The 115,343-nt window shown below is 54.3% G+C and carries 100 protein-coding genes (2 of these 100 running past the window's edge); 92 read left to right on the top strand and 8 right to left on the bottom strand.

Going from position 1 to position 115,343, the window contains the following annotated elements; genetic code table 11:
- The 19 genes from HP435_RS24795 to HP435_RS24705 form a co-directional block, all read left to right on the top strand.
- Positions 1-295, top strand: the 3' end of a protein-coding gene (locus tag HP435_RS24795) for a DUF2167 domain-containing protein (protein WP_229049752.1). The gene continues 596 nt to the left of window position 1, outside the view; the window shows 295 of its 891 coding nt (coding positions 597-891); the start codon falls outside the window, past its left edge; its stop codon occupies positions 293-295.
- A 174-nt stretch (positions 296-469) separates the two neighbouring features.
- The gene (locus HP435_RS24790) at positions 470-1,081 is read left to right on the top strand and encodes a DedA family protein (protein WP_122966556.1); all 612 of its coding nucleotides are present in this window, start codon (positions 470-472) and stop codon (positions 1,079-1,081) included.
- 122 nt (positions 1,082-1,203) lie between these two features.
- A complete protein-coding gene (locus HP435_RS24785) occupies positions 1,204-1,758 on the top strand; it encodes an amine oxidase (protein WP_229049975.1) in 555 nt (184 codons plus the stop codon).
- A 95-nt stretch (positions 1,759-1,853) separates the two neighbouring features.
- Complete coding sequence (locus HP435_RS24780; RefSeq protein ID WP_173596623.1) at positions 1,854-2,510, top strand: HlyD family secretion protein; 657 nt, start codon at positions 1,854-1,856, stop codon at positions 2,508-2,510.
- A 13-nt stretch (positions 2,511-2,523) separates the two neighbouring features.
- Positions 2,524-4,083: a DHA2 family efflux MFS transporter permease subunit gene (locus HP435_RS24775; protein ID WP_173598566.1), complete on the top strand. Its 1,560-nt coding sequence runs from the start codon at positions 2,524-2,526 to the stop codon at positions 4,081-4,083.
- Positions 4,084-4,119: 36 nt separating this feature from the next.
- Positions 4,120-5,265 carry an HlyD family secretion protein gene (locus HP435_RS24770; protein WP_122966552.1) on the top strand — a complete coding sequence of 382 codons (1,146 nt, stop codon included), beginning with the start codon at positions 4,120-4,122 and terminating at the stop codon, positions 5,263-5,265.
- A 212-nt stretch (positions 5,266-5,477) separates the two neighbouring features.
- Positions 5,478-6,542 (top strand): AAA family ATPase, encoded by a 1,065-nt coding sequence (locus tag HP435_RS24765; RefSeq protein ID WP_122966553.1) that lies wholly within the window; start codon positions 5,478-5,480, stop codon positions 6,540-6,542.
- 3 nt (positions 6,543-6,545) lie between these two features.
- Complete coding sequence (locus tag HP435_RS24760; protein WP_173596625.1) at positions 6,546-8,351, top strand: DUF2201 family putative metallopeptidase; 1,806 nt, start codon at positions 6,546-6,548, stop codon at positions 8,349-8,351.
- A gap of 139 nt (positions 8,352-8,490) precedes the next feature.
- A complete protein-coding gene (locus HP435_RS24755) occupies positions 8,491-9,906 on the top strand; it encodes a sigma-54 interaction domain-containing protein (protein ID WP_122966765.1) in 1,416 nt (471 codons plus the stop codon).
- 58 nt (positions 9,907-9,964) lie between these two features.
- Positions 9,965-11,074 (top strand): S-methyl thiohydantoin desulfurase family protein, encoded by a 1,110-nt coding sequence (locus HP435_RS24750; RefSeq protein WP_122966766.1) that lies wholly within the window; start codon positions 9,965-9,967, stop codon positions 11,072-11,074.
- A gap of 3 nt (positions 11,075-11,077) precedes the next feature.
- Positions 11,078-12,451 carry a hydantoinase/oxoprolinase N-terminal domain-containing protein gene (locus HP435_RS24745; protein ID WP_173598565.1) on the top strand — a complete coding sequence of 458 codons (1,374 nt, stop codon included), beginning with the start codon at positions 11,078-11,080 and terminating at the stop codon, positions 12,449-12,451.
- Positions 12,452-12,937: 486 nt separating this feature from the next.
- Positions 12,938-14,263: a purine-cytosine permease family protein gene (locus tag HP435_RS24740; protein ID WP_173598564.1), complete on the top strand. Its 1,326-nt coding sequence runs from the start codon at positions 12,938-12,940 to the stop codon at positions 14,261-14,263.
- A 25-nt stretch (positions 14,264-14,288) separates the two neighbouring features.
- Positions 14,289-15,386, top strand: coding sequence for an S-methyl thiohydantoin desulfurase family protein (locus HP435_RS24735; protein WP_173598563.1), 1,098 nt, complete (start codon positions 14,289-14,291; stop codon positions 15,384-15,386).
- Positions 15,383-16,960 (top strand): hydantoinase/oxoprolinase N-terminal domain-containing protein, encoded by a 1,578-nt coding sequence (locus HP435_RS24730; RefSeq protein ID WP_173596629.1) that lies wholly within the window; start codon positions 15,383-15,385, stop codon positions 16,958-16,960. Before HP435_RS24735 ends, HP435_RS24730 begins: the two co-directional genes overlap by 4 nt.
- Before the next feature lie 41 nt (positions 16,961-17,001).
- On the top strand, positions 17,002-17,718 hold the full coding sequence (locus tag HP435_RS24725) for an aspartate/glutamate racemase family protein (protein ID WP_122966771.1): 717 nt from the start codon (positions 17,002-17,004) through the stop codon (positions 17,716-17,718).
- A gap of 28 nt (positions 17,719-17,746) precedes the next feature.
- Positions 17,747-18,997 (top strand): cysteine desulfurase-like protein, encoded by a 1,251-nt coding sequence (locus tag HP435_RS24720; protein ID WP_173598562.1) that lies wholly within the window; start codon positions 17,747-17,749, stop codon positions 18,995-18,997.
- A gap of 129 nt (positions 18,998-19,126) precedes the next feature.
- Positions 19,127-19,354, top strand: coding sequence for a hypothetical protein (locus tag HP435_RS24715; RefSeq protein ID WP_122966773.1), 228 nt, complete (start codon positions 19,127-19,129; stop codon positions 19,352-19,354).
- 22 nt (positions 19,355-19,376) lie between these two features.
- A complete protein-coding gene (locus tag HP435_RS24710; protein WP_122966774.1) occupies positions 19,377-19,688 on the top strand; it encodes a hypothetical protein in 312 nt (103 codons plus the stop codon).
- Positions 19,689-19,842: 154 nt separating this feature from the next.
- Positions 19,843-21,273 carry a zinc-binding metallopeptidase family protein gene (locus tag HP435_RS24705; protein WP_173598561.1) on the top strand — a complete coding sequence of 477 codons (1,431 nt, stop codon included), beginning with the start codon at positions 19,843-19,845 and terminating at the stop codon, positions 21,271-21,273.
- 239 nt (positions 21,274-21,512) lie between these two features.
- Here HP435_RS24705 and HP435_RS24700 read toward each other — a convergent pair whose 3' ends face one another.
- Positions 21,513-22,064, bottom strand: a complete 552-nt coding sequence (locus HP435_RS24700) for a hypothetical protein (protein WP_122966776.1) — start codon at positions 22,062-22,064, stop codon at positions 21,513-21,515.
- A 117-nt stretch (positions 22,065-22,181) separates the two neighbouring features.
- Here HP435_RS24700 and HP435_RS24695 point away from each other — a divergent pair, with 117 nt between their 5' ends.
- The 10 genes from HP435_RS24695 (at position 22,182) to HP435_RS24650 (ending at position 35,239) form a co-directional block, all read left to right on the top strand.
- Complete coding sequence (locus tag HP435_RS24695) at positions 22,182-22,775, top strand: TetR/AcrR family transcriptional regulator (RefSeq protein ID WP_173598560.1); 594 nt, start codon at positions 22,182-22,184, stop codon at positions 22,773-22,775.
- Positions 22,776-22,811: 36 nt separating this feature from the next.
- The gene (locus tag HP435_RS24690) at positions 22,812-23,489 is read left to right on the top strand and encodes a response regulator transcription factor (protein ID WP_122966778.1); all 678 of its coding nucleotides are present in this window, start codon (positions 22,812-22,814) and stop codon (positions 23,487-23,489) included.
- Complete coding sequence (locus HP435_RS24685; RefSeq protein WP_173596632.1) at positions 23,486-25,288, top strand: sensor histidine kinase; 1,803 nt, start codon at positions 23,486-23,488, stop codon at positions 25,286-25,288. The genes HP435_RS24690 and HP435_RS24685 overlap by 4 nt, the downstream gene beginning before the upstream one ends.
- Before the next feature lie 180 nt (positions 25,289-25,468).
- Positions 25,469-26,137 carry a GDSL-type esterase/lipase family protein gene (locus HP435_RS24680; protein WP_173596633.1) on the top strand — a complete coding sequence of 223 codons (669 nt, stop codon included), beginning with the start codon at positions 25,469-25,471 and terminating at the stop codon, positions 26,135-26,137.
- 43 nt (positions 26,138-26,180) lie between these two features.
- Positions 26,181-27,587 carry an MBOAT family O-acyltransferase gene (locus tag HP435_RS24675; RefSeq protein WP_173596634.1) on the top strand — a complete coding sequence of 469 codons (1,407 nt, stop codon included), beginning with the start codon at positions 26,181-26,183 and terminating at the stop codon, positions 27,585-27,587.
- A 14-nt stretch (positions 27,588-27,601) separates the two neighbouring features.
- A complete protein-coding gene (locus HP435_RS24670) occupies positions 27,602-28,750 on the top strand; it encodes a DHHW family protein (RefSeq protein WP_229049751.1) in 1,149 nt (382 codons plus the stop codon).
- 16 nt (positions 28,751-28,766) lie between these two features.
- Positions 28,767-29,273, top strand: coding sequence for a DUF4358 domain-containing protein (locus HP435_RS24665; RefSeq protein WP_173598559.1), 507 nt, complete (start codon positions 28,767-28,769; stop codon positions 29,271-29,273).
- A 210-nt stretch (positions 29,274-29,483) separates the two neighbouring features.
- Entirely contained in the window at positions 29,484-30,854 is a 1,371-nt protein-coding gene (locus HP435_RS24660) for an alkaline phosphatase (protein WP_122966783.1), read from the top strand.
- Between the two features lie 178 nt (positions 30,855-31,032).
- Entirely contained in the window at positions 31,033-33,315 is a 2,283-nt protein-coding gene (locus tag HP435_RS24655) for a DEAD/DEAH box helicase (RefSeq protein ID WP_173596636.1), read from the top strand.
- Positions 33,305-35,239 (top strand): ribonuclease H-like domain-containing protein, encoded by a 1,935-nt coding sequence (locus HP435_RS24650; RefSeq protein ID WP_229049750.1) that lies wholly within the window; start codon positions 33,305-33,307, stop codon positions 35,237-35,239. Before HP435_RS24655 ends, HP435_RS24650 begins: the two co-directional genes overlap by 11 nt.
- 161 nt (positions 35,240-35,400) lie before the next feature.
- Here the strand turns inward: HP435_RS24650 and HP435_RS24645 are convergent, their stop codons facing one another.
- Complete coding sequence (locus tag HP435_RS24645) at positions 35,401-36,111, bottom strand: hypothetical protein (protein WP_173598558.1); 711 nt, start codon at positions 36,109-36,111, stop codon at positions 35,401-35,403.
- A gap of 157 nt (positions 36,112-36,268) precedes the next feature.
- The gene (locus tag HP435_RS24640; protein WP_122966396.1) at positions 36,269-36,841 is read right to left on the bottom strand and encodes a GNAT family N-acetyltransferase; all 573 of its coding nucleotides are present in this window, start codon (positions 36,839-36,841) and stop codon (positions 36,269-36,271) included.
- Positions 36,842-36,955: 114 nt separating this feature from the next.
- On the opposite strand from HP435_RS24640, the gene HP435_RS24635 reads away from it, so the two are divergent.
- From HP435_RS24635 to HP435_RS24595, 9 genes are all read left to right on the top strand, one after another.
- Positions 36,956-38,383, top strand: coding sequence for a MocR-like pyridoxine biosynthesis transcription factor PdxR (locus HP435_RS24635; protein WP_173598573.1), 1,428 nt, complete (start codon positions 36,956-36,958; stop codon positions 38,381-38,383).
- Positions 38,384-39,518: 1,135 nt separating this feature from the next.
- A complete protein-coding gene (locus HP435_RS24630) occupies positions 39,519-40,040 on the top strand; it encodes a hypothetical protein (protein ID WP_063231731.1) in 522 nt (173 codons plus the stop codon).
- Positions 40,041-40,759: 719 nt separating this feature from the next.
- The gene (locus tag HP435_RS24625; RefSeq protein ID WP_173596639.1) at positions 40,760-41,341 is read left to right on the top strand and encodes a TetR/AcrR family transcriptional regulator; all 582 of its coding nucleotides are present in this window, start codon (positions 40,760-40,762) and stop codon (positions 41,339-41,341) included.
- Positions 41,338-41,709, top strand: coding sequence for a DMT family transporter (locus HP435_RS24620; RefSeq protein ID WP_122966394.1), 372 nt, complete (start codon positions 41,338-41,340; stop codon positions 41,707-41,709). The genes HP435_RS24625 and HP435_RS24620 overlap by 4 nt, the downstream gene beginning before the upstream one ends.
- Positions 41,706-42,152 (top strand): YvaD family protein, encoded by a 447-nt coding sequence (locus HP435_RS24615; RefSeq protein ID WP_122966393.1) that lies wholly within the window; start codon positions 41,706-41,708, stop codon positions 42,150-42,152. Before HP435_RS24620 ends, HP435_RS24615 begins: the two co-directional genes overlap by 4 nt.
- Positions 42,153-42,435: 283 nt before the next feature.
- Positions 42,436-43,287 (top strand): MIP/aquaporin family protein, encoded by an 852-nt coding sequence (locus HP435_RS24610; RefSeq protein WP_122966392.1) that lies wholly within the window; start codon positions 42,436-42,438, stop codon positions 43,285-43,287.
- A gap of 104 nt (positions 43,288-43,391) precedes the next feature.
- Positions 43,392-44,891 (top strand): glycerol kinase GlpK, encoded by a 1,500-nt coding sequence (glpK, locus tag HP435_RS24605; RefSeq protein ID WP_122966391.1) that lies wholly within the window; start codon positions 43,392-43,394, stop codon positions 44,889-44,891.
- 155 nt (positions 44,892-45,046) lie between these two features.
- Positions 45,047-46,714 carry a glycerol-3-phosphate dehydrogenase/oxidase gene (locus tag HP435_RS24600; protein ID WP_173596642.1) on the top strand — a complete coding sequence of 556 codons (1,668 nt, stop codon included), beginning with the start codon at positions 45,047-45,049 and terminating at the stop codon, positions 46,712-46,714.
- Positions 46,715-46,727: 13 nt separating this feature from the next.
- Positions 46,728-47,282, top strand: a complete 555-nt coding sequence (locus HP435_RS24595) for a glycerol-3-phosphate responsive antiterminator (protein WP_122966389.1) — start codon at positions 46,728-46,730, stop codon at positions 47,280-47,282.
- A 489-nt stretch (positions 47,283-47,771) separates the two neighbouring features.
- Here HP435_RS24595 and HP435_RS24590 read toward each other — a convergent pair whose 3' ends face one another.
- A complete protein-coding gene (locus HP435_RS24590; protein ID WP_173596643.1) occupies positions 47,772-49,208 on the bottom strand; it encodes a MocR-like pyridoxine biosynthesis transcription factor PdxR in 1,437 nt (478 codons plus the stop codon).
- A gap of 123 nt (positions 49,209-49,331) precedes the next feature.
- Between HP435_RS24590 and HP435_RS24585 the strand changes: the two genes are divergently transcribed.
- The 9 genes from HP435_RS24585 (at position 49,332) to HP435_RS24545 (ending at position 63,014) form a co-directional block, all read left to right on the top strand.
- The gene (locus HP435_RS24585; protein WP_173596644.1) at positions 49,332-50,309 is read left to right on the top strand and encodes a proline dehydrogenase family protein; all 978 of its coding nucleotides are present in this window, start codon (positions 49,332-49,334) and stop codon (positions 50,307-50,309) included.
- A gap of 179 nt (positions 50,310-50,488) precedes the next feature.
- Complete coding sequence (locus HP435_RS24580; protein WP_173598557.1) at positions 50,489-52,861, top strand: DUF7408 domain-containing protein; 2,373 nt, start codon at positions 50,489-50,491, stop codon at positions 52,859-52,861.
- The gene (locus HP435_RS24575; protein ID WP_173598556.1) at positions 52,858-53,784 is read left to right on the top strand and encodes an ABC transporter ATP-binding protein; all 927 of its coding nucleotides are present in this window, start codon (positions 52,858-52,860) and stop codon (positions 53,782-53,784) included. Before HP435_RS24580 ends, HP435_RS24575 begins: the two co-directional genes overlap by 4 nt.
- Positions 53,781-54,674, top strand: coding sequence for an ABC transporter permease (locus HP435_RS24570; protein ID WP_122966383.1), 894 nt, complete (start codon positions 53,781-53,783; stop codon positions 54,672-54,674). Before HP435_RS24575 ends, HP435_RS24570 begins: the two co-directional genes overlap by 4 nt.
- Positions 54,675-54,677: 3 nt before the next feature.
- Positions 54,678-56,408, top strand: coding sequence for a coiled-coil domain-containing protein (locus HP435_RS24565; protein ID WP_173598555.1), 1,731 nt, complete (start codon positions 54,678-54,680; stop codon positions 56,406-56,408).
- Between the two features lie 17 nt (positions 56,409-56,425).
- Positions 56,426-57,409, top strand: a complete 984-nt coding sequence (locus HP435_RS24560) for an AAA family ATPase (RefSeq protein WP_122966381.1) — start codon at positions 56,426-56,428, stop codon at positions 57,407-57,409.
- On the top strand, positions 57,406-58,287 hold the full coding sequence (locus HP435_RS24555; protein WP_173598554.1) for a DUF58 domain-containing protein: 882 nt from the start codon (positions 57,406-57,408) through the stop codon (positions 58,285-58,287). Before HP435_RS24560 ends, HP435_RS24555 begins: the two co-directional genes overlap by 4 nt.
- A gap of 16 nt (positions 58,288-58,303) precedes the next feature.
- Complete coding sequence (locus HP435_RS24550; RefSeq protein ID WP_173598553.1) at positions 58,304-60,160, top strand: vWA domain-containing protein; 1,857 nt, start codon at positions 58,304-58,306, stop codon at positions 60,158-60,160.
- Positions 60,150-63,014, top strand: a complete 2,865-nt coding sequence (locus tag HP435_RS24545) for a VWA domain-containing protein (RefSeq protein ID WP_173598552.1) — start codon at positions 60,150-60,152, stop codon at positions 63,012-63,014. Before HP435_RS24550 ends, HP435_RS24545 begins: the two co-directional genes overlap by 11 nt.
- A 47-nt stretch (positions 63,015-63,061) precedes the next feature.
- Here HP435_RS24545 and HP435_RS24540 read toward each other — a convergent pair whose 3' ends face one another.
- On the bottom strand, positions 63,062-65,317 hold the full coding sequence (locus HP435_RS24540) for a multicopper oxidase family protein (RefSeq protein WP_173598551.1): 2,256 nt from the start codon (positions 65,315-65,317) through the stop codon (positions 63,062-63,064).
- A gap of 246 nt (positions 65,318-65,563) precedes the next feature.
- Between HP435_RS24540 and HP435_RS24535 the strand changes: the two genes are divergently transcribed.
- Together HP435_RS24535 and HP435_RS24530 are read left to right on the top strand one after the other, a co-directional pair.
- Positions 65,564-66,343, top strand: coding sequence for a class I SAM-dependent methyltransferase (locus HP435_RS24535; protein ID WP_173596652.1), 780 nt, complete (start codon positions 65,564-65,566; stop codon positions 66,341-66,343).
- A 138-nt stretch (positions 66,344-66,481) separates the two neighbouring features.
- Entirely contained in the window at positions 66,482-68,197 is a 1,716-nt protein-coding gene (locus HP435_RS24530; protein ID WP_122966375.1) for a methyl-accepting chemotaxis protein, read from the top strand.
- Positions 68,198-68,281: 84 nt separating this feature from the next.
- Here HP435_RS24530 and HP435_RS24525 read toward each other — a convergent pair whose 3' ends face one another.
- Together HP435_RS24525 and HP435_RS24520 are read right to left on the bottom strand one after the other, a co-directional pair.
- Positions 68,282-69,415 (bottom strand): ABC transporter permease, encoded by a 1,134-nt coding sequence (locus HP435_RS24525; protein ID WP_217365106.1) that lies wholly within the window; start codon positions 69,413-69,415, stop codon positions 68,282-68,284.
- A 2-nt stretch (positions 69,416-69,417) separates the two neighbouring features.
- Positions 69,418-70,161: an ABC transporter ATP-binding protein gene (locus tag HP435_RS24520; RefSeq protein WP_063230827.1), complete on the bottom strand. Its 744-nt coding sequence runs from the start codon at positions 70,159-70,161 to the stop codon at positions 69,418-69,420.
- 224 nt (positions 70,162-70,385) lie between these two features.
- On the opposite strand from HP435_RS24520, the gene HP435_RS24515 reads away from it, so the two are divergent.
- From HP435_RS24515 to HP435_RS24325, 39 genes are all read left to right on the top strand, one after another.
- Positions 70,386-70,772: a hypothetical protein gene (locus tag HP435_RS24515; RefSeq protein WP_229049749.1), complete on the top strand. Its 387-nt coding sequence runs from the start codon at positions 70,386-70,388 to the stop codon at positions 70,770-70,772.
- A gap of 144 nt (positions 70,773-70,916) precedes the next feature.
- Entirely contained in the window at positions 70,917-71,546 is a 630-nt protein-coding gene (locus HP435_RS24510; protein WP_122964305.1) for a SurA N-terminal domain-containing protein, read from the top strand.
- 127 nt (positions 71,547-71,673) lie between these two features.
- Positions 71,674-73,182 carry a spore germination protein gene (locus HP435_RS24505; RefSeq protein WP_122964306.1) on the top strand — a complete coding sequence of 503 codons (1,509 nt, stop codon included), beginning with the start codon at positions 71,674-71,676 and terminating at the stop codon, positions 73,180-73,182.
- A gap of 26 nt (positions 73,183-73,208) precedes the next feature.
- A complete protein-coding gene (locus HP435_RS24500) occupies positions 73,209-74,390 on the top strand; it encodes a Ger(x)C family spore germination protein (RefSeq protein WP_173596655.1) in 1,182 nt (393 codons plus the stop codon).
- Positions 74,391-74,409: 19 nt separating this feature from the next.
- Positions 74,410-74,637, top strand: coding sequence for a hypothetical protein (locus HP435_RS24495; protein ID WP_122964308.1), 228 nt, complete (start codon positions 74,410-74,412; stop codon positions 74,635-74,637).
- A gap of 82 nt (positions 74,638-74,719) precedes the next feature.
- Entirely contained in the window at positions 74,720-75,070 is a 351-nt protein-coding gene (locus tag HP435_RS24490) for a DUF2512 family protein (protein WP_063230832.1), read from the top strand.
- Between the two features lie 58 nt (positions 75,071-75,128).
- The gene (locus HP435_RS24485; RefSeq protein ID WP_173598550.1) at positions 75,129-75,440 is read left to right on the top strand and encodes a hypothetical protein; all 312 of its coding nucleotides are present in this window, start codon (positions 75,129-75,131) and stop codon (positions 75,438-75,440) included.
- Between the two features lie 408 nt (positions 75,441-75,848).
- Entirely contained in the window at positions 75,849-76,868 is a 1,020-nt protein-coding gene (coxB, locus tag HP435_RS24480) for a cytochrome c oxidase subunit II (RefSeq protein ID WP_122964309.1), read from the top strand.
- 59 nt (positions 76,869-76,927) lie between these two features.
- Positions 76,928-78,775 (top strand): cytochrome c oxidase subunit I, encoded by a 1,848-nt coding sequence (gene ctaD / locus HP435_RS24475; protein ID WP_122964310.1) that lies wholly within the window; start codon positions 76,928-76,930, stop codon positions 78,773-78,775.
- On the top strand, positions 78,775-79,401 hold the full coding sequence (locus HP435_RS24470; protein ID WP_122964311.1) for a cytochrome (ubi)quinol oxidase subunit III: 627 nt from the start codon (positions 78,775-78,777) through the stop codon (positions 79,399-79,401). Before ctaD ends, HP435_RS24470 begins: the two co-directional genes overlap by 1 nt.
- Before the next feature lie 3 nt (positions 79,402-79,404).
- Positions 79,405-79,722 carry a cytochrome C oxidase subunit IV family protein gene (locus HP435_RS24465; RefSeq protein ID WP_122964312.1) on the top strand — a complete coding sequence of 106 codons (318 nt, stop codon included), beginning with the start codon at positions 79,405-79,407 and terminating at the stop codon, positions 79,720-79,722.
- A gap of 298 nt (positions 79,723-80,020) precedes the next feature.
- A complete protein-coding gene (locus HP435_RS24460; protein WP_122964313.1) occupies positions 80,021-80,320 on the top strand; it encodes an EthD family reductase in 300 nt (99 codons plus the stop codon).
- 3 nt (positions 80,321-80,323) lie between these two features.
- Complete coding sequence (locus HP435_RS24455) at positions 80,324-80,785, top strand: hotdog fold thioesterase (protein ID WP_063230839.1); 462 nt, start codon at positions 80,324-80,326, stop codon at positions 80,783-80,785.
- Positions 80,786-80,881: 96 nt separating this feature from the next.
- Complete coding sequence (locus HP435_RS24450) at positions 80,882-81,274, top strand: PaaI family thioesterase (protein WP_063230840.1); 393 nt, start codon at positions 80,882-80,884, stop codon at positions 81,272-81,274.
- Between the two features lie 30 nt (positions 81,275-81,304).
- Entirely contained in the window at positions 81,305-82,087 is a 783-nt protein-coding gene (locus HP435_RS24445) for an enoyl-CoA hydratase-related protein (protein ID WP_063230841.1), read from the top strand.
- A gap of 44 nt (positions 82,088-82,131) precedes the next feature.
- The gene (paaK, locus tag HP435_RS24440) at positions 82,132-83,460 is read left to right on the top strand and encodes a phenylacetate--CoA ligase PaaK (RefSeq protein ID WP_122964314.1); all 1,329 of its coding nucleotides are present in this window, start codon (positions 82,132-82,134) and stop codon (positions 83,458-83,460) included.
- A gap of 53 nt (positions 83,461-83,513) precedes the next feature.
- Positions 83,514-84,287 carry an enoyl-CoA hydratase-related protein gene (locus tag HP435_RS24435; protein WP_122964315.1) on the top strand — a complete coding sequence of 258 codons (774 nt, stop codon included), beginning with the start codon at positions 83,514-83,516 and terminating at the stop codon, positions 84,285-84,287.
- Positions 84,288-84,296: 9 nt separating this feature from the next.
- A complete protein-coding gene (locus tag HP435_RS24430; protein ID WP_122964316.1) occupies positions 84,297-85,073 on the top strand; it encodes an enoyl-CoA hydratase-related protein in 777 nt (258 codons plus the stop codon).
- Between the two features lie 21 nt (positions 85,074-85,094).
- The gene (locus HP435_RS24425) at positions 85,095-85,952 is read left to right on the top strand and encodes a 3-hydroxyacyl-CoA dehydrogenase family protein (protein WP_122964317.1); all 858 of its coding nucleotides are present in this window, start codon (positions 85,095-85,097) and stop codon (positions 85,950-85,952) included.
- Positions 85,936-86,691, top strand: coding sequence for a 3-hydroxyacyl-CoA dehydrogenase family protein (locus tag HP435_RS24420; RefSeq protein WP_122964318.1), 756 nt, complete (start codon positions 85,936-85,938; stop codon positions 86,689-86,691). Before HP435_RS24425 ends, HP435_RS24420 begins: the two co-directional genes overlap by 17 nt.
- Positions 86,688-87,887: a thiolase family protein gene (locus HP435_RS24415; RefSeq protein ID WP_122964319.1), complete on the top strand. Its 1,200-nt coding sequence runs from the start codon at positions 86,688-86,690 to the stop codon at positions 87,885-87,887. Before HP435_RS24420 ends, HP435_RS24415 begins: the two co-directional genes overlap by 4 nt.
- Before the next feature lie 38 nt (positions 87,888-87,925).
- Positions 87,926-89,125, top strand: coding sequence for a thiolase family protein (locus HP435_RS24410; protein ID WP_122964320.1), 1,200 nt, complete (start codon positions 87,926-87,928; stop codon positions 89,123-89,125).
- A gap of 33 nt (positions 89,126-89,158) precedes the next feature.
- Complete coding sequence (locus tag HP435_RS24405) at positions 89,159-89,584, top strand: thioesterase family protein (protein ID WP_122964321.1); 426 nt, start codon at positions 89,159-89,161, stop codon at positions 89,582-89,584.
- Between the two features lie 150 nt (positions 89,585-89,734).
- Positions 89,735-90,562 (top strand): phenylacetic acid degradation operon negative regulatory protein PaaX, encoded by an 828-nt coding sequence (paaX, locus tag HP435_RS24400; protein WP_122964322.1) that lies wholly within the window; start codon positions 89,735-89,737, stop codon positions 90,560-90,562.
- A 134-nt stretch (positions 90,563-90,696) separates the two neighbouring features.
- Positions 90,697-91,575, top strand: a complete 879-nt coding sequence (locus HP435_RS24395; protein ID WP_063230851.1) for a branched-chain amino acid ABC transporter permease — start codon at positions 90,697-90,699, stop codon at positions 91,573-91,575.
- The gene (locus HP435_RS24390; protein WP_122964323.1) at positions 91,576-92,604 is read left to right on the top strand and encodes a branched-chain amino acid ABC transporter permease; all 1,029 of its coding nucleotides are present in this window, start codon (positions 91,576-91,578) and stop codon (positions 92,602-92,604) included.
- Positions 92,601-93,368: an ABC transporter ATP-binding protein gene (locus HP435_RS24385; RefSeq protein ID WP_122964324.1), complete on the top strand. Its 768-nt coding sequence runs from the start codon at positions 92,601-92,603 to the stop codon at positions 93,366-93,368. The genes HP435_RS24390 and HP435_RS24385 overlap by 4 nt, the downstream gene beginning before the upstream one ends.
- A gap of 11 nt (positions 93,369-93,379) precedes the next feature.
- A complete protein-coding gene (locus HP435_RS24380) occupies positions 93,380-94,123 on the top strand; it encodes an ABC transporter ATP-binding protein (protein ID WP_122964325.1) in 744 nt (247 codons plus the stop codon).
- 37 nt (positions 94,124-94,160) lie between these two features.
- The gene (locus tag HP435_RS24375; protein ID WP_122964326.1) at positions 94,161-95,366 is read left to right on the top strand and encodes an ABC transporter substrate-binding protein; all 1,206 of its coding nucleotides are present in this window, start codon (positions 94,161-94,163) and stop codon (positions 95,364-95,366) included.
- Between the two features lie 101 nt (positions 95,367-95,467).
- On the top strand, positions 95,468-96,295 hold the full coding sequence (locus HP435_RS24370) for a methyl-accepting chemotaxis protein (protein ID WP_173598549.1): 828 nt from the start codon (positions 95,468-95,470) through the stop codon (positions 96,293-96,295).
- A 118-nt stretch (positions 96,296-96,413) separates the two neighbouring features.
- Positions 96,414-97,382, top strand: a complete 969-nt coding sequence (gene paaA, locus HP435_RS24365; RefSeq protein ID WP_122964328.1) for a 1,2-phenylacetyl-CoA epoxidase subunit PaaA — start codon at positions 96,414-96,416, stop codon at positions 97,380-97,382.
- A gap of 10 nt (positions 97,383-97,392) precedes the next feature.
- Complete coding sequence (gene paaB, locus HP435_RS24360) at positions 97,393-97,740, top strand: 1,2-phenylacetyl-CoA epoxidase subunit PaaB (protein ID WP_063230858.1); 348 nt, start codon at positions 97,393-97,395, stop codon at positions 97,738-97,740.
- Positions 97,741-97,758: 18 nt separating this feature from the next.
- A complete protein-coding gene (gene paaC / locus HP435_RS24355) occupies positions 97,759-98,592 on the top strand; it encodes a 1,2-phenylacetyl-CoA epoxidase subunit PaaC (protein ID WP_173596658.1) in 834 nt (277 codons plus the stop codon).
- Between the two features lie 14 nt (positions 98,593-98,606).
- Positions 98,607-99,110, top strand: coding sequence for a 1,2-phenylacetyl-CoA epoxidase subunit PaaD (gene paaD / locus HP435_RS24350; RefSeq protein ID WP_063230860.1), 504 nt, complete (start codon positions 98,607-98,609; stop codon positions 99,108-99,110).
- Positions 99,111-99,133: 23 nt separating this feature from the next.
- Complete coding sequence (locus tag HP435_RS24345) at positions 99,134-100,576, top strand: NAD-dependent succinate-semialdehyde dehydrogenase (protein WP_122964330.1); 1,443 nt, start codon at positions 99,134-99,136, stop codon at positions 100,574-100,576.
- Between the two features lie 208 nt (positions 100,577-100,784).
- Positions 100,785-101,678 carry a cytochrome c oxidase assembly protein gene (locus tag HP435_RS24340; RefSeq protein ID WP_122964331.1) on the top strand — a complete coding sequence of 298 codons (894 nt, stop codon included), beginning with the start codon at positions 100,785-100,787 and terminating at the stop codon, positions 101,676-101,678.
- Between the two features lie 34 nt (positions 101,679-101,712).
- Complete coding sequence (locus HP435_RS24335) at positions 101,713-102,171, top strand: DUF420 domain-containing protein (RefSeq protein ID WP_122964332.1); 459 nt, start codon at positions 101,713-101,715, stop codon at positions 102,169-102,171.
- Positions 102,172-102,281: 110 nt separating this feature from the next.
- Positions 102,282-103,217, top strand: a complete 936-nt coding sequence (gene cyoE / locus HP435_RS24330; RefSeq protein ID WP_122964333.1) for a heme o synthase — start codon at positions 102,282-102,284, stop codon at positions 103,215-103,217.
- Positions 103,218-103,353: 136 nt separating this feature from the next.
- Entirely contained in the window at positions 103,354-104,268 is a 915-nt protein-coding gene (locus tag HP435_RS24325; RefSeq protein WP_122964334.1) for a COX15/CtaA family protein, read from the top strand.
- Between the two features lie 77 nt (positions 104,269-104,345).
- Here the strand turns inward: HP435_RS24325 and HP435_RS24320 are convergent, their stop codons facing one another.
- Complete coding sequence (locus tag HP435_RS24320) at positions 104,346-105,077, bottom strand: hypothetical protein (protein ID WP_173598548.1); 732 nt, start codon at positions 105,075-105,077, stop codon at positions 104,346-104,348.
- A gap of 169 nt (positions 105,078-105,246) precedes the next feature.
- Here HP435_RS24320 and HP435_RS24315 point away from each other — a divergent pair, with 169 nt between their 5' ends.
- The 4 genes in view from HP435_RS24315 to addA are tightly spaced (at most 15 nt apart) and all read left to right on the top strand, a layout consistent with a single transcriptional unit that may run on beyond the window.
- A complete protein-coding gene (locus HP435_RS24315) occupies positions 105,247-106,488 on the top strand; it encodes an exonuclease SbcCD subunit D (protein WP_173598547.1) in 1,242 nt (413 codons plus the stop codon).
- Positions 106,485-110,135: an AAA family ATPase gene (locus HP435_RS24310; protein ID WP_173598546.1), complete on the top strand. Its 3,651-nt coding sequence runs from the start codon at positions 106,485-106,487 to the stop codon at positions 110,133-110,135. The genes HP435_RS24315 and HP435_RS24310 overlap by 4 nt, the downstream gene beginning before the upstream one ends.
- 15 nt (positions 110,136-110,150) lie before the next feature.
- Positions 110,151-113,648: a helicase-exonuclease AddAB subunit AddB gene (gene addB / locus HP435_RS24305; RefSeq protein ID WP_173598545.1), complete on the top strand. Its 3,498-nt coding sequence runs from the start codon at positions 110,151-110,153 to the stop codon at positions 113,646-113,648.
- Positions 113,617-115,343, top strand: partial view of a helicase-exonuclease AddAB subunit AddA gene (addA, locus tag HP435_RS24300; protein ID WP_173596766.1) — the 5' end (the start) only. The gene runs 2,086 nt beyond the window's last position; 1,727 of the gene's 3,813 nt are visible here — the first part of the coding sequence; the start codon lies at positions 113,617-113,619; its stop codon lies beyond the right edge, outside the window. The genes addB and addA overlap by 32 nt, the downstream gene beginning before the upstream one ends.

Here is a 115,343-nt window from a genome sequence, read left to right as displayed (position 1 = left end):
GGAAAAAATCTTGAAAAACTTCGTCGTAAAAGAAGGCCAGCGCTACAGCGATTTTGACGCCAAGACAGACAAGGTCGCTGAATACGGGCTGACTGGCTTGATTCTCGGAGGCTTGGGCGTTGCCGCTGCGAAGAAGCTGGGCTTCCTCGCCCTGATTCTCGCCTTTGCCAAAAAAGGTTGGATTATTATCGTCGTGCTGTTGGGCGCGATTGGCGGCTTCGTGAAAAAGCTGTTCAACAAAAAGAAAAACAACGCTGCACCGACCGATTCGGACGAGGAAAAACCGTCCGCGTAAAAGCTCGACAAAACAAAGAACGATTGCCAAAAAGACAGCCGGATTTTTCGCTTTGGGCGAGAACGAGGCTGTCTTTTTCATGCGGAAAGGGAGAGCGGAAAGGGGCGAATCTCGCAAAAAAATCAAGAATGACAAGCAGGCAGGAGGGAATACAATGGAAGAGGAAAACGTTTTTTGGAGGTAGCCGTGGAACAGCACCTGGACTTTTTTGTGATGAAATACGGATATGTGGGCGTGTTTTTTTCGCTTGCGCTTGGGGTGATCGGGCTGCCGATTCCCGATGAAGTCTTGATGACGTATACCGGATACGCTGTGTCGCGCGGGGTTTTGCAGATGCCGTTTGCCGTGCTGAGCGCTTTTTTGGGAGCGGCCGCAGGCATCACCGTCAGCTACTTGATCGCGTCCAAATGGGGGTTGCCGCTTTTGCTCAAAGTGGGGCCATATTTGCATTTGAATCCGAAAAAGATCGAGTCCACGCAAAAGCTGTTCGCCAAGTACGGCACCTTTTTGTTGATTGTCGGCTACTTTTTGCCGGGTGTCCGCCACATCACGGCTTACTTGGCAGGGATGTCCGGGATGAAGTATCGCGTCTTCGCGGTGTTTGCCTATACGGGAGCTTTTTTGTGGAGCATCACTTTCTTGCTTTTGGGCAGAGCGCTGGAAAAAGAATGGTTCAAAGTCACCGTCTATGTCAGGCATTACGGCTTGACGTTTTTGCTGATTGGCGGGGCGATTGCCATTGCGTGGTACTTGTTGGTGAAGTACAGACAAAGCGTGAAGACATGACAGGAAAAAAATGTTGAAAAAAGGCTTTACAAACCGACGGTCGGTTTGTATTATTAGATCAGAAAGCAATGACTGATTCCATCATTCATAAAAAAGGTGACGAGGAGAGTTGTACCGTGATCATGACTTTGTTCTGGATCTTTATCGACTTGATCCCATTTATCGTAGCGTTTCAAGTGCAGCCGCCGACACTCGGGTTTGCCATCGGCTTCGTTCTCGCCCTGCTGATCTATTTGTTTCAGAAAAAGCGATTCGGGGAAGTGACGACGATTATCGCGATCAAAGTATTTTACTTCTTTTGCGGCTTCTGGATTGCCTTGTTCTTCCCTGTGTTTCATCTGTTCGACTTTACCCAATTGTTCATGTACGCGATTCTTGCCCTGGCAGCCATCTGGTCGCTGTGCATCAAAAAGCCGTTTACGCTTCAATACGCGAAAAAAGTAGTGCCGGAGAGCTTCACCACGCATCCGCTGTTTCTCGCCTCGAATTTTTGGTTGACACTTATCTGGGCTGTTGTGTTCGCACTCTCGCTCGTTTGCTCCGTACTGTTTGCGCTCGCGATGATTTCCGGAGAAACAGGCGTTTTGCTGGTCAATATTTGGAACATCGTCGGGATCGCCGCTACCATCCTCGTGCGTCCAGTAGTGAAGCGTTACTTTTTGAAAAAGCAAGCCTGAGACGAGGCATCGCATGAACGTGCGAGCCTGATATTTTACCCACTCACAAACCGACAGTCGGTTTGTGAGTGCGAACAAGGAGGCAATCACCTGTTATGGAAAAGAAAAAACGCAATCCGAAGCTGATTTTGGCCGCCGTTTTTCTGCTGGTCGTCGCTGTAGTCGGCTACTACGGTTACCAGAGCTATTTTTACGTCAAAACGGAAGATGCTGTCGTGACGGGCGAGATTTACAAAATTGCCCCCAAGGTGGCCGGAAAGCTGACGCATGTGACGGTCGATGTCGGCAGTCAGGTGCAAAAAGACGAGATCGTGGCTGAACAGGAGCAAGTCAACGCGGCAAGTCCGACCCAGGTGGACAGCTTGATGGTCCGTTCCCCGATCGACGGCGTGATTTTGCAAAGAGCCGCCAAGGAAGGCGAGGTCATTGGTGCGGGCAACACGTTGGCGCTGGTCGTCGACAAGCGGAAGCTGTACGTGGAAGCGCATGTGGAGGAAGCAGAAGCGGGCTATATCCAGGTCGGGCAGCCGGTCGATATCGTGCTGGATAAATACCCGGGGCAAACGTTCCGCGGAACGGTCAATCGCATCGGCGAAGCTACCCAGTCGACATTTTCCTTGCTGCCGCTAGTGAATGCGAGCGGAAACTTCACCAAAGTAACCCAGCGCATCGCTGTAAAAATTACGTTTGACGAGGGGCCGTACGACTTTCAGCCAGGTTTGAATGCCAATGTGTCCATCCACGTGCGATAAGGATGTGTAGCCGATGAGTCCTCAAGAAAATTTTTGGCCGGGTGTGTTTGCGATCGTGCTTGGTACGTTCATGGCTGTGCTCGATACGAGCATCGTCAATGTGGCGATTCCGGAAATGATGAATGTGTTCGGGGCGTCGACGGAGGAAATTCAATGGGTCGTGACCAGCTATACATTGACGATGGCTGCTGTCATTCCGCTGGCCGGGTTTTTGGGTATCCGGTTCGGCATCAAAAAAAGCTATCTCGCCAGCCTGTTCCTGTTCACACTCGGTTCGCTGCTGTGCGGTCTGGCTGTCAGCAACGGGACGATGATCGCGGCGCGAATCATTCAGGCGGCAGGCGGCGGACTGATGATGACGATCGGGCAATCGATGATTCAATTCGTCGTCCCGCGCGAAAAAATCGGCCCAGCCATGGGAGTATTCGGCATCTCGGTCTTTGTCGCTCCCGCTGTCGGGCCGACGTTAAGCGGCTATTTCGTCGAGCATCTCGACTGGCGATTCATTTTCACGGTGAACATTCCGTTTGGCATTTTGGCGATGTTTCTGGTGTGGCGCTGCTTGCAGGAAAGCGAAGCGAATCGTAAACAGCCTTTTGATCTGCAAGGGTTTGTCTGGTCGGCTGTAGCGCTGGTGAGTCTTCTGCTCGCCGTGACGAAAGGCGAGGAGTACGGCTGGGACTCTTTTACGATCGTATCGTTGCTGATGAGTGCCTTGATCTGCGGGTACATGTTCGTGATGCGAGAGCTGTCGACGGCTCATCCGCTGGTCGATGTGCGGCTGTTCGCCAATCGGCAGTTTACGCTCGGGCTTTTGGTAAACAGTCTGATTATGGTCGGCAATTTCGGCGTCATTTACCTGCTGCCGATCTATTCGGAGAACATGCTCGGTCGCACGGCGATGGATACCGGGCTGATGATGCTGCCGCAAGCGATTGCCTCCGGGATCGTCACGCCGATATGCGGCATGCTGGCGACGCGCATCGGTTTGAAGCCTTTGATTGTCGTCGGTCTCGCTTTATGCATCGTGCCCGGATATTTTTTAACCCAAGTCGATTTGAACACCAGCATGTCGACGATTCACTGGCTGCTTGCCTTGCGCGGGATCGGACTCGGCATGTGCCTGATGACTTCCATGCAAATTCCGCTGGTGGCTGTATCTGAGCCGGAACGAGTGCCCGCAGCTTCGGTGATCACGAATATTTCTCGGCAAGTTGCTACCTCGATCGGCATTGCCGGATTGATTTCCTTGTTTACCAGAAGAGGCGCGGTGCACGCGGCACAAATGGGCGAGCAGGTCACGACCACGCGGCAATCCGTCGTGGAGACGCTGTCCCAATGGCAGCAAATGTACGTGGCAAAAGGCATGTCGCTTTCGGAAGCCTATTCGTCGGCTGTCGGATTGCTCGGTCAACTCGTGCGAAAATACGCGGCAATCGCTGCGCTGCAAGACAGTTTGTTCGTGGCGGTTCTCGTGCTGGTAGCGGCGTTTTTGACCATGCTGATTGTGAAAGAAAACAAGGCCGCTCTGCAAGCAGGCCAGGAAGCGAGTCGTTCGGCGATCGTAGATTGATCGATTTTTCCCCATCACTTATCAGGAGGGTTTCCCATGAAAAAGTATAAACAGCGGCTGGCTGTATTGGCAGGAAGCGTCGCAATGATCTGCCTGGCTGGTTGCGGATCGGTGCAGCCTGTGGCATTGTCGACAGACACTGTCCAAGGGGCGCAGGCGACAGCGAAAGAAGCGGGGACGCATGTGTTCAGCGGAAAAATGGTCGGGATTGAAGAGGTGACGATTTTCCCCAAGACAGCGGGCAGAGTGAAAGCCGTTCTTCACGATACAGGCGACCGGGTAGAAGCAGGTGCTCCGCTTGTGGAGATGGAGACAGTCGAGCTTGCGGCGAGTTTGAGCATGGCCAAAGCGGAGCTTGCCATGGCACAGGCGAAGTGGGAGGAAGCGAAAAAAGGGCCGAGAGCGGAAGACTTGCAGTACGCAAAAGCGGGCTGGCAACAGGCTGCAAGCAAGTATGAAGAAGTGAAAAACGGCAAGCGGCCCGAGGAGCTTTCCCAGCTTGCAGCGTCCGAACAGTCGGCGAAATCCGTCTACGAATCTGCCAAAGCCAAGTATGCGCGGGCCAAAGCTTTATACGAGCAAGGCGGCCTTTCCAGTCAGGGGCTGGACGATGCGCAGACCGCTTTGGCGCAGGCAGAAGCGCAGTACGTGCGAGCCGAGGAAGAGGTAAGGCTGGCCAAACAAGGGGTAACGAAGCCGGCGCTGCAATCGCTTGCCTCCAATGTCGACCAGATGAAGGCGATGTACGACAAAACGAAGAACGGGGCGACCAAGGAGCAGATTGCCCAATACGAGGCCAGCGTGCAGAAGGCGCAAGCAGCGGTAGCCAATGCCCAGTACCAGTTGGATAACGCTACGCTGAAAAGTCCGATCAGCGGCTACATCAGTACGAAAAATGTGCAGGCAGGCGAAATGGCGAATGCAAACACAGCCGTTATGAGCGTGGTCAACACGGATCGGCTGTATGTCGTCATCGGCGTTTCCGAGACAGACATTGCCCGTTTTTCCCCTGAGCAACAAGTCGATGTGGCGATTGAGGCGATCGGGCAGCACGTCCAGGGGAAAGTGGCGCGAATCAGCCCGAAAGCAGACCCGGGAACGAACATGTACACGGTGAAAATTGTCGTGAGCAACGCAAAAGGCAACCTGCGCTCAGGCATGACAGGGGTCGTCTCGCTTTGATCGCATCGGAAGGAAGTCGCGAAAGGTACGAAAAAAGCTCGCAGCAGCGTGAAGGCAATAAACGCTGCTGCGAGCTTTTTTCCTTGCCTGCTGTCCAGACATCTTGTAAAATTAGGAAATATTTGTGGTGTGACGGTCGCTAAAGCCAATGGAATACACGAAGGAAAGAGGTCGATTGCCGCTAACATTATTCGAACAAGAGAGGTATTGGAATGAATCTAGCCATCAACGTAACGCAAAATCAACTGATGGACGTGCTGCTCAATGTAGCTGTGGCCCGTCCCGTCTTTATTTGGGGAGCGCCGGGGATCGGGAAGTCCGCCCTTGTTGAGGCGTTTGCCCAGCAGGTAGGCTTGCCCTGCGTCTCCCTTTTGGGAAGTCAGCTGGCACCGGAAGATATTATCGGCGTCCCGCAAATTGTGGACGGCAAAAGCCGCTTTTGCCCGCCTGCCCAAATCGCGCGGGAAGAGCCGTACTGCCTCTTTCTCGACGAGCTGAATGCGTGTTCGCAAGAGGTGCAAAAAGCGTTTTACAGTCTGATTCACGAGCGCAGAATCGGGGATTACCACCTGCCGGAAGGGTCGATTGTGATCGGGGCGGGAAACCGTGCCCAGGACAGCGCGATTGTCAAGCCGATGTCGTCGGCGCTGATCAACCGGATGTTTCACGTGCAGCTGCTGGTTTCCCACGAGCAATGGCTGAATTGGGCGTATACAAACGGGATTCACTCGTACGTTCTGCAATTTTTGGAGGTGCGTCCCGATTATTTGTGGTCGCAGCCGCCGAAGACGGAAGAACCGTTTTCCACCCCGCGTTCCTGGCATATGCTGTCGGACGCGCTGCATGAGTTTGGCGATGGCCTGACTAGCGAAATGGTCGGTGTGCTCGCGTACGGTTGCCTGACGCCGCAGCATGCCGCGCAGTTCAAGGCTTTTCACAAGAACCTGCAAGGCAAGTACCAGCTTCATCGCATTTTGGAAGGAGAGACTTCTTTCCCGAGTGCGCCTGAGGATCGGGATGTGCTGTACTTTTTGGCCGATTCGTTCCGCGCCCAGATCAAAAAAGAGCTGCCGCAAGACAAAGCTTCCGTAAGCGATTTGCACAAGCGGTTTGCTCACCGGGCCAAAGCTTTGCTCAAGGATCTTTCGGCGATCTCGCTGGAGATGGCGCAGATGGTCGTCGCCCGCCACGACGACGGGGATGGGCTGCCGGACTGGTTTGTCGTTGAAGTCATCCGCGATTTGCCGCGCCTGGCTCTGGACAGAAAGGGCAAGTAGCCGATGGGAAAAGGAGCGAGAGCAAACACCGATCCCGCGACGCAAAACTATCAGCAGGCCGTCCAGTTTTTGGCGCATCATCCGATGTTCGGGCCGCTGTTCTCCCGCGCCGACCTGTTTCGCAGGGAGCACAATTTATGCCCGGACAACGGCTGGGCAGTCGTGACCAAGCACGGGAGCATACACGTCCATGCGAAGCGCAGGGGAGAGGTTGAGGAATGGATTTACGTCCTCGCCCATGCTCTGCTGCACCTTGGGTTTGGGCACTTTGTAGAAAAAAAGCATCCTGCTCTGTGGAACATCGCTTGCGATTGTTACGTCACCCGCTTTTTGAAGGACATGAAGCTGGGGAAGCCTCCTGCCGAGATGTCCTACGAGCTGGAGCTGTCCGGCAAGAGCGAGGAAGAGCTGTACGAATGGTTTGTCGAGCACGGCGTTCCCGAGCATTTGAAGCTGTTCGGAACAGGCGGGGAAAGACAGCCGGATATGCTGTTCACGGACAAATACGTGCGGTACAACTACAACCGGGACGTGAAGTGGGAGCGGCTTCTCGGCATCGGGCTATCCCAAGCCGTCCAGAGCGCTGTGAGCGTGGCGGGAGGATATGCCGATGCGCTGGGCAGCGAAGCGGTCAAGCTGACGGATGCGCAAAAAGCCAAGCGCTGGTTCATCAATCACTACCCGTTGCTTGCTTCGTTGGCCAGCCATTTCACGATTATCGAGGACTCCCTGATCTGTCAGCGCCTGCAAATATCGGTGGCTGCCATCGATGTGAACGCCGGAGAGATTTTCATCAATCCGGCGGCAGGGCTGGACGAGGAAGAATGCAAGTTCGTGATGGCGCATGAACTGCTGCACGCGGGCTTGCGCCACCATGAGCGTTGTCAGGGCAGGGACCCGTACTTCTGGAATGTAAGCTGCGACTACGTGATCAATCAATGGCTGATGGAGCTTGGAGTGGGGCGGTTTCCGCAGATTGGCGGGCTGTACGATCCCGATTTGAAAGGGCTGTCGGCCGAAGCCATCTACGATCGCATCGTCACGGATATGCGGACGTACCGCAAGTTGTACACGCTCAGAGGAATTGGCATGGGCGATATTTTGGACGGAGATGATCCGCGCTTTTGGGAAATGGGGCCGGGCACGACGCTGGATGACTTTTACCGCAGTGCCATGTCGCAAGGTCTGATCTATCACCAGGAGCGGGGCAGGGGGCTTTTGCCGGCAGGATTGGTGGAAGAAATCCGCGCCCTGGGTCAACCGCCGATCCCGTGGGATGTGCAGCTGGCACGCTGGTTCGACGAGCATTTTCCGCCATTGGAAAAGAGACGCACGTACGCTCGCGCCAGCCGCAGGCAATCCTCCACGCCGGATATTGCCCGCCCGGCCTGGGCGCATATGGAGACGGAGCAGTTGGCGCGTACGTTCGGAGTCGTGATCGACACGTCCGGATCGATGGGAACGAAGCTTTTGGGAAAAGCGTTGGGAGCGATTGCGAGCTACAGCGAGGCGCGCGATGTTCCGTATGCCCGTGTCGTCTTTTGCGATGCGCAAGCGTACGATGCCGGGTATCTTTCGCCCGACGACATCGCGGATCGCGTAAGTGTCAAGGGGCGCGGCGGTACGGTTTTGCAGCCGGGCATCGACCTGCTGGAGAAGGCCGACGATTTTCCCAAGGATGGTCCGATTCTCATCATTACAGACGGGGAGTGCGATCGGTTGCGGATTACGCGCAGCCATGCGTTCATGCTGCCAAAAGGAAGTCATCTGCCTTTTGTGGCGAAAGGCCCGATTTTTCGGATGGAATAAGGAAGCAGCATTGAAGCACCGTAATGGCGGTGCTTTTTTGCGTGGAAAAAACTTGGTGCAGGCTTTTGCTGGAACACGGGAGTGGCATGAGCTATTCTGTATAATAAATCTGAAAATATCGCAAACGGGGAGTGCAGGGATGACAGGACAGGAGAGCAAGGACAGAAAACTGCTGCTGCAAGAAGTCGAAGGGCTGTTGACGTTCATCGGCCAGCCGGTGCTGGTTGTGGATGCAAACGGTCGCGTCATGCATGCCAATCATGCGGCCGAGCACGTATGGCAACGTTCCCTGGCTGTCCTTTTGACGAAAAACTTGCAAGCTTTCGCGCCTTCTGCCAAGCTGCTCGACTTTGTGAAAAAGGGCAAGCCGCTGCGCGATTTTCCCGTGGAGATTGTCGACGGGAGCGGAAAACGCCTGCCTTGCCTCTGCCGACTGCATCCGTTGTACATCGGGCAACAGCCGGAAGGAGCGATCTTGCAGTTCACAGAGCAGCGCAAGGAGTCGGAGCAGGAAAAAAATCGGCGGTATGTCACGCGCTATACGTTTGCCGACATTCGCGGAAACAGCGAGGCGATCCGGGCGCTGAAAGACTCGGCAGCCAAAATTGCCAAAAGCGATTCGACGGTTCTGATTCGCGGAGAGAGCGGGACGGGCAAGGAAGTGCTCGCCCAGTCGATTCACGATGCCAGCTCGCGCCGCAGCGGGCCGTTTGTCGCCATCAACTGCGCGGCGATACCGGAAGCCTTGTTGGAAAGCGAATTGTTCGGCTACGAGGAAGGGGCTTTTACCGGAGCGAAAAAAGGCGGCAAGGCAGGGCGGTTCGAGCTGGCTTTGCACGGGACGCTGTTTCTCGATGAGATCGGCGATATGCCGCCGTTTTTGCAGGCCAAGCTGCTTCGCGTCCTGCAGGAGCGGCGAATCGAGCGGGTGGGCGGCTCAGAAAGCATCCCTGTCGATGTCCGGTTGATCGCAGCCACGCACAAGGATCTCGACGCGATGATCGTCAGCGGTCAGTTTCGCGAGGACTTGTACTACCGCTTGCACGTCATCCCGCTGCACGTACCGCCGTTGCGCGAGCGAAAAGACGACCTGTACGACCTGATCCACTACTATTTGAAGCTGTTTGCGGACAAGCTGGGCAAGGAATCGAAGCGCTTTTCCGCCCAGGCGTTGAAATGTTTGATCGACTACCACTGGCCGGGAAACATTCGCGAGTTGGAAAACACGCTGGAATACATCGTAAACCTGGAGATCGGCGACCTGGTGACGATCAGCAGTTTGCCTGCGATCATTCGCGGGAATCGCACCAGTGAAGAAGCGCTTGCTGTCCTGCCGCAAGCGCCGTCCGTGGCTGCGTCTGCGCATGCGTCTGTCCCGCCAGACGCTGTACCCATCCGACTGGGCGATTCAAGCGAGCAAGCGGAGGTACAGCTTCTGTTGCAAGCGATCCAGCAATTTGGCAAAAGCACCGAAGGGAAGCGGAAGGCTGCGGAGTTTTTGGGCATTAGCGTCGCTACCCTGTACAGACGCCTGCAAAAAATCAATCGCAAGTAGGCTTCTCCCACGCTGACAAGGGCATGAGGATATTCAACGAGAGGGAGTGGAGAGTGGCATGTATCTGGAGGAAAAAGACGTGGACTCGATCGCGTGCGGAGCGATGTTTCTCGGCTCTGGAGGAGCTGGCGACACGACCGTTTTGCAAATCATGGCGAAGCAGGCCATTCACGACAACGGCCCGGTCCGGCTGCTCTCTCCTTTCGAGCTGCAAGACGATGCATGGGTCGTCTCGATGTCGATGATGGGCTCGCCCGCTGTCCATTACGAAAAAATGATGTCAGGGCATGAGCTGATCATGGCGCTTCGGCTGCTGGAAGAAGAGAAGCAGATCAAGGCAAGGGCGCTGATCGCTCTGGAAATCGGGGGCATCAATGCGATCACGCCGATACTGGCGGCAGCGCTGACGGGCTTGCCGCTGGTCGATGCAGACGGGATGGGCCGGGCTTTTCCCGAGTGCCAGATGACGACGTTTCACGCTTTTGGAGCCGAAGCCAGGCCGTTCATCATCTGTGCCGACAACGGCAAGTGCCAGCGCTACTTGCATCCGTCCACGATTGAAATCGAGCGGGCGGCGCGGATTTCCATGACGAACATGGGCGGTTCGGTAGCCTTGGCGAGCTTTCCCATGACAGGCAAGCTGTTGCAGGAAGCCGCGATCCATCATACGTTTTCCGTGTGCAAGCGAATTGGCGAAAGCGTACTGGCGGCAGGAAGCAGCGTGCAGCGCGTCTACAGCAGTCTGGCGGCGGAACTGCAAAACTCGATCTACGGCAAGCCTTGCAAGCTGATCGAAGGCAGGATCGTCGAGCTGCAACGTTATTTGCAGGACGGCTTTTTGCGCGGAGAGCTGCTGGTGGAAGGAAGCGGCTTTCACCATACGGAACAGGTCGAGATCGAGTTTCAGAGTGAATACTTGCTGGCGAGACAAGGAGAGCGGATTGTTGCCACTGTGCCCGACCTGATTTGCATTTTGGAAGCAGACAGCGGTCTTCCGCTCATGATCGACGAATTGGAAAAGCAGATGAAAGTCTGGGTGATCGCCATCCCGTGCCCGATCATCCTCCGTCACCCCAAGATGCTCGATTTCGTGGGGCCGTGGAACTTCGGGGTAGGAGACAGCTACGTGCCGGTGGAACAGCGGTTTTCCGAGGAAGGGAGCGGGTGAGCGATGCTGCGCTTGGGAATTGACGTCAGCGGTTTGCACACAGATGCCGTGCTGATGGATGAAAATGCAGCGATTGTCGCGACTGCCAAGGTGCGCACCTCACCGGACATGCTGTCCGGCATCGCGGAAGTTTTGCAGGCCATCTTGCGGGAAAACAAAGCGTGGAGCAGCCAGATCGCGGATGTCATTATCGGGACGGACTACTTTGAAAATGCGCTGCGCGAAGGAAAGAAGCTGGCAAAAGTATGCTCCATACGCATCGGCCAGGCGAAAAGCATGATTCCTCCGCTGTACGGTGCCCCTGTCCGGTTGCAGGAGGCAATCGGTCTGAGCTCTTGTCACGTATACGGCGGACATGAGCTGGATGGAAGTGTTTCTTTGCGCCAACTGACGCGGGCGGAAGTCGAGCGGGAGCTGCGCGACCTGGATGCTGGACAGGCAGAAGCTTTTGCCATAACGGGAACTTTTTCCCCTGTCAGTCATGCGCATGAAATCCAGGTGGCAGAATGGGTCAGGGAGATTTGCGGCGAGGAGCGGCCCGTGGCTCTGTCGCATGAACTGGGCAGCATCGGCTTTTTGGAAAGGGAAAACGCGACGATTCTCAATGCCGCTCTGTCAAAGCTTACGCACGACTCGCTGTCAGGCTTGCGGGAGCTGCTCGACAGGCAAAAGCTTGCGGCGGAGATTTTTTTGACGCAGAGCGACGGCTCATTGCTCACGTACGAATCGGCTTTGCGCCACCCGATCCGCACGTTTGGCGCCAGAATCTCGGACAGCTTCCGCGGCGCCGCGCTTTTGACCCGGATGAATGACTGTATCGTCGTCGATGTGAGCCGGGAAAAGGTTTGCGTCGGTGTGCTGGAAGGCGGCTTTCCCAAAGAAAGCAGGCGCAATCAAAAGCTGGCGGGAATCCGGCTCAATTTGCAGATGCCGGATACGGCGCTGATTGTACGCGACGGGCATGAGGCGGTCGACGATGATTTGCTGGATGCGGTCTATCACGCGATCCAGCGCTTTCAGCCGCGCTTCGAGCCGCTTCCGATCGTGTTCGTCGGGCAAGAGAGCGAAGCCTTGGCTGCCTTTTTCAAATACCCGTGGTCTGAGGTGGTTCACCCGCCTGCTTATCCTCATGCCAGCGCGATTGGCGCATGTATAGCGCCTGTCAGCGGCAGCGTCGACCGGATTTACTGGCTGGTGGAGGAAGGAAAGCGGGAACAGATCATCGAGGTGGCAAAAGCGGAGGCGATCCAATCTGCGATCCAGGCAGGGGCTGTGCCAGAGACGGTGTTTGTGCAGTCGGCAGAGACGATCCCGCTTTCGTATATGCCGACGCGCGCCTTGCGCATGAGGGTGAAGGCGATTGGGCAGAGGCGGTAAAAGCGGAGAGAGCGATAAGAGCTGACAGGAAGCGGCTGGCGGGGCTTGGCCGTTCCCCGTTTTTTCGCACAAGCCATTTTCTCAAAGTGATAAAACTGCGAAACCGTGAGAAAGTATGAGAAATGAAGAGAAATAACGGTTTGTCATCAAGGAGAGCTTCGCTGCTTTTCCAGACTGCTCCCGAAATTTTCAACTATATTTTTACAAATATGATAAAAACAGATGCAGCGAGTGTAGCTCGCATCTGTTTTTTTGTGCGTATAAGCGAAAACGGGTTGGCATGGGATTTGCTTTTATAAAATTTTCAGATAATACAAAAATCTATCCCTGATTCGTCAAAGGAGCTGCCGCAACATTATCGAGGAAAGCGAGGGCTGCATGAAGCAAGGCTGACAAAGACTTTTGGGCAACGGGCAACACTTTTTTCGCACTTATTCCCTTATTAGATGGATAGGCACACAAACAACATGAAGGAGGGTGAATGTGATGGCGGGTCATTCCAAGATGGCAGACGATTTCTCGCTCACGCGCGTGCCAAAAGAGGCGCGGGTGCCGATGTGGGAAATCCTGGTCATTCGCATCGGGGCTTTTACATCATTGAGTCAGTTTATTTTGGGGGCGGCGCTCGGATACGGAATGACGTTCTGGGATGCGGCACTGGCGAGCTTGCTGGGATGTATTTTGCTGGAGGTCATTACGTTTTTGATCGGGATCGCGGGCATGCGGGAAGGGCTGTCCACGAGCATGCTGACCAGATGGACCGGATTCGGCAAGTACGGCTCCAGCATGATCGGTTTGATGATCGCCGTGGCGACGATTGGCTGGTTCGGGGTGCAAAACTCGATCTTCGGTCAAGGGCTGAACGATGCGTTGGGTGGGGCGCTTGGCTTTCCGCTGTCAGCCACGTTGACGGGGCTGTTCGTGACCGCAATCGTCGTTTTCGGCTTCAAATGGCTCGGGTTGACAGCCAAAATCGCGGTGCCGGGCTTTTTGCTGGCGGTTGCCTACGGGATTTACAACGTGTTTGAAAATCACTCGCTCAGCGAGTTGATCGCGTCGGCTGCTCCGGGACCAGCCTTGACATTGGGCACAGCGGCGACGATGGTGGCTGGCAGCTTCATGGTCGGTGCGGTACTCACTCCCGATATGACGCGGTATTGCCGAAGTGGCAAGGATGTCCTCTGGTCCACCTTGATCTCGGTTGTGATCGGGGAAATCGGAATCAACCTGATTGCCGTGCTCATGGCGCATGCGGTCCAAAGCAGCGACGTCGTGACGATTGCCTTGCAGACGTCCGGCTGGCTCGGCGCAGCCACAGTCGTGTTTGCCACGGTCAAGATCAACGATATCAACTTGTACTCGGCATCGCTCGGGATCACCAATTTTATCGACTCGATTTTTGGCAAAAACGTCAATCGCGGCTTCATTACGTTGGTCGTCGGTGTCGTAGGGACTGTGCTGTCTGTGCTTGGCATTTTGGATCAGTTCGTCAACTTCCTGATTTTCCTCGGGGTGTGGGTGCCGCCGATTGCGGGGATCATGGTCGTCGACTACTTCATTTTGAAGCGCAGCCGGGCCGTCTTGGAGGAGAGCCGCAAGCGAGGCGCATTGCCTGACACTTGCGAATCGATGAATCCAGTTGCGCTTGCGGCGTGGGCGCTTGGCTTTTTCACAGGCTACTTGTTTGACTGGGGCATCCCGTCAATCAATTCGCTCGTTGCCAGCGGGATCGTCTACTACTTGGGCATGAAGCTGTTTGGTTCCGCACCAGACGCCAAGCTGACGAAATCAGATATGAACCGCGCTGGCTGACATTTGCAGAAAAGGAGAGATCATCGTGAGAAAAATCGGTAAGCAAGAAATTGAAGACATCGCTGTCGGTGCAGCTTTATTGGGCACAGGAGGGGGCGGCGATCCGTACATCGGCAAGCTGATGGCCCTGCAAGCTGTAGAGGAATACGGGCCGATTACGCTGCTGTCTATTGATGAAGTCCCGGACGATGCGCTGGTGGTGGCGTCAGGGGGGATGGGCGCGCCGACCGTTTTGGTTGAGAAAATACCTTCCGGGCACGAGATTTCCCAAACATTCAAAGCGCTGGAAAAGTACATCGGAAAAGAAGTATTCGCGACTTATCCGATTGAAGCGGGGGGCATTAACTCGATGCTTCCGCTGGCTTTGGCCGCTCAGCTCGGCTTGCCTGTCATTGATGCGGACGGCATGGGCCGCGCCTTCCCGGAGCTGCAAATGACGACGTTTTATCTCGATGGCATCTCTGCTACGCCGATGGTGCTGGCGGACGAGAAGGGCAATGTGACGATTATGGACACGATCGACAATGCGTGGACAGAGCGGATTGCCAGAAGCGTTACGGTGCAAAAAGGCGGCGCGGCGACCTCCGCGATTTATCCGATGTCAGGAAAAAATTTGAAGGATAGCGGCATCCACGACATTTTGAGCCTGGAAGAACAAATCGGCCGCGCCATACGCTTGTCCAAGGAAGCCAATCTTGACCCGGTGCAAGAAGTTTTGAAGCTGACGAACGGCTTTGAGTTGTTCGCCGGAAAAGTCGTGGACGTCCACCGCAAAACAGAGGGCGGTTGGGCGCTTGGCACAGCCCATATCGAAGGATTGCGCGAATACAAAGGCCAGACGGTCGAGCTGCGCTTCCAAAACGAACATTTGCTGGCGAAATCGGGAGAGCGTCTGCTTTGTGTCACTCCCGACCTGATCGCGGTCGTCGACTCGGAGACAGGTTTGCCAATCACGACAGAAGGCTTGCGCTACGGGGCGCGTGTCGTCGTCATCGGCATGCCATGCCACCCGAAATGGCGCACGGAAAAAGGTATTCAAACAGTGGGGCCGCGCTACTTCCGCTATGACACGGACTACGTTCCGGTGGAAGAGCTGGTCGGGAAAGGAAGTGTTGCAAAATGACGTACCGGATTGGAATCGACGTAGGCGGAACCCATACAGACGCTGTTCTTTTGGACAAAGATTACCAGGTGTTGGCCCAGACGAAATGCTCGACGACAGAAGACGTCAGCTCCGGGATTTACGCGGCGATGCGCGAAGTGATCGCGCTCTCGGGCGTTCCGCGCGAGCAGATCACGTACGCGATGCTCGGCACGACCCATTGCACCAACGCGATTGTGGAGCGGAAGCATTTGAACGAGATTGCCGTCATTCGCATCGGAGCACCGGCGACGCTGGCGATCAAGCCGCTGGTAGGCGTGCCGGATGACCTGCGCGGACACTTGGGCAAACGGGTCTACATCGTGGCAGGCGGGCATGAATTTGACGGCAGAGAGATCGTCAAGCTGGATGAAGCCCATTTGTATGCAATCGCGGGCGAAATCAAAGGCAAAGTCGATTCGGTAGCGGTGACCTCCGTCTTTTCGCCAGTATCGAAAGAACACGAGCTGCGTGCAGCCGAAATTTTCCGCGATGTACTCGGGGATGACGTACCGATCTCGCTTTCCTATGAAATCGGCAGCGTCGGCTTGTTGGAGCGGGAAAATGCGACCATCCTGAACGCGGCGATTGTAAACGTGGCAAAATCAACGGCTTTGGGCTTTTTGAGTGCGCTCAAGGCAGAGCAGGTGGAGGCACGCGTCTTTTTCGGGCAGAACGACGGAACATTGATGAGCATCGAGTACGCGATGAAGTACCCGATCCTGACGATTGGCTGCGGGCCGACGAACAGCATCCGCGGCGCTTCCTACTTGTCCGGGCTGGAAAACGCGCTGGTCGTGGATGTGGGCGGAACGACGACAGACATCGGCGTCCTGGTCAATTCTTTTCCGCGCGAGTCCTCGCTGGCGGTCGAAATCGGCGGCGCACGGACGAATTTCCGCATGCCTGACCTGATCTCGATTGGCCTCGGCGGCGGGACGATTGTCCGCGTGCAGGCTGACGGGCAATTTTCAGTCGGGCCTGACAGTGTCGGGTATCGGCTGCCGCAAAAAGGGCTGGCGTTTGGCGGCGATACGCTGACGACGACAGATGTCGTCATTGCCCTGGGCAAAGCAAACCTCGGAGATGCCCAAAAGATAGCGCATCTGGATCGGACATTGCTTGAACAGGTGTACAGCCGCATGGTCGAGATGATCGAGGAAGCGATCGACAAGATGAAGACGAGCAGCGAGCCAGTTCCGGTCATTCTCGTCGGGGGCGGCAGCATTTTGTTGCCGGATACGCTCAAAGGAGCTTCGCAGATCATCCGCCCGGAAAACTCTGGCGTTGCCAACGCGATTGGAGCGGCTATCGCCCAGATCAGCGGACAGATTGATCGCGTCTTTTCCCTGGATGAAAAAGGCCGGGCAGAGACGTTGGAGCAGGCGAAAAGCATTGCCGTAGAGGAAGCGATTGCCGCTGGCGCCGATCCAGCGACGGTGGAGATTGTGGAATTTGAAGATATTCCGCTCGCTTATCTCGGCAATGCCACACGCATCCGGGTAAAAGCGGCGGGCACACTGGCCGGGGTTTTGCAAACGAGCGACAGCAACTAAGCTTCTGAACAACCTACATCACTAAAAAAGAGGGATGACGGATGAAAATCAGAGTGATATTGCCCACGATTATGGATACGTTTAACCAAGAGGTGCAGCAGGAGTTTGCGCAATATGTGGGGAAACAGGTCGAAGTAGACGTGTGCCACCTGGACTACGGGCCGGCGTCCGTAGAAGGCGAGTACGACGAGGCTCTCTGCATCCCGAATCTGCTGGAAAAGGCGATTGCTGCGGAACAGGAGGGCTGCTCCGGCGTCATCAGCTTGTGCTTTGCCGATCCGGGCGTGAAGGCTGCGCGCGAGGTCGTAAACATCCCGGTCGTGGGAGCAGGGGAGTCGTCCATGCTCATCGCCAGCATGCTGGGAAAAAGCTTTTCGGTTGTAACCGTACTCCCGCATGTGATTCACATGATTGAAAACGTCAGCAAAACGACAGGGGTCAACAGCAAGCTCGCATCTGTCCGCTATGTGGACATTCCGGTGCTGGATTTGGTGGACAAGGCGAAAATGGAAGACGCCTTGTTCGCGGAAATGGTGCGGGCGATTGAGGATGACAAGGCGCACGGACTCGTGCTTGGCTGCACGGGAATGCTTGGCGTCGCCGCCTCGCTCCAGGAACGGCTGAAACAACACGGCTACGAAGTGCCTGTCATCGATCCGTCGTTTGCCTCGGCGAAAATGCTGGAAAGCCTGATCGCCATGGGCGTCAAGCAAAGCAGGCTGACCTACATGCCTCCGAGACAAAAGTGGCGGAAATAATTTGCAGACTGGAAAGGGGGCAAAGCCAGTGACACGTACCTCTGCTTTTCCTGTGCAAGAAATTCGCGAGCAGTTTCCCGCCTTGCAGCGCACGTACCACGCCAAGCCCGTCGCCTATCTCGATGGGCCGGGCGGCTCGCAAGTTGTGGCAGCGTCCATGCAAGCCATCTTCCGGTATATGGAGAACGGCGGAGCCAATCTGCACGGAGCGTTTCCTACCAGCCGGGAAACAGAAGCGATCATTGCCGACGCCAGGCAAGCGGTTGCCGATTTGCTGGACGCCGCACCGGAGGAAGTCGCTTTTGGCGCGAATATGACGACCTTGGCTTTTGCCATCGCGCGAGCGCTTTCCCGTTCCTGGCAGCCAGGAGATGAGATCATCCTTTCCGAGCTGGACCACCGGGCGAATGTCGATCCGTGGCTGACCGCTGCGTTGGACCGTGGGGTGCTCGTCCGGTGGCTCAAAGCCGATCCAGAGACGTTGACGCTTGCCACCGAGGAGCTGGATACGCTTTTGACCGAAAAAACCCGACTCGTAGCAGTCGGATTGGCATCCAATGCGGTCGGCACGATCAACGACGTGGCGCGGATCGCTCGCGCTGCGCGAAGAGTCGGCGCTGTCGTCGCGGTGGATGCCGTCCACGCCGCGCCGCATATGGCGATCAGTTGCAAGCAGCTCGGCGCAGACATTTTGCTGTGCTCCGCCTACAAATTTTTTGGCCCGCATGTGGGGATAGCCGTCATCCGCCAATCGCTGTTCGAGTCATTGAAAACGTACAAACTCGCTCCAGCGCCGGGCTACATTCCTGACAAGCTGGAGACGGGAACGCAAAACCACGAAGGAATCGCGGGCATCGCCCCGGCGATTGACTTCATCGCTTCGCTCGGAACAGGTGCCAACCGCCGCGAACGGCTGGCGGACGCTTTTTCCCGGCTGGAAAAGTATGAAAACCATCTGGCTGACATCTTGCGAAGCGAGCTGCAACAAACAGCAGGCGTGAAGCTGTTCCAGGCTGGTGCGCATGTGCCAAAAACACCGACGATTGCCTTTCGCTTGGAAGGGATCGACCCGGAAGAAGCGTGCTTGCGAATGGCAGAGGAACATAGCGTGTTTATCGCGAGCGGCGATTTTTACGCCTCGCGTCTCGCTGAGCTGGCCGGACTTGCCGACAAGGGCGGGTGGATTCGGGCCGGGATTGCTCCTTACAATACGGAAGAAGAAATCCGGCGGTTGGCCCAAGGGATTGCGCAAATGGTGCGAGCGCAAAAAGAAGTCTGAATCTCCAGAAATGATCGGCGTGTAGGCGCAAGCTGAATCGACGCGGAGCATACCCGGATTCCGGTGAATAAAAAAAGCCTTACCCCGCAAACTATAGATAATCATCAGAAGAGGAAGCGGGGGGAAGGAATGCTCCACTACCCAGGGATTTACTATGCTATTTTTGGCCTGCTTTTTTTGATCGGGCTGTTTTGGACCATACGCTACGCCAAACGCCAGGAGACGAAAGAACTGGACAACAACATCAGCGAAACAACCGTCAAGCACAAGGTACTCGGGAATGTCGGGATGCTGTTTTACCTGGGAGCGTTTGCGGTGCTGCTCGCGATATTGCTGATTTCCGTACTCGTATACTAGCGTTCGGGAGGCGAGAGTAACAATGGACAAAAAAAGATATTACGTCTCGGTTCAGGCAGGGACAATCATGGAAAATCAGGGCGATTCTGCCTACGAGTTCGAAATCGAGGCGACAGACTTGCAAGTACACGCTTTGAAAAGCTTGTTTGAGCAAAGGACAGAAACGGAATTTGACACGTTCATCCGCGGGCATGCCCTGGCTGTCCCGTATCATTTTGACGCGGAAAACGATCTGTACGACGATTGTTTGACGCAAATATACCGCGCCATTTACGAATGCGGGACAGAGGAAACGAAGCAGCATATCCAATCCATGGGCATTCTCAACGGATAGTCCAGATTCAGCTGATTCGTGCACGTACACAGCCCACTTTCATCCGCCAATCATCGGCGGATTTTTTGTTTGGTGGAAGGGATTTCCAGTGCCCGTGTCAAAGAGCTTGTTTGAAGCCTGACCTTGCGGAGAGCGCATAAAGGAGGAAGTGCTTGTGAACAAGTCTTTGGCAGGATTGCCTGATCGCGCGACAATCGCAGGTTGGCAAGCGTACATGAACCAGCTCGGGCCGAGGTTGACGGGGACGGCTGCGCATCAGCGTTTTATCGAATTTTTGCGGGAACAAATCACGGCCATCAGCTATCAAGTTGAAACAGATCGGCACTACTTTCAAAAGTGGGAGGCAGAGCAAGCAAGCCTGCACCTGTTGGCGGCTGACGGAACGGAGCAAGAAATCCGCGTCGCCTCGATTTATCCGTATTCAGGCATGACTTCTTCGCAAGGAATAGAAGGAGAGCTTGTCTATTGCGGCAAAGGAAAAGGCAGCTACAAGCATGCGCGGGGAAAGGTTGCAGTCGTCGAGGTAGCGGTGTGGCCTTTGCCCACGACACTTTTGATGAAACAGCGCGACGTGTTTCCCGACGACGCGAAGCTGTCTTTTTTCCTGCAAAATCCGGTCTTGCAGTCGTTTCTTGGCGTGCCGGATTTGAAAAAAGCGAAAGAAGCAGGCGCCTTGGCAGTGATTGGCGTTTGGCGAAATATATCCACGGCAAATGCGCGTGACCAATACTTGCCTTTTGGCAATGACTATCAGGGGCTTCCCGGCGTGTGGGTCGATCGCGAAGCGAGAGAAGCTCTACTGGAAGGCATCTCGAAAAAGAAGAGAGCGAGGTTGACGTTGTCCGCCAGTTTGCAGGAACAGGCTGCGAGCGAGACGATTTATGCAGTCGTTCCCGGAAAAACGGACAAGGAGGTCATCCTGGTCAACACGCATACGGATGGGCCGAATGGAATCGAGGAAAATGGCGGCCTGGGCATGCTGGCTATGATGCATTTTTTGCGGAATCAAGCGGAGAAGCCCGAACGAACGATGTTGTTTGTATTCGTGACGGGTCACTTCCAGCTTGAGCAATTCGGACTGAACCATCGTCAGGCGACATCCCGCTGGTTGCGCGATCATCCTGAGCTGTGGGACGGCAAAGAGGGCCACGCCCTTGCGGTGGCAGGGCTGACCCTGGAGCATTTGGGCTGCATGGAATGGAGCGACAATCGGGACAAGACAGACTTTTTGCCGACAGGCCGTATTGCGCCGGAGCTGGTTTATACAGCGAACAAAGAGCTTGCGGCGTTGTACTTGCAAGCTTTGCAGGGACGGAAAAAGGTGCGGACAGTCTTGTTGCGCCCGCGCAATCGCATTTATTTTGGCGAAGGCCAGCCGCTTTTTCAGGAAGGGATTCCGACAGTGTCGCTCATCCCTGGCCCCGATTATTTGTGCACGGCCCCGGATCATGCCGAGGCAGACAAAATCGACGGAGAGCTGATGTACGAGCAAATCGAAACATTCGCCAAACTGATGATGGAACTGGATAAAACCAGCGTGGACAAGATCGGCAAGGTGGAGCCTGAATCGTTTGGCATCTGGTAAGGGAAGCTGGTTTTCTATCTTCTGTCCGGAGCGTAGCCGTATCCGGGGTATTTGCCGACAGGCCATTTTTGCTTGCGCGGCGCATTCAAAAGCTCCGGCCGGACATTGGCGTGGCTTTTATGTCAAAAAGGAACAGCGCCCCAGTGCTACGCACACTGGTTTCGCTGTCCCTGCATCATCGTATTTGTGCCAGCCCGGTTTTGGCTTTTGCCTGGGCGTGGACGGTTATACCTTTACCGTCACGAGCTGGCGCTTTTGCTCCGTTTGGGCCAGACGAAAAAGCTGACGGTAATCAAAAGGTCAATGCCGAGCACGACCGCCCATTGCAGTATCGCCCGCTCCAAAGCTCCGGTCCGCGAGGCATCCCCGACAAAAAAGATCATCGCGAGCAGCAGCCCCGCCCCGATGAGGTAGGCGAAGACGTGCTTGAACCAGCCCTTTGCATACGACCTGGCGTAAGCCATCCCGTACAGCTTCGGCTTTTTCGCCAGTGGCTGCTTTTTTACATAGGACAAAAACTTGTCGTCCGCCCAGCGAATCATGCCTTTGCCAAAAGCGATCGACACGCCGATATAGACAGCAGCCAGCGCATGAGCCATGGTCGCAGTCGCGCCCCGGTACAAGTCCACACTGGTCACGGCCAGCAAAACGAGGTCGACCACGGGAGTCAGCGCCAGGATGAAAAGCCCCAGCCGCTCTTTTCCCAAGCCATACCGCACGGCCAATCCGAGGGCAATCACGACCCAAAAACCAATTTCACAGGCAACGATCATCCACGCGATCCAGTTCACGTTCACGCTCTCCTTTTTAATACAGATGTATTGTAAAAAGATTTTATCACCTGTTTTTATTTAATACAAGTGTATTGTTTAATTGCTCGTCCCGTTCGGGCTTGGTAAAATACAGCTATGCCAAAACAAATCGATCACGAAAAACGAAGAGAACAAATAGCCGAAGCGACCTGGCGGGTCATCAGCGAGCGGGGAATGGAGGGAGCGACGGTTCGCAATATCGCGGCAGAGGCAGGGCTGTCGCTAGGTGCGCTGCGGCATTATTTCAGCACGCAGGACGAGCTGCTGGCGTATTCGATGAAGCTCGTGAAGGAGAGGGCGACGGCTCGCATCCGCGAGATTATTTCGCTTGATTTGCCGCCGAGAGAGAAGTTTATCAAAACGATTCTGGAGCTTGTGCCTACCAATCAGGAAAAGATGGCGGAAATGGAGGTCTGGTTTGCCTTTACCGCCTACTTTCGCCATAAGCCGGGCGGATTGGACGCGCAGTATGACGGCATTTACCCCGGCTTGCAAAAGCTTATGGACTATGCCGAGCAGTCCGGACTGCTGCCTGCGAACATCGACAAGGAAATGGAGACAGAGCGGCTCTACGCCTTGGTCGACGGGCTTGCGCTGCACGCCTATCTCGAACCGCAGCGCCTGGACGGGCCGAAGGTAGAGCGCGTGCTGATTCATCACTTGTCAGCGCTGATGGCAACGGAAGATTGAGCCATGTCAGGTAAACATGACACGGGGAGAACAGACATGAACAAAAACATCCTGATAGTCGAAGACGAACCGATTTTGCGGGAAATCATGAAGGATTACTTCGAAAACGAAGGCTATGCGGTGCTGGAAGCGGCAGACGGCAAAGAAGCGCTGGCGCTGTTTCAGGCGCATGACGTCCACCTGATAATTTTGGACATCATGCTGCCGGAGCTGGACGGCTGGTCGGTCTGCCAGCGCATCCGCAAAATATCCCGTGTGCCGATTATTATGCTGACGGCTCGCGCTGACGAGGATGACACGCTCTTCGGGTTTGAGCTGGGCGCTGACGATTACGTCACCAAACCGTACAGCCCGCCTGTTTTGCTGGCGCGGGCCAAACGGCTGCTGGAGAGAGAGGCTTTTTTGGCTCCGGCGGGCGAGCGCCTGTCTGGCAGCGGCATCACGATCGACTTTTCTTCGCGCACAGTGGCAATCGGGGAGAAGCAGGTTGATTTGACGCACACGGAGTTTGAAATCCTCGCTTATTTGCTGAAGCATAAAGGCATGATTGTGTCCCGGGAGCAGTTGATTACGAAAATATGGGGGTACGACTTTGCCGGAGACGATCGCACCGTGAACAGCCACATTCGCAATTTGCGCGCCAAGCTGGAAGAGAAGGCGTCCTGTATCGTCACCGTTGTCCGGTCCGGGTACAAGTTCGAGGAGCGGGCATGAAAAGCAGCGTTGTCACCAAACTGTTCATTTGGACGACCGCTTTGTGCGTCCTGATCCTCGCCGTGATTTACGTGGGACAGACCGTTTTTTTCAAGCAGTTTTACATCAACCAAAAAGTCGCGGACGTGCAGGCAAGCTTGCGGGCGTTTGAGCAGGAGTACGCCCAAAAGCGCAACGATCTCGAAGCTGTCCGGCAACTGGAGCAACAGTTTTACCGCCAGCACAACACATGGGTCACCACGCTCGATCAGCTCGGCAACATTCGCGATGCGGCCGATTTTTCCGTCGAAGTCAGGCTGTTCCCGGAAAAGGGCAACCCTTTTGCCAATCGGACATTGGTCCTTCCGCTGTACGGCCTCTTGAACGCAGAAGACCTGTACCAGCGCAGCCGCTTTCTGCGTCCGGGAGAGATGGTCGCCATCGATGTGTTTCAGAGCGGCGAGGAGCTGGTTCCGTATCGGCTCGAAGTGGAGTACGACAAAGTCTGGTTCGAGAATAAATATTTTGTGAAAAAAGAGCACGAGATCATCTCGAAAAACCCCAATCCAGCCGAGAAGAGCGAAGAATTTCCAAATAGGCTGCTCTACGGGACCATCACGCAGGCGCACCTCCCGGACCAGGGGGAAACGCCGCGCTTTTTGTACAGCAATCCGGCCTTTGTCGACCGGATCAAGCAGTTTCAGGCGGACTTGCTGGTGAATCCGGAAAAGGCGAAGCCAGCAGGACCGCTGACGTATCAGGTCGCAGAAAACGCGATCTCGTACCAATTGTTCGTCCAGCCTGTGCATTACGCGAACGAGCAGCCGATTTACCTTTTTGCCATGACATCGTTGCAGCCTGTAGATGAGGCGATCAGCATGATCGAGGATTACTACGTGTATCTCATCCTGTTTGTGCTCCTGCTCATTCTGCTCAGTTCCTTCTACTATTCGAAGCAAATTGCCCGTCCGCTGCTTGCGATCAACCAGACGACGAAAAAGATGGCCAGCCTTGATTTCTCCGAGAAAATTCCCGTCGTCTCCCATGACGAGATCGGCGACCTCTCGCGCAGCATCAACCAGCTCTCGGAGCGGCTGCACGCCTACATCGAGCAGCTTCAACAGGATATCGAAAAAGAAAAGCAGCTGGAGCATACGCGCAAGGAATTTATCGCAGGCGTATCGCATGAGCTGAAAACGCCGCTGTCGGTAATCCAGAGCTGTCTGTCGATCGTCAAGGACGGGGTCGCGAGCCATAAAAAGGACTACTACTTCGAGGCGATGGAAAAAGAAGTGAACAGGATGGACTTGCTGATCATCGACATGCTGGAACTGGCGAAGTACGAATCAGGAACGTACAAGATGCAGCGGGAGCCGTTTGCGCTGCACGAGGTGATCGAGCAGGTTTGCGACAAGCTGCGCCCGGACATCGAGGGCAAACAACTGCATCTGCACAAACAGCTTGTGCCTGTTGTGGCAGTCGCCAATCAACTGCGCATCGAGCAAGTCGTCGTCAATTTTTTGACCAATGCCATTCGCTATACGCCGGAAGGGGAAGTCGTCGTCGTGTCCATCCGCGACGAGGGCCGGATGGCACGAGTCAGCATCGAAAACAAAGGCAGCCGTATTCCCAAGGAACAACTGGAAAAAATCTGGGATCGCTTTTACCGCGGAGAGCCGTCCCGCCAGCGTTCCACGGGAGGAACCGGACTCGGGCTGGCTATTTGCAAAAAAATATTGGAGCTGCATGACGTGCCGTTCGGCGTGTGCAATACGGAGGAAGGCGTCGAGTTTTTCTTCCTGCTCCCGAAAAACGAATAGCATTCAAGCGCAGAACACGTTTCTGCGCTTTTTTGTTCTGGTCGTTTTTATCCATTTTTTACGCCGCGTCGATTCGTTCTGCATCTGATCTTGATCTCGGCCCTGTACGCTCTTTGGGTAGACAAGGCAAGCATTGCATTGCGCATTGCGCGTCATTTTCAAAAAGAGAGGGAGAGAATCATGAAAAAACAAGCTTTGGTCATGTTGCTGGCAGGGAGCATCGGGTTGTCGCTTGCCGCATGCGGAAATCAACAGGCAGAGCAGCCCAAGCCTGCCGAGCGAGGAAGCGCGGGAACAGCCGCAGGGCAGACAGCGGAGCCGACGTATCGGTCGTTGTTTCAAACAAGCGTATTTCTCGGCGATTCGATCACGGAAGGCTTGTCCTTCCACGATGTTTTGGATGAGGCGAATGTAGCGGCAGGGGCAGGCAAAACGGCGCAATTTGCGCTGGAGGATGTCGAGGAGATCGCCAAGCGCAAGCCTGAGCGTATTTTCATCCAATTGGGATCAGATGACATCCTCTGGCCGACAGACGATCCCGTGAGCTATTCGTACAAGCATTACGCCAAGCTGATCGACAGTCTCAAGGAAAAGCTGCCCCAGGCGAAGCTGACGATCTTGTCCGTGACTCCCGTAACGGCGGAGGCAGAGAAACAGGAGCCGCGCTATCGCAACATTGCAGCGTACAACAAAGGGTTGCAGGAGCTGGCGGCCAAGCACGGCGTGGAGTTCGTCGACGTGTCTCCGCTGGTTGCTGGCAACGAAGACTTGTACGATACAGACGGGATTCACTTCAAGGGCAAATACTACAGGCTGCTGCTCGATTACTTGAAAGACCGCCTGAACTGACAGGCGCGTCTGCCGAGCGTTGCGGGCAGGGAGGGAACGAGCGTTGGTTTTTAGCAGTCTGCTGTTTTTCTTTTACTTTTTGCCGCTTACATTGCTGCTTTATTACACGGCGCCTGCGCGGCTGAAAAATGCGGTGTTGTTCGCGGCAAGCCTGGTGTTTTACGCATGGGGCGAGCCTGTGTACGTGTTTCTCATGCTCGCTTCCACGGCGTTTGATTATGCCAATGGTTTATTGCTCGACAAGTTCAGGGAGCGAAGGGGAGTAGCCAGGGCGATTCTCTTGTTCTCGCTCGCCGGGAGCCTGGGGGTGCTCGGGTTTTTCAAGTACGCCGGGTTTGTCGCAGACAACCTCAACCAGTGGCTGGGGCTTACGTTGTCTGTGCCAGAGCTGCCGCTGCCTGTCGGCATTTCCTTTTATACGTTTCAGACGATGTCCTACATCGTGGACGTGTACCGGGGCAAGGTAGCCGCGCAAAAAAACATGCTGTCCTTCGGGCTGTACGTGGCGATGTTTCCGCAGCTCGTGGCGGGACCGATCATTCAATACGGCGATATCGCGAGACAACTTGTCGCCCGCACGGTGACATTCGGGCAATTCGGCGAAGGGGCAGCGCTGTTGGTCAGAGGACTGGCGAAAAAAGTGCTGCTCGCCAATAACATCGGGCTGCTGTGGTCTGACGTGAAAGCGACGCCGACCGACGAGCTGACGACTTTTCTCGCCTGGCTCGGCATCGTCGCCTTTGCCTTCCAGATTTACTTTGACTTCAGCGGCTACTCGGATATGGCGCGCGGACTGGGGAAAATGTTCGGCTTTGACTTTATGGAAAACTTTCGCTATCCGTACATGTCCAAAAGCATTTCGGAGTTTTGGCGCAGATGGCACATTTCGCTAGGGAGCTGGTTCCGGGAGTACGTGTACATTCCGCTTGGCGGCAACCGCGCGGGGCTGTTGCGGCAGTCTGCGAATTTGCTGGCCGTCTGGTTTTTGACCGGACTTTGGCATGGGGCAAGCTGGAACTTCGTCATCTGGGGGGTGTATTTCGGGTTGTTCATCATCCTGGAAAAATGGCTGCTCCTGCGCTTGCTGCAAAAGGTGCATGCCGCTGTCGGGCACGTCTACACGCTTGTGGTCGTGCTGATCGGCTGGGTATTTTTCGAATGCGCGAGCCTGCCTGTGGCCTGGCAGTTCCTGCGGGCGATGTTCGGCTTTGCGGGACAAGGCTTCATGGACGACCAGGCGCTCTACTACTGGTCGACGAGTTGGCTCTTGCTGCTTGTGCTGGCAATTTGCTCGACGCCGTTTCCAGAAAAGGCAGCAGCGCTGCTCAGAGACAGGCGGCACTTGCTGGGCGGGGCTGTGGCGGCGGCCGTGCATGTCGGGCTGTTGCTGCTGTCTACGGCTTTTTTGGTCGATGAGACGTACAATCCATTCTTATATTTTCGTTTTTGAAGGATGTGGTGATTGTGAACAAAGCCAATCCGTGGGAAGGGCCTCTGGTCGCCCTGCTATTGGTCGCTTTTACCGGCGGGATTCTCGGCTGGAACTTGCTCGCGCCCGACCAGTCGTTTTCCGAAGCGGAAAATCGCAGCTTGAAGCAGCTCCCGGCGTTTTCCGTGCACAGCTTGGTCACAGGAAAGCTCGCGACCGAGGTCGAGAAGTACGTCGCCGACCAGTTTGCGGCTCGTGAGTTTTGGGTCGGGCTGCGCTCGGAGGTGGAGAGCGCGCTGGGCAAAGTGGAGCGGCATGGCGTTTACCTGGGGCGGGACGGATTTTTGCTGCAAAAATTCACGCCGCCCGCGCCCGGCGACGCAGAGGCGAAAGCCGCGGCGATCCATGCGTTTGCTGATGCAGTGCCCAGCCTGCGCACATACGTGATGCTCGTCCCGACAGCGCAAAGCGTGCTGGCCGACAAGCTGCCGCCTTACGTCTCTGGCAGCGGAGAGCTTGCCTATCGGGACGAGACCAGGCAGCTTCTGGACGAAAGAATTGCGTTTGTAGATGTGTATCCGGCGCTGACTGCGCAGCGAAAACAGGCGATTTTTTACAAGACAGACCATCACTGGACGACGAAGGGCGCTTTTTATGCCTACCAGACGTTGGCAAGGCAAATGGGCCTGGAACCGCAGGACGAGGAAGACTTTCGGATAGAGACAGGGTCGGACGCGTTTTACGGCTCGCTCTATTCCAAAAGCGGCTACAGACATGTGCAGCCGGACAGCATCGAACTGTATGTTCCGCGCGCGGCGCAAACGTACAGCGTCGAGTTCGTGGACGAACAGCGGCAGTCCCATTCGTTGTACGAGCTGGATCAGCTCAAGCGCAAAGACAAGTACGCCGTCTTTCTCGGCGGCAACCACGGCCTGCTCCGCATTCACACGGACAATCAGGCGAAAAGGAAGCTGCTCGTCGTCAAAGACTCGTATGCCAACAGCCTGCTGCCGTTTCTCGTGCCGCACTTTGCGGAAATCGCCGTCGTCGACCTGCGCTATTACGAGGGAGATGTTTCCCAGCTCGCCCGCGAGCAGCAGTTCAGCGATATGCTGCTGCTCTACAATGTGCAGACGTTTGCGGAAGATCCGTCCATCCTCGCTTTGGCAGGACAAGGGCAATAAACAGGAGGGAAAAGCAATGACAAGTCTGTTTGGGAGCAAAGGCGCCCGGAAGTGGCTGGCGGCACTGTTTGCCTGCGCCGCGCTAGTGATGGCAACTGCCGGATGCTCCGATGCGGAGCGCGAGGAAGCTGCCCCGACGATAGAGGAAATCGCCGAACATATCAGCCAAGCCGTGAACGTATCCGAGTTGAAGCAAGGCGATGCGGCCAAGCTGCAAAAGCTTTACCACATCGCGCCAGAGGAGGTCGAGGGCTTTATGCTGCTAACGTCACAGTCGAATGTGCGGGCAGACGAAATTCTCGTCTTGCAGGTGAAGGACGCGGCTGATCTCGGGGCGATCAAGGAAAACGTGCAAAAACGCATCGAGGCGCAACTGGTCAAATTCAGCGACTATCGTCCGGACGAGGCGACTCTCGTGGAAGAGCATGTGTGGAAAACAAAAGACAGATTCGCGCTGTTCGCCGTCTCGCGGGAGGCCGGGCAGGTCGAGCGGGCATTCGAGGAGGCTTTTTCGCTGCCGTAGACCACGCATAAAAAGGGGCGCGGGAAGCCGTGGGTCTGCCGACAGCCGGGACAACAGCGGCGTTTTCGCCAAGACCAGGCACTACCCATTTGTTAACGCAGCCTTTACCAATCCCTTACATTTCTTTACACAAAGCCCGTCCTATCTCAACAGAAGAAGACTATGATTGGTGACATGCTTATGAACATTCCTATTTGCAGGAGGTACAAAATGTTTCGTACATTCCCGAAAAAGCTTGTCCCAGTAGCTGTCATCTCTTCTCTGGCCCTGACGACGGCGCTGTTTGGCGGCACTCCCGGTCTGGTCAAGGCGGCAGAAAATAAAGCGGGCAACGCCCAAGTTAAAAACATTATCTTCCTGATCGGTGACGGCATGGGTACGTCCTATACAACTGCTTACCGCTACATGAAAGACGACCCGAAGACTACTGTGATGGAGCCGACCGAGTTTGACAAATATTTGGTCGGGGCGCAAATGACTTATGCCGAGGACGAAAAGCAAAACATCACCGACTCGGCTTCTGCGGCGACTGCCATGTCTTCCGGCGTGAAGACGTACAATAACGCGATTGCGGTCGACAACGACAAATCGGAAGTAGAGACGGTGCTGGAACGGGCCAAAAAAGTAGGGAAATCTACTGGACTGGTAGCTACCTCGGAGATTACGCATGCGACCCCTGCGGCTTTTGGTGCGCACGATGAGAGCCGCAAAAACATGGACGCGATCGCAAACGACTACTACGATCTGCGAATCAACGGCAAGCATTCCGTCGACGTGTTGCTCGGCGGCGGTCTGAACAACTTTGTACGCAAAGATCGCAACTTGACGGAAGAGTTTAAGAAAGACGGCTACAGCTACGTCACGACCAAACAAGAGCTTTTGAGCGACAAAAATGACAAAATTCTCGGCTTGTTCGCAACAGGCGGAATGGACAAAATGATCGACCGCACGGAGAAGTCTCCTTCGCTGGAGGACATGACGAAAGCGGCAATCGAGCGACTGAACAAAAACAAGGACGGCTTCTTCCTGATGGTAGAAGGAAGCCAGATTGACTGGGCTGGTCACGACAACGACATCGTTGCCGCGATGAGCGAGATGGAAGACTTTGAAAAAGCGTTCAAAGCAGCGATTGATTTTGCGAAAAAAGACGGCAACACACTGGTTGTCGCAACGGCAGACCACTCCACAGGCGGCTTGTCTGTAGGGGCGAAAGAGGAGTACAACTTCCTGGTAGGGCCGATCAAAGCGGCGAAGCGCACCCCTGATTTCATTTCTGCCGAAATCGCCAAAGGCGCAAACGTAGAAGAAACGCTGAAAAAGTACATTGATTTGCAACTGACCCCGGAAGAAATTGCTTCCGTGAACAAAGCGGCTGCCACCAAAAAGCAGGTGGACATCGACAACGCCATCGAAGCGATTTTTGACAAGCGCACCTTCACTGGCTGGACAACAGGCGGACATACCGGAGAAGATGTCAACGTATACGCTTACGGCCCAGGCAAAGAGCAATTTGCCGGACTGATCGACAATACGCACAACGCCGAAGTCATTTTCGAGATTCTCGGCAAGGCGAAGAAATAAGGATGCAAGAACAGAAGCTGCCAGGCTTATCTGGCAGCTTTTTCTTTTGCGCGGGCCAAGGGGGAGAGTCTCCCGTCCTGCCTGCATGTTTCTCGCGAAAGTCGCTTCGGCCAAAACAGCTATAGGGGTTTACATCCCGAACGTCCATTCGTAGAATAAGGGCAAGAAGGTGAGCCTGGTGAAGATGAAAAAAGATATGGCAAGTATTTTGGAGCAGTTGAAAACAGACGAGCGTTTTCGGGACAATATCGCCCACTGGCGGGTGATTCCGGCACGCGAGGCCAAAGCGGTTCCGTTTCCGCAGGAGATGGATGCGCGTATTCAGGATGCGCTGACGCGAAGAGGGATCACTTCTTTGTACACGCACCAGGAGACGTCGTTTCGCCATGTGCGCGGAGGCAAGCATATCGTGGCTGTCACGCCGACCGCATCGGGGAAAAGCATGTGCTACCATCTGCCGATTTTGCAGACGCTGGCCGAAGACACACAAGCCCGCGCGCTTTACCTGTTTCCGACAAAAGCGCTCGCCCAGGATCAGAAAGCGGAGCTGCACGAGCTGATTGGCGAAATGGGGCTGGCCATCAAGTCGGAGACGTACGATGGCGACACTCCTGCCAACATCCGGCAAATGGTGCGCAAAGCGGGCAACATCGTCATCACCAACCCGGACATGCTGCATTCAGCCATTTTGCCCCATCACACCAAATGGGTTTCTTTTTTCGAGCATTTGAAATACATCGTCATCGACGAACTGCATACATACCGCGGCGTCTTTGGAAGCCACGTCGCCAACGTGATTCGCCGCCTGAAACGGATTTGCGCCTTTTACGGCAGCGCGCCGCAATTCATCTGCACGTCGGCTACGATCGCCAATCCGCGAGAGCTGGCGGAAGCGTTGACAGAGGAGCAGGTAGAGCTGGTCGATAACAACGGCGCGCCGTCGGGAATCAAGCATTTTGTGTTCTACAATCCGCCAGTGGTCAACCGTCAGCTGAACATCCGGCGAAGCGCCACATTGGAGGCGCGGGACATTACCGAGCAGTTTTTGACCAATGGCATCCAGACGATTTTGTTTGCGCGCAGCCGCGTCCGCGTGGAAATTTTGCTGACGTATTTGCAGGAACTGATCAAGCGCAAGCTCGGCCCGAAAACGATTCAAGGATATCGCGGCGGCTATTTGCCTAGTCAGCGCAGGGAGATTGAGCGCGGCCTGCGCAATGGCGACATCATGGGAGTTGTTAGCACGAATGCGCTGGAGCTTGGGGTGGACATCGGGCAGCTCCAGGCGTGCGTCATTACCGGGTATCCAGGCTCGGTGGCGAGTACGTGGCAGCAGGCGGGACGGGCAGGCAGACGGCAAGGAGAGTCGGCGGTCATTATGGTCGGCAGCTCGACTCCGCTGGATCAATACGTGATCGCCCACCCCGAGTATTTTTTCGATCGGAGTCCGGAGACGGCACGGATCAACCCTGACAACCTGATTATTTTGGTCGATCATCTGAAATGCGCGGCGTACGAGCTGCCTTTTAGCAAAGGGGATACGTTCGGTCGCGCGGAAATCACGGAAGTGCTGGAATTTTTGACTGAGGAGCAAGTGCTGCACTACTCTCGCGGCAAATGGTTCTGGATGAACGATTCATTCCCAGCACACAACATCAGTCTGCGCTCGGCATCCCAGGAAAACGTGGTCATCATCGATATTAGCGAACGCGGCAACGAGCGGGTCATCGGGGAAATGGACCGGTTCAGCTCGATGACGCTTTTGCATGACGAAGCGATTTATTTGCACCAGGGAACGCAGTACCAGGTGGAAAAGCTGGACTACGAGGAAAAGAAAGCGTACGTCCGGGAAGTGCAGGTCGACTATTATACAGACGCCAATCTGGCGGTGCAGCTGAAAGTGCTGGAGCAGGACCAGACGCGCCACCACGGGCAGAGTGTCGTTGCCTACGGCGAAGTCTCGGTGCACGCCATGGCGACGATTTTCAAGAAAATCAAGTTTGAGACGCATGAAAATATCGGTTCGGGGCCGATTCATTTGCCTGAGGAGGAGCTGCACACGAACGCAGCGTGGATCGGTTTTTCCGACTCGCTGCTTGCGGAGATCGGGACGGAGGACGTGGAGCGGGGGCTGGTTGGACTGGCCCACGTATTGCAGCACGTGGCGCCACTGTTTGTCATGTGCGACCCGATGGACTTGCACGTGATTCCCCAGCGCAAGGCGGTGCATTCCCAGGAACCGACGATTTTCCTGTACGACCGCTATCCGGGCGGCATCGGGCTATCCGAGCAAGTGTACAAGGAAATGGAGACGATTCTCACGCAGGCGCAGCGGCTGATCAGCTTTTGTGCGTGTACCTCGGGCTGTCCTTCCTGCGTCGGGGCGACTGATGACGGCAGCAAGGAGCTGGCGATGACCTTGCTGCGCATCGCTCAGGGGGGAAGCACATATGTCTCTTAAATCCAAGCTGCAACGGATGAAGGGACATATGGCGCTGGATTCGGAAAAAAGGGCGTCGCCCGCCGCAGCGAGGGCAGCTGAGGAAGCGCGGGGGCAGACTGCTGCGGGATTGGCGGCGGAAGCGGGCGGAGCGGGGGCGTTCCAGACAGCCGAGGCGTTAGCTAAAGCAGGTGGGGCACTTGAAGCGGGGGAGGTGTCAGCTAAAGAAGGCGGAGTGCTCGAAACAGTCGAGGTGTTAGGTAAAGCAGGTGGAGCACTCGAAGCGGTTGGGGTGTCAGGCGAAGCAGGCGGAGTGCTTGAAACAGCCGAGGTGTTAGCTAAAGCAGATGCAGCACTCGAAGCGTTTGGGGTGTCAGGCGAAGCAGGCGGAGTGCTCGAAACAGCCGAGGTGTCAGCTAAAGCAGGTGGAGCACTCGAAGCGGTGGAGGTGTCAGCCGAAGCAGGCGGAGTGCTTGAAACAGTCGACGTATTAATTAAAGCACCCGGAGCACCCAAAACGTCCGAGGTGTCAGCAGAAACAATCGGAGTGTTCGTAGCAGCCGAGGCATCAACCGAAGTAACTGGAGTGTTCGAAACGACCGAAGCAGCCAGAGCACCCAAAACGACCAAGATGTCCGCAGCGGCAGAAGTTACCGCACCCAGTCCCGCTGACTCAGAATCACTTTCTGCCATTCCCGCCCAAGCCGGGAAACCGCCGATCCTTTTTGCAGACAAATGGAGCAGAATGCAGGCGTTCCCCTACTTTTGGGAAGACGAGCATGTCATGATTCGCGAGGTTCGCTATCCGATCGGGCAACGCCACGGGGCGTACACTTTTTCCCAGTTGAACGAGGCAATCGCTATCTGGGAAGCTTCCGGCAGAGAGCATCCATTGTCCGCAGCGGGCAAAAAAGCGGACGAGTTGCTGTTTTTTGATACGGAGACAACCGGGCTGTCCGGCGGCGCCGGGAATGCCGTCTTTTTGCTTGGTTACAGTCGTCTGGAAGGGGAAGAAGTTATTGTCCGCCAGCATTTCCTTCCGGCTCCGTATGCGGAAGCGACTCTGTACCAGTCGTTTCTCGAACAGGCGCAAAAGTCTTCGCATCTGGTGACGTTCAACGGGAAATCGTTTGACTGGCCGCAGGTGCGGACGAGGCATACGCTGGTGCGCGATCAGGTTCCCGCCTTGCCGACGTTCGGTCATCTCGACTTGCTGCACGGAGCCAGAAGGCTGTGGAAGGCTGAGCTGGAATCGTGTCGCTTGGGAATCATCGAGCAGGAAAAGCTGGACGTTTTTCGCGAAGATGATTTGCCAGGCTTTTTGGCTCCTGTACGGTACTTTGACTTTTTGCATTCGCAAGACCCTGACGTGATCGAAGGGGTGCTGCGGCACAACGAGACAGACGTTCTTTCGCTGATCACGCTGTACATTCACATGACCCGGCTGTTGACAGATCAGCCGGGCAACGACATTTCTGTTGCGGAACGATTTGAAATTGCCAGATGGTACGATGCACTGGGGGACCAGGAAGCGGCCATGGCGGGCTACCGCCTGGTTGCGGATAGCGACCATGTCTGGAGCAACCGGGCCAAGCTCGCCATCGGCCATTTGTACAAAAAGCAAAAGAACTGGCAGCAAGCGTTGACGGTCTGGGAAGCGTGCATAGCGTCGTCCGGCTACGTCCCGGAAGAGGTGTACATCGAGGCGGCGAAGCTGTGCGAGCATCAACTGGGCGATGCGGAAAAAGCATTGCGCTATACGCGGCAAGCTTACGAGCAGTGGAAAAAGCGGGGCACCTTGCTGCGAAACCGTACCCAAGCAGAAGCAGCCGCCTACCAAAAACGGATCCACCGCCTGCAAGCGAAAATGCAGGGAAATGCGGTGGAGCAGGAGAGCCTTTTGTCCGGGTTTTTGGATTGGTCGGATGAGCAGGAAGAAATGTAAATAGCGCAATAATGGTAGGCTCTGTCGGGAAAGCAGCAGCTATCGGTAAGCAGTAGCTACTGGGTAAAACAGCAGCTATTGGATCAGCAGAAGCATTAGCTAAAAAGTGTAGCTTTCCGATAAAAAAACAGCCTCCTTCCCAAACCGGGTGAGGCATTTTCTCAGTCTTCTATGTCAAAACGAAGCTTCGTTACTGGCCCGTCTTCCTTGAACCATTTGGCGACCGATTCGTACGAAGAATCAGTCAGCACTGGTACCGATATTTCCAGCGTGTGCGCGTCGACCCATGCCAAATCCGTGATGGGCAGCTCAAAAGACTCCGGTGATAGCAGCGGTTGCAGTTTTTCCTCGGCTTTGTGGATCGGAAGCAGCTCCAGCTTCATCAAATCGATGATCGACAGATGATGCCGAATCACTTCATTCCCCTCATTTCTGCCAAGGAGGATCGCTGCGTACTTTTCGTCAGGCGATAAAATCGCTTGCTGAAAGATGCTGGAAGGGTCTAACGGAAGACTTTTGACATGGTCGTCTTGCAGGTGGACCAGAACATGACTGCATAATTTGGTGCCGCAGGCGTAGGCCACATCGGCAAGCAATCCATTTTTTCCAGACCAGAATGGCTCAACCACGATTCGTTCCATTTCAATCTTCTGCTCTTCGGGGGTGTACTCGTTCAAATAATTTTGCAGCCCTTGAATTTGATTGACGGGTAAATCATATTCTTTTGAGTCAAAGACAAAGGTTAGTGCTTCCCCCACTTCCGTCACAGCGCTGTCGGTTTGTTGAAAAGAGGCTGCTTCGTTGCTGCACCCGCTCAGTTGAATTAGAAGAAGCAGCTTCAATAAGATAGAGACAAGGAAGTTCCTTTTCATAACAGCTCCTTTTCGGCTATATACGCTTGATTTTACAATATTTTCTATTCTTTTGCGTTTCTACAGCAAAGAGATGAATCCTGCACAAAACAGCCGCTAAAAAACGCTCATGACCGTGTAATGAAAAACAGACCCTCTGATTGGAGGGTCTTGCCGTTTATTTAACATATCTCTCCCGATACTCCTCCGCCAGCATGGACATCAGGATCGAATCGTGATAAGCATGGTTGTAAAAGAGCGCTTGACGCTGCACGCCTTCGCGCTGGAAGCCGAGCTTTTCATAAGTGTGGATCGCCCGGTCATTGTAGGCGAATACGTTCAGCTCGATCCGGTGCAGGTTGAGAATGCCAAACCCGTAGTCGAGCATCAACAGCAGCGCCTCACTGCCGTAGCCTTTGCTCTGGTAGGCGGGTTGATGGATGGCAATGCGAATGTAGGCGTTGCGGTTGAAAGGATCGATATCGCCGAGCTGAACGTCGCCAATCACCTCATCGTTTTCGCACAAGGCGATCGCAAGCAGCACGCTGGTAGAATCGTGCCTTTTGCTCTCAAAATATTGCTCGATCTGCTCGCGGGTAAAGTGCTTTTGCGTGCCTGTCAGTTTTCGTGTATCGCTGCTGTAGAGCGAATGATAGTAAAAGTCCACATCGTCCTGTCCAAAAGGGCGGAGATAGACGCGCTGTCCCTCCAGAAAACGGACGGGGGCGCTGTATTCGTTATGAGTAGACATGTTTGCTGTCCTCCTTGCCAGATTCGCTTTTTAACAGCATAGTGGACAAGTGTATACTTGAAAATGCGCAGTTTGCTAAAAAACAAAAGGACAGATGAGGGAGCATACACGATGCTGCTGTTGACACCCAAATGGAACGAAGCGACAAACGAGCCGCAATATGTGCAGCTGTATACGTATATCAAAAACGAAATCATTGCGGGCAGGCTGGCGGAGAAAGTTTGCCTTCCTTCCGTCCGCAAGCTGGCAGATTCGCTTGGCCTGAGCACGACACCTGTAGAAATGGCCTACCAGCAGTTGCTTGCCGAAGGATTCATTCAGAGCAGACCGCGCAGCGGCTACTTCGTGGAAAAGCTGCCCGATCCCGAATTTTCGCCAAAAGAAAAAAGGCAGCATGAACACTTAGGATGGAACCGACCGACTGTGCGTGATGCACGAAACTACCAATACGATTTTCATATGTCGCAAAACGATTTTTCTCTTTTTCCGTACACGCTCTGGCGCCGATTGTACAATCAACTACTGTGCCCGGCGCGGGAAGAAGATTTGTTCTATGGAGATCCGCAGGGCGAGCCGGGGCTGCGTCGGCAAATCGCCGATTATTTGCACAGGTATCGCGGAGTAACCTGTTCGCCGGATCAAATCGTCGTTGGAGCCGATCAGTTCGGGCTGCTTTCGCTCATCTGTCTGATGCTCAAGCCGCAGTTGGAGCGCATCGGCGTGGAAAATCCGGGCTACCTGCTCTATGCCAATACATTCCGCCAGCATGGATATGAGACGGTGCCGATTTCACTCACGGAGGACGGGATCGATGTTTCCGAGCTGTACGAGTCGCAGGTGCGGCTCGCCGTCGTTTCTCCCTCGCACCAATATCCGCGCGGGATGATCATGCCTGTCTCCAAGCGGTTGCAGCTGTTGGAGTGGGCGCAAAACGTCAACGGGTACATCATCGAAGACGACTACGACGGCGAGTTTCGCTACCACGGCAGGCCGATTCCTGCGCTGCAAGGGCTGTTGCCGCAAAATAATGTCATCTACATGGGCGGCTTCGCGCAAGTCATGGCGCCTGCGCTCGGCATCTGGTACATCGTTTTGCCAAGCTCCTTGCTGGATGTCTACTACACCTTGCTGCGCGACACTTTGCTGGAGCAGTCAGCGTCGCGGCTGCATCAACGCGTGATGGAAGCATTCATGCAAAACGGCCATCTGGAAAAGCACGTCCGCAAAATGCGCAGCCTGTACCGGAAAAAGCACGATGCCCTGCTCGCCGCCGTTCAAAAGCATTTTGGCGAGCGGGCCGCAGTGATCGGAGCAGATGCCGGATTCCACGTATTGCTGCGCGTCTACAGCGAGCGGTCGGAAGAAGAGCTGAAACGGCTGGCGATTCAGGCGGGAGTGCGGGCGTCTTCTGCGGCTTTTACATGGCTCAAGCCGCCTGCGGACATGCCCAAAGAATTTTTCCTCGGCTTCTCAGGCATTGCCCTCGACCAGATCGAACCGGGAATTGCAGCTTTGTGCCAGGCGTGGTTTGGCGACAGTTGACAACAAGCAAGCGGGATACGATGGTCGATTTGGCCAGCCGGGCAGATTTTCCAGGACGGATTTGCGCGTCAGGTACGAGTTGAGTGAAAATGAGGTAATGATTGATTGTTTATGATCTTTGTTGATTTTTACTGAGCCTTCACATAAAATTAAATCAATACCAATTTAATCCTTTTGTGTATGTAAAACCCTTTGGCGTGGAGGGGGAAATGAAATAGCAAATGATTGAAAAAAAGTATCTCAAATCAAATGAGGTCATGGACTATTTGGGAATTTCTAAAGCAACACTGACGAGGTACATTTAACAAGGTATGCCAGTTTATAGACTGTCGGCACGTAAAACTTGTTTGGCCCTCAATTAGTAAATGAATGGCTTAAAAAACGTTCTGAAGGCTAATTAAAAGAGAAGCCTCTCACTAATGTAGAACGCGCTTATCAACGCCATCGAAATAGCACTTTTTTGGAGATATAAATTAAGTGATAGGGTAAAGTCGGGAATTGTAATTTTTAATGAATTTACAAAAGCTTAAAAGTAATTTTATGGGGGTATGCTTTAATGTCTAACCATATGAAAAGAAGATATCTAATTAGTTTGTGCGCTTCAATATTATGTCTGATAATTCTTTTTATTCTTGCGTATAGTCAAAATATTGAATGGTTAAAAGAGTATAGTTTTCTTAAGATATATTTAATCTCCATAATAGTTCACATAGTAACTCATTGGGTAACTGGATTTTTCAGGATAAAAAAAGTTTAAAAGAATAACGGAGACAAAAAATGTAAGAGTATTTTAATTTGCTCTTACATTTTTTTATTTATATGGAAAATTATATGTGTATTGTTAAAAATATAAAAATAATACAAAAAATTAACTAAAAAGGATAAAATTAGAAGAAATTACAATTATTTCTGTAGAAATGTAGAAAAAAGCCGTACCAAGTAGAACTTTGGCGAGTCACCCTTGGTAGCGGCTTAGCGTGAACCCCTTTCTTGTTGTGAAAAAGGGCTACATCCTTTTAATTAAACAACAAAAGTCCCTTTTACTGCAACAAAAAAGAGGTTAATTTCTGCCGGGAAAGGGGAGGAATGACAACTTTTTTGTTTCGAAACTAAATTAATTGAAGGGACTGTAAAAATGTTGAAAATGAAAAGACTTTTAGCGATGGTAATGACTTTTGCTCTAATGTTAGTGGGGGTTGCAGGATTCGGCGCTTCTTCAAATGTTGCTCAAGCAGCAAAAGGAGATGTTGTTGGTGTAGTAGTAAAAAGGCAAATATATCATAAATCTCAATGGAGTCAGGCTAACTGGTCGCAAACAGATTATGAGTTTTATTTGATGGCCCCACAAGCGCGTAAATTTGCAAAAAATTACGATACAGGCTATGCAGAGGCAGCTGCTGAATATCTCATGGGCTTAATTCCAACTGTGGGGCCGTACATGGCTGGTATTGCAGTACTCACTTCGATTTACGATAGTGATTTTGGTACTGAAATTCGGGATCGATCTGAGCGTGGTCCTGTAAAGTTTACTGTAACGCAGAATAAATACGGAAAATTTTATGGGCCGGTGACTACTTGGAGTGGTGATGTTGATAGAGTCAAATTAGGTGACACTACTTATAGTACTGTAGTCGACTATGATTACCTATATAAGTAATGAATCGTTAATAACTTTTTTTTCTAGTTGACTCTAGTGTTAAGCTTGGAAGTTTTACGGTGGTATGCAAGCCTGGCTCGATCAAAATGTAGCAAATTTCCGGTTTAATCGATGAAGTTGAGGGTGGTGTCAGCGACGCTGGTACTACCCCAACTAATAAAACAGCGAAATATGCGCATTGTAATGAGCTGTTTAGATCCATCTTTAAGTGGAAATTCAATAGTGCAGTTATGGCGTACAGTTCTAGGGGCGAAAACCTCTTTAGGTACCTGTGCGTTTTTTGTTTTTCCAGTCTTCTAGCGCATGAGGGAGCTGCAAAATACGAATGTTCAATGGTCTCAATGTTTCTAAGGTAGTAACTTCTTTCGGATCAAAACCATACTCTCTAAGGAAGTTGATATGTTCCTAGGCTAATGGAGACATGTGTTTTAGTAAGCCTTCTCGTAAGACTCTTTACACTTAGCGGATCAGTTCAGACTTCTCTCGATCATTTGCTTAGTGTTCAAGCAATAGCTAGAGCGCATTTTCGTAGGAAATTTGGAATGTTTTTCTGTGACAGTTCATTTCGATCGGGAATTGCCGCTTTGTGCCAGGCGTGGTTTGGCGACAGTTGACAAGTTGACAACAAGGAAGCAGGCAAGTATGCTACTTGTTGTAGTCACAGGAAAATATAGAAAACAAAATATTTTCCTGAGTTTTCGAGAGGAGCTTTCCTGAACATGCAAGAGCGAATTTTACAATGCGCCCAGCAGGAAATCGAAACGAGAGGCATCCGTTTTACGATGGCCGATTTGGCTCGCCGGGCGGGAATCAGCACAAAGACGCTGTACGCAAGTTTTCCCTCCAAGGAAGCGCTCATCGAGAGGATCATTGCGGATAGCATCGAGGAATTGAAGGCCGAAGAAGACCGGATTTTGTACGATCCAAACCTCGGTTTGCAGGAAAAAATGCGCGAGCTGCTGGCTTTGGTGCCGGGCGGATTTTCCAGGACGGACTTGCGCGTCTGGTACGAGTTGAAGCGCTATTATCCTGCGCAGTGGCAAATGATTGAAGAGGTTTACCAAGAAGAGTGGGAGCATGTCCGCGTGCTTTTGGAGCAAGGCATCGAGGCAGGCGTGTTCCGCCGCGTTCAGCTGCCCATCCTGATTTTGATGTACACAGGTGCGCTCGAACAGTTGATTGACCAACAATTGTCAGCCAGCTACCAGATGACAATCGCGGAAGCGTTGGACGCGATTATCGATATTTTGCTCGGCGGTGTGCTGGCTTCGTCAGCGGAGAAAGGGGATCAGGGAGAATGAGTTGGGTGTATTTGCTGCTGGCGATTTTGCTGGAGGTAGCGGGAACGACTTCCATGAAGCTGTCGGAAGGGCTGAGCAAGCCGATCCCTACTGTGTTGATGTTTGTTTTTTACGTGCTGTGCTTTTCCTCGTTGAGCCTCGCGCTCAAAGAGATGGAGGTGGGCACTGCCTATGCGATCTGGTCCGGGCTGGGCACGGCGATTATTGCCCTGATCGGTGTCATCATCTTCAAGGATGCCTTTACCGTGAAAAAGATGGTGGCGGTCGGGTTGATTATTGCGGGCTGCGTCCTGCTGAATCTCGGTGACGGCGCACATGCCCAAGAGCCTGCAAAAGCGCAGCAGGACGGAGGATTGACGGTCAAATGAGCAGAGCGAAGCCCAAGCTGTTCTGGTTTTTCTGGCTGACGGATGTGGCTTTCATCGTCTACTGGGCGATTGTGTTTTTCGGGCTGTTGCCTGCGGAGTACATGTACCAGGATTATCGCGATCCGAACCTGGTAGCGTGGAACTTGTCCTTTTTCCCTCTGGATATGCTGGTTTCGCTCACGGGGTTCGCGAGCCTCTACAGCTACCGGAGGGGGAGCGACAACTGGAAGCCGCTCGCCATCGTTTCGCTCGTGCTCACATCGTGCTCCGGCTTGCAGGCGATCGCCTTTTGGGCGTTCAAGGCTGACTTCGACTGGTCGTGGTGGTTGCCGAACTTGTTTTTGCTGATCTATCCCCTGTTTTTTCTGCCGGGCTTTCTAAGGGCGGAAAGCGTGGGGCGAAAAGGCTGCAAGCCGCAGTGCGAAGCGCAAAGCCAGCCATGAACCAAAAAAGCTGCGATTGAAAAGAAAACGGATTCTTGACAGATTTTATATGTCCACTATATAGTAGGACATAAGTTAATAGTGCTGTGGAGATTGGGAGATCAGCTAATATTTGCAAAAAGAGGGCAGCGCCCTGCATTTTTGCGAGTATTGGCTTTTTTGTTTTCTCCATAAACGACGCAAAGGAGTTGGGCGAAATGTAAGCGCTTCGAAATTGGGTTGCCCGCGACGCGATGTGCAGTCTCTTGGAACAAGGTGTTTTCCAAATAAGGGGGTAAGGGACATGTCTGTTTACGTAGGAGAGTTGATCGGGACGATGATCCTGATCATTTTGGGGGCAGGTGTATGCGCCGGCCAAAGCTTGAAAAAGGCATACTCGCAAAATGGAGGCTGGATTGTCATCACGCTCGGCTGGGGTCTTGCAGTCGCATGCGGTGCTTACGCCGTAGGCAGCATTAGCGGCGCGCATCTCAATCCGGCGCTTACGATCGCACTGGCCAGCATCGGTCAATTTCCGTGGGAGCAGGTGCCGGGCTACGTCATCGCGCAACTGATCGGGGCATTTATGGGAGCGACTTTCGTCTGGATTTTTTACTACCCGCATTGGCGCGAAACAGATGACGCAGCAGCCAAATTGGGGATTTTTGCCACAGGGCCAGCGATTCCAAACACAGTAGCCAACTTGTTTAGCGAAATTTTAGGTACTTTCTTCCTCGTGCTTGGTCTTCTGGCGATTGGAGCGAATAAATTTGCAGAAGGATTGAATCCGTTTGTCGTCGGTTTCCTCATCGTGGCAATCGGCTTGTCTCTCGGCGGAACGACTGGTTACGCGATCAACCCTGCCCGCGATCTGGGGCCGCGCATCGCGCACGCCCTGCTGCCGATTCATGGCAAAGGTCATTCCAACTGGGGATATGCGTGGATTCCGGTTGTCGGTCCGATCATCGGAGCAGTGGGCGGCGCGTTCTTTTACAAATGGACGTTCACCGATCACAGCTTGACAGGGGTTGTAGGCTTGGCTGTATTTATGGTCATCGCCATAGCCGTAGGCGCTGCCAGCAAAAAATCGAATGCAGCAAGTGCGACTGGCAAAGAACGTCTGGTGACAGACCGGGCGCGTTCCCAATCGCATTGACGATATAGAAGTTTTCACCCATAAAAAAAGAAGCAGGGAAAATACCCTGCCTGTAGCTAAATAGAAAAGATCCGATGCTTCTATTATAAGGAGGAATAGCCGCTATGGACAACAAATATATGCTTTCGCTCGACCAAGGAACGACAAGCTCTCGCGCTATTTTATTCGATAAATCCGGTGCAATCATCGGGGTTGCCCAGAAAGAGTTCACGCAAATTTATCCGAAGCCGGGTTGGGTGGAGCACAACGCGGAGGAAATTTGGGAGTCGCAATTGGAAGTATTGAAAGCGGTATTGTTGGAAAATCACGTGAAGCCGGAGCAAATCGCGGGCATCGGGATCACGAACCAGCGGGAAACGACCGTTGTCTGGGATCGTCACACCGGAAAGCCGATCTACAATGCGATTGTTTGGCAGAGCAGACAGACCATCGATATTTGCAACCAGCTCAAGGAGCAAGGTTACGAGCAAACCGTGCGGGAAAAAACCGGACTGTTGATCGACGCGTATTTTTCTGGAACAAAAGTAGCGTGGATGCTCGAACACGTGGAAGGTGCGAGAGAAAAAGCAGAGCGCGGCGACCTGCTGTTCGGCACGATCGATACGTGGCTGATCTGGAAGCTGACAAACGGCAACGTGCACGTGACCGACTATTCCAATGCTTCGCGCACATTGATGTTCAACATTCACACGCTGGAGTGGGACGACGAGCTGCTCGCCATGCTGCACGTTCCGAAAGCGATGCTGCCGCGCGTCTGCCCATCCAGCGAGTTGTACGGCTACACCGATGAAAAAGTGTTCCAGGTGCAGATCCCGATTGCCGGAATCGCGGGCGATCAGCAGGCTGCCTTGTTCGGGCAGGCGTGCTTCTCCGAGGGCGCTGCGAAAAATACGTACGGCACAGGTTGCTTTATGCTGATGAACACAGGCGAAAAGGCGGTTGCTTCGAAAAACGGGCTGTTGACGACGATTGCCTGGGGAGTAGACGGCAAAGTCGAGTATGCGCTGGAAGGCAGCATTTTCGTGGCGGGCGCGGCGATTCAATGGCTGCGCGACGGACTGAAGCTGATCGAAAAGTCATCCGACTCGGAAAAGCATGCGATGGCAGTAGACAGCACGGATGGAGTATACATGGTTCCGGCCTTCGTCGGTTTGGGAGCGCCATACTGGGACATGGAGGCAAGAGGAGCGATCTTCGGTTTGACTCGCGGTACGACCGAGGATCATCTGATTCGCGCTGCCCTGGAATCGTTGGCGTATCAAACGCGTGACGTGCTGGAAGCGATGGAAGCCGATTCCGGGATCAAGCTGCAAAAGCTGGCTGTTGATGGCGGAGCGGTAGCCAACAACTTCCTGATGCAGTTCCAGTCCGATATTTTGGCGACAGAAGTAGAGCGCCCGCGCGTCAACGAGACGACTGCACTCGGTGCTGCTTACTTGGCGGGGCTTGCTGTCGGCTACTGGAACAGCAAGGAAGACATCGTGCACAACAAAGTCGTCGAGCGTTCGTTTGTGCCTGATCTGGCCGAGGAAAAACGCCAGGAGTTGTACGAGGGCTGGAAGCAGGCTGTCAAGGCGACGATGGGTTACAAGATTAGGCATTGATTTTTGCGCCAAAGAGGAATAGAGTAAAGATAAGTTAATCATTTGCTGTGGAGACCGTGGAGACAGCCAGTATCAAAAGGGCAATGGACAATGTCGTTGCTTCTTTTGGATATTGGCTGTTTTTTGTTTTTTCGTCAGAAAGGATGAGATCAACGATGAACGCTCAACGAAAATTGTCATCATTTACGCGTCAGGCATGTCTGGAAGAAATGGCGAGCAAGCGCCTCGATCTTTTAATCATCGGAGGAGGCGTCACCGGAGCGGGGATTGCCCTTGACGCCGCTTCGCGCGGACTTACCGTAGGACTGGTAGAAAAGCAAGACTTTGCCGCAGGTACGAGCAGCCGTTCGACCAAGCTCGTCCACGGAGGATTGCGTTACTTGAAGCAGGGCGATGTGCAGCTCGTGCGCGAGGTGGGCAGAGAGCGCGCCATTTTGTATCGCAATGCTCCGCACATCGTCATTCCGGAAAAAATGATCTTGCCGATCGTGGAAAAAGGGACGTACGGCAAGCTGGCTACGTCCGTCGGCTTGTACATTTACGATGTGTTGGCGGGCGTCGAGCGCAAAGAGCGCCGCATCATGCTGAACAAACAGCGGACGATGGAAGCAGAGCCGCTTTTGCGCACGGATATTTTAAAAGGCGGCGGACTGTACTTCGAATACCGCACCGACGATGCCCGTCTGACGGTCGAAGTCATGAAGACAGCGCGCGCGCACGGGGCTTTGTGCACAAACTACACGGAGGCAACCGAGTTTATTTACGAGAACGGCAAAGTGACAGGCATTCGTGCGAAAGATTTGCTGTCCGGCAGCGAATACGAGCTGTACGCGAAAAAAATCGTCAACGCCGCAGGCCCATGGGTCGATCAACTCAGGGAAAAAGACCGTTCCTTGTACGGCAAAAGACTGCACCTGACCAAAGGCGTCCACCTCGTTGTTCCGTACAACCGACTGCCGCTCAAACAATCCGTTTACTTCGATGTCTCGGACGGACGCATGCTGTTTGCGATTCCAAGGAATAACAGCACGTATATCGGCACGACAGACACGAACTACCAGGGAGTGCTGGAGCGCCCGACGGTGACGCGTGAAGATATGGAGTACGTGCTTCGCGCCGCCAACGAAATGTTCCCGACTGCCAAACTGACCGAGCAGGATGTCAGCTCCAGTTGGGCAGGGCTGCGACCGCTGATTCACGAGGATGGCAAATCGCCTTCCGAGCTGTCGCGCAAGGACGAGATTTTTTATTCGAATAGCGGGCTGATTACGATTGCGGGCGGCAAGCTGACCGGATTCCGCAAGATGGCAGAGCGCATCGTGGACGTAGTCGCCAAACAGTTGACGGCAGAAGAAGGAAGATCGTTCAAGCCGTGCCAAACGGACACAATCGTGCTGTCGGGCGGCGAGTTCGCCTCCGGGAAAATGATCCCTGCCTATGTGAAAAAGCAAGCAGAGCGGGTGCGCGATTTTGGCATCTCGGAAGAGCAAATTCGCGTTCTTGTAGGAAAGTTCGGCAGCAATAGCGAAAAAATAGTAACAGCGTGTCTTGAATACATTGCCAACAACGAGACACAGTCGGCGGCGGAAGCGCTGCTTTTGGCTGAGCTGCACTACGCACTGGAAGAAGAAATGGTCATGACTGTCAGCGACTTTTTGATCCGTCGCACAGGCCGACTGTTTTTTGAACGCGATTCATTGGAAAGCATATACCCGATGGTGGCCGACGAGCTGGCCAACAAGCTGCATGCGGACGCAGAGCAAAAAGACCGGGACTTGAAAGCTTTTGCCGAGGAATACCATCTAGCCAAAACATTTCAATAGGGGTGACTCCTGATTGGCCAACCAGATTAATCAGCCTATTCTTCCGGCTGCCCGAACACTGAAAGAATTTGACGAGCTGATGGAGACGTGCTACGAACGCATTATTTTGCTGAACGCCCATGTAGCGCAAGTAAAGCCTTTGGGCAAGCGGGCGAGAGCGTTTGGAAAAAAACTGCTCATTCACGCCGACCTCATCGACGGATTGAAGTCGGATGAGTATGCGATGGAATTTCTTGCGCAGGAAGTGAAGCCTGACGGAATCATCACGACGAGAAACAGTGTGGTTTTGGCCGCGAAGAAAAAAGGGCTGATTTCCATCCAGCGTCTTTTCCTGATCGATACGATGGCATTGGACAGCAGCCTTACGCAGCTGGAGCGGACGAAACCGGATTACGTGGAAGTGCTGCCGGGGATCATCCCGCATTTGATCGAGGAGATCATGGAGCGGACCCGTATCCCGATCATCGCAGGTGGCTTCATCCGTACGAAGGAAGACGTGGATCGGGCTTTGCAGGCAGGTGCGACCTCTGTCACTACCTCCCGCAGAGAGCTGTGGGCAAAATCATAGGATAACAAGGGCGAATCCAGCAAAAAGCCGGACATTCCAAGCGGGGAATGTTCCGGTTTTTTGCCTTTTGGCGCGACAGACGTCTTAGGCATGCAGCTGGGAAAGGTAGTAGAAAACATAGGTAGATACCTGATTTTTCCTCTGGGAAAGATAGTTGTCTATGCGGCTTTATCTCCTCTGGCATATATACATATAGTCATCCAAAAACAAGAGGAAAGAAGGCGACAGCATGAATTATCAAAGTTCGCAATGGCAGTCCTCGTATTCTTCTTCGACTGGGCAATCTTCCTATTATCCATGGCAGCGGGATGGTCAACGCCCTCCTGGCTGGGATCATCGCGGCGGAGGAAGCTCGCAAGGCTGGAACCACAGACGCAGATGTCCTGACCGTTGCCGCAACTGTCCGCCCCAATGCTGCGGCCGTCGTCATTGGTAATTTCTCTCTTAAAAAGAGCCAATCTTCCACATTAGCGGGAGATTGGCTTCTTTTCAATGCGGGGCTGCATGGCTTGGTCCGTTGCAGGTCAACGGCTGGAGAACGATTCCCATTCTGCGGACACCTTCTTCTATGCCGTCCTCGGAAACATTGCCGTACCCAATCACAATCTTGTCTTCATGTCTGCCTTTCCCAATCGCATGTTCCTCCACAGGGTAGACGCGCACGCCAGCAGCTTCCAGTGCAGTCAAGACATCCGATGTAAAGGAGATGCCGTCAAAAGCAGCGACGATGTGCAGCCCGGCAGCTTCTCCCCAGATGGTGGCGCGATCGGCAAACGTGCGGCGCAGCGCCTCTATCAGGCATTGGCGCCGTTTTTTGTACAGCTTTTTCATTTTGCTGATGTACTTTTCCAGATGGCCTTCCTCGATGAAGCGACCGAGAGCGAGCTGTTCGAGCGAAGGCGTGTGCAGGTCGGACAGCCATTTGGCTTTGTGATACCGCTCGACCAATGTTTCCGGCAGGACAAGGTAGCCGAGGCGCAGGCCAGGCGACAATATTTTGCTGAAGGAGCCGATGTAGATTACCCGCTCGGGGGCCAACCCCTGGATCGAGCTGATGGGCGGGCTCTCATAGCGAAATTCGCTGTCGTAATCGTCCTCGACGATGTAGCAATCGACTGAGCGCGCGTATTGGATCAGCTGGATTCGCCGCTGGATCGTCAGCGTAGTGCCGAGCGGAAACTGGTGGGATGGCGTCACAAAGGCAAAACGGGGTCTGCTGCCAGCGAGTGGCGAAGGCAGACTGTGCATGTTCATGCCGTACTCGTCAACGGGAACCGGACAAAGTCTGGCTCCTGTCGAGGTGAAGATCGACTGGATATCCTGGGTGATCGGGTCTTCGATGAGCACGCAGCTTTCGCGGTTCAGCAAAACTTTGGCAATCAAAGTAAGCGCCTGAGTCGCGCCGGAGGTCATGACGATTTGCTCAGGAGCGCATTGCACGCCGCGCGTCCGGTACAGATAGCGGCTCAGTACATCGCGCAGCTCAGCGCGTCCCTCGGGCCGATTGTAGCCGAAAGCCGACAAGGGGGCATCGTGGCACACCTGTTGTACGGTTTTGCCCCACAAGCTGCGGGGAAATTGTTCGAGCGCAGGCACGCCTGAACGAAAATCAATGAGGTGCTCCGGCTGATCGCCTGCCGAGGGGAGCGGTCGTTCCTGTCCGCGAGCGAACTGCTCCAAATAAATGCCTGCGGCGACAAAATAGCCCGAGCCTTGTCTGCTTTCGATATATCCTTCAGCGAAAAGCTGGTCGTAGGCTTCGATCGCGACATTTCGGGAAATGCGCAGCTCTTGCGCCATTTTTCGGGTGGAAGGCAGCTTGAAGCCGGCTGCCCAGTCGCCGCGCAATATTTTGTCGCGAAATTCTGTATAAATTTGCCGGGTCAAAGGAATCGGCTTGTCCCGATCGATGGGCACCCATAGCATGGCGAATGCGCCTCCTTTCCAACTGGTCCTGTCCAAACAGGCCCAAACTGGATCTGATCGTCTCCAGCTTATCATGTTAGGGTGAGGGAAGAGAAGAACGCCCAGTCAAAGGAGAGAGCGCATGTGAACAACCAGGAAAAGCAGACTGCCCACGTATTGAAAACAATCGCCCGGGATGAGAGCATCAAGCAATTTGTCCAAAGCACCCCCCAGTTGTACAAGCTGCTTTTATCCGCCGCGAAGTGCTATGTAACGGGCGAGACTCGTGAAGAAGCGATGCATGTTGCCGCCAGATTAAAGCAGTGGGGCTATCAGACATCCATCGAGTACATCGGGGAAAATACACTGGACGAAGCAACGGCACAGCTTGCCAAGCGGGAATTTTTGCAGGTAGCGAAAGACTGTTCCCGGCTGGACACCGCTGCCAACATTTCGTTTGATCTCTCGCATCTGGGGCTGTTGATTCAGCCGAAGACCGCGCTGGAACACGTAAAGGAAATGGCGGAATGCGCCAAAGCGCACGGGCAGTATTTGATGATCAGCATGGAGGAGTCGGAGAAAACCGAGGCGATTTTGCAAATGTACGAGCGCCTGACAGAGCGCCACGCTAACGTAGGCATCACGCTTCAGGCCCATCTGCACCGCTCCGTGGACGATCTCAAGCGACTGCTGCATCTGCCGGGAAAAATTCGCCTGGTCAAAGGAGCGTTCCAGGAGCCGCAACAACTGGCGCTGCCGAGGTCGGCGGAGCTGAACGAGCGGTATTTGCAACTGGCTGAACGGTGCGTGGAGGCTGGTCACGAGTGCGCATTGGCAACGCATGACCAGGCGATTGTGGCTGCCCTCTGTGAACGAGGTTACTTGCAGCGGCCGAATGTGGAGCTGGAACTGCTCTACGGCGTGCGGCCCGAATTGGCCCGCGAGCTGCGCAAAAAGGGGCTGCCCGTGCGGGTGTATTTGACGTATGGAACCGAGTGGTACTTGTACTTGTGCCACAGGCTTGCCGAGCATCCGGCGCATGTGCATCAGGCAATCGCGGACATGTTCGATCCGACCCGGATTCGCGATTCCGAGTACGACACAACCAGAGTCGAAGCATGAGACGAAAAGCTGCCTCCTTTCCGTGCGGGGCAGCTTTTTGCATACACTCCACCTGCGATGAAGGCCAATCGTTCCCCTTTGCAAAATTAACTGTAGCTTTTTTCCCGTCAATCGCGTCTTAATTTGTATGAAAAAGACGAATAGACTGCAAACGAATTGACCATGGAGGTATTGAGGGAATGAAAATGGTGAAGGGCAAGCGATGGCTGCTTTCCATGTTCGCGCTCCTGTTGCTGCTGGTGTTGGGACCTGCGCACCAAGGGGCGGTCGCTCTGGCAGAGGGCACGATCCAGCTGAGGGTGAGTGCAGGGATCGATGGCGCGTACAAGGAAGCAGGGCAAGTGCCGATTGTGGTGACTGTAACAAATGGAGGCGCCGATACGGAAGGCAACCTGATGGTAGCGACGGGGAACAGAGGGAACAACCAGTATTCCGCCGCCTATTACCAGCCAGTGTCGATCGCCAAAGGCGTGACCAAGCAAGTAACGATCATGGTGCCTGGTTCAGAGCTGTACAACAGTACGTATGTAGCCATGATGGTAAACGACAAGATCGTAGCGCAAGCGCCCTTGAATGGTCAAAGCTACAGTAACGATATGGTAATGATCGGGGTGCTGGGGCAAAACGCAGATACCGCGAATTTCCTCTCGGCGCTGCCGCGGGATACGTTTCCAAATCCGGCGAAAGCAGTGCCGATGAAGCCGGAGAATGTTCCGACTTCGGGCGTGCAGCTGCAAATGCTCAACATGCTGATCCTGAACAATTTTGCCCTGGATTCGTTGAATGAGCAGCAAATTCAGGCGATACGCGACTGGACAAAAGCCGGGGGCAAGCTCGTTTTGGCAGGTGGTGCCCAGTACAAGAAAACCGCAGGAGCGCTCGCTGACCTCTCTCCTGTGGAAGTGACCGGGACTACGAGCGTGACTTCGCTGGCCAACTTGAAGACGGATAAAACGAAGCCCGTTGAGCTGACGGCTCCGTTTACGGTCAGCAACGGTACAGTAAAAGCCGGGAAAGTGCTGTACAGCGAGGGAACAATCCCGCTGTTTGTCGTACATAACGTAGGGGAGGGCAAAGTGCTGTACGCAGCCTACGATCTGGCGGAGGAGCCTGTCGCCAGCTGGGCCGGGAACAGCCGCTTCTGGTCTGACCTTTTGATCAAAGCGTTTGGTTCCTCGCTCGGCGACTTCAAGTCGTCTTCGCTTGACGGCATTTGGCCGCTGCGCGAAGCATCAGATATGAATCCGGACCTGAAAATTCCGGAAGTAAGCTGGTTTGCCCTGTTGTTCGGGATATATGCCCTGATTGCCGGACCTATTTTGTTTTTCATTTTGCGGGCATGGCGCAAACAAAGCTACATGTGGGGCATCGTGCCAGCTTTGGCGATTCTCACGGGGATCGGGATTTTCTCGTTTGGCGCTTTGCAGCGTGGTACGGGCGTCCTCGTCCATCAAGTGAGCTTCGTCCAGCTGCAAAACGATGGACAGGCAAAAGTAAACGGGCTTACCTCCTTTTTTGTGCCAAGAAACGGTGAGTATCGCCTGACTGTAAAAGGGCAAGGACAAGCCCAACCGCTTGCAGATCGGGAGCGGACAGATGTGATTCCTAAAATCTGGACTTCCACCCAGGCGGATCAAACGGATATTCAGTTCCGCGACGTAGAATTTTGGTCGACGCGCAAAGTGGCGACAGAGCATACGATTTCCGATGCAGGCAGCTTTGAGTCGAACTTGTCTTACAAAGAAGGAGCCTTAACAGGAACGGTTACGAACAAGACCAAGTTTGCCCTGCGCGATTTGACGATTTTTTCCGGTAACCAAGTGCAGGAAATTAGCGAGCTGGCACCTGGAGCAAGCATTGAAGTCAATCTGCCGTTCCAGCCAGCAGCCCAGGCGAGATGGAGCAATCGTCAATCGTACGCTACGACGGCGCTGCCTGCGCATCTGCGCTCCATTCAAACAGAGCAGACGCGTGAGCAAGTCATGATCGAAATGCTGGAAATGACTGATCGCAGAAACAATCAGAACGAAATCGTGAGAATCGCAGGCTGGACCAACCAATCGGTTGTCGATGCTGTCGTGCAAAACGAAAACACCAAGCTGGAGAGCCTTACACTAATTACTTCCGAACTGAAGGTGCAGCCTTCCAAAGACGGACATGTCTACTATCCGACAGGTACATTCGATGTCACGATGTCGGGCAGCTCCGTTCCGGTTGGCGATGAAGGGGACGGCTACCGCTTGCCGGCAGGAGACATTACCTTTGACTTCAATCTGAGTCAGGAAAACAAGAAGCTGAAGATCACAAACGTGTATTTGTACACCTGGTCGGATGACAACACGCCGTTTTCCAAGGAAGTGTACAACTGGAAGGCAAAAGCTTACGAGCCGTTTGAAAAAGCGTTCAACAACACCGTCATGTCAGGCGACAAGGCTGCCCTGTACGTGTCGGCAGACGGCATGATGCGCATCAAGTTTGCCCATCAGCTGCCTGATGAACGCCATATCGGCATTCCGAATGTGAGCGTGGAAGGGAAGGTGAGCCAGCAGTGATCCAAATTCGCAATTTGCAAAAGAGCTACGGGAAAATGCAGGCGTTGAAGGGCCTGACAATGGACATTGAAAAGGGCACGGTTTTCGGTTTCGTCGGCCCGAATGGGGCAGGAAAATCTACGACCATGTCCATTCTGGCTACCTTGCTTGCCCCTACGAGCGGCAAAGCGTACGTGGGCGGCTACGAGGTGACGAGTCACCCGAAGGAAGTCCGCAAACTGATCGGCTACATGCCGGACTTTTTCGGCGTCTACGACAACTTGACGGCAGAGGAGTACCTGGACTTTTACGGTGCGAACTACGATATTCCGGCTGCGGAAAGAAAACAGATCATTCCGCAACTGCTCGATCTGGTCAATCTCAGCCACAAGCGCGACGCGTACGTTGATTCGTTGTCGCGGGGGATGAAGCAGCGGCTTGGGCTGGCCCGCTCCCTGGTGCACAACCCGGAAGTGCTGATTCTCGACGAGCCCGCCTCCGGTTTGGACCCGCGGGCGCGGATCGAGCTGCGCGAGATTTTGAAGGAACTGCGCGATATGGGCAAGACGATCATCATCAGCTCGCACATTTTGCCTGAGCTGGCAGAGATGTGCGATGTCATCGGGGTGATTGAAGAAGGGAATCTCGTCGCATTTGGACGAGTCGATGAGATTTACGCGAAAATGCAGGAGCAGCGCGTGCTGCGCATTCGCTTGACTGGCCAGCTTGAGGAAGCGATGACGCAGTTGCGTGAAATGCCTGTGATCACGAGCGTAACGCGCGAAGGAAGCTGGGTTGTCGCCGGGTTTGCCGGAAACGACGAGCAGCAGGTGGAGCTGTTGCGGGAACTGACGACAGCTGGTTATCCGGTGGCAGCCTTCAACGAAGCGGTGGGCGATCTGGAAGACATCTTTTTGGAAATTACGAAAGGGGTGGGCTCATGAACGTCCTGAGAAGATTGCGCAACCCTGTGTTATTCAACGAATGGAAATTGCGGATGCGGACGAACCGCGCCCCGTGGATCATTTTGTTTTACTTGCTGGTGTTGGGAACTATGACGTTGCTCGCCATCTTTTTCATGACGAATGGCGGCAGCTACTACAAGCCTGGCGAGACGCGGGAGCTGTTCATGATGCTGTCGATCTTTCAACTCGGCATGATCGGCTTTCTCGTTCCGGGTCTGACCGCAGGGGTAATCTCGGGAGAGCGCGAACGGCAGACGCTGAGCATCCTGCTGACGACAAACATAAGCGCCACGAGGCTGATTTTGGGAAAATGGCTGGCTTCGCTCAGCTTCATGATGTTTCTCGTGTTCGCCACCATCCCGCTGTACGCGATTGTCTTTTTGTATGGCGGGGTGTCTCCGCTGCAACTGATCAAAGTGTTCGGCTTCTACGTCGTTACCATGCTGGTAGTCGGCAGCATCGGCGTACTTATATCGACCTTGATCAAACGGACGGGAATTGCCACGGTCGTCAGTTATGCAGTCGTATTCGGTGTGGCGATCGGCACAAGCGTGCTGGCGGAAATTATTCGCCAGTTCATCCGTTATCAAAATCGGATGAATCAGGTGACTTCTCCGCCGAACTCCATCTGGCCCGATCTGTTGCACAGCATCAACCCGGTGTTTGCCATGCTGAACATTTTTGAAGAAGGGCCTGTCCAGGATTTGAGCAGCTTCACCAACGCCCAGAGCTTTTGGGCGAATGTCGATCCATTTTGGAATTACTGCCTGTTTTATGGGGGATTGACTGTTGTTTGCCTGTTGCTTGCGATTTACTTCATCCAGCCTGTGCGCGGACGGAAGCGCAAGGCGTCAGCCGGGGAGCAGTAAGCCATGTTTACCGCGAAACCGGACAATGAGCTGAAGTCGCTGCTGAAGCCAGTGCGCAGAAAGCTGCAAAACCAGGTACTGATCCAACAAATCACGTTGTACGGCTTGTGGGGGGCGGGGGGAAGCGGACTGCTTCTCCTCGCTGCCCGTTTTTGGCCGATCCCGTATTACGCGTGGCTGGCGGTAGCCATGTTTCCTCTAGGGCTGGCGATTGGCTGGATGAGCACGAAGTGGCGACAAACGACTTGGCAAAAGAGTGCGCAGGCGGCAGACGGCAACGGGCTTGCCCAGCGCGTGGAGACGGCGTGGGAGCATCGCGAAAGCACCTCCTCCGTCGCGGTCATGCAGCGGGAAGATGCGCTGCGGCATTTGCGCAAAAACTTGCCGGACATCATCGAGAGCATTCGCGTTTGGGCCGGGCTGAAAAACAGGTTGTTCGTCACAGGCGGTTTGCTTTTGCTGTGCTTGCTGCTCCTGGTTTGGCCCAATCCGCAAGATGTGCGGCTTCTTCAGATGGAGCAGGCAAAACAGGCAATCGCCAAGGTGGAAAAAGAAATCGAGGAAATCAAGGCGAAAACGAAAGCAAATGAAGGGTTGAGCGAGGCTCAGAAGAAACAGCTGGAAGAGATGCTGGAGCAAGCGAAGAAGAGCATCGCCAAAGCAGACGATCCCGCCGGACGGCTCAACGCGCTGCGGGCGGCAGAAAAGCAGCTGGAAAAGCTGCGGGCAGCGGAGCAGAACAAGACAGCATCGCTGCAAAGCTTGCAACGCAGTCTCGGCAGCCAGAAGTCGACAAAATCAGTGGCCGACGCATTGGCCAAAAGCGATCGCGAAGCATTGAAAACGGCGCTTGCCGAGATGGCAAAAGAGCTGGAAAAGATGAAAGAACAGGAGCGGGCTGATCTGGCCCGGGAACTGGAAAAAGCCGCAGAACAGTTGAAAAAGGACGCGGAATCCGCCAATGCGCAAGAGCTGGCGGATACGGCCAACCAGTTGGCACAGGCCGCCAAGGAAATCGCAGCCGGGCAAGACCCGGAAGCGATGAAGGCGCTGGAAAACAGCCTGCTGCAAGCGATGGGAGCAACCGAGCAGTCCCAGCAGGCGATGCTCGCGGCCTCCCAGGCGGCAGCTTCGCTCACTCAGTCGCAGATGACGCTGGCAAGCGCCGCAGCTGCCGGAAGCAATAACGGGGCGAGTGGAACCGGAGCAGGCCAGGCAGTCCCTGCGTCGACTACCCCGGGAAACAACCAGGCAGCAACGGGCAGCGGAGCGTCAGCCAATGCGAACGCTGCGGCCAATCAGACGAATCAGGCGAATCCGCCTGCAAACGGCAACACAGGAGCAGGTCAAGGCAACGGCTCAGGAAAAGGTGCCGGGAACGGCGCGGGCAATGGTTCGGGAAATGGCGCCGGAGCAGGCGCAGGCGGCGGAAGCGGAAACGGTCAAGGGCCGGGAGGCGGACTGGGCGCAGGAAAGCACGAGCTGGTCACGATTCCGACCAGCCGCATCGGCGGGGAAAATGGCCCTTCCGAAACGGTAGGCGGCCCTTTGGGAGCAGGTCCTTCCCAGTCGCAGCAAAACAGCCAGACACAGGTGACCTCCGGCGGAACGCTGCCGTATGAGGAAGTGTACGGCCAGTACGAGCAGTTCGCCCGCGAGAGCATGGAAAAAGGCACGATTCCCGGCGACTATCAAGATATCGTCAAAGACTATTTCAGCAAAATTGAGCCTTAGAAAAGGAGGGCGCGGCTATGGCACAGCAAACGCTAGAAGATTGCTTGCAGCGAGTAGAGCTAGTCAGACAAGAGATCGGAAAAGTATTGGTGGGACAAAAAGACGTCGTCGAGCAACTTTTGTGGGCGGTGTTCGCGGGAGGCCATGCTCTTTTGGAGGGCGTACCCGGTCTGGGGAAGACGCTGCTCGTGAAAACTTTGTCGCAAGCTTTTGAACTGTCTTTTCAACGCATCCAGTTCACTCCTGATTTGATGCCGACTGATATTACAGGGACAAACATTCTTCTCGTGGACGAGACGGGGCAGCAGTCGTTCCAGTTCCAGCACGGACCGATTTTTGCCCATGTCGTACTCGCCGATGAAATCAACCGGGCAACACCGAAGACGCAGAGCGCGCTGCTTGAGGCCATGCAGGAGCGCACGGTTTCCGCAGGGGGCGTCACTCGACCGCTGCCTGCGCCGTTCTTCGTTTTGGCGACACAAAACCCGCTGGAGCAAGAAGGGACTTATCCGCTGCCCGAGGCCCAGATGGACCGCTTTTTGCTGAAAATCGACGTGCCGTACCCGACAGCTGACGAACTGAAGGCAATCGTACAGCGCACGACGACCGGGCAAGCGATTCCGGTAGAAAAGGTGGCATCCGGCGAGCAAATCGGGCAAATTCAGCAGGCCGCCCGCGACATTTTGGTGGCAGATGCGGTGCTGGACTATGCTGTCAACTTGCTGCTTGCGACTCACCCTGGCGAGCGGGCTGTCGCTTCTGTCAATCAGTACGTGCGAAACGGGGCAGGGCCGCGCGGGGTGCAGGCAATCGTCTCCCTGGCAAAAGTGCGGGCGCTGCTTTCCGGGCGTTACAATCTCGCCTACGAGGACGTGGAAGCGGTAGCTTTGCCAGCCCTTCGCCATCGCATTTTCCTCAATTTTGAAGGCGAGGCGAGCGGAGTGCGGGCCGATCAGATCATCCGCGATATTTTGGACGCGCTGTCGGGGCAGAAAGCATGAGTCAGCACCTGCTTGACCCGGCATGGCTTGCCAGACTGGAACGGATGCAGCTTGCCACCAGGAAAGCCGTCAGCGGCAGCCATGCGGGAAAGAGACGGGCCAGACAGCTGGGCAGCTCGATGGAGTTTGCCGACTTCCGGGCGTACGTGCCGGGAGACGACTTGCGCCAACTGGATTGGAATGCGTATGCGCGCTCCGGCAAGCTGTTTTTGAAAAAGTATTTGGATGAAACCGAGCTTCACGTGAGCTTGTATATCGATTGCAGCCGCTCCATGGGCTACGGGCAGCCGAGCAAGCTGTCGCGCTCGGTGCAGATTGCCGCGGCTTTGGGGTACTTGTCGCTGTGCCACCTCGATCACGTATCCGTCTACGCATTCGATCACCGCATCGTAGCGTCCTTGCAAGGGTTGCAGGGCAAAGGTCAGGCGCATCGGCTGCTTTCCTTTTTATCGGCGATCGGGGAAGGCGGCCCGGGGGATTTGCATGGCGCACTCCGCCAGCCTGGAGCAGTTCGCGGCAAAGCAGGTATTTCGATCGTGCTTTCCGATTTTTTGTTCCCGGACGGCTACGCGGAAGGGCTGGCCTACTTGCAGGCGGCGCGGCAAGAGGTGACGCTTGTGCAGGTACTTTCCCAGGAGGAACGGCAGCCGGATTACGCAGGCGAGCTGCGGTTGATCGACGCCGAGACCGGACAGGCAAAAGAAGCATCGATGACTGCCTTGTTGCTGGCCGAGTACGCGAAAAGCTTGCGCGATTTTCGCCAGGAGCTGGCTGCTTTTGCCTACGGAAGAGGCATCGCTTACATAGAGATCGAAGCGGAGCAATCGCTGGAATCGGTCGTCTTTCACGTATTTCGGCAGGCGGGCATGATTCGCTAGAGAGGAGAGAGACTTCATGCAGTGGATGGGACTTTCCAACATCTGGTTTGCATTGATCATCCCGGCCATCATCGTCCTCTACCTGCTCAAAAGAAAAGTAGAGGATCGCGTCGTGCCGAGCACGCTGCTTTGGCAGCGAACGTTGCAAAACTGGGAGGCGGTGCGGCCATGGGAAAAGCTGCGGCGCAACTTGCTATTGTTCCTGCAACTGCTGGCGGCATGCTTGCTCGTTCTGGCACTGACCAGACCAGCCATGCCAACGGAAGGGATCACGGCTGACCACACCGTGCTTGTCGTCGATACATCAGGCAGCATGCTGGCAAAAGAGGGAGAAGAGACGAGGCTGTCACGGGCCGTCTCCGAAGCGAAGGCGCTGGTCGAGAAGCTCGGCAGCGCTCAGACGATGACCGTGATTGCCGCCGGGAGCGAGCCGAATGTGCTGGTGTCCAAAAGCGCCGACAAAACCGAGCTGACAGCGGCGCTGCAAAAGCTGACAGCCAACATGGGAACGTCTGACCCGCTGTCTGCGCTGTCGCTGGCGGGAGCGATCGCGGCGAATGAACCGGGAAGCGGCGTCATCTGGATCGGGGATGGCAATGTGGAGCGAAAGCTGGCGACCCAGTCATTGTCCGCCTCGTCCGCAAGCTTTCGCTTCATGCAGATGGGGAGAACGCGTGAAAATGCGGCGATTGCCGCCTTTGTGACACAGGCCGGGCCAAACGGTGTCGAAGCCCTTTTGCGCATCGATAACCATGGCAGCGCCCAGTCGCGAGGAACCGTCACGATTTTTGATGACAAAGGCAAGCTGCTGGACACGAACCAGTTTGCCATCGAGACAGCACGTTCCGGGACGTTTTCGTTCACAGAGCTGCCTGTCTCGACTGCCTATCGCGCTGTCATTGCGCCGGAGCAGGACGGCTTGCCGCAAGACAATGAAATCTGGAGCGTGCCATTTGCGGCGAGCAAAGGAAAAGCCGTGCTGTACACTCCGGCGGGCAATCGCTTTTTGCATCAGGTCATGCAGACCGTTGGCAGCCTGGAGGTGGAAACCGTCCAGAACGCTCCCGGGCCGAATGCCGAGGCGCGCGATTTGTGGGTGTTCGACGGCGAAGTGCCGGACAAGCTGCCGCAGGGCAATATTTTGCTGATCGCGCCAGACAGGAAAACGGATTGGCTGCCGCTTGCAGGCGAGCAGGAGCTGGAGCAGGGACCGCAAGCCGTCTCCGCAGATGATCCGATGCTCAAATACGTGGATTGGCGCGAGGTGCATATTGCCAAAGCGGCGGTTTTAGGCGAAATGCCCGGGATGAAGACACTCGTGCGAGCTGGTGACGCGGATTTGGTCAAGGCTGGCGTGATCGACGGCAGGCGCATCGTCGTGTTTGCTTTTGACTTGCACGACTCCGATTTTCCGTTGCGCCCGGCTTTTCCCATTTTCATGCAAAATGTTGTGAACTGGCTGTCGCCAGCGCAAACGGCACCCATCGCCACCAGTCATCCGGGAGAGAGCCTGAGCATTCCGCTCACGCCGGGGGCAACGGAGAGAAGCTTGACGTATCCCGATGGTCAGCAGCAAGCGATCAAGGCAAACGGAACGGTCTTGACGATACAGGTGCCGGAGCAGATCGGCTTGTACAAACTGGACGAGACATTGGACGCGGGAGCTGTGAGCAAGTATTTTTCCGTGCGCCTGAGTGAGAGCGAGTCGGATATTACGCCGAAAACGCTCAGTGTTGCCAGTTCGCAGGCTGGACAAGGCGAAGCAGAGCAGCAAAGAGCGGGCACAGGCACGCGGGAGTTGACGTACTGGCTGGCAGCGCTTGTGCTCTTGGTTTTGCTTGTGGAATGGAGGGTGTACCAACGTGGGTATTAACTTTACACAGCCGTGGCTTTTGCTGCTTTTGTTGCCTGCTGCCTACCTCGTGATCCAGTGGTGGCAAAAGCAAAAGCAGATGCCCGCAAGCAGAAAAACCGTTATTGCCACCCTTCGTTTCGTCTTGTTCGCGCTGCTCATTTTCGCGTTGGCAGGGACGCAGCTGCTCACGCCTGTTCAAGCCAAGACGGTTGTTTTTGTCGTGGACCGTTCAGCCTCGATGAAGGACGATCAGCGGGTGCTCTCGTTTTTGCGAGACGCTATCGGGCAAAAGCGTGCGGAAGACAAGTATGCAGTCGTTGCCGTCGGAGCTGACGCCGCTGTCGACCAGCCGTTGACATCGCGCGAAGAGCTTGCGCCGCTGGGAGTCGAAGTGAACCGCAACGCGACGAATCTGGAAGAAGGAATACGGCTTGCGGCGGCGATGATTGGGAGCAACACGAGAGGCAAAGTCGTGCTGCTCACCGATGGGATCGCGACGAACGGCGATGCTTCCCGGCAAACGAAGCTGGCGCAAGAACGCGGCATCAGCGTAGAGGCTGTGTCCTTGCAGCAGCCGCAAGGAGACGAAGTCGTTCTGTCGTCTGTGCAAGTTCCGCAAAGGTTGTACGCCGGAGAAGAGTATGCGATCACAGTCGATGTGGAGAGTTCGCTTGCCACAGAAGCGACGCTGCGGTTGTACGAAGGCAACCGCGCAGTTGGTCAGCAAACGGTGCAAATCGATAAAGGAAAAAACCGCTTTGTCTTTTCGCAAAAAGCGATGGAGCAAGGCTTTCACCGTTATCGGGTGGAAATCGAGCCTCGCCAGGATACCGTTCAGGCGAACAATCAGGCAACGGCTTATACCCAGGTAGCCGGAGCGCCTGTCGTCCTCGTGCTGGAAGGACATCCGGGCGCGGCGAAAAATCTCGTGCAGGCGCTCCGGGCAGGCGGGATGCAGGTCGAACAGCGCGAGCTTGCGCTTTTGCCCAAGGAGCTTGCGGGCTACAAGCAATACGCGACGATCGTGTTGTCCGATGTGTCCGCTACCCAAATGAGTGACGCTGACATGGAGCGCATGAGGACAGCGGTGCGCGATCTGGGGCTGGGGCTGATTATGACCGGAGGAAGCGAGAGCTTCGGAATGGGCGGCTGGTTCCAGACGCCGATCGAAGAAGCGCTTCCGGTGCATATGGATTTGCGCGGAAAACAACAGCTTCCTTCTCTCGGGCTGGAACTGGTGATCGACAAATCCGGCAGCATGAGCTCAGATGCCAGAGGTGTCGATAAAATGGAGCTGGCGAAGGAAGCCGCGATTCGGGCTACGACCATGATGAATCAGCAAGATTCCATCGGAGTCATCGCGTTTGACGGTGATCCGTGGGAAGTGGTTGCCCCGCAGACCGTCGCCAACAAAGAAGAGATTCACCAGCAAATCGGCCGCATTCGCGCCGATGGCGGAACAGATATTTACCCCGCGCTGCAGCTGGCGTACGATCGGGTGAAACAGATGAATACGCAGCGCAAGCACGTGATTTTGCTGACGGATGGACAGTCAGGCATGCAGGATGACTACCAGGGGCTATTGCAGCAAATGACCTCCGAAAATATTACGGTGTCGACAGTCGCGGTGGGAGATGATGCGGATCATACGCTTTTGGAAATGATCGCGAAAACAGGCAATGGCCGCTATTACTTTGCCAATGACGCCGAATCGATTCCGAAAATTTTCAGCAAGGAGACGGCACTGGCCAGCCGGACATTCATCGTCGAAAAGCCGCAAATTCCCGAAGTGACAGGAGCCGGCATGTGGCCGAGCTTGCAGCAGGCATTGCCGCCGCTAAGGGCGTATGTGGCGACAACAGCCAAACAGACAGCGGAGACGTCACTGATGAGTATGGATGACGACCCGATTTTGACCCGCTGGCAGTACGGGCTGGGACGCGCTGTTGTCTGGACGAGCGATCTCGAAGGCAAATGGGCGCCTGACTGGGTGAGTTGGGGTGGCACTGGCCGTCTGTGGAATGAGGTAGTCGCCTGGACATTCCCGCAAATCGCGGAAGGAAAGTGGAAAGCGCGGACAAGCCTGGACGGAGCTGCGGGCAGTGTAAAAGTGACGATGCCTGCCGGGGCAAGCTTGCCGCAAGAGCTGGAGGCGGTTGTCCTCAACGAGAAAATGCAGCGGGAGATCATCAAGCTCAAACCGATTGCCCCAGGGGTTATGGAAGGCAAGTTCGAGACGGCAGACCCCGGCACGTACATGATCCAGATATCCGAAAAGAGTCAGGGACGCGTACTCGCGAGTCAAACGACAGGACTGACCGTATCTTACTCTCCCGAATACGGAATGTCGCGGGATGGAGAAACAGAGCTGCGCACCTGGCTGCTCGCAGGTGGCGGCAAACAGATCAGCGAACCGCAGGAAGTCTACGGCGGTCCGTTTCCCGCCAAGTGGGACACGCAATCCATCGGGGAGTGGCTGTTGATGCTTGCGGCATTGCTTTTGCCAGTAGATATTGCGGCGCGCCGCTTGCAACTGCCCGATCAATGGTGGACAAGGCTCGCGGGCCTGTGGCGCAGATCAGCATCGCCTGCAACAGCCGGGTCGCAGCCGCAGCAAACGGTATGGACGCAGCTGTCAGACAGACGTTCCGCGACCCAGCGTTCGCGTTCAGATGCCCCGGCGCACATTCGCAAAGACAGTGATTTGACTGCTTTCCAAGCAAAAGGCACGGCCAAGACCGTGCAGGAACCGTTGAAAAACAGACCAGCAGCGGTATCGGGACAACAGCCGCCGTCCCGCGAGGAACAGCAAGATTCGGATGATACGCTCAACAGGCTGCTCGCGGCGAAGAAACGTCGAAGCAAACCGTGAGCAGCGAAAAAGCAGCCCGGTACATGGCCAGGCTGCTTTTTCTTCTATTATTCGGGATGATTGCGGGTAGCGCGACCTGCTTCGTAGGGAGTGGTTACTCCTTCGTACAAAAGATGCATGCTCATGCCAAGCGCGGCGTGATCCTGATTGTGGCAATGGTCCATCCAAAGGCCGGGATTGTCAGCGCGAAAGGCGACTTCGTATGTCTCGCCCGGCGCTACATTCAGCGTGTCCGTCCACCAGGGACTTCCTGTAGTCTGTCTGCCGTTGCGTGTGAGGACGAGCATGTGATGACCGTGAAGATGCATCGGGTGATCCATGAAGCTGCGGTTGACGAAAGTCATTTTCACCAGGTCGCCCTCCTGGACGAGCATCATCGGCGTGTCGGGAAACACCTCGCCGTTTATCGTCCACAGACCGTCGATGCGGCCATCGTACATCCCGAAGGCGACATCAAACAGCAGAACGTATTCGCGATCGTACGATGTGGCGAGATCAAAAGGCAAAGGCAGCGGAGCGCCGTAGCGAGCAGGATCGAACAGCGGCAAGTCTGCTTGCAGGTTCGGCAAGGCATCGCCTCCGTCCGGGCTGAGCAGCAATCCTTTGCCGCGGTTTTTGCCTTGGGTCGCTTGTGTGAACAAGACGGGGCGATTCGGCATGGTAAAGGAGACGTCATATCTCCCTCCGGCAGCAAGCTTCAGCGCTTGGTTGGCAAGCAAATTCGGCTCGTTGACTTCGTTTCCGTCAATGGCGCTCACTTGAAAAGAAGTGCCGAGGAGCTGATAAGTGACGGGCAGGTTTTCCGCGTTGATGAAACGAAGTCTTACAGGAGTACCAGGGGCAACCGTTTGCTTGGCAAGCATGTCTGCGCCATTCAGCGTCGGTCCCTCTCCTTTTGGTTTGTGATGAATGAGGGCAAGATCGCGGATGGCAGGCTCTGACCGAGATGCATTTGCATTGGCAGCAGGCTCAATCACCATAGCGCCAAAAAGCCCTTTTCGCACCTGGACAGAGGCTTGCTGATGCGAGTGGTACCAAAAGGTTCCGGCTTGCTCGGCGCGAAAGCGGTAGACGTGCTTTTCGCCAGGAAGTACAGCGTCCTGTGTCGCTCCGGCTACGCCATCTTCGGCGTTGGGAACGTTCAGACCGTGCCAGTGAATGGTGACGCCATCAGCGATATCTTTGTTTTCCAGGACGATCTCAACCAGCTCGCCTTGCTTGAGCCGCAGCTCTGGCCCGGGGTATTGCCCGTTAAAGGTCCAGGCTTCCAGCGTATTTCCGGAAGGCAGCCGAATCGTCGCTTTTTGCGCCGTCAATGCGAATTTCCGCTCTGCCGTGCCCGCACGCGGCCCAGTCAAGTCCGCTACACTGACCGTTTTGGCATTCGACGAGGGCGCAGTGCCGCTGTCCGGCGCATGACTAGCGTGCGAAAGATGGGCAAGTTGCTTTGTGCTTAGCCCAGTATCGACGTTCGTGTGACTGGTCATGTTGAACTGTTCCGGAAGCAGGCTGGCTTGAAGGGCCTGACTGCCAAACGCGACAAGTCCGGTGGACAGGACCATGAATACACCCGTTGCCCGCAAAAAACGAAAAAGCGGCGCAGGGCGCTTCCATTCTCCGGGGTGGGAGCAACGCTGCTGCTGCCATGATTGAACGATCCAGAGCGCTGAGGTGGCAGCCACCATTACCACCCAGGCGACGAGCAGCGTGGATGGCTCCAGCGTGACAGCAGGGAAGGTAAGCTGCAGGCAGCAGGCTGTGACACTGCCCAGAACGGCAAGCTGCAAGGGAACGATCAGCTCAGGCGCCGAAATCATTTTTCGGAGATGTTCATCCACCCGCTCATGATCTGTAGTGTAAAAAGGGTCTGCTTGCCGCAAAAGACTCATGTCTGCTGAAGCAACCTTTTGCGCAATCAGAGACATGTCGGGATTATCGACAATATAAGATGGCTTGTTGCTGCATCTGCTCAGCTTTGCAGCCAGGTCCAGCAAGCGGGGAAGCGAGAAAAAAAGCACGCAAATAACAGGGACAGTGATCAGCGGGAGAAAGCCGATTGTTTTGTCCTTTATGTAAAGCCAACCGAATGATTGAAAATACGCCCAGGTCAAAAGCAGTTGTCCGGCGAATACAGACAGCGATATCCAGACAAACAGCAGAGTCAAGCGGGTCTTTCTTGCAAGCGCTCGTTTGGTTGGCTGATAGACGAGCGTATGGGCGATAAGGGCCGGGATGAGTGTCGTGAGGACCAGAACGAGAAACAAGCCTTGGTGGGTTCCGGCGAGCACCGCAAAATCTGCCATAAATAATTCCTCCCGTGAACAGTTCCATTCTTACATGATAGAGAGCATCGCTGATCAGCCAAACGTACTGGGGCAGTATTTTCCCTCCGTCTCGGGACGGATACATGTGAGTGAAAGGAGTGCGGAAGGCATGTCTTTTGACTTTTTCGAGACATAACAACGCTCGGAACGCTGTCGTTCTCCACCTGGATCATCGTCATCCAGCCAATTCGAGGCAAACGACAGAAACAGGAGGAGACATCAATCATGGAACAAAGAACAGCATGGGAGATTTTCAAGCGAGAGGTAGAAGCGCCATTTGCCGGATGGAATTTTCAGCGGCTCACCCAGACAGGGAGAATGCAGGAAGCTCCGCTGACCTGGAATTATGCGAGTATCGTCAAAGCGCTGATGAACGGGATTGACTCGATGCTCGATATGGGAACAGGCGGGGGAGAACTGCTCGCTTCCTTGCAGCCGCATCCGGCGAGAACGTTTGCGACAGAAGGATACCAGCCCAACGTAGGAGTAGCCCGGGCCAATCTTGCGCCACTGGGCATCGAGGTGGTCGAGGCGGACGGAGAAGATGTGCTGCCATTCGCGGATCGCACTTTTGATCTGATCATCAATCGTCATGAATCGTATTTGCCGAGTGAGCTGTCGCGCTTGCTGAAACCGACCGGGACGTTCGTAACCCAGCAGGTCGGCGGGCAGGACAACCTGGAGTTGAACCGTTTGCTCGGAGCGCCGATTCCTCCCGATTATTTGCACTGGAATCTGGCTTTTGCAGCCGCCGAGCTACAGGACGCAGGCTTTGTCATTTTGCAGCAAAAAGAGGAAATGAGCTTCACCCGTTTCTATGACGTCGGGGCAATCGTCTACTATTTGAAGGCGATCGAATGGCAGATTCGCGACTTCGCGGTAGAGCAATACGCGGAAGCGCTGCTTGCTTTGCAAAAGAAAATGGAGCCGATCGGCTATGTGGATATTCCTAACCATCGTTTCATGATTTTGGCAAAATTAGGGTCATATTCAGTTAATAAATAGGCTCCTTTTTGTCGATAAGACAAATAGGGAGTTCAGTACAAAAGCGCCCTTTGAGGCGTTTTTTGTTTGAAGAAACTTCTGTGGGGGAATTATCGATCTATTAATCTATCGTACAGAGAAAAGGGGAAGTGAGAAAGGATGAACAAGAGCTTGGCTAGTCGGGTGGTCGCGCTCGTGGCTGTGATTGTCGTTTTGACGATGGCAGTCAACGTCTTCATGATCAATCAAAACAGCGCAACCACGATCGAACGGACGCTTTCACGCTCAAGTATTGGAACCGCGATGCATGTAGCGGCAGGCATCGATACAGAGAAGCTCGCCAGTTTCTTGGCCAAGCCCGAGAAAAATGACGAGTACATGTCCATCCAAAAGACGCTGAAAGAGTACATGGACAAGACGGGAGCGCTATACGTATACATTCTCCAGGCAGATGGAGAGAAGGTCAAAATCATGGCGGACGGCATGGTCGAGGATAGCTTCACGATCGGACAGCCTACGACTTCGACCACCTTTGCAGACATCGCGCCCGTGCTTCAAGGCGGAACGAGCAATACGCCCATCGTCAATGATCCGGTTTACGGTTCGTATCTGAGTGCGTTTGCACCGATCCAGGACAAGTCCGGGCAAGTTATGGCTATTCTCGGTGTCGATACCGCTGCGGAAAAGGTCGAGCTGATCAACGAGCTTGTACTGAGTGAAACGATGCCGCGCATCATTATTTCCATGGCGGCGGTGACGATAGTCGCTTTGATTGCGGTCTACTTCGTGGTGAAAAGAATGCTGCGTCCGCTGGGAATCGTACAGGAAGCCTCGGCGAGGATCGCTGGAGGCGATTTGACAGACGCGAAGATCGCCGTCACGAAGCGAAATGATGAAATCGGCCGGATCGTTGTCGCTTTTAGCGAGATGACAACACAGCTTCGCCAAATTATCGGCGGCGTCAAGGAGACGACAGAGCGCATCGACAATATGGCTGTTTCCATTCGGGAAGGCGCTTCCTCTGTTCGCGAGCAAAATAAAAATATCGTGGTTACGAGCCAGGAGATCGCATCTGGCAATGAACAAACGGCAACGGCGATGGAAACTACCGTGCAAACGGTTCAAGAATTTTTGAGCGAGCTGTCCGAGCTGAACAGCGCGATCGAAGCGATGGATGCTGTCTCTAACCAGGTAGCTGACATCGGCCAGAGCAGCTACACAGTATTGCAGGAGTTTTTGGCTGACGGAACGGAAACGAACAACCAGTTCCACGATGTCCAAAACACGATGATGATTTTGGAGGAAAAATCGCGCCGAATCAATGACGTAATTGAAACGATCCAGCAAATTGCAGGACAGACGAACTTGCTCGCGCTGAACGCTGCCATCGAGAGCGCCCGGGCCGGGGAAGCAGGTCGCGGCTTTGCCGTGGTTGCAGACGAGGTGCGCAAACTGGCTGAGCAGACAGGAGCGGCAACGCTGGTCATTCAGGAGAGCATCAAGGACATCCAGGATCAGGTGAAGCAGGCAGCCGAAAAAACGAACGGAACTTTGAACCGTTACAATGCCGGAACACAGCGCCTCGATTCGGTGGCAAAAGGAATCACCGAGCTGTCCACGATGACGAACACGCTCAAAACTTCGCTGGCCAATGTGATTGCAAGCGTTGAAACCATGAAGCACGGTCAAAACAAGGTGAACGAATCCGTATTGACCGTAACGGCGATTTCCGAACAGACAGCCGCTGCGACCGAAGAGGTGTCGGCTACAATTCATGACGTCAGCGGCAACGTGGACCAGTTTGTCGTCGAAATTCAGGACGTTACCGAAAGCATCCAGGAGTTGCGCAGAAAAGTGGATACGTTCCGCTTGTAAGCTTTGCCCGAAACAAAACAGCCCTTCGCACTGGCTTTCTTGCCAAGCGAAGGGCTGTTTTTGTTGGCAGCGAAAAGGTGCTGGTTACCACAAAAGTACGGCGATGTGCACGACGCCCTGAAACAGCAGCAAGGTCGAGCGCAGCCAGACAAATGCGCGCTTTTGCTCGGAAGGCGGAACAGGGAAAAGCTGGTGGCTGGCTCGCTTGCCTTGTTGTCGCCAGATGCCGCCCAGCTGACTTGCTGTCATCAGCAGCAAGAGAGCGGCAGCAATCGCTTTGGCGTACAGGTTCGGCAGGACGAGAATGACGATGATGCCCAGGCAGACGAGGCGGGCGTAAATCCCGGCGTAATCCCCGGAGCGAATGAACGTCCGGGCGTACAAATGACGCGCCGTATGAGCCGGACTGTAAGGCAGAAGCTGCGCCAGGCGGGTCAGCCAAAAGCGCGGCTTCACCTGATGCTGCAAGGCAGGAACGTCCCGGAAGTTGTTCATGATCTGATAAAACCGCTGACGCAACCCGTTTTCCATCGCCAGCAGCCGATACCATTTGAGCGGATGCTGGGCCTGCACTTTGCGCATTTGCCGATGGAGCCAGACAAGCAAAAGGGCGCTAAGGACGGCCCCACAAGGCACATATCCAAAAGTGAGAAATTGCCCCGCACTGAAAATCCAGGCAAGAATCAGATAGGACAGCAAAAAGCGGGCGGCAAAGAACAGGCGCTGTGCTTGGACGGCAGGCAGGCGCAAAAAAATCCAGCTGCTGTGAACATTCCAGCCCTTCAGCAAAAACGGAATCAGCCAGTACAGCCAGAGCTGTATTTTGTCCGCTCCCGCAGCATTTGTGTACATAGGGAAGAGCAAGAGAACCAGCACAAACAGTCCCACGCTTTGGACGAAAAAGTTATAGACCTGCGCCCGGCGAAAATAGCCAGCGAGCCGCGTCTCGTGCGGAGTGAGGAAAATCAGGTCTGCTTCCAGCAAAAAGGTGCGGTGCGGACTGCGCGTCACCACGATGGCCATAACCAGTGCCAGTGCGTGGACGAGTGGAAACCAGGCCGGAATCAGTTCGATTATGCTGCGGTAGTACATGGAGATCAATCCGGCAAGGAAAACGGCGACAAACAAGACACCGCCATTGGCCATGTATTGCGCGTATTTGATGAACTCTGTGGAAAAGGCGTGCAATCTTTTTTGAAACAGCTGCTCCATATCCATCTTCACTGTTTTTCATCCTCTACGATATGTAAGTAGATGTCATCCAACGAATGGTTGGTCAGACCTGTGAACTGGCGAAGCTCTGCAAGCGTGCCCTGGGCCTTGATTTGTCCTTTGTGGAGCAGGATAAAACGATCGCAATACTTCTCTGCGGTCGCCAAGATGTGTGTAGACATGAGGATGCCTGCCCCTTGCTCCTTGCAGCGCTCCAGCCAGGTGAGCAAAGAGCGTATCCCGAGCGGATCAAGACCAAGGATCGGTTCGTCGACGATATACAGAGGCGGCTGGACGAGAAGCGCCATCATGATCATCAATTTTTGCCGCATCCCTTTGGAGAACTGCTGCGGAAAACGGTTTTTCATTTCCTCCATGCGAAATTCTTTGAGCAGGACGGAAGCTCGCTGGTCAAGCTGCTCTTTTGTCAAACCGTGGCTCATCGCCATCAGCTCGATATGCTCCCAAAGTGTCAGTTCCTCGTAATAGATGGGAGATTCCGGGATGTAGCCGTAAGAGAGCCGATAGTGGTCGGGATCGGATTGAAAGGTTTGGCCTGCAATGTGGATAGAGCCTTCCAGCGGCTGCAAAAGACCCAGAATATGCTTAATCGTCGTGCTTTTCCCTGCTCCGTTCAGTCCGATCAAGGCGACGATTTCGTGAGCATGAATATCAAAGGAAATATTTTGGATGACGGCACGGCTCGGGGAGTAGCCGCCCGTTACGTTGTTGACTTCCAGCAAGGCTTTCATAAGTTCCTCCTTCTCGCCAAAGCAAATGGCAATCGGTCATCCCCCTATTGTAGCCGAAAACCCAGCTTTTTGGAAAAACGCTGTGCACAGCCTTTTTTGCTTGCGGGTGAAGAGGAAAGGGATAACCGTACAAGCAATGGCTGACTGCGCAACATAAACCATTATTACAAAGGACGGAGGAGGTGGAACCTATGACGCCGGGGCAACAGGACAACCAAAGAGACATGGACTTGCAAATGCAGCGCATCTACCAGAAACTGGACAAATTCGAAGAGAGGATCGACCAGCTTGAGGGACAAATGACAGTCGCAACAAAGTGGTTGGAACGCATAGAACACAGATTAGAACGCATGGAAGACGTACGCATAGATTTGTTGCAAGCGATCGCGAAGCTACAGACGGAGCTGAAATTGAGAGAAGAAAAAGCAAACAAAGAGAAAGATATCATCATGCAGCTACTGAACAACGACAATCGGGACAAAGAAAATTTGGCACAGATGATCGAAGGAGACAGAAGCAGAAAGCAAGAGCGCTTTTTACAAATATGGGCGGTTTTAGGTCCCGTCCTTGCCTCCGTTCTCACCTCTCTTTTTGCACGGTTTTTCATGTAAGGTGACACTTTCCGTGAATGACGATCGCCAAATCGGCACATGATGATATAAAATGTGGAAAAGTTGTGTAAAGGCTTTTCCATTTTTCTACCGCATCTCCTGGCTATACTTGATGGGCAGAACATTGAAAGAGAGGATATCCACGTGAAGAAGTTTGATGTTTCCATACTCTCAGTTGCCATTTTACTGACCGGACTGGCTGTACTCGGTGTCTATCAGGCAGGAGAAGCGAAGAAAGATCCGGTTCTGGTAAAGGCCGGTGATACCTCGATTACGCAATACCAGCTGTACGATGAAATGAAAAGCACGTACGGCAAGCAAATGATACATGAGATGGTCGCTCAATCTTTGATTTCGCAGGAAGCCAAGGCACAGAAGATCCAGGTCACCAAAGAGGAAATGGACAAGGAAATCGCCTCGATGAAACAGCAAGTCGGCTCCGAGGAAGCTTTTCAAAGCTATCTTCAGGGAATGGGGCTAGACGAAAAGAAGCTTCGTGAAAAGATGTCTGTCCTGATGACCCGCGACAAGCTGCTCGACAAGGCATTCCCGGTCACAGATGAGCAAGTGAAACAATATTACGATGAAAACAAACAGCAGATGGGATCGCCAGCGCCGGAATTTGAAAAGGTGCGGGATCAGATCAAATCTGTTTTGGCCGATAAAAACCGCAGCGAGAACTACAACAACTGGCTGAATGACATCCAGAAAAACCACAAGGTAGAATGGTACGATCCGTCTTTTGACGAGCCGAACAAGCCCGCTGCCGGATAAACCAGCTGAAAAGGCGTCTCTTCCCGATTGAACGGGGGAGGGCGCCTTTTCTTTTTGATGTTTTCGTTTAGTAACAGACTCGGGTGGAAAAACTGGATAAATAATTGCCAATGTAAGGAGCAATGAGATGGCTCAGATTGGCCCTCGCCTGGATGAGAATGTTCATTTTGTGAAAGAGTCGCTTGGGTACAGCAATGATATTGTAATTCGCGAACTGGTGCTGGATAGCCGGGAGCCTGTACGTGCTGCGATCCTCTACACGGATGGGATGGTCGACTCGCACATGGTACAGGGCGTTTTGATTAACAGTCTGCTCTACAAGACCCGGTTCAAAGAAATAGAGCTGGAACGAGAGGAAGATCTCGTCCCTTTTTTAAAGGATGCGGTTCTGACCGTTGGAGATATCGGAGACGTCAACAATTTTCCCGAGCTGTTTACAGCCATGCTTTCCGGCTGTGTCATCATCCTCATAGACGGCTATGAAAAAGCAATGGCCATCGGCTTGCAGGAGTGGAAAGACAGGGGAGTGACCGAGCCTACAGCGCAAACGGTCATTCGCGGGCCGAGGGAAGGCTTTACGGAAAGTCTGCGGACGAATATCACTCTTTTGCGCAGAAGGATCGCCAGCGAAAAGATGTGGGTGGAAACTAGGCGAATCGGGGAAGTGACGAAGACCGAGATCGCCGTCGTGTACATCAAAGGTCTGGTCGAGGAAGGCGTAATCGAGGAGGTTCGCAACAGGCTGGATCGGATTGATGTGGACGGCCTGATGGAGAGCGGGATGATCGAGGAACTGATACAGGATGCGGCGTACACTCCTTTTCCCACGATTTCCAATTCCGAGCGTCCCGATGTGGTTGCGGCGAATTTGCTGGAGGGGAGAGTTGCCATCATAGTCGATGGGACTCCGTTCGTTTTGACTGTCCCTTCTTTGTTTGTCGAGTTTTTTCATTCGGCTGAAGACTACTACCAGCGGGCTGATTTCAGTACGTTGATTCGGATGCTGCGCTTTGTCAGCTTTTTTATCGCCTTGCTCGCGCCGTCGCTCTATATTGCGATCACGACCTTCCATCAGGAGATGTTGCCGACACAGCTTTTGATCAGCTTGGCCGCGCAGCGTGAGGGCGTGCCTTTTCCCGCGCTGGTAGAGGCGCTGTTGATGGAGATCGCGTTCGAAATTTTGCGAGAGGCGGGCATCCGCATGCCGCGTGCGGTCGGTCAAGCGATCTCCGTTGTCGGAACGCTGGTCATCGGACAGGCGGCGGTAGAGGCGGGAATCGTCTCGGCAGCGATGGTTATCGTCGTGTCGATTACGGCGATCTCCAGCTTTATTTTTCCCGCGATCAACATGTCGATTCCCGTGCGGATTCTCCGGTTTCCGTTGATGATTTTGGCAGCTTCCTTTGGGATTTACGGGATTATCGTCGGAGTGCTTGGGCTGGTTCTGCATTTGTGCAGCCTGCGTTCGTTTGGCGTACCCTACATGAGTACATTCGCCCCGTTTTCCTTCAAAGAACAGCGTGATGCGATCTTGCGCGCGCCGCGCTGGATGATGGACAAACGCCCAGAGTCGATCACCAAACGAAACATGCGCCGTCAATCTCCGAATTTGAAGCCGAAGCCGCCAGAGCATTAAGGTAAAAAGGCAAGGAGTGAACTTCTATGAAAGTCATCAAAGTGCTTCTCTGCTTGACACTTGTCTTCCTGCTGGGCGGTTGCTGGAATCGCAAGGAGCTGAACGATCTGGCGATTTGCGTCGGCATCGGAATTGACAAGGTAAAGACCGGGTATAGCGTGTCTGTCCAGGTCGTGGACCCGGCTGAGGTGGCAGCCAACAAAGGCAAACCGGGGAGGGCTCCTGTTACGCTGTTTACGATGAGCGGTGCCACTGTATTTGAAGCTCTCCGCAAAATGACGACGATATCGCCGCGGAAAATTTATATGTCGCACACGAGGATGCTGATTTTGGGGGAGGAACTGGCACGGGAAGGAATTGCGCCTGTGCTTGATTTTGTTTCGCGCGATCACGAGTTTCGGACGGATTTTTACATTGCTGTGGCTCGCGGTACGACAGCTCACAACATCTTGAAGGTCATTACGCCGTTGGAGCAGATTCCCGCCAATGAGCTGTTCGCTTCCTTGGAGACGTCGTCCAAAGCGTGGGCGCCAACCGCCGCGATTACCCTTGATCAACTGATTGCGGACTTGACGAATAAGGGCAAACAGGCGGTACTGACGGGCATAAAGCTGACAGGCTCGCCGGAGGAAGGGGATCAGCGCGAAAATGTGGAGCAGATTGATTCCAACGTGCTTTTGCAGTACACGACACTCGCTGCCTTTCGGGGAGACAAGCTGATTGGCTGGCTCAACGAGAAGGACAGCAAGGCGTACAACTACATAACCGGAAATGTCAAAAGTACGGCTGGCAGCCTTCCGTGCAAAGGGGGAGGGCGCCTGACGATGGAAATTATGAAGTCGAACTCCAAGGTGAAAGCCATCCTGAAAAATGGCAAGCCGGAAATCATGGTCGATATTCACCTGGAAAATGACATCGGCGAAGTGCAGTGCAAAATCGACCTGACCAAAATGGAGACGATCGAAGAAATCCAAAAAGAAGCCGAAAAAGGCATGGTTGCTACAGGAATGCGGGCGGTCACTTATGCGAAGCAGCATGAAGTGGACATTTTCGGATTCGGAGATGTCATCCACCGCCAGTATCCGAAGGTGTGGAAACAACTCGAAAAAAACTGGAACAAGGAATTTGCCAAGCTCCCGGTTCACATCAAGGCAGAAGTGAAAATCAGGCGACTGGGAACGATCAACAACGCTTTCAAGGAAAAATGAGTGATCAGGAGGGGGAGTCATGTCGGTATTGACGGTAGTCTTCATCTCCATCGTCGTCAGTCTGTACGAGCTGCCCAGGCTGATCCGCAAGAAACAGCGAAAAGAAACGATTGTGTTTATCGTCATGCTCGTGATCAGTGTCGGGATGTATGCCGCTACACAATTTGGTCTTGTGCCCAACCCTGTCTATGCGATGGAAATCATCTACAAGCCGATGGATGACTGGATCAAGCAGTGGCTGCATTGAGGACGGAGGCTTGTTGCCGCGAGGATTGCCGCTGGAAAGCGGGGCATACTGAGAAGACCTCAGCAAAGGAGTGGAAACACACGTGGACGGTCTTTTGATGAAGCTTCTGGTAAGCCCGATCTTGGTTGTTTTGGCTGATGCCCTCTTTCCCGAGGTGAATTTTGCGAACCTGTACCAGTCTGTCGGTGTCGGCTTTGTCCTTGCTCTTGCCGGATTTTTTCTGGACAGGGCCATTCTGGCTCCGGGCAGTCTGTGGCTTACAACCGCCATTGATTTTATCATCGGTTTTCTGATTGTATACGGCAGCATCGTCTTTTTGCCTGATGCCCAAATCTCGGCAATGGGAGCGGGATTTGTCGCCATCTTTTACGGTGTGGCCGAATACTTGCAGCATACATGGCTGCTTCGTGCGATCCGCTCGGAAAACACATAGAGGTGCCATTGTTGCCGGGACAGCCCCGTCCATCTGCGAAAAGACGGGGCTGTCCTTTTTGCTGCGCGCGCGTCAATCGTTTTTCGAAGGAGCCAGCTTTTTGGTTGCGATCCGTTCGATCCAGCTCCAGGCGCAACGATTCGCTGAAGCCTCCGTATGCGCATCCGGCATTGTTGAGCAACAGGTCGATTCGCCCGTGGCGATCCGCGATGTCGGCGATCGCCTATTCGATCTGGGGAGGGCTGGTGACATCCAAGGAAATCACTTCCATATGTTCGGTTGCTATATGCAAGTTTGCGAGTTTGTCAAGTGGGCCTCTTTTTTGCGGGTCGCGCATGGAAGCAATTACGTAAAATCCAGCCTTGACTAATGCCACAGAAGCGTGCATGCCGAAGCCGCTGGAGGAGCCAGTGATTAGTGCAATTGGTCTTTTTTTCATATATTTCTCCTTTAAGTTGCCTAAACTGGTTACATTTATCTTAAAAGTTCACAAATTTGTTCATAAATTTGTTAACAAAATGATAACAAATAGCCTTTAGATTAAGGAAAATTTATGTATACTTAAATGGTTACCACGCATTGGCAGGAGTCTGCAATCTCGGCCCTTTTGCTCCTTCTGTTTGTTTTTGGGATGACTGCTAATACTTTTCCTGATTGGGTATGATAGTTGGGGAAGGAATAGATAGCCATCCTTGTGCAAAATTGAAAGAGCAAAAAGCTTCTAGTTTGTATGCGTGGCTAGAACGTTACCAACACGAAGAAAGAGGGGTTCATTGGTATGAAGGGTTGGCAACAGTTTTGGCGTCAGCTTTCTCTGTTTGGTCTGCTGGCGCTGGTGTTAACCGGGTGTGGCAAAGATGAGCTCTCAGCGCTCAAGCCTTCCGGCCCGGTTGCTTCGATGCAGTATGACCTGATGAAGCTGTCCTCCGCTATCATGATCGGCGTCTTCATTGTCGTTATGCTGATCTTTACGTACGTCCTTATCCGATACCGTAAGCGTCCAGGGCAGCAAGGCGTTCCAAAGCAGGTCGAAGGCAATCATGCACTTGAGATTCTTTGGACAGTAATTCCTTTCCTGCTCCTGATTGTGATGGCGATTCCAACCGTTACAACCGGTTTCGCCCTGCACAAGGAATTTCCAAAAGAGGAAGCGCTTCAAGTGAAGGTAACCGCTCACCAGTTCTGGTGGGAGTTCGAGTATCCGGATCTGGGAGTAGCAACCGCACAAGACCTGGTTCTGCCAGTTGGCAAAAAGGTTCAGTTCCAAGTGACCTCTGCTGACGTTATGCACGCATTCTGGATTCCTGCTCTGGGCGGTAAAATCGATACCAACCCGGGACAAGAAAACAAGATTTGGCTGCAAGCAGACAAAACAGGTATTTTCTACGGAAAATGCGCGGAGCTCTGTGGAGCGTCCCATGCCTTGATGGACTTCAAGGTAGAAGTAATGGACCAGACTGCATTTGACAGCTGGGCAAACGGCATGAAGGGCGTTCAGTCCAAAGAGCCGGTAGCCGCTACAGCTCCAAGTGCTGCACAAGGTCAAGAAATCTTCAACAAAAGCTGTCTCGGCTGTCACGCCATCGCTGGAAAAGGCGGAAAACTGGGTCCAAACCTGACCAACTTCGCAGATCGCGAACGCGTAGCAGGTATTCTTGCCCACACGCCTGAAAATCTGGCAGAGTGGCTCAAAGATCCGCAAAAGGTAAAACCGGGCAACAACATGCCTAACCTCAACCTCGACGATGCACAAGTGAAAGCGCTTGTAGAGTACATGTCTACACTCAGCGTGAAGTAACTACCGTAATGAAATGACATTTCGTCATAGGCAGTGACGCTTAAAAAGGAGGTAAACCTGTGTCTGCACATGCTTCTCACGCACCCGCACCAAAACGTTCAGGGCTGTGGGACTGGCTCACGACAGTGGATCACAAGAAGATCGCGATCCTGTACTTGATTGCCGGTGGTATTTTCTTTCTCGCCGGTGGTTATGAGGCCCTGTTGATCCGTTTGCAGTTGATGTATCCAGAAGCTTCTGTAGTTGGTGCCAAGACGTTTAACGAATTGATTACCATGCACGGCACGACGATGATTTTCTTGGCGGTCATGCCAGTCATTTTCGCGCTGATGAACGCAGTCGTTCCGCTTCAAATCGGAGCGCGCGACGTAGCGTTCCCTTTTGTTAACGCTCTCGGTTTCTGGTTGTTCTTCTTCGGAGGAGTGCTCCTGAACACCAGCTGGTTCCTTGGCGGAGCACCAGATGCCGGATGGACATCTTATACCACTTTGGCTTTGAACCAATATAGCGGCCGCGGAGTAGACTTCTACGTTCTCGGTTTGCAAATTGCCGGTCTCGGTACGCTGATCGGTGGTATCAACTTCCTTGTTACCATCATCAACATGCGTGCTCCAGGGATGACATTCATGCGCATGCCAATGTTCACCTGGGCGTCTTTTATTACATCCGGTCTGATTCTGTTCGCTTTCCCGGCGATTACAGTAGGTCTGGTTCTCTTGATGTTCGACCGTTTGTTTGGCGGTAACTTCTTCAACCCGGATGCGGGTGGTAACGTTGTCATTTGGGAGCACTTGTTCTGGATCTTCGGTCACCCCGAAGTATACATCCTGATTCTCCCGGCATTCGGTGTTATTTCTGAAATTATCTCCACCTTTGCAAGAAAGCGCCTGTTCGGTTACAGCTCCATGGTATTCGCAACTGCGCTGATCGGCTTCCTCGGCTTCATGGTGTGGGCTCACCACATGTTCACAACTGGTTTGGGCGCCATTGCCAACACGCTGTTCGGTCTGGCTACGATGCTGATTGCGGTACCTACGGGTATTAAAATCTTTAACTGGCTTTTGACCATGTGGGGCGGACAAATTCGCTTCCCTACCGCAAACTTGTTTGCAGTAGGCTTCATTCCGACATTTACGATCGGTGGTATGACAGGGGTTATGCTCGCGGTTCCGCCAGCTGACTACCAATACCATGACAGCTACTTCGTAGTAGCTCACTTCCACTACGTTATCGTAGGGGGTCTCGTCTTCGGTCTGTTCGCCGGTCTTTACTACTGGTGGCCGAAAATGTTCGGTAAAATGCTGAATGAAACAATCGGTAAATGGAACTTCTGGACGTTCTTCATCGGTTTCCATCTTACCTTCTTCCCGCAACACTTCCTTGGTCTGATGGGGATGCCGCGCCGCGTCTTCACATACCTGAAAGGTCAGGACCTGGATGTAGGGAACTTTATCAGTACCATCGGTGTATTCGGTATGACGATCGGTACAATCCTGTTCCTCATCAACGTTGTCGTTGCAGCAAAAGGCAAACGCGCACCTGCGGACCCGTGGGATGGACGCTCGCTGGAGTGGACAATTCCGTCGCCGCCGCCTGAGTACAACTTTGCCCAAACACCTCTGGTGCGTGGTCTGGATGCATTCTGGATCGAGAAAATGGCTGGCAACAAAGGCATGACACCTGCTGAACCGCTCGGTGACATCCACATGCCATCGCCATCGTTCCTGCCGTTCCTGATGTCCGTCGGTCTGTTCATTGCAGGCTATGGCTTCATGTACCACAACTACGTTGTAGTAGCGATCGGCTTGATTTTGACTTTCGGATGTATGTTCGCACGTTCTGTAAAAGACGATCCTGGTTATCATATTCATGAGGATGAAATCGAAGAGAAAGGGGTTAAGGCTTAATGGCTACACATCACGCAAATGCAGTTTTACCTGATGAACCGGAAAAAGCCACCCTTGAAGGCAAGAACAAGATTCTTGGCTTCTGGCTCTTCCTTGGTGGAGAGACTGTTCTTTTCGGTTCGTTGTTCGCAACTTTTATCGCGCTGCGTGATCAAGCAAACGGCGGACCGACGTCCCAGCAACTGTTTGACATGCCGCTGGTTGCAGCTGCAACACTTCTTTTGCTTACCAGTTCGATGACAAGTGTTATGGCTACACTCGCTCTGCACAAGAAAAACTTGAAAATGATTCAAGTTTGGCTGACCATCACTGTATTGCTCGGTCTCGGATTCCTTGCCCTGGAGATTTATGAGTTTGTGCATTATGTGCATGAAGGACATAAAATCTCGACAAGTGCGTTCGGCTCTGCGTTCTACACATTGGTTGGCTTCCACGGGGGTCACGTAGCGTTCGGGATTCTCTGGATCACTTTGTTGCAGTTGTCGGCAGTGAAGAAAGGCTTGACGGTAGTAACGGCTCCTAAGTTCTACCTGGCCTGCTTGTACTGGCACTTTATCGACGTAGTATGGGTATTCATCTTTACCGTGGTATATCTCATGGGTATGATCGGTGGAAAGGTGGGATAATCTATGGGAGCACACGCTCATAATGAAGAGGTACGCAAGCCGAAAGTAAAACACGACGGTCCAAAAAGACACGTTGTAGCTTTCATCGGATCTCTCGTATTGACCGCACTTGCATTTATTGCTGTTGCGTATGAAGTGATTCCGGTAGGTTTTACCGTACCGTTCATCGTCGTCTTGGCTTTCATCCAGGCGTTCTTCCAACTGTTTGTTTGGATGCACATGGATCAAAAAGGCCACGAGTTCGCACGGATCAGCATTTTCGCCGGGCTGTTCGTGATCCTGCTTGCAGTAATCGTCTTCGTTTACTGGGTGTGGATCTAGAACGCTTGGCAAGGACAAGAGGGCAGACCAAAAGTCTGTCCTCTTTTTTTCGGGCTGTCAGAAGTCATTTCTGGCAGCCATTTTTTTGTACTATCGAGCGGGAATTGAGATAAGCATGGGATAGGAGCGGCTTTTCGGGAAGGGAGGGAGCAGACAGAGTTTTCTCGCTTTTTGAAAAATACTTGCACCTATCTACAAGGCTTTATATAATAAAAATATCAACATGCGTTAAAATAACGTTATATTATTAAGTCGTCACATATTTTGTGAAAATAAATGAATGAAAGCAGGGATCGCAATGGTGAAATTGGTGGCAATTTATCGCAAGCCGGAAGATATCGAGGCTTTTGACAAGCACTATTTTGAAGTGCACGCTGCACTCGCTGAGAAAATGCCTGGCTTGATCAAGATGGAGGTAAGCAAAGTATACGGCACGCCGATGGGCGAATCCGATCTGCATCTGCTCGCAGAAATGTACTTTGAAACGAAGGAAGCCTTGTTGGAAGCGTTGTCATCTCCAGAGGGGCGTGCAGCAGGAAAAGACTTGCGCGGCTTTGCAGGCCAAGTAGTGTCCATGCATTTTGCCGAAGTGGTTTAACGTATGGGAACAAAATCGTTTGTTGACGAGCGCGAGCTGCATCATAAACATTACGACGAGATTTGCGAAAAGCTGAAACAAGACCAGTTCGCCCAGTTTCTGGGGGTCAAGCTGATCGAGCTTGGCGAGGGGACTGCGACAGCAGAGGTGACGGTGGCCGATCATATGTTGAATGCGCACGGTACAGCGCACGGCGCCATCATTTTCTCCCTGGCTGATTTTGTTTTTGCCGCAGCCTGTAACTCCTACGGAAAAACATCTGTTGCGCTCTCGATGAACATCGGATTTTTGGCCGCAGCAATGAAAGGAAACCGGCTTGTGGCAACGGCTACGGAAGAGAAGAAGAACAACCGGACAGCCTGGTACCGCATCCGCGTAGAATCCGAGCACGGCCTGGTAGCGACATTGGACGCACTGGCTTATCGGAAAAATGAATACTTCATTTCGCTGGACGACAAGGAATAACCAAATGCACACACAAAACGGAGAAAGGAAGCCGAATGCCGCGTGCACAGGCTCCTTTCCCTGTTTCACGAGGATACCAGACACGGGGGCGAGAGGATGACAGTGGAAATCCGCAATCGATTCAATCACTACCTGGGCATAGAAGTCGTACACCGAGATGAGCAGGGCTGCAAGGTAGCACTGAAAATTCGCCCTGAACTGTTCAACAGCATAGATGGGGTCGTACATGGTGGCGTGACGGCGACGTTGGCTGACGTAGCGATGGGACATGGAGCTGCGCCACATGTAGACGGCGTGCAGCAATGCGTTACGGTAGAGAGCAAAATTCAATATTTGTACCCTGCCCGCGGGGAGAGGCTGGAAGCTGAGTCTCGCGTTTTGAAGCAGGGCAAGAGCCTGATCATTATGGAGGCGCGCGTCACCTGTGACGGCAAGCTCGTTGCTTTTGCCACGGGAACGTATGCGCGGGTCAATCCCAATCGAAGCTAAAGAGAATGGTTGCACGAGGAGGGGATAGAAGTGGAAGAAACGGTTCGCTTTGAACGAGACGGCCATGTGGCGATCATCACGCTCAACCGTCCGGATGAGCTGAATGCACTGAACTACGCTACATTGGAGCGGCTGGGTGATCTGATTGAACAAGTGCGGCTTGATTCAAAAGACATTCGGGTGCTGCTGATAAAAGGCGAAGGCCGGGCGTTTTGCGCAGGAGCTGATTTGAAAGAGCGGCGCACGCTGAACGAACAGCAAGTCCGCAGAAACGTTCGCAAAATTCGCGATGTGTTCACCGCGCTGGAACGATTGCCGCAGCCGACGATCGCGTTGATCAACGGCTTCGCTTTCGGTGGTGGATTTGAACTAGCGCTCGCTTGTGATTTCCGCTACGCCGTGGAGGAAGCGAAAATGGGGCTGACCGAGGTCAGTCTGGGCATCATTCCCGGAGCGGGCGGAACGCAGCGTCTGTCGCGTTTGATCAGTCCGGCGAAGGCGAAGGAACTGATTTTGACAGCCCGGCGCATTCAGGCGAATGAAGCTTGCCGCTTGGGGATATTGAATGGAGTTGCGCAAGACGGGGAACAATTGCTGGAGCTGGCAATGGGGCTGGCCCAAGAGATTCTCGGCAACGCACCGCTCGCCGTCTATCAGGCAAAGGCGGCCATCGACCGCGGAAGCAGCGTCGATTTGCAAACAGGGCTGGACGTGGAAACGATGTGCTATGAAGTCATTATCCCAACGAAAGACCGCCTGGAAGCGCTGGAAGCTTTCCGCGAAAAAAGAAAGCCTGTGTTCAAGGGAGAATAGGCGATAGCTACAAAGACATAACGTGACGGAATGAGGGAAACGGCATGATCTTTAATACAGAAATGGAAACGTTGTCAAGAGAAGAGCTGACCAAGCTTCAAGTGGAGCGTTTGAAAGAAACGGTGGCGCGCGTCTACGAACGAGTGCCTTTTCATCAAAAAGCTTTTGACGAAGCAGGCGTAAAACCGGAAGATATCCAGTCCATCGAAGACATTCAGAAGCTGCCGTTCATGAAAAAAACCGATCTGCGAGAAAATTATCCGTTCAAGCTGTTCGCTGTGGACATGAAGGAAGTAGCGCGCATTCACGGTTCGTCCGGCACAAAAGGCAAGCCGACTGTTGTAGGCTACACGAAGAAAGACCTGGAAAACTGGGCGGAAATCGTCGCGCGCGCCATTTGCTGTGCGGGCGGCCAGCCAGGGGATATTTTCCACAACGCTTACGGTTATGGCCTGTTTACGGGCGGACTCGGTCTGCATAACGGAATCGAGCACATGGGCGCGGTAGCGGTTCCTGTATCCGGGGGCAATACTTCCCGGCAAATTACACTGATCGAGGACTTCCAGCCACGCGGGATTGCAGCCACTCCGTCTTACGTGCTCAACATCGTCGAAGAAATGAAAAAGCAAGGCATAAACCCGCGGGAGACAAGCGTGAAGTACGGCATTTTCGGGGCCGAGCCATGGTCGGAGGAAATGCGCGTTCAGCTCGAAGAAGCGCTCGACATCAAGGCGGTGGACATTTACGGATTGAGCGAGGTCATGGGACCGGGCGTATCGATCGAATGCCACGAGGCCCAGGATGGCTTGCACATTGCGGAAGATCATTTCTACGCAGAAATCATCGATCCGAATACAGGTGAAGTGCTGCCGCATGGACAAGAAGGCGAGCTTGTCTTCACTTCCTTGACGAAAGAAGCATTCCCTGTCATTCGTTATCGCACAGGAGATATCGCATCGCTCAACCCGGAACCCTGTAAGTGTGGCCGCACCACCATGCGCATGTCCCGCATCAAAGGCCGTGTAGACGATATGCTCATCATTCGCGGCGTCAATGTGTTCCCGACCGAGATCGAGTCTGTTTTGCTGACCTTTAACCAGTTGGCTCCGCACTATCAGGTAGTGATCGAGCGCGACGGGGCATTGGATCGCTTTGAGGTGCACTGCGAGCTGACCGAGAAGTACGCCAGTGAAATCAACGGAAATGAAAGCGCTGCTTTGTCGCATCTTGTAAAAGAGATTGGGCATATGATCAAAAATACGTTGGGTGTGTCTGTCGTGCTGCGGATTCAACAACCAAATTCCTTGACGCGCAGCGAAGGAAAGGCGATTCGCATTGTGGACAATCGGGGCAAAGCCCAGGCAGCGATCTAGCTGGCGAGTTTCCTAACGACTCGACTACCTGCGAAAAAGGGTGTGAACAGCGCATGGCTTACGAATATATCAAAACGGCCAGCGAAGACGGTATCGGTATTATTACCTTGAATCGACCGAAGATTCTTAACGCACTGAATTTGCAGTTGATTGATGAACTGGTCGCCGAGCTGGAACGGCTGGATCGGGACCCGGACATTCGCGTGATCGTGCTCACTGGCAATGACAAAGCGTTCGCAGCGGGAGCGGACATCAACGAAATGGCAGAGGCATCGGCAATCGAGATCATGAAGCGCGACCAGTTTGCCGTCTGGGATCGCATGTCGCTTATTTCCAAGCCGATCATCGGCGCTGTTAGCGGCTTCGTGCTGGGCGGCGGCTGTGAACTGATGATGAACTGCGATATCGTCATCGCTTCGGAGACAGCCGTCATCGGCCAGCCGGAAATCAAGCTTGGCGTCATGCCGGGAGCGGGCGGAACGCAGCGGCTGACCCGTGCGGTGGGAATGCGCAAGGCAATGGAAATGCTGCTGACGGGAGAACCGATATCGGCCAAAGAAGCGTTGCGCTACGGGCTGGTCAATCGCGTCGTGCCAGTGGAGGCGTATTTTCAGGAAGCGCTCAAGCTGGCGAAGCAAATTGCCGTTCAGCCCCCGCTCGCTGTACAGGTGATCAAAAAGGCGGTGCACAAAGCCGAGGATTTGCCGCTTGCCGAGGGCATGGACTATGAACGCAACGGCTTTTATTTGCTGCTCGCCAGCGAGGATCGCAAGGAAGGAATGCAAGCTTTCCTGAACAAGCGCAAACCCCGGTTTACGGGTAATTAGGAGGCGGCCATGTACGAAACGATTCTGTATGAAGTGTCAGAAGGCGTAGCGATTGTCACCTTGAATCGACCGGATAAATTCAACGCTTTTACAGAAGTCATGCACAAGGAAATCATTGCGGCGCTCAAACAGGCGCAAAAGGATGACGCTGTTCGCTGCATTTTGCTCACAGGCGCAGGCCGGGCTTTCAATGCCGGACAGGACCTGAGCGAAGTTTCTGGCGGAGACGTGGATTTCGGCGGATTTTTACGCGAGCGTTACAATCCGATGATTTTGCAGATGCACAAAACGGAGAAGCCGATTGTTGCGGCAGTTAACGGCGTGGCAGCAGGAGCGGGCATGAGTGTGGCGCTCGCTTGCGATATTCGCTTGGCTTCGGAAAAAGCGTCTTTTGTCAATGCGTTCGTGGGCATCGGACTTGTTCCAGACTCGGGCGGTTGCTACTTCCTGCCGCGCATCGTCGGAATCGGCAAGGCGCTGGAACTGGCGATGACGGGAGAAAAAGTATCGGCACAAGAGGCTCTCGGCATCGGACTCGTCAATCAGGTGTATCCGGCAGAGAGCTTTATGGAAGATGCCCTCGCCTATGCGCGCAAGCTGGCTGCCTTGCCGACGAGAGCCATCGGGCTGATCAAGCGCGCGATGTACAAAGGGCTGGAAATGGGACTGGAAGAGACGTTGGCCTACGAAGCCTACGCACAAGAGGCTGCGGGCAGCACAGCCGATCACAAGGAAGGGGTAGCGGCCTTCATGGAAAAACGCGCTCCCCGTTTTACGGGTCGTTAGGCGAAGGGAGGCACAAGTCTAGTGAATACAAAAACAGTAGGCGTTATCGGTGCGGGCACGATGGGAGCGGGGATCGCTCTCGTCTGCATTCGCAAAGGACATCAGGTCGTGCTTTTGGATGCCAATCAGGCGGTTTTGGACAAAGCGCTGACCTACTTGCAATCGATCACGGGAAAAGATGTGGAAAAAGGCAAAATCAGCGAGCAGGAAAAAGCGGACATGCTGGACAGGGCAAAGCTCGTATCAGAGATGGAACAACTGGCGGCGTGCGATATTGTCATCGAAGCCGTGCCGGAGCGGCTCGATTTGAAAAAGGGCATTTTCAGCGAGCTAAGCCGCATTTGCAGACCGGACGCGCTTTTGCTGACCAATACTTCCTCCATTTCCATTACGCAAATTGCTGGAGGGCTTCCTCATCCCGAGCGCATTCTCGGGTTTCATTTTTTCAATCCTGCGCCAGTCATGCCGCTCGTCGAAGTAATCCGCGGCAAAAAATCGAGCGAAGACAACGTGCAGGCGGCGTATCGCTTCGCAACAGAACTGGGCAAGGTGCCCGTGCTGGTGACAGACACGCCCGGATTTATCGTCAATCGCATCGCGCGTCCGTACTATAACGAGGCGTTGCGCATTTTGGGCGACCATGTGGCAGAGGTAGAGCAGATCGACCGAATCATGAAACGCGCAGGCGGCTTCAAAATGGGTCCGTTTGAGTTGCAGGACATGATCGGCATCGACATCAATTTTGCCACAACGGAATCGGTGTACACCGACTTCTTCCATGAAGGACGATTTAAGCCCAGCCGGATTCAGCAGCGGATGGTTCAGGCCGGCAGCTTGGGCAGAAAGACGGGGGAAGGCTTCTATGACTATGACAAATAAGGCGGTCGTGCTGACGGGCACAAGCCCGCTTTTTGCAGAGCTGCACCAACTTTTTGCAGAAAAAGGATATCAAGTGCTGTCCCTGGCGCAAGCCGCCACAAATTCTGCGGCGGTGGCGTTCGCAGTGGAGGTCAGCAATCTCGATTTAGAGCAAAAGGCTGAGGAGATTCGCCAGTTGGACAGCTTGCTTGCCCCTGATGTGCCGATTCTCACGACTTCGCTTGCGATCACGGCGACAGAGGTCGCTTCCTGGACGAAGCATCCCGAGCGGGTGTGCGGGTTCGGCACGCTGGTTCCGCTGGTGGAGCGGGAGCTGATTGAGCTTGCTCCGGCGCTGCAAACAGAAGCGAAGACGCTGCAAGCAGCGGAAGCTTTTTTCCAGTCGCTTGGCAAAGAAACGGAAGCCGTCAACGACGAGGTCGGGCTGGTTTTCCCGCGCATTCTTTCCCTGATTATTAATGAAGCGGCTTTTACGCTGATGGAAAAGGCGGCGACTGCCCGCGATATTGATATTGCCATGAAAAAAGGCACCAACTATCCGTATGGTCCGCTGGAATGGGCGGATCGCATCGGATTGGACGAGATTTATGCGATTTCCAGAGGCTTGCAGCGCGACCTCGCGGAAGAGCGCTACCGTACAGCTCCGCTGCTGCGCAAGCTCGTGCTGGCGGGGCGAGTCGGCGTACGCAGCGGGCAAGGTTTTTACGCATACGAAAGCAAGGCGGAGGCGAAGGCATGACGATGAACAGAAACGACGTATACGTAGCTGCCGCCGTTCGCACGCCGATCGGCAAGCTCGGGGGCAGTCTGAAGCATACGCCTATGGATGATTTGACTGCGCTCGTGCTGAATGGCGCCTTGGCGCAGGCAGGGCAAACAGGCGATGCTATCGACGGAGTCATTATGGGGAACGTCATTTCCGCGGGGCCGTTCATCAATATCGCGCGCGTAGGTCTGTTGAAAGCAGGGTTGCCGGAGAGCGTGCCGGGACTGACAGTGAACCGGGTCTGCGCCTCCGGATTGGAAGCGCTCAATCTGGCTGCACAGTCCATCCAGACCGGACACAGCCAGGCGATGCTTGCGGGCGGAGTAGAAAATTTGACGCGCTCGCCGTACATCATGGAGAAATTCGAGCAGCCGTACCAGCGCGGGGCACAGACGCTGATGGAATCGTTCGGCGGCCCGCGCTCTGCGCCTGTGTCGCTCTACGGAGATTTGACCATGGGCGATACGGCGGAAAACGTTGCCGAAAAGTTCGGCATCAGCCGCGAGGATCAAGATTTGTTTGCTGCCGAAAGCCAGAGACGTGCTATCGCGGCGATCGATGCCGGCTTGTTCAAGGAAGAAATCATCCCGGTAGTTTTGCGAGGAAAAAAAGGCGAAGAAACGCTGTTTGATACAGATGAGTTCCCGCGCCGCGATTCCAGTGTGGAGTCGCTTGCCAAGCTGCGCCCTGCTTTTCGCAAAAACGGCAGCGTGACCGCAGGCAACTCCTCCGGGATCAACGATGGCGCGGCGGCTCTTTTGCTCATGAATGAGGAAATGTTGAAGCGTTCGGGTACCGCGCCTTTGGGACGCATCGTGCATTTTGCTTGCGCTGGCGTCGACCCGCGCATTATGGGCATAGGACCAGTCGCAGCCATCCGCAAGCTGCTCGCCGAGGTCAAGCTGTCTGTCGAAGACATTGATCTGTTTGAACTGAATGAAGCTTTTGCCTCCCAGTCGCTCGCCTGCATGCGCGAGCTGGGGCTTGACCCAGAGAAGACCAATGTGAACGGCGGTGCCATCGCCTTGGGCCACCCGCTCGGCATGAGCGGCGCTCGTCTGGCAGGCACGCTCCTGTACGAGCTGCGCCGCCGCAAAAAGAAATACGGAATCGTTTCGCTGTGCATCGGGGGCGGACAGGGACTGGCTACGCTGGTCGAAGCGTTGTAGATGAATCGGGATGTCCTACTGTACTGGAGGAGTGGAAGATGAATACACCTGTCATTATCGATGCGATACGCACACCGATCGGACGGATTGGCGGAGCATTGAAAGAGGTGCGCCCGGATGATCTGGGCGCTTTGGTTATCCAAAAATTGCTGGAACGAAATCCGCTTGATGTAGGAACGATTGACGATGTCATGATGGGGTGCGCCAATCAGGCGGGCGAGGATAACCGCAACGTGGCGCGGATGTCGCTGCTTTTGGCTGGCTTGCCTGTCGAAGTGTCTGGCGTGACTGTCAACCGTTTGTGCGGCTCTGGGCTGGAAGCCGTGAACCAAAGCGCGAACGCGATCAAGGCAGGCGCTGGCGAAGTGTACATTGCCGGCGGACTGGAGAGCATGACGCGCGCACCTTTGGTCATGATGAAGCCTGGAGCGGCTTTTCAGCGCGGAAATCAGCAACTGGTGGACACGACGCTCGGCTGGCGGCTGGTGAACGATAAAATGAACGAGCTGTATCCGCCGATCAGCTTGGGCGAAACAGCCGAAAAGGTTGCCGAGCAATACGGGATCAGCCGCGAAGCGCAGGACGAGTTTGCGCTGCGAAGCCAGCAAAACTACGCGAGAGCACTGGCGGAAGGAAAATGGGCAGCAGAGATTGTGCCTGTCGAGCTGAGAGGGCGCAAAGGGGATGTCACGCTGTTTGACCGCGACGAACACGCTCGCCCGGAGACGACGATAGAGCAACTGCAAAAGCTCAAGCCAGCTTTTCAGGCAAACGGCACCGTTACGGCGGGCAATTCCAGCGGTTTGAACGATGGGGCAAGCGCCCTGCTTATCATGGAGCAAAAGGCGGCTTTGGCTGCTGGGCTTAAACCGCGCGCCCGCATCGTCGCTTCCGCAGTGGCAGGCGTTGATCCTTCTGTCATGGGGATTGGGCCGATTCCGGCTACGCACAAGGCGTTGAAGCAGGCGGGACTGTCGCTTGCCGATATCGACCTGTTTGAATTTAACGAAGCTTTTGCCGCACAAGCGGTAGCTTGCGTGCAAGAGCTGGGAGTCAATCCTGATCTGGTCAATGTCAATGGCGGCGCGATTGCTTTGGGGCATCCGCTCGGAGCTAGTGGCGCACGTATCCTGACCACGCTTTTGTACGAGATGGAGCGCAGGGAAGCTCGCTATGGTCTGGCTGCCATGTGTATCGGCGTGGGCCAGGGAATCGCGACGATTATTGAGCGCGTGTAGAAAGCAATCACGCGTGACGAGAGGTGCATGTGCGTGAAGGAAGGACTGAAGCCAGGGACGACTGCCGAATTTACGGTGGTCGTCACAGAGGACATGCTGCCCAAGTTTGCAGGGGAGGTTGTGCATCCGGTCATGTCGACGGTCAGCATGATCTACTACATGGAATGGGCAGGGCGTCAGGTGATTTTGCCTTATTTGGAAGCGGATGAGGAAGGCTCCGGCTTCGCTGTGGATATCCGCCATGTCGGTCCGGCGGTAGCGGGTCAAGTGGTGACCTTCAAAGCCGTGTGCCAGGAAGTCACGAAAAATCGGGTGGTGTGCGAGGTGACAGCCGACACCGCCCGGAATCGCGTCGGGGTCGGTTCGTTTACCCAGGCGATTTTCAACAAGCACGAAATCAGGCGGCGCTTTGAAGCGCTCCAGGCAGAAATCGCTGCGGAAAATAATTGTACAGAATAAATTGACTCTTTTAAAATGTTTTAATATAATAACGTTAAAATTACGTTATACGATTTTATCGTCATACTCTCAAACGATTCACGCACCTTCTAGAGAATATGGTACAATTTCACAGCATAAAGGTATGAATCGATTTGGGGGTTGAAGAACGTGAAGCCACAATCCATGCTTTTTACGATTTATGGAGAATATGTTCGCCATTACGGGAGCGAGATCTGGATCGGCAGCCTGACACGGCTCATGGGAGAATTTGGTCTGTCCGAACCGGCTGTTCGCGCCGCCATTTCCAGGATGCTCCGCCAAGGCTGGCTGGAATCCAGGAAAGTAGGAAACAAGAGCTACTACTCGGTATCCGAACGTGGGAAAAAACGGCTGGAGGAAGCGGCAGCCCGCATTTATAAAGTCGAGACAGATGTCTGGGACGGAAAATGGTGCATCGCCAGCTACAACATACCGGAGGAACGCCGCGCGTTGCGGGATCAGCTGCGCAAGGAACTGGGGTGGATGGGCTTCGGGATGCTGACGACGAGCACGTGGATCAGCCCGAACAATCTCGCAGACCGGGTGAAAGAGTTGACCGAGGCGCATGAAATCACCGACCATGTAGAAATTTTCAGCGCGCAGCATCTGGGCTGGAGCGATCCGAAGCAATTGGTGCAAAAGTGCTGGAACATCGCTGAAATCAACGAGAAGTACAAAGAGTTCATTGACAACTACCGCGAACAATTCGAGCAGCTATCCGCGAAAATAGACAGTGGCGAGGAAGTGCCAGACAGCCACTGCTTTGTGGAAAAGACGAAGCTCGTCCATGAATATCGCAAGTTTTTGTTTATCGACCCGGACTTGCCGCAGGAGCTGCTTCCGGAACTGTGGCTAGGCAAAGAGGCGGATCAATTGTTCCAAAACTATTATCAACGATTAAATCCAGGGGCAGTTCGATTCTTCGAGACGGTGTATGAAGTTGCACCTGTGCATTAAGCGGTTGCTACGAAGAAAGCGCCCTAGTGACAAGCTAGGGCATTTCTTCTTCAATAATATTTCCATTAATTAAAATGTAAGCGTTTTAGATGGTAGCGGTTAAGGCGCGAAACAAGAGGGGGTACAGCACGAATATGACGGAACTGTTGCAGTATGTCGCAAACGGCCTCGTCAGTGGCGGCATTTATGCGATTGTTGCCGTAGGCTTCATCACGATTTACAACGTGAGCAAGGTCATCAATCTCGCACAGGGTGAGTTTTTGATGCTCGGCGGAATGGTTACGGTAGCTTTGATCGGGATGAATTTGCCTTACGGACTCGCAGCATTGCTTGCCATTCTGGCAGTAACGGCAATCGGAATCATCATGCAGAAATATGTCATTGATTATGTGAAAAAAGCTAGTCCTATTAGTTTGATAATTTTGACAATAGGAATTTCCACCTTAATCCGCGGGATCGCCAGCTTTATTTGGGGCAAGGATGCTTTTGCACTGGAGCCGATTACAAGCAACGAACCCCTCTCGTTCGGGGGCGTGACGATCGCGACGCAAAGCGTTTGGATTTTGGCTGCTGTCCTTATCATTTTGTTTCTCCTCTGGTATTTGATGGAAAAGACGATTCTCGGGAAAAAAATCAACGCCTGTTCGGTCAATCCGATGGCAGCCCGCCTGATGGGGATTTCTCCAACGAAGATGAGCATGCTCGCCTTCGCCATCAGCGGAGCCACCGGAGCTGTTGCCGGAATCGTCATCGCACCGCTGAGCGTGACCTCCTACGACATCGGTGTGCTGCTTGGAATCAAAGGCTTTTCCGCCGCGATTCTCGGCGGGTTGGGCAATCCGCTTGGCGCGGCTGTGGCTGCCTTTTTGCTCGGGATTGTCGAGTCGCTTGGAGCCGGATACGTCAGCTCCGGGATGAAGGACGCCATCGCGTTTCTGGTCTTGATCGGCATGCTCCTGGTGAAGCCATCCGGACTCTTCGGAGAGCGCAGCGTGGGGAAAGGAGGGCTATAGATGAAGCAGTTGTTGCAAAAATGGGGAAAAGGCTTCGGAATTTACGTCGCTTTGATGATCGTTTTCCCGTTTGTGATGCCAGATGAGTATTACCGTTCCGTCGGCATTATTATCGGGCTGCATGCCATCGTGACGATCGGGCTGTGCCTGGTGATGGGGCTGGCTGGACAAATTTCGCTCGGACAAGCAGCCTTTTGGGGAATCGGCGCTTACACTTCCGCGGTGTTGACGACCAAATACGGGCTGTCGCCATTCGTCGGCCTCATCGCCTCGGCAATTGTTCCTGGGTTGTTTGCCTTCATTCTCGGACGAGCGATAGCGGGGTTGCAAGGCTACTATCTCGCGATGGCGACGCTGGCATTCGGCTATATCGTCCAGATCGGGATTACCGAATGGGAGCCAGTCACCGGGGGCGCGAGCGGGATGATCAGCATCCCGCAGGTTCCGTTCTTCGGAGGCAGCGAGCTGTCCATGTACTATCTGATCTGGGCGGTCGTTACTTGTGTGCTCCTGTTCTCGCTCAACCTGCTGCATTCGCGGGTAGGCAGAGCGTTTCGGGCGATTCACAAGAGTGAGATTGCCGCAACCTCAATGGGAATTGACGTGAGCAAGTTCAAGCTGAACGCTTTCGTCGTCAGCGGCATGTTCGCCGGAATTTCCGGCGGTCTGTACGCTCACTACATGGGGATACTCGATCCGCAGCCTTTTGGACTGCACGAGTCGATCAAATTTCTCACGATGGTTGTCATCGGCGGGATGACGAGCATATGGGGAGCGTTGATTGGCACGGTACTGATCGGCTTTATCAGCGAGGGACTGATTTTGCTCAGCGAAGTCATCCCGGGCTTGCAGGGCGATGTCGATACGATTGTTTTCGGCGGCATACTCGTCTTGATTGTCATGTTTATGCCGGAAGGTCTGGTGCCGCGTATTCGTTCCGTCTATGAAAAAGCGCAAGCCAAAAAGGCAAAGGAAGCTGCTGTCAAAGCACAGTCTGGTGAGCGAGTGGAAAGGAAGGCGGCAACATGACGACCCTTTTGGAAGTACAAGAGCTGTCCCGCGATTTCGGCGGGGTGCGTGCAGTCAATCAGGTTGATTTTCAAGTGCGCGAAGGCGAAATTTTGGCGCTGATCGGCCCGAACGGAGCAGGCAAAAGCACGGTGCTCAACATGGTGTCCGGCGTCATTCCTCCGTCCGCTGGCGAAATTCGCTTTGCGAGCAAGCCGATGACGAAGGTGCCGGGCTATGAATACGCCGGGCTGGGCATTACCCGAACTTTTCAAAATCTCCAGACGTTTGACGACATGACAGTATTGGAGAACGTCATGGTCGGGATGCATACGAAGACAAGCTCCAGCCTGTTCTCCTGCGGCATGAATTTGGGCAAGGCCAAAAAAGAAGAGAAGCTGATGGAGCAAAAGGCACATGCCTGGCTCGGGCAAGTGGGGCTGGCGACGGAATCCCAGCGGCTGGCGGGAAGTTTGCCCTACGGCAAGCTGAGGCTGATGGAAATTGCCCGGGCGATGGTCGCAGGGCCAAGGCTGTTGCTCCTCGATGAGCCTGCGGCTGGCTTGAACCATACGGAGACAGCGGAAATGAGCCGGATGTTTTGCGAGATTCGCGACAGCGGAACGGCGATTTTGCTGGTGGAGCACGACATGGACATGATTATGACCATCGCCGACCGCATCGTGGTTCTCGATCAGGGAACGAAAATTGCGGAAGGAACCCCGCGTGAAATCCAGGAAAATCCTCGCGTCATCGCGGCTTATCTGGGAACGGAAGAGGAGTAGGGGGGAAAACGATGGGAAAAACGATCTTGAAAGTGGACGGCGTCACGGCTCGCTACGGTCCTGTAGAAGTGCTGCACGGAATTACGATGCAAGTGAACGAAGGAGAGATCGTCTCGCTGCTCGGGGCAAACGGCGCTGGCAAAACGACGCTGTTGAATTGCATCTGCGGTCTGCACGGAGCGAAAGAAGGGAAGATCTGGTTTCGCGATGCCGACATCACCGGAATCCCGGCCGAGCTTGTCGTGCCGCGCGGGATGGCGCATGTGCCGGAGCGCCGACAAATTTTCTCCACGCTCACCGTCGAGGACAATTTGTGGCTGGGCGCTTCCCACCGCATGCCCAAAACGAGCAAAAAAGAGATCGCCAAAGAAATGCAGACCGTTTACGAGCGCTTTCCGATTTTGGCAGAGCGGAAATGGCAACTGGGGGGAACGCTATCTGGCGGACAGCAGCAAATGCTGGCGATCGGACGGGCGCTTTTATCCAGGCCGCAATTGTTGCTCCTGGACGAGCCTTCGCTTGGCTTGGCACCGCTGATTGCCAAGGAAATATTGACGATCGTTCAGGAGATTCGCTCCGAGTGGGGTACAACCGTGTTGTTGGTTGAGCAAAACGCTCGCGCCGCACTGGCGATTTCCGACAGGGCTTATGTGTTGAGTACAGGCGAAGTGATGCTGGAAGGCAGTGCTGAGGAAATCAGCAACGATCCGCGTGTGCAATCTGCTTATCTGGGACACTCCCACGAAGCGGTTTGACATTGATAAAAAGATAGATACTCAAGGGGGCTTAACCATGAAAAAAGGAACGTTTCGCAAGTGGCTGTATCCGGTAGCGATTGCTTCACTCGTCTTGCTCAGCGCCTGTGGCGGCGGCGCGAAGCCAGCGGCAGAAGCAGGGGGCGGACAGACGGCGGCAACAGGTGGCGCCAGCGGGGAACCAATCAAAGTCGGGGCGATTTTCTCTCTGACTGGCCCGAACAGCCCGCTTGGGGTACCGGAGAAGCAAGCCGTTGAGCTGCTCGTCAAAGAAATCAACGGAGCAGGCGGAGTGAATGGCCGCCCGGTCGAAGTCGTGTTTGAGGACGACAAGTCGGATAACACGGAAGCTGTGAAAGCGATCAAGAAGCTGGTTTCCAAAGAAAAAGTAGTCGCTGTCCTCGGCTCCTCCGGCAGCGGACCATCTCTCGGCATGGCCGAATTTGCCGCAACAGAGAAGCTGCCGCTGATTTCGATGGCAGCAGCGGATCAGATTACCAATCCGGTGCGCGCAGGCATTTTCAAAACACCGCATACCGATGTACACGGCACGAAGCGCATTTTCAAATACTTGAAAGAAAAAGGCATTACCAAAATCGCGACGCTCAACGACAGCAATCCGTACGGAAGCGGCTGGACAACGCAATTGCAAAAGTACGCGCCTGAATACGGCATTACGATCGTAGCGGAAGAGAAGTACGGCACGAAGGACCCGTCCATGAGCTCCCAGCTGACCAAGATCAAAGGAACGGATGCACAGGCGCTGATCGTCGCAGGAACGAACCCTGGCCCGGCTACGATTGTGAAGGAAGCGAAACAGCTCAATATGACGATTCCGATCATCAGCAGCCACGGTTCAGCCAACAGCAAGTTTTTGGAGCTGGTGGGCGATGCGGGTGAAGGCGTCCTGATGGTAGCAGGCAAACTGCTGGTGCCGGATCAGGTAGATGCAAACGACCCGCAAGCAGCGGTCATCAAAAAGTTCGCAGAAGGCTATCAAGCAGCGTACAGCTCGCAGCCGGACGGTTTTGCCGGATACGGCTACGACGGTCTGAACCTGCTCGTGGAAGGGTTGAAGCAAGCAGGCGGCGACGCTTCCAAGCTGGGCGAAGTTTTGGAAAAAGTGAAGTACGTGGGAGTTACCGGGGAATTTACCTTCTCGAATGACGATCACAACGGACTGACGGAAGACAGCATGATCATGGTCGAAGTGAAGGGCGGCAAATTCCAGATTGTGAAGTAATTCAATCGATGATGCAGGTGGAGACGATGGCTGTTCTTTTCGCAAACGTGACGGATGCGAAGAGAATAGCCGTTTTCGTCCCTTGGTCAGGAGGTAAATACATGTCTCAACTGTTAAACAGCGTGCTGATGGTTGCCCCCATTTTGCAAAAGGCTTTTTTATTCGATTGCATGGTCGGAGTGACCGACCGGGAGAAGTTTCTCGCTTACTATCCGGCGCATGGACTCAATCTGGGTATCAAAGTCGGGGACCCGCTGCGCCAGGGGAGCATCAATGCCACGGCGATTGCGGAAAACAAGCGGGTGGTGAAGAAGATCTCCAAGGAGCTTTACGGCATTCCGTATATTGCCGTCGGTTATCCAATCGTGGAAAAGGGGCAAGTAGTGGGCTGTCTGGCTACAGGGGTCACGACCGATCAGGAGGACAGGCTGCGCGGCTTGGCGGAAAATTTGACGAACGCCTTGGAAAACATTGCGGTACATACGGAAAGCCTGGCAAAAGACGCCGATCATCTCGCGCAGGCCAGCCATACGCTGAGCGATGCGGCAGGACAAATGGAAGTGAAAATCGCGGAGACGACGCAGATCAATGAGCTGATTCGCAACATTTCCACCCGTTCCAATGTGCTTGGGTTGAATGCCGTCCTGGAGGCAGCGCGAGCCGGAGCGGCAGGCCGGGGCTTTTCTGTCGTCGCCGAAGAGATTCGCCAGTTGTCGCAGACGACCTCGGCGTCGGCAAAGGACATTTTTCGCATTCTCGACGAGATGAACGTCCTTGTCGGCACCGTGTCAGGCGAGATGGAAAAGACGCTGAATCACAGCCTGCAACAATCTACGCGCATTCAGGAGCTGGACGCTGTCATGCAAGAGCTGCGGCATATGGCAGAACAGCTGAAAAAGGCGGCCGTCCTGTCCGGGCGGATGGAATAAGCAAAGGTTCCAGGCGGAAGGATATTGCTAAAACGTATGACGTTATGTTATTATAACGTTATAAAAACGTAGTATGATTTTAACATAATGGACAACGGCTAATAAGGAGGTATTCTCCATGCAAACACAGATGGAACGTTCTGATCTGACCGAAAACGAAAAAATGGAAGCGTTTTTAGCGAAAATCGACCGCGGAGGAAAAATCGAAGCGGACGACTGGATGCCAGACGACTACCGCAACCAGCTGATCAAGCTGATTTCGATGCACGGCATCAGCGAAATCATGGGGGCTTTGCCGGAAAAGGAATGGGTACCCAAGGCACCGACGTTGCGCCGCAAGCTGGCGATCATGGCGAAGGTGCAGGATGAGATGGGACACGGGCAGCTTTTGCTGCGGGTAGCGGAAGATTTGCTGGCGCCGCTTGGCAAGACGCGCGAAGACTTGATGAATGACTTGTTTGCAAAAAGACTGAAATTTCACAATGTGTTCCACATGGAAGCGCCAACCTGGGCAGATGCAGGGGTAATCGGCTGGCTGGTGGACGGAGCGGCTATCATTACCCAGTCCATGTCGCTCGATACATCTTATGCGCCGTATGCGCGGGCGCTGCACCGGATTTGCGCCGAGGAGAAATTCCATGCGCAGCACGGCGAGAGCATCGTCCTGGAGCTGGCAGAGGGCACGGAGGAACAGCGCCAGATGCTGCAAGAAGCGATTACGCGCTGGTGGCCATCGCTTTTGATGTTCTTCGGACCGCCTGAGAACGGTACGATTACGAGCAACCAATCCGCCAACATGCGTTACAAGATTCGCACGCAGACGAATGAGGAACTGCGGCAAGTGTTTTTGAAAAAGTATTTGCCACGCATTTTCCACCTCGGCTTCACTGTGCCGGATGAGACGATTCACTTCGATGAAGAAAAAGACCAATGGGTGTATCAGCAACCGGATTGGGAACAGTTCAAGCAGATCGTCAAGGGGAACGGCCCGCGCTCTGCTCATCGTCTGAATCTTAGGGAAACATCGTATGAAGAAACAAAATGGGTGCGCGACGCAATCATGTCGTACGGCCGCCACGTAGGGTAGGTGAATGGATATGAACAAGGAAACAGAAGTCAGAGACGACTTTTTCATTTACGAAGTATTCAGTCAAAGAAGTGTCAGCTCATCTTTTGTCCATCAGTTCAGCCTCTTGGCTCCAAACAAGGAAGTTGCGCTCGCGATGGCGAGAGAAAACTTCCTGCGCCGCGAGACTTGTTTTAACATCTGGGTGGTGAAGCGCGACGATATTTACGGCTTGTCGCCGGAAGAGCGTCCGTTTTTGGAGCGGCTCGACAACAAGAGCTACCGGGAGACGCGAGGCTATGGCGACTTGCAGGCAAGATGGCGCCATCACAGAGAACAGTACGAAGAAAAACAAAAGCATGCGGAAAGCGGCAGCTAAGCAGGAGGGGATACAATCATGGGCGACTTTTCACAAGTAGAAACAACAGAAGCGGCAAAACAAAACCCGGAATACGCGCAAGCCTTGACTGATTTGCTGTTCCAGCTTGCTGACGACGACTTCATTCTCGCCTATCGCGGTTCGGAATGGCTCGGGCTGGCTCCGCACATCGAGGAGGACGTCGCGTTTTCTTCGATGTCGCAGGACATGATGGGTCATGCCGTGATGTTTTACGAGATGCTGGAACAGCTCGGAGTAGGCAAGGCGGACGATCTCGCACAGCTTCGGGAAGCAGATGCGTTCCGCAATGCGATTTTGGTCGAGCGAAAAAACGGGGAAGGCGACTACAACACCGACCCTCACTATGACTGGGCGTATGCGATTGTCCGCAGCTATGTGTACGGACTGTACAAACAGGTTCGCCTGGAGTCTTTGCTCCAATCATCGTACACACCGCTGGCACTGGTCAGCCGCAAAATGATGACGGAGCATCGCTACCATCTGATGCACTGGCAAGTTTGGCTCACGCAGTTGGCCAACAGTACAGACGAAGCGCGGAAAAGACTGGAAGCCGCGATTGAGAAAGTATGGAAGGATGCAGGCGAGCTTTATCAGCTCGGTGCGAACGCCGACGCGATCGTCCGCTGTGGGCTGATTGCCGGCGAAGGCGAGTTGAAACAGAAGTGGCTCACATTGACCCAGGGCATTTTTGAAAAAGCGGGCCTCGTGTGGGCGGGTGAGCCGGGAGTGCCTGAGCAGCGCGGTCGTCACGGTCAGCATACGCCGGAGCTTGCACAAGCTTTGGCTACCTTGTCGGAAGTATATCGCATCGATCCGGCCGCGGGCTGGTAGAAAGGGTGATCTGCATGGCGCAAGAAGGAATGCATGTACATGACGGGCTGGAAGCGACATGCTGGGAACTGCTACAGCAAGTGACTGATCCGGAGATTCCGGTCATAAGCATGGTAGAGATGGGGATGATCCACAAGGTGCGGGTAGAGGACGATGTCGCGCATGTCGACGTGCTCCCTACTTTTGTCGGATGTCCTGCGCTGGAAATCATGAAAAAAAATATCGCAGCGAAGCTGGTAGAGGCGGACGGAATCAGCAAGGTGGAAGTTCAGTTTGTCTACGATCCCGCCTGGACGTCCGATCGCATCGTGCCAGAGGCGAGAGGGAAGCTAAAGAGCTTCGGCATTGCTCCTCCGCCAATCGATTTCAAACCGGGAGATACATGGGAAGTGTCCTGTCCTTACTGTGACTCCCCTTATACGCAAATTGACAACTTGTTTGGCCCTGCCGCATGCCGCAGCATTTTGTATTGCCGGCATTGCAAAAATCCGTTTGAGGCGCTAAAGCCAATTTATTGAAGAGAGTGAGAGGAGCGATAGTCATGGGAGAGTACAAGCAAATGTATATCAATGGAGAGTGGGTTTCTGCCGAGAGCGGCGAATCGATTCAAATCGTGAATCCGGCGACGGGCGAAGTCGTGGGAAGCGCTGCTTTTGGAGATTCCCGCGATGCCCAAAAAGCGATTGACGCTGCACATGAGGCTTTTGGAAGCTGGTCCCGTTTGACTGCTCGCGAGCGCTCCAAGTATTTGTACAACTTGTCCGAACTGGTCAAGCAGAGCCGTGACGAGCTGGCAGGCATCATTTCTGCGGAAATGGGCAAACCGCTTGGCGAGGCAAAAGGCGAAGTGCTGGGTGCAGCGGACAACTTCGTCTGGTATGCGGAAGAAGCGAAGCGCGTTTACGGAGAGACGATCCCTTCGTCCGTGCCGAACAAGCGCATCATGGTGCTCCGTCAGCCTGTAGGTGTGGTCGGCGCGATTACACCGTGGAACTTCCCGGTGAACATGGTCGCACGCAAAATCGCTCCTGCACTGGCAGCCGGTTGCACAGTAGTCTTGAAGCCGGCGGAAGCGACGCCGCTGTCTGCCATTCGCTTGTTTGAACTGATCGAGAAGGCTGGTTTTCCAAAAGGGGTCGTCAACCTCGTCATCGGCAAGCCGGAGTCGATCGGCCAAGAGTTTATCGAGAATCCAAAGCTGAGCAAAATCGGCTTCACAGGCTCCACTCGCGTCGGCAAGCTGCTGATGGAAGGAGCGGCGAAGCAAGTGAAGCGCGTCAGCATGGAGCTGGGCGGCCACGCGCCATTCATCGTCTTCCCTGACGCCGATCTGGATGCGGCAGTAAAAGGGCTGTTTGAGAGCAAGTTCCGCAACTCCGGCCAAATGTGCATTTGCACGAATCGGCTGTATGTTCACGAAGATGTAGCCGACGCCTTTACCGAGAAATTGGTCGAGCGTCTGAAGCGGGCCAAAGTGGGAGACGGACGACTGAAGGAAACCGAAATCGGACCGTTGGTGAACGAGCGCGCGCTTTCCAAAGTGCTGGAGCACATTGAGGACGCGAAAGGAAAAGGCGGCCAAGTCGTATACGGCGGCAACCGTCTGACAGAAGGCGACTACGCAAATGGCTTCTATTGCGAGCCTACCGTTATCTCCGGTGTGACCGAAGAGATGAAAATCGCAAACGAAGAAACGTTTGGACCAGTTGTTCCGCTCGTTCGTTTCTCAGACGAAGCAGACGTCGTGCGCCAGGCAAACGATACGCGCTACGGTCTGGCTGCTTACGTGTACACGCGTGACAACCAGCGCTGCTTCCGGATGGCAGAGCAGCTGGAGTACGGCATCGTCGGCATCAACGACGGATCGCCGACCCAGACGCAAGCTCCGTTTGGCGGATTCAAGGAAAGCGGCATCGGACGCGAAGGTGGACGTTACGGAATGGATGAGTATTTGGAGACGAAATTCGTTTCTTTCGGAGTGTAGTCCAGACCGCGTTTTACAAGGGGACCAGAGGAGATCTGGTCTTCTTTTTTTTGCCAAAGCATTTGTCAACACTTTGTTCATTTTTCTTATCAAAGAAGCAGGCAATCAACGGTATAATGGAGATTGTATAGAGGGCACCCTTATTAGGTAGATTAGAATGTAAAAAAATTCAAATCGAGATAAAGCTCAGCTCGAAGGGAGGATATGAATGGGTCAGCATCAACACGAGCTGTCAGCGATGAACACGGGGGCATCCTTTTCAGATTTGTGGAGTCCCGACGTGATGCTCTTCACTCTTTTAATTGCCACGGTATATTTCCTGGTAACGGGTCCCATGCACAAGCGTTTTGAACATGCCACCACGGCGACAGCAAAGCAAAAGCTGCTGTTTGTCTTTGGCTTGCTGCTGTTTTACGCGGCACAAGGAAGCCCGATCAGCTATTATGGCCATCATTACTTGTTCAGCCTGCACATGCTGCAGCAGTCCATTTTGTATTTTGCCCTGCCTCCGATTGTGCTCTTGGCGATGCCGGAGTGGCTTTTGGAAAAAATCTTTCAGCCGCGGCCGCTCAAAGCGATTCTTCGCGCGGTTACTCACCCGCTGGTAGCGGCATTATTGTTCAACACGCTGTTTTCGTTCTACCATATACCGTTTATATTTGATGCAGCGGCTCTTAATCACGAGTGGATGACAGTCTACCATGTCGTCTTGATTTTCGCTGCTTTCGCTATGTGGTGGCCGATTGTCAGTCCATTGTCCGACAGCAAGAGACAGTTGGCGGGATTAAAAAAATTGACGTACATTTTTGCCAACGGGGTGCTGATTACCCCTGCCTGTGCGTTGATTATTTTCGCGTCCGATCCTTTGTATGCGACGTACATCTCGGCTCCGCAACTGTTCCCGAGCCTCGACACGTTCAGTGACCAGCGACTTGGTGGAATCATCATGAAACTGGTGCAGGAGCTTGTGTATGGTTCCGTGCTCGCCTACGTTTTCTACCACTGGTATAAGCAGGAGAAGCAGGAAGACCTGCCGATGGATGAGCAGCCCGCGGTTGCCCTGCTGAGAAAAACGCCGACGATGGATGAAGGCCGGGTATAAAAATATAGATAGATTATTTGAATGAGGTGTAGAAATGTCCATCTTGCTGCCTACGATAAGCACGTCGTTTATCGTCATCAGCGGTATTCTTGTCGCTTGTGGCTGGTATGCGGTCGCGAAGAAACAAATTGATAAGCACATGAAGATCATGAAGTGGGCCGCCATCTGTGCGACGATCTTCTTCATCACGTATGTATCCAGAACGGCTTTTGTCGGGAATACTCATTTCGGCGGGCCGGACAGCTTGAAGCCAATCTATCAGACGTTTCTCGTCTTTCACATCGTGCTGGCAACCGTAGGGGGAGTCATGGGGCTGATCACGCTCAGACACGCCTACAAGAACAACATTGCCGCCCACCGCAAAATCGGGCCGTGGACGTCGATCGTCTGGTTTGTGACCGCCATTACCGGAGCTACGGTGTACACGCTGCTGTATATCATCTATCCGGGCGGGGAAACGGCTGGCGTTCTGGATGTTATTTTTGGAAAGTAGCTTGGGCGCTTTTCAAGTTGACTAGCTTCTTTTGCTTTCGATACAATGGAAGTTAGTTCTTCATTCGGATATTCGCATGTTCAGATAGATTCAGACAGGAGGTACAAAACGTGGACCAGCAAGTGACAATGCAGGAATCGCTTAACAGCGAGACACCCCTGCACGCACAACCGGGAGAGCCGGCGACTTTTCGGGACTACGTAGAACTGACAAAGCCTGGGATTACCATGTCCAACCTGATGACTACCTTTGCTGCCCTATGGATGGCATCTTACGGTTTTCCAGACTGGAAACTAGCGATTTTCACCATGATTGGTACAGCTTTGGTGATCATGTCGGGTGCGACGTTAAACAACTACTACGACCGTGATTTGGACAAAAAAATGAAGCGTACCAAAGGGCGTGCTCTTGCAGCAGGGCGCATCGCGCCACGCACGGCCATCCTCTTGGGGATCGGCTTGCTGCTCGCAGGTCTTGCGGTGCTCGCCGTATTCGCCAATCCGCTGGCTGCTGTTTGGGGATTGATCGGTCATATTTTCTACGTGTTAATTTACACTCCGCTCAAACGCGTGACCACATTGAACACGGTCATTGGCGGGATTTCCGGTGCGGCTCCGCCTGTAATCGGCTGGGTTGCTGTAACGAACAGCATGGACCCGGCAGCGTGGCTGCTTTTCCTGATTTTGTTCCTGTGGCAGCCGCCGCACTTCCTTGCGCTGGCGATGCTGAAAACCGAGGAATACCGCGCAGGCAATCTGCCTATGCTGCCAGTTGTCAAAGGCTTCGCAGAAACGAAGCGGCAAATGGTTTTGTGGGGATCTGTCCTGTTCCCGGCTTCGTTGCTGCTCTTTATCCATGGAAGCGTTGGTTATGTTTACCTGGCTGTCATGGGCTTGATGGGAATCGTGTACATGGTGCTGCTGTTCCAAGGCTTCAAAGCCAAGGATGATCTGGCGTGGGCGCGCAAGCTTTTCGGCTACTCGATTCTGTATTTGACAGTCTTTTGCGCCGTCATTGTCATCAGCACAATGGTGTACCATTATTGACACGAAACACTCACCAAATGTTCACGGAACATCCCTTGCTTAGCAGGGGATGTTTCATTAATGTTAGAGAGGGCAACAGTTAAGAGGCTGCTTCACCGAGAGTCTCAAACATCACAAGAAATAGGGTGTATTCACTATGGAAAAATGGCTGAAACCTCTAGCCGTTCTTGCTACTCTCGTCATGTTTATCGTCATGATCGCCGGGTCGCTTGTGACCAAAACAGATTCGGGCCTGGGCTGTGGAAACGACTGGCCGCTCTGTAATGGGAAATGGGTTCCGGAGTATACCTTGGCTTCAATCATTGAATACATGCATCGGCTGATTACAGGCGTGGCAGGCATTGTGGTAATCGTTTTCTCCGTACTTTGCTGGCGTCATTACCGGGGCAATCAGGAAGTGCGCAATCTCGCCCTGTTCGGTTTGTTTTTTATCGTGCTGGAGTCGATTCTTGGCGCTTCCGCGGTGATCTGGCCGCAGTCGTCGTCCGTCCTGGCTCTGCACTTCGGATTTTCGCTTCTGGCCTTCACGGGCGTGTTCCTTTTGACCGGGTTCGTGTTGCAGCGCGACAAAATGGCGAGCATGGTGCAGGCAAAAGCCCCGAGAGGATTCCGCAACTGGATTTGGGCTGTGGCAGCCTACACGTACGGAGTGGTCTACCTGGGAGCGTACGTCAGACATACCGGCTCCAGCATGGCTTGTAGTGACTGGCCACTGTGCGAGGGGCAAATCATTCCCGAGCTGTCCGGGCAGATCGGCATTCAATTCGCACACAGGCTGGGGGCGCTGGTGCTGGCGATTGTGCTGTTGGCAACGATGATCTACGCTATCCGTCATTTCAAACAAACGCGTCGCGATCTGTACGGGGCGAGCATCCTCGCTTTTGTGCTGGTCATCGCTCAAGTGTTCAGCGGCGGCTTCGTCGTCTTGTTCCAGCTCCACCTCTACGCGACGCTGCTTCACTCGATGATCATCACGATTTTGTTTGGCGTCATTTGTTACATGTGCTTGCAGTCGCTCAAATCACCGCGGCCGGACAAGTTGAAACGATAAGCAGTAAGATGAAAAAAAGAGCCGCATTCCCTTTGATCGACCGGGAGTGCGGCTTTGTGCATCTGTGGCGAAAAGCGTCAGGGCGCGAGAGTGAATGCCTCGTTTTCAAAGCGGTATACTTGCAGCTTGGTTGACGATTTGCCAGGGAGCGGGCTGCCTGTATCCGGGTCAAGCTCCTGTTCCGTCGTCCAATAGTAGAGTGCAGGGTGCTGCTCGTCGTCAGTAAGAAGCTGGTAGTTGCCAAGCGTCTGGAAAAGTTGACCGCCTGGCACGGATGAGGTTTGCTTCAAAACACCGCTCCAGGCCTCGACCAGCTTGCCTTTTTCCATGTACCAGAGATGGGCTTCATAGACAGAGATTCCCGTTCCGCCTGTATGGTCAACCGTTTCAAACAAGCGTTTTCCCGCCACTTCCGCAGGGTCGTCTGAAGCGTGCGGATCAAGCTGCGGGTGGTTGCGTTCGCTGGAAAAGTCCCATCGTTCCAATTGCAGGTGCGGGACGTTCCACGGTTTTTCCGCGACGAGCGAATAGGTGCGATCCGCTTTTTGATCGAGGATGTAAAACGTTCCGAGGTGTACCGTAGAATTTTGTTTGGCGACGATCTCCCAATCCGCGTCATCGTCCAGATTCGCCAGTTGAAAATCAAAATTTGGCAAGGCGACAAGATTTTTTGCGCTCGCATTGATCCAGCCGATGACCTGCTCCGGGTTGGGAGTGGCGGGTTTGGCAGATGGGGGAGCGGCAGCGTGTACAAAGCTGGGCAAGGCCAGTCCGGCGAGGGCGAAAAACAACAGGCGGCGCGTCCACAAAATAAGCGTGCTCCTTTCTTTCATGTACCAGGGAATAGGTGATTCTAGTAAAAAGACGTCGAGAACGCGCAAAAGTAACCGGGAAGTACCGTAAATTTCAATCACGAACAGCGCTGTCTTTTGTTACAATGAAAAGCAAACACATGATCGTGAGGAAAGGATGGAAGTCATGCGCATTTTACATACGGCAGACTGGCATTTCGGCCGCCAGCTCGAAGGCCGGGACCGACGCGTGGAGCAGACGGCGTTTGTGGACGAGCTTTGCCGGATTGCGGAGGAACGCGAAGTCGATTTGGTACTGGTGGCAGGCGATGTGTACGATTCGGTTAACCCTCCGGCATGGGCAGAGGAGCTGTTTTACGAAGCGCTGGAACGGTTGTCCGCGGAAGGGCGGAGAGGTGTCATTGTGATTGCGGGCAATCACGATCAGCCGGAACGGGTCAGGGCAGCAGCACCGCTCGCTACGAAGCAAGGGATTGTCTTGCTCGGCTTGCCGAAGGAAGCGCCGTTGATCGCCCAGGAAGTGTCGGCGGATCGCGTGCAGATCGTTCAGGGCGGGCCTTCCTGGCTGGAGTTGAAGGTGCCCGGCTGCGAGCACCATGCCGTAGTGCTTGCGCTGCCTTATCCATCGGAGTCGCGCTTGAAGGAGCTGCTCAGCGAGAGCTTTACCCAGGAGCAGATGCAGCTCGCCTTTTCCGAGCGGATTGCCCAGTTGTTTGCGGATTTGTCCGTGCATTTTCGCGAAGATACGGTGAATCTCGTCACCAGTCACTTGTTTGTCATGGGCGGCATGGAGACAGATTCGGAACGGCCGATTCAAATAGGCGGTGCCTTGACGGTGTCGCCGCAGGCGTTCCCGAAAAACGCCGATTACGTGGCGCTCGGTCACCTGCATCGGCTGCAAAAGCTCAGTGACAAGCCGCTCGTTCGCTACAGTGGCTCGCCGCTTTCCTACAGCTTTTCCGAAGCGGGACAGAGCAAGGCGGTCGTACTGGTCGAGGTGCAGCCGGGGCAGTCGGTGCAAGAAGAGATCATTTACTTGACGAGCGGTCGACCGTTGGCTCGCTGGAAGGCGACGGAAGGAATCGCCCAGGTCGAGCGCTGGCTGGCAGAAGGGCGGGATGCAGGCTCTTGGATTGATCTGGAGCTGCATGTTTCGGATGTCATCGACCCTGCTGAGTTCCAGCGTGTGCGCAAGCTATCGGATGACTTTTTGAAAATCCAGCGGGTCGTCGTACGCGAGCAGCGCGAGGAAGAAGAGGCGCAACGGGTGGAGTTGACCGAGCTGACAGCGGATCAGCTGTTCCGGCGATTTTATGAGCGCAAGCGGGGAGCGGCCCCGGACGATCGGCTTGTTGCCTTGTTTCAGCGTTTGCTCCAAGAAACCGGAGGAGAGGAGGAAGAAGCGTGAGACCGATACGATTGAAGCTGGCGGGAATGCACAGCTATCGAGAAATGCAGGAGGTTGACTTCGAAATTTTGTGCCAGGCGGGATTGTTTGGGATTTTCGGGCCGACGGGAAGCGGAAAATCGACGATCCTCGATGCGATTACACTGGCGCTTTACGGTCAGGTCGTTCGTCTGGGCGGAGGCAATCATCCGAAAGAAGTGCTGAACCAGTTGGAGCAGCGCGTCTTCGTTTCTTTTACTTTCGAGCTGGGCACAGGGGATGAGCGCAAGCGATATACGATCGAGCGGGAATTTGGCCTGGATAAAAAGGGAAACAAGCGACAGCCGGAAGTGCGGCTGATTCAGTCAGGCGCTTTGACCGGAGAGCCGGACGTTGTGCTGGAGTCGAAGGCGACGGCTGCCACTGCGGCGGTGGAGGACTTGATTGGCTTGACGCTGCAAGACTTTACCCGTGCCGTTGTGTTGCCGCAGGGGCAATTTTCGCGATTCCTGACATTGAAAGGCAGCGAGCGCAATGAAATGCTGCAACGGATGTTCCGGCTGCATATTTACGGGGAAAAGCTGAGCGAACGGGTACGGCACGCCCTTGATCAGGTAAAAGAGCAAATGCATCAGTTACAGCTTGCGACAGCGGCTTTGGGTGATGCGGGGCCAGAGGCTTTGGAGCAGGCGAGACAAACTTTCGCAGAGGCAGCCAGCATCGAGCGGGAATTTACGGAGCAAAAGCAGGAGCTGACGGGCAAGCTCAAGGAGCTGGAACAGCTTCACCAGTGGCAGGCAGAGCTTGCGGGCGTGCAGCAGCAGTTGCAACAGCAGACGGCAAAGGAAGCGGAAATGGCTGCTTTGACTTCGCGAATGGGCGAGTGGGAGGCGAGCATCCGCTTGTGGCCGCTGGTGCAGCAATACGAGCGGCTCGACCAGGAGTGGGTCAGGACCGGGCAGGCATTGGAACAAAGCCGCGGACAACAGGAAGCGGCGCGGCTTGCTCTGGAAGAGGCAGAAGCTCAATATGCGCAGGCTCAGGCGGAGCTGGCCGCTCAGGAACCGCAGTTGATCGAGCAAAAAGGCAGACTGGTGCAAGCTCAGGAATGGGAAGCCGAGCTAAAAGCGATTCGCGAGGAACAGACCGCTTTGGAGCGGGAGTGGCAGGAAGTCTCGCGTGGCCTTTTGCAAACAGAACAGCAGCTACAGCAAGACGAAGCAGCCTTGGAGAACTGGCAGCAGGAGTGGAACAGGCTGGAGGAAGCGAGCCAAAAGGCCATGGTTGCTCCGGAGTGGCGAGATCGGATCACGCAGGCGAGAGAAGCGAAGCAGCAGTGGGAACGGGAGCAAGCGAAGCTGCGTGAGCAAGAAACAGAGCAGAAGACGCTTGTGCAGCGTTTACAGGTGTTGACCGAAAAGGCCGCTGCGGATAAGCGCGACTGGGAGCAGGCAGAGAGCCACCTGGCAGCGCACAAGGAGCAGATGGCGAAAGCAGCGGACAAGCCGGTCATGAGCGATGCAGAGTGGGAGCAGTCCCGCAATGTGCTGGGCGAAATGAAGCAGATCGGCCGCCAATGGCGGGAAGGTTTGCAGGCTGTGGAAGGCTGGCAGGAAAAGCGGCAAAAGATCGAGCAGGAGCACATACAGGTGCAAAAGCGCTGCCAGGAGTTGGCGCTGGCCGCTCAATCGAGCGAGGCGATTGTTCTTGCGCGCCAGACCGAGCGGGAGGAGCTTAGGCAGGCGTGGGAGCAGTGGCAGCAGGAAAACATGGCGCGCTATTTGCGAGAGCGTCTGGAACAGGGCAAAGAATGTCCAGTGTGTGGCTCCGTGCACCATTCGCTGGATCATCAGGACCAATTGGCGGACGGGGAAGCCAAAGTCGCTGGCGATGAGCTGCGTACACGCATCAAAGCCGCAGAGGAAGCAGGGAAGGCTGCCGAACAGAAAGCAGCCGGAGACAAAGAAGCGTGGGTCGTTGCCAAAGGGGCGTTGGCAGCCGTCGAGGAGCGGCTTGCCGCGATACAGGCAGAGCACAAAGAGCTGGCGGCGCGGCTAACTGCCATCAAGGCGGAGTGTCACGGGCATGGACAGCCTTGGGCAGTCGACACTTTTGAAGAGCTGATCAGTGTGTACCAGCGCGAGGAAAAAGCGTTGGCAGCCAAGCATGCCGAACGGGAACAGGCAAAAGCCGAGCGGGAGCAGCAGCAAAAGCAGCTGGAAGTGCTCCGCGAGGCAGAGGCCGACAAGAAGCGGCAAATGGAAAAAAGCGCGCTGTTGCTCGAACAGGCGCAGCAGTCAGCAGCGGAAATACAAGCCCGCCTTGCTGTGGTGCAGCAAGCTGCCAACCAGGCATGGCAAGCGTTGAACGAGGTGCGCCAAGACGTTCCCGTAGAGGGCATTGACCAGCAGTATGAGGAAATCGGCCGTCTGGATCGGCTGCTGGCACAGTTGCAGCGCACGCGTGCCGAGCAGGAAGCGCTGAAGAGCCAGCTTTTGACACAGGTGGAGACAGCCAAGACGCGCAGAGCCGACTGGAAAAACCGTGAAGCTGCTCTCGGAGAACGCCTGGCAGACAGGAAGCGCATGTGGGAGCAAAAGCACGCCCAGTGGCTGGAGCGGACAGGCGGCACTCCCTCGAGCGAAGGGCTGGCTCGGACGGAGCAGGCGCTGTCGCTTTTGCGTCAAGCGTTGGCACAGGCAGAAGACAAACGAAAAACGGTTGCCGAGGCAAGACAATTGGTTCAAAACGATTTGGTCAAGCATTCCGAGGCGCTGGCTGTCTTGACGAGACAGCGGTCAGAGGCGCACGAGGCTTTGTATCAAGGGTTGCAGGAGACGGGCTTCGCCAACGTGGAACGGGTACAAGAAAGGTACGCAGAGCGCGGGCAATTGCCCCAAGCAAGGGAGCAGGTCGAAGCGTATACGCGTGCTTTGACACAGCTGCGTTACGAGGAAGACAGGCTGCTGCAAGCCATTGCAGGGCGCACGGTCAGCACGGAAGAACTGCTCGCTGCCAAAGAGGCGTGGGGCACATGGGAGCAGTCTTTTGCCGAGGCGCAAAAGCAAGTCGCCGTAGCGAAAGAGCACGTCGATCGCATGGAAAAAAACCATAGCAAGTGGCAGGAGCTGCACCAGCAAATTGTCGAGCAGCAAGATGAGCAAAGCCGTCTGGAAGAACTGAAAAAGCTGTTTGAAGCCAAGGCGTTTGTCCAGTTCATTGCCGAGGAAAAACTGGTGACGATTGCGAGAGATGCTTCCTACCATCTGAAGCGGATGACGGCCAACCGCTACGGATTGGAAATCGGCGACGAGGGAGAGTTTGTCCTGCGCGACGAGGGCGCAGGCGGTATGCGCCGTCCAGTCAGCACCTTGTCCGGCGGAGAAACGTTCCTGACCTCGCTGTCGCTGGCGTTAGCCTTGTCGATGGAGATTCAGATGCGCGGCGGCAGACTGGAATTTTTCTTTTTGGACGAAGGCTTTGGAACGCTCGATCCTGAACTGCTGGAGGTCGTCATGGATGCGCTTGAGCGGCTGCGCATGGACGATTTTACGATTGGCGTCATCAGTCACGTTCCGGAAATACGTGTGCGCATGCCGCGCCGTCTGGTAGTGACTCCGGCAGAGCCGATGGGCAAAGGCAGCAAGCTGCTGCTGGAAATGGAGTAGGGAAGGGGAAACAACATGGCAGTCCAATTCATACTGGGACGGGCAGGAACGGGCAAGACAGAAGCGATTCGTCAGCAGATGCAACAGCGACTGCGTGAACAGCCGCTGGGTACGCCGATGATTTTGCTTGTGCCGGAACAGGCCAGCTTTCAGGAAGAATACGCCCTCGCCACCTTGCCCGGGCTGAGTGGCGTGATTGGCTCGCAAGTATTGAGCTTCGGACGGCTGGCTCATCGGCTGCTACAAGAACTAGGGGATTTAACGACGGTAGCGGTTGACGATCTCGGAAAGCACATGGTGCTGCGCATGCTTTTGGAGCGGCATAAAGAGGAGCTACAAGTATTCGGGCGGTCTGCGATGCAGCCGGGCTTCGCCTCCCAGCTCGGCCGTCTGATCAGCGAGTGCAAGTCGTATGGCGTTTCTTTTACCCAATCGGAAAATGTGGATTGGGGGGGAGCGAACCTCAATCAAAAAATAAGCGACTTGCGGCTGATCATGAACGCCTATGAAGGATACATGGCAGAGGGCTACTGCGATGCGGACGATATTTTGAACCGGGTAGCGGTCATGGTGCCTGACTCCGCGTACATCCGACAAGCGGAAATTTTTATCGACGGCTTTACCGGCTTTACCAACCAGGAGCTGAGAGTCATCGAGCAACTGATGCTGCATGCCAGACAGGTGACGATTGCCCTGACGTTGGACCCGGACGAACGGGATGCTTCTGTCGATGAGCTTGGATTGTTCCATCCGACGTTGCGCACGTATCAGGCGCTGTCACTTATGGCGCGAGAAGCGGGTGTTTCCATCGCCAAACCGCTGCTTTTGAACGAGACAAGGCGCTTTGTGACCAGTCCGTGGCTGCGCCAGCTTGAGCAGGCTTATTTCCAATGGGGAGCGCCGCCGCCTGTCGGTGAGGCTGGGCGCACGGATGAGGTAGCTCTGCTCTCTGCCGTGAACAGGCGGGCCGAAGTGGAAGCCGTCGCGCTGAAAATTGTCGCGCTTGCCAGGGAAGAAGGATACCGCTGGAGAGATATGGCGATCTTGCTGCGGGAAATCGGCACGTATGCCGATGAAATCTCGGCTGTATTTACCGACTACGGCATCCCGCACTTTTTGGACAAGAAGCGTACAGTGATGAATCATCCGTTGGTGGAGCTTGTGCGGTCGGCTTTGGAGGTCGTCACAACGAAATGGCGGTATGACGCGGTTTTTCGCTGTTTGAAAACAGACTTGCTCGTAATGGACATTACGGACGAACGCACGGCTCGCAAGGAAATCGACCGATTGGAAAACTATGTGCTGGCACACGGCGTATTCGGCTACCAATGGGCGGAGGAGTCTGCGTGGCGTTTTCGCGGACAAGCCGGGGCTGCGGAAGATGCGCAGGCTGATGAGCTGAGGCGCAAGTACGCTGCTCCGCTGCTTGCCTTTGAACGGGAGCTGAAGCAGGCCACGGGCAAAAGCGTTCGGGACATGACGCTCGCCCTGTACAACTTGCTGATCGCTCTCGATGTGCCAAACAAGCTGGAATATTGGCAGCGAAAAGCTGAAAAAGAGGGCGATCTCGATGCGGCGCAGGTGCATGGTCAGGTGTGGACCGGGCTTGTCGAGCTGATGGATCAAGTCGTAGAGGTCATGGGCGACGAAAGCATGGATTTGGCTACTTATGCGCGTGTCCTCGACAGCGGACTGGAGTCGATTGAGCTTGGACTTGTACCGCCCGCGCTGGATCAAGTGCTGGTCGGGGCCATGGAGCGTTCCCGCCAGCCTGACGTCAAGGCGCTGTTTATTCTCGGAGTGAATGAAGGGATTATTCCTTTGCGCCCGAAAGAAGAAGGCATTTTGGATGAGGCTGAGCGCGAGCGGCTGGCAGAAATGGGACAATCGCTTGCGCCAAGTGCCAAGCAAAAGCTGATGGCAGAGCCGTATCTTTTGTACCAGGCGATGACGCGGCCGTCCGAGCGGCTGACGATGAGCTGTGCCCTGGCCGATGAAGAGGGCAAGGCATTATTGCCGTCCGCGGTGTTCTCGCGCATCAGGGAAGTGCTGCCGGGTTTGTCGCACGAAGTGTTTTACAACGAGCCGACTGGCGAAGCGGATACAGACGCCTTTTTGCTTGGGCAGCCGAGAAGGGTGTTTCGCCACCTGCTTACCCTTTTGCGCTCGATGAAAAAGACGGGCGAGCTGCCTGTCTTCTGGTGGGAAGTGTACGACTGGTACCTTCGTTCCTCGACAGAGGAGCTGCGGGAAAAATGGCTGCTGGGCGGCTTGCGCTACCGCAATCTCCCGGAAGAGCTGGACAGGCAGACGAGCGCGACTTTGTACGGAAAGCAGTTGAAAATGAGCGTGTCGCGTCTGGAACGCTTTCAGGCGTGTCCGTTTTCCCACTTTTCCTCGCACGGCTTGCGGCTGTCCGAACGGACGATGTACAAGCTGGAGCGGTTCGATGTAGGGGAATTGTTCCACGCCTCGCTCAAACGCGCCGTGGAAAAAATGAATCAGGAAAATCTGGAGTGGAGCAGGCTGACGGAAGACCACAGCATGCAACTGGCCAGCGAAGTCGTGTCTGAGCTGGTGCCGCAGACGAGAAGCAGCATCCTCACCCGGACAGCTCGCTATCGCTATTTGTCCGGCAAGCTGATGCGAGCGGTTGGCCGCGCCATTTACGTGCTGGGAGAGCATGCGAAGCGCAGCCGTTTTGCTCCGGTAGGGCTGGAAGTTTCCTTCGGGCCGGGTTCGGATTTGCCAGGCTTGGTGCTGACGCTTGATAACGGCGTGGAGTTGCAGTTGATCGGACGCATCGACCGTGTGGACCAGTCGCTGGACAGTGAGGTTCCGTATTTGCGCGTCATCGACTACAAATCAAGTCCCAAGCAGCTATCGCTTTCAGACGTGTGGAACGGGCTGAACTTGCAACTGCTCGTCTACCTGGATGTCGTCGTGGAAAACGCAGAGGCATGGCTGGGCAAAAAGGCGGAGATGGGCGGCGTCTTCTACTACCAGGTGGCGGACCCGTTTGTGACAGCCAAGCGGTTGCTGACAGCCGACGAAGCAGCCAAGGAGCGGGCCAAGCGTTTGCGCATGAAAGGGCTGATGCTGGCTGATCCGGAGCTGGCCAGGATGATGGACGGATATGTCGAGCAAGGCCCGTCCGAGTTGGTTCCTTTTGAACTGAAAAAAGACGGAACGCTTTCTTCGCGTTCTTCTGTGGCGACAGCCGAGCAATTCCAGGCATTGACGACATACGTGCGCGATACGGTGAAGCAAATCAGCACGCGGATGACGGACGGGGAAATACAAATCCAGCCTTATTCCAACGGCACGATGACGGCGTGCGATTACTGTTCGTACAAGCCTGTGTGCCAGTTTGACGGGGAGACGGGCGGCAATGAGCACAGGCAGCTGTCCAAATGGAACAACAAACAAATCTGGAGCATGCTGGCCGAACAGCAGCTGACAGGAGAGGGGGATGCCACGGATGGCGGAGCAAGCGATGCAGGCCAAGCCTGAGCAGTGGACAGACGAACAATGGCAAGCGATCATTCAGCGCGGGAGCAATCTGCTCGTCGCGGCGGCGGCAGGCTCGGGGAAGACGTCCGTGCTGGTCGAGCGGATTATCCGGCGCATCATGGATGAGCACGACCCTGTCGGCGTCGACCAGCTTTTGGTTGTGACTTTTACCAATGCCGCGGCGGCCGAGATGCGTCACCGGATTGGCGACGCGCTGCAAAAGGCGCTCAAGGAGCAGCCGCATTCCGCGCATTTGCGCAGACAGCTGGCGCTCTTGCAGCGGGCTACGATTACGACGCTGCACTCCTTTTGCCTTGGCATTCTGCGGCAGTATTACTATTTGCTTGAGCTTGACCCGGATTTTCGCATCGCCGACCAGATGGAAGGCGAGCTGCTCCGGCAAGACGTTCTGGAGGAACAGCTGGAGAACTGGTATGAAACCGACCCGGATTTTCACGCGCTGGCAGATATCATGCTGGACGGGCAGGACGATCAGTCACTGGCTGTGCTGCTGTTGCGATTGTACGAGTTTTCCCGCAGCCATCCTTCCCCCGAGCAATGGCTTGCCGAGGCAGCCGCTATGTTTGACATCCCGCCAGGAAAAGGGCTAGACGGGCTAGTCTGGGCCAACAGCGTGCTGCAATCTGTGCAGCTGCAACTCGTCGGCATGGCGGGGAAAATGAGCAGGGCGCAGGAACTGGCGGCGTCGCCAGAAGGTCCGGCGGCGTACTTGCCGCTTTTGCAGGCGGAGGCTCAGGCGCTAAGAGAAGCTGCGGCTTCGTGCAAGCAAGGCTGGGAAGCAGCGAGCCAGGCTGTTTGCGGGGTGACGTTTGCCAAGCTGCCACCCGTGAAGGGAACGGACCCGGATACGAAGGATCAGGTTCAGGGGCTGCGCAACGGCGTGAAAAAGGAGCTTTCCGAGCTGATCGAGCAGTATTTTTCGATGACAGCCGAGCAGTATGCTGCCGATTTGCAGCGGATTGCTCCGCACATGAAGACGCTGGCGCGACTCGTTACCGAGTTTTCCGACGCTTTCCAACTGGAAAAGCGCTCGCGCGGCTTGGTGGACTTCGGCGATCTGGAGCATCTTGCCTTGAGCATTTTGATGACGACCGATGACGCTGGCGAGCTTGTTGCTTCTTCCATATCCGAGCAGCTGCGCGATCAGTTCGCGGAAGTGCTCGTCGACGAATATCAGGATATCAATCTCGTGCAGGAAACGATCTTGCGCATGGTTTCGCGCGACGGAACAAACGAGTCTGTGGCAAACCGCTTTATGGTAGGAGATGTCAAGCAGAGCATTTACCGCTTTCGCTTGGCTGAGCCGAAGCTGTTTCTGGAAAAGTATTTGACTTACCGTCAAGCAGGCGAAGCCGATCCGGGACGACGAATCGATCTGGCAGCCAACTTCCGGAGCCGACGCGAGGTTGTCGATGCGGTCAACTTTTTGTTTCGGCAAATCATGTCTCCGGGCGTCGGGGAGATTGACTACGATCAGTCAGCCGAGCTGATCAACCGCGCATCGTATCCCGAAGCGGAGCCAGGCAGGCTGCAGGCGGAAGTGCATCTGATCAATCGCAGCACGGCCGAGCCAGAGCAGGGACAGGCGTGGTCGGCAGAGGTGAGCGATGAGGGCGAGACGGCAGGCGTTCCCGATACAGCTGGTGAGACGGTGGAAGAAGCGAGCGTCGCCCA

Origin of the sequence: Brevibacillus sp. HD3.3A (genome assembly GCF_013284375.2) — a bacterium.
Lineage (GTDB): Bacteria > Bacillota > Bacilli > Brevibacillales > Brevibacillaceae > Brevibacillus > Brevibacillus parabrevis.
The sequence above is the reverse complement of the archived record's forward strand: the minus strand, read 5'-3'. Positions and strand labels throughout refer to the sequence as shown.

Coding starts and splice junctions, on each gene's coding strand:
- HP435_RS24785 (WP_229049975.1), top strand. CDS start 1,204: ATGACTTTGTTCTGGATCTTTATCGACTTGATCCCATTTATCGTAGCG.
- HP435_RS24780 (WP_173596623.1), top strand. CDS start 1,854: ATGGAAAAGAAAAAACGCAATCCGAAGCTGATTTTGGCCGCCGTTTTT.
- HP435_RS24775 (WP_173598566.1), top strand. CDS start 2,524: ATGAGTCCTCAAGAAAATTTTTGGCCGGGTGTGTTTGCGATCGTGCTT.
- HP435_RS24770 (WP_122966552.1), top strand. CDS start 4,120: ATGAAAAAGTATAAACAGCGGCTGGCTGTATTGGCAGGAAGCGTCGCA.
- HP435_RS24765 (WP_122966553.1), top strand. CDS start 5,478: ATGAATCTAGCCATCAACGTAACGCAAAATCAACTGATGGACGTGCTG.
- HP435_RS24760 (WP_173596625.1), top strand. CDS start 6,546: ATGGGAAAAGGAGCGAGAGCAAACACCGATCCCGCGACGCAAAACTAT.
- HP435_RS24755 (WP_122966765.1), top strand. CDS start 8,491: ATGACAGGACAGGAGAGCAAGGACAGAAAACTGCTGCTGCAAGAAGTC.
- HP435_RS24750 (WP_122966766.1), top strand. CDS start 9,965: ATGTATCTGGAGGAAAAAGACGTGGACTCGATCGCGTGCGGAGCGATG.
- HP435_RS24745 (WP_173598565.1), top strand. CDS start 11,078: ATGCTGCGCTTGGGAATTGACGTCAGCGGTTTGCACACAGATGCCGTG.
- HP435_RS24740 (WP_173598564.1), top strand. CDS start 12,938: ATGGCGGGTCATTCCAAGATGGCAGACGATTTCTCGCTCACGCGCGTG.
- HP435_RS24730 (WP_173596629.1), top strand. CDS start 15,383: ATGACGTACCGGATTGGAATCGACGTAGGCGGAACCCATACAGACGCT.
- HP435_RS24725 (WP_122966771.1), top strand. CDS start 17,002: ATGAAAATCAGAGTGATATTGCCCACGATTATGGATACGTTTAACCAA.
- HP435_RS24715 (WP_122966773.1), top strand. CDS start 19,127: ATGCTCCACTACCCAGGGATTTACTATGCTATTTTTGGCCTGCTTTTT.
- HP435_RS24710 (WP_122966774.1), top strand. CDS start 19,377: ATGGACAAAAAAAGATATTACGTCTCGGTTCAGGCAGGGACAATCATG.
- HP435_RS24695 (WP_173598560.1), top strand. CDS start 22,182: ATGCCAAAACAAATCGATCACGAAAAACGAAGAGAACAAATAGCCGAA.
- HP435_RS24690 (WP_122966778.1), top strand. CDS start 22,812: ATGAACAAAAACATCCTGATAGTCGAAGACGAACCGATTTTGCGGGAA.
- HP435_RS24685 (WP_173596632.1), top strand. CDS start 23,486: ATGAAAAGCAGCGTTGTCACCAAACTGTTCATTTGGACGACCGCTTTG.
- HP435_RS24680 (WP_173596633.1), top strand. CDS start 25,469: ATGAAAAAACAAGCTTTGGTCATGTTGCTGGCAGGGAGCATCGGGTTG.
- HP435_RS24665 (WP_173598559.1), top strand. CDS start 28,767: ATGACAAGTCTGTTTGGGAGCAAAGGCGCCCGGAAGTGGCTGGCGGCA.
- HP435_RS24660 (WP_122966783.1), top strand. CDS start 29,484: ATGTTTCGTACATTCCCGAAAAAGCTTGTCCCAGTAGCTGTCATCTCT.
- HP435_RS24650 (WP_229049750.1), top strand. CDS start 33,305: ATGTCTCTTAAATCCAAGCTGCAACGGATGAAGGGACATATGGCGCTG.
- HP435_RS24645 (WP_173598558.1), bottom strand. CDS start 36,111: ATGAAAAGGAACTTCCTTGTCTCTATCTTATTGAAGCTGCTTCTTCTA.
- HP435_RS24640 (WP_122966396.1), bottom strand. CDS start 36,841: ATGTCTACTCATAACGAATACAGCGCCCCCGTCCGTTTTCTGGAGGGA.
- HP435_RS24630 (WP_063231731.1), top strand. CDS start 39,519: ATGTTGAAAATGAAAAGACTTTTAGCGATGGTAATGACTTTTGCTCTA.
- HP435_RS24625 (WP_173596639.1), top strand. CDS start 40,760: ATGCAAGAGCGAATTTTACAATGCGCCCAGCAGGAAATCGAAACGAGA.
- HP435_RS24620 (WP_122966394.1), top strand. CDS start 41,338: ATGAGTTGGGTGTATTTGCTGCTGGCGATTTTGCTGGAGGTAGCGGGA.
- HP435_RS24615 (WP_122966393.1), top strand. CDS start 41,706: ATGAGCAGAGCGAAGCCCAAGCTGTTCTGGTTTTTCTGGCTGACGGAT.
- HP435_RS24610 (WP_122966392.1), top strand. CDS start 42,436: ATGTCTGTTTACGTAGGAGAGTTGATCGGGACGATGATCCTGATCATT.
- glpK (WP_122966391.1), top strand. CDS start 43,392: ATGGACAACAAATATATGCTTTCGCTCGACCAAGGAACGACAAGCTCT.
- HP435_RS24600 (WP_173596642.1), top strand. CDS start 45,047: ATGAACGCTCAACGAAAATTGTCATCATTTACGCGTCAGGCATGTCTG.
- HP435_RS24590 (WP_173596643.1), bottom strand. CDS start 49,208: ATGCTATGGGTGCCCATCGATCGGGACAAGCCGATTCCTTTGACCCGG.
- HP435_RS24580 (WP_173598557.1), top strand. CDS start 50,489: ATGAAAATGGTGAAGGGCAAGCGATGGCTGCTTTCCATGTTCGCGCTC.
- HP435_RS24570 (WP_122966383.1), top strand. CDS start 53,781: ATGAACGTCCTGAGAAGATTGCGCAACCCTGTGTTATTCAACGAATGG.
- HP435_RS24565 (WP_173598555.1), top strand. CDS start 54,678: ATGTTTACCGCGAAACCGGACAATGAGCTGAAGTCGCTGCTGAAGCCA.
- HP435_RS24560 (WP_122966381.1), top strand. CDS start 56,426: ATGGCACAGCAAACGCTAGAAGATTGCTTGCAGCGAGTAGAGCTAGTC.
- HP435_RS24555 (WP_173598554.1), top strand. CDS start 57,406: ATGAGTCAGCACCTGCTTGACCCGGCATGGCTTGCCAGACTGGAACGG.
- HP435_RS24550 (WP_173598553.1), top strand. CDS start 58,304: ATGCAGTGGATGGGACTTTCCAACATCTGGTTTGCATTGATCATCCCG.
- HP435_RS24540 (WP_173598551.1), bottom strand. CDS start 65,317: ATGGCAGATTTTGCGGTGCTCGCCGGAACCCACCAAGGCTTGTTTCTC.
- HP435_RS24535 (WP_173596652.1), top strand. CDS start 65,564: ATGGAACAAAGAACAGCATGGGAGATTTTCAAGCGAGAGGTAGAAGCG.
- HP435_RS24530 (WP_122966375.1), top strand. CDS start 66,482: ATGAACAAGAGCTTGGCTAGTCGGGTGGTCGCGCTCGTGGCTGTGATT.
- HP435_RS24525 (WP_217365106.1), bottom strand. CDS start 69,415: ATGGATATGGAGCAGCTGTTTCAAAAAAGATTGCACGCCTTTTCCACA.
- HP435_RS24520 (WP_063230827.1), bottom strand. CDS start 70,161: ATGAAAGCCTTGCTGGAAGTCAACAACGTAACGGGCGGCTACTCCCCG.
- HP435_RS24515 (WP_229049749.1), top strand. CDS start 70,386: ATGGACTTGCAAATGCAGCGCATCTACCAGAAACTGGACAAATTCGAA.
- HP435_RS24505 (WP_122964306.1), top strand. CDS start 71,674: ATGGCTCAGATTGGCCCTCGCCTGGATGAGAATGTTCATTTTGTGAAA.
- HP435_RS24500 (WP_173596655.1), top strand. CDS start 73,209: ATGAAAGTCATCAAAGTGCTTCTCTGCTTGACACTTGTCTTCCTGCTG.
- HP435_RS24495 (WP_122964308.1), top strand. CDS start 74,410: ATGTCGGTATTGACGGTAGTCTTCATCTCCATCGTCGTCAGTCTGTAC.
- coxB (WP_122964309.1), top strand. CDS start 75,849: ATGAAGGGTTGGCAACAGTTTTGGCGTCAGCTTTCTCTGTTTGGTCTG.
- HP435_RS24470 (WP_122964311.1), top strand. CDS start 78,775: ATGGCTACACATCACGCAAATGCAGTTTTACCTGATGAACCGGAAAAA.
- HP435_RS24465 (WP_122964312.1), top strand. CDS start 79,405: ATGGGAGCACACGCTCATAATGAAGAGGTACGCAAGCCGAAAGTAAAA.
- HP435_RS24460 (WP_122964313.1), top strand. CDS start 80,021: ATGGTGAAATTGGTGGCAATTTATCGCAAGCCGGAAGATATCGAGGCT.
- HP435_RS24455 (WP_063230839.1), top strand. CDS start 80,324: ATGGGAACAAAATCGTTTGTTGACGAGCGCGAGCTGCATCATAAACAT.
- HP435_RS24450 (WP_063230840.1), top strand. CDS start 80,882: ATGACAGTGGAAATCCGCAATCGATTCAATCACTACCTGGGCATAGAA.
- paaK (WP_122964314.1), top strand. CDS start 82,132: ATGATCTTTAATACAGAAATGGAAACGTTGTCAAGAGAAGAGCTGACC.
- HP435_RS24435 (WP_122964315.1), top strand. CDS start 83,514: ATGGCTTACGAATATATCAAAACGGCCAGCGAAGACGGTATCGGTATT.
- HP435_RS24430 (WP_122964316.1), top strand. CDS start 84,297: ATGTACGAAACGATTCTGTATGAAGTGTCAGAAGGCGTAGCGATTGTC.
- HP435_RS24420 (WP_122964318.1), top strand. CDS start 85,936: ATGACTATGACAAATAAGGCGGTCGTGCTGACGGGCACAAGCCCGCTT.
- HP435_RS24415 (WP_122964319.1), top strand. CDS start 86,688: ATGACGATGAACAGAAACGACGTATACGTAGCTGCCGCCGTTCGCACG.
- HP435_RS24410 (WP_122964320.1), top strand. CDS start 87,926: ATGAATACACCTGTCATTATCGATGCGATACGCACACCGATCGGACGG.
- HP435_RS24395 (WP_063230851.1), top strand. CDS start 90,697: ATGACGGAACTGTTGCAGTATGTCGCAAACGGCCTCGTCAGTGGCGGC.
- HP435_RS24390 (WP_122964323.1), top strand. CDS start 91,576: ATGAAGCAGTTGTTGCAAAAATGGGGAAAAGGCTTCGGAATTTACGTC.
- HP435_RS24385 (WP_122964324.1), top strand. CDS start 92,601: ATGACGACCCTTTTGGAAGTACAAGAGCTGTCCCGCGATTTCGGCGGG.
- HP435_RS24380 (WP_122964325.1), top strand. CDS start 93,380: ATGGGAAAAACGATCTTGAAAGTGGACGGCGTCACGGCTCGCTACGGT.
- HP435_RS24375 (WP_122964326.1), top strand. CDS start 94,161: ATGAAAAAAGGAACGTTTCGCAAGTGGCTGTATCCGGTAGCGATTGCT.
- HP435_RS24370 (WP_173598549.1), top strand. CDS start 95,468: ATGTCTCAACTGTTAAACAGCGTGCTGATGGTTGCCCCCATTTTGCAA.
- paaA (WP_122964328.1), top strand. CDS start 96,414: ATGCAAACACAGATGGAACGTTCTGATCTGACCGAAAACGAAAAAATG.
- paaB (WP_063230858.1), top strand. CDS start 97,393: ATGAACAAGGAAACAGAAGTCAGAGACGACTTTTTCATTTACGAAGTA.
- paaC (WP_173596658.1), top strand. CDS start 97,759: ATGGGCGACTTTTCACAAGTAGAAACAACAGAAGCGGCAAAACAAAAC.
- paaD (WP_063230860.1), top strand. CDS start 98,607: ATGGCGCAAGAAGGAATGCATGTACATGACGGGCTGGAAGCGACATGC.
- HP435_RS24345 (WP_122964330.1), top strand. CDS start 99,134: ATGGGAGAGTACAAGCAAATGTATATCAATGGAGAGTGGGTTTCTGCC.
- HP435_RS24340 (WP_122964331.1), top strand. CDS start 100,785: ATGGGTCAGCATCAACACGAGCTGTCAGCGATGAACACGGGGGCATCC.
- HP435_RS24335 (WP_122964332.1), top strand. CDS start 101,713: ATGTCCATCTTGCTGCCTACGATAAGCACGTCGTTTATCGTCATCAGC.
- HP435_RS24325 (WP_122964334.1), top strand. CDS start 103,354: ATGGAAAAATGGCTGAAACCTCTAGCCGTTCTTGCTACTCTCGTCATG.
- HP435_RS24315 (WP_173598547.1), top strand. CDS start 105,247: ATGCGCATTTTACATACGGCAGACTGGCATTTCGGCCGCCAGCTCGAA.
- addB (WP_173598545.1), top strand. CDS start 110,151: ATGGCAGTCCAATTCATACTGGGACGGGCAGGAACGGGCAAGACAGAA.